Annotated in this window: 109 protein-coding genes, 12 tRNA genes and 1 other RNA gene (2 of these 122 only partly in view); 56 read left to right on the top strand and 66 right to left on the bottom strand. The window is 54.8% G+C overall.

Annotated features, from left to right (window positions below; translation table 11 throughout):
* Together mtnC and MXM41_RS10725 are read right to left on the bottom strand one after the other, a co-directional pair.
* A protein-coding gene (mtnC, locus tag MXM41_RS10730; protein WP_325931866.1) for an acireductone synthase crosses the window boundary here: on the bottom strand, window positions 1-448 show its 5' portion. 242 nt of this gene lie to the left of the window's left edge; 448 of the gene's 690 nt are visible here — the first part of the coding sequence; its start codon is at window positions 446-448; its stop codon lies beyond the left edge, outside the window.
* A complete protein-coding gene (locus MXM41_RS10725; protein WP_325931865.1) occupies window positions 445-1,059 on the bottom strand; it encodes a methylthioribulose 1-phosphate dehydratase in 615 nt (204 codons plus the stop codon). The genes mtnC and MXM41_RS10725 overlap by 4 nt, the downstream gene beginning before the upstream one ends.
* Window positions 1,060-1,183: 124 nt before the next feature.
* On the opposite strand from MXM41_RS10725, the gene MXM41_RS10720 reads away from it, so the two are divergent.
* Complete coding sequence (locus MXM41_RS10720) at window positions 1,184-2,344, top strand: pyridoxal phosphate-dependent aminotransferase (protein WP_325931864.1); 1,161 nt, start codon at window positions 1,184-1,186, stop codon at window positions 2,342-2,344.
* Between the two features lie 63 nt (window positions 2,345-2,407).
* On the opposite strand, the gene citR is transcribed toward MXM41_RS10720, so the two are convergent.
* The gene (gene citR / locus MXM41_RS10715; protein ID WP_325931863.1) at window positions 2,408-3,322 is read right to left on the bottom strand and encodes a DNA-binding transcriptional repressor CitR; all 915 of its coding nucleotides are present in this window, start codon (window positions 3,320-3,322) and stop codon (window positions 2,408-2,410) included.
* Window positions 3,323-3,547: 225 nt separating this feature from the next.
* Complete coding sequence (gene dsbG / locus MXM41_RS10710; protein ID WP_325931862.1) at window positions 3,548-4,294, bottom strand: thiol:disulfide interchange protein DsbG; 747 nt, start codon at window positions 4,292-4,294, stop codon at window positions 3,548-3,550.
* Window positions 4,295-4,661: 367 nt separating this feature from the next.
* On the opposite strand from dsbG, the gene ahpC reads away from it, so the two are divergent.
* Together ahpC and ahpF are read left to right on the top strand one after the other, a co-directional pair.
* A complete protein-coding gene (gene ahpC / locus MXM41_RS10705) occupies window positions 4,662-5,225 on the top strand; it encodes an alkyl hydroperoxide reductase subunit C (protein ID WP_032617008.1) in 564 nt (187 codons plus the stop codon).
* Window positions 5,226-5,385: 160 nt separating this feature from the next.
* Window positions 5,386-6,951 carry an alkyl hydroperoxide reductase subunit F gene (ahpF, locus tag MXM41_RS10700; protein WP_325931861.1) on the top strand — a complete coding sequence of 522 codons (1,566 nt, stop codon included), beginning with the start codon at window positions 5,386-5,388 and terminating at the stop codon, window positions 6,949-6,951.
* 55 nt (window positions 6,952-7,006) lie between these two features.
* Here the strand turns inward: ahpF and uspG are convergent, their stop codons facing one another.
* Entirely contained in the window at window positions 7,007-7,435 is a 429-nt protein-coding gene (gene uspG / locus MXM41_RS10695; protein WP_325931860.1) for a universal stress protein UspG, read from the bottom strand.
* A 225-nt stretch (window positions 7,436-7,660) separates the two neighbouring features.
* Here uspG and MXM41_RS10690 point away from each other — a divergent pair, with 225 nt between their 5' ends.
* Entirely contained in the window at window positions 7,661-8,902 is a 1,242-nt protein-coding gene (locus MXM41_RS10690; protein ID WP_325931859.1) for a zinc-dependent alcohol dehydrogenase, read from the top strand.
* 70 nt (window positions 8,903-8,972) lie between these two features.
* On the opposite strand, the gene rnk is transcribed toward MXM41_RS10690, so the two are convergent.
* The gene (gene rnk, locus MXM41_RS10685) at window positions 8,973-9,383 is read right to left on the bottom strand and encodes a nucleoside diphosphate kinase regulator (RefSeq protein WP_103178653.1); all 411 of its coding nucleotides are present in this window, start codon (window positions 9,381-9,383) and stop codon (window positions 8,973-8,975) included.
* Between the two features lie 396 nt (window positions 9,384-9,779).
* Here rnk and MXM41_RS10680 point away from each other — a divergent pair, with 396 nt between their 5' ends.
* The gene (locus MXM41_RS10680; RefSeq protein ID WP_325931858.1) at window positions 9,780-10,400 is read left to right on the top strand and encodes a flavin reductase family protein; all 621 of its coding nucleotides are present in this window, start codon (window positions 9,780-9,782) and stop codon (window positions 10,398-10,400) included.
* A gap of 4 nt (window positions 10,401-10,404) precedes the next feature.
* Here MXM41_RS10680 and rna read toward each other — a convergent pair whose 3' ends face one another.
* Complete coding sequence (gene rna, locus MXM41_RS10675) at window positions 10,405-11,214, bottom strand: ribonuclease I (protein WP_325931857.1); 810 nt, start codon at window positions 11,212-11,214, stop codon at window positions 10,405-10,407.
* 88 nt (window positions 11,215-11,302) lie between these two features.
* Window positions 11,303-12,676, bottom strand: coding sequence for an anaerobic C4-dicarboxylate transporter DcuC (gene dcuC, locus MXM41_RS10670; RefSeq protein WP_325931856.1), 1,374 nt, complete (start codon window positions 12,674-12,676; stop codon window positions 11,303-11,305).
* A gap of 65 nt (window positions 12,677-12,741) precedes the next feature.
* On the opposite strand from dcuC, the gene MXM41_RS10665 reads away from it, so the two are divergent.
* From MXM41_RS10665 to cspE, 3 genes are all read left to right on the top strand, one after another.
* Window positions 12,742-12,876, top strand: a complete 135-nt coding sequence (locus MXM41_RS10665; protein ID WP_325931855.1) for a hypothetical protein — start codon at window positions 12,742-12,744, stop codon at window positions 12,874-12,876.
* A gap of 603 nt (window positions 12,877-13,479) precedes the next feature.
* Window positions 13,480-14,055: a lipid IV(A) palmitoyltransferase PagP gene (gene pagP / locus MXM41_RS10660; protein ID WP_418936781.1), complete on the top strand. Its 576-nt coding sequence runs from the start codon at window positions 13,480-13,482 to the stop codon at window positions 14,053-14,055.
* Window positions 14,056-14,245: 190 nt separating this feature from the next.
* The gene (gene cspE, locus MXM41_RS10655; RefSeq protein ID WP_002439184.1) at window positions 14,246-14,455 is read left to right on the top strand and encodes a transcription antiterminator/RNA stability regulator CspE; all 210 of its coding nucleotides are present in this window, start codon (window positions 14,246-14,248) and stop codon (window positions 14,453-14,455) included.
* A 218-nt stretch (window positions 14,456-14,673) separates the two neighbouring features.
* Here the strand turns inward: cspE and crcB are convergent, their stop codons facing one another.
* Window positions 14,674-15,057 (bottom strand): fluoride efflux transporter CrcB, encoded by a 384-nt coding sequence (gene crcB, locus MXM41_RS10650; protein ID WP_325931854.1) that lies wholly within the window; start codon window positions 15,055-15,057, stop codon window positions 14,674-14,676.
* A 66-nt stretch (window positions 15,058-15,123) separates the two neighbouring features.
* Between crcB and MXM41_RS10645 the strand changes: the two genes are divergently transcribed.
* Window positions 15,124-15,912: a deaminated glutathione amidase gene (locus MXM41_RS10645; protein ID WP_325931853.1), complete on the top strand. Its 789-nt coding sequence runs from the start codon at window positions 15,124-15,126 to the stop codon at window positions 15,910-15,912.
* A gap of 125 nt (window positions 15,913-16,037) precedes the next feature.
* Complete coding sequence (tatE, locus tag MXM41_RS10640) at window positions 16,038-16,241, top strand: twin-arginine translocase subunit TatE (RefSeq protein WP_325931852.1); 204 nt, start codon at window positions 16,038-16,040, stop codon at window positions 16,239-16,241.
* An 85-nt stretch (window positions 16,242-16,326) separates the two neighbouring features.
* Here the strand turns inward: tatE and lipA are convergent, their stop codons facing one another.
* The 14 genes from lipA to leuS form a co-directional block, all read right to left on the bottom strand.
* Complete coding sequence (gene lipA, locus MXM41_RS10635; protein ID WP_103178660.1) at window positions 16,327-17,292, bottom strand: lipoyl synthase; 966 nt, start codon at window positions 17,290-17,292, stop codon at window positions 16,327-16,329.
* 207 nt (window positions 17,293-17,499) lie between these two features.
* Window positions 17,500-18,453, bottom strand: a complete 954-nt coding sequence (locus MXM41_RS10630; protein ID WP_325931851.1) for a YbeF family transcriptional regulator — start codon at window positions 18,451-18,453, stop codon at window positions 17,500-17,502.
* 303 nt (window positions 18,454-18,756) lie between these two features.
* Window positions 18,757-19,398 carry a lipoyl(octanoyl) transferase LipB gene (gene lipB, locus MXM41_RS10625; RefSeq protein ID WP_325931850.1) on the bottom strand — a complete coding sequence of 214 codons (642 nt, stop codon included), beginning with the start codon at window positions 19,396-19,398 and terminating at the stop codon, window positions 18,757-18,759.
* 92 nt (window positions 19,399-19,490) lie between these two features.
* Window positions 19,491-19,754, bottom strand: a complete 264-nt coding sequence (gene ybeD / locus MXM41_RS10620) for a DUF493 family protein YbeD (protein WP_003022706.1) — start codon at window positions 19,752-19,754, stop codon at window positions 19,491-19,493.
* Window positions 19,755-19,861: 107 nt separating this feature from the next.
* Window positions 19,862-21,073, bottom strand: coding sequence for a D-alanyl-D-alanine carboxypeptidase DacA (gene dacA, locus MXM41_RS10615; protein WP_325931849.1), 1,212 nt, complete (start codon window positions 21,071-21,073; stop codon window positions 19,862-19,864).
* A gap of 139 nt (window positions 21,074-21,212) precedes the next feature.
* On the bottom strand, window positions 21,213-22,337 hold the full coding sequence (gene rlpA, locus MXM41_RS10610) for an endolytic peptidoglycan transglycosylase RlpA (RefSeq protein WP_325931848.1): 1,125 nt from the start codon (window positions 22,335-22,337) through the stop codon (window positions 21,213-21,215).
* Window positions 22,338-22,347: 10 nt separating this feature from the next.
* On the bottom strand, window positions 22,348-23,460 hold the full coding sequence (mrdB, locus tag MXM41_RS10605; protein ID WP_039031364.1) for a peptidoglycan glycosyltransferase MrdB: 1,113 nt from the start codon (window positions 23,458-23,460) through the stop codon (window positions 22,348-22,350).
* Window positions 23,461-23,462: 2 nt separating this feature from the next.
* Window positions 23,463-25,364: a peptidoglycan DD-transpeptidase MrdA gene (gene mrdA, locus MXM41_RS10600; RefSeq protein ID WP_325931847.1), complete on the bottom strand. Its 1,902-nt coding sequence runs from the start codon at window positions 25,362-25,364 to the stop codon at window positions 23,463-23,465.
* Window positions 25,365-25,394: 30 nt separating this feature from the next.
* Window positions 25,395-25,862 (bottom strand): 23S rRNA (pseudouridine(1915)-N(3))-methyltransferase RlmH, encoded by a 468-nt coding sequence (gene rlmH, locus MXM41_RS10595; RefSeq protein ID WP_003858701.1) that lies wholly within the window; start codon window positions 25,860-25,862, stop codon window positions 25,395-25,397.
* Between the two features lie 3 nt (window positions 25,863-25,865).
* On the bottom strand, window positions 25,866-26,183 hold the full coding sequence (rsfS, locus tag MXM41_RS10590; RefSeq protein WP_103178668.1) for a ribosome silencing factor: 318 nt from the start codon (window positions 26,181-26,183) through the stop codon (window positions 25,866-25,868).
* Window positions 26,184-26,453: 270 nt separating this feature from the next.
* A complete protein-coding gene (nadD, locus tag MXM41_RS10585; protein WP_325931844.1) occupies window positions 26,454-27,107 on the bottom strand; it encodes a nicotinate-nucleotide adenylyltransferase in 654 nt (217 codons plus the stop codon).
* Window position 27,108: 1 nt separating this feature from the next.
* On the bottom strand, window positions 27,109-28,140 hold the full coding sequence (holA, locus tag MXM41_RS10580) for a DNA polymerase III subunit delta (RefSeq protein WP_325931842.1): 1,032 nt from the start codon (window positions 28,138-28,140) through the stop codon (window positions 27,109-27,111).
* Window positions 28,140-28,706, bottom strand: coding sequence for an LPS assembly lipoprotein LptE (gene lptE, locus MXM41_RS10575; protein WP_325931840.1), 567 nt, complete (start codon window positions 28,704-28,706; stop codon window positions 28,140-28,142). The genes holA and lptE overlap by 1 nt, the downstream gene beginning before the upstream one ends.
* A gap of 14 nt (window positions 28,707-28,720) precedes the next feature.
* On the bottom strand, window positions 28,721-31,303 hold the full coding sequence (leuS, locus tag MXM41_RS10570; protein WP_325931838.1) for a leucine--tRNA ligase: 2,583 nt from the start codon (window positions 31,301-31,303) through the stop codon (window positions 28,721-28,723).
* Window positions 31,304-31,517: 214 nt separating this feature from the next.
* On the opposite strand from leuS, the gene MXM41_RS10565 reads away from it, so the two are divergent.
* Window positions 31,518-32,000 (top strand): zinc ribbon-containing protein, encoded by a 483-nt coding sequence (locus MXM41_RS10565; protein ID WP_325931923.1) that lies wholly within the window; start codon window positions 31,518-31,520, stop codon window positions 31,998-32,000.
* Between the two features lie 50 nt (window positions 32,001-32,050).
* Here the strand turns inward: MXM41_RS10565 and MXM41_RS10560 are convergent, their stop codons facing one another.
* The 12 genes from MXM41_RS10560 to miaB form a co-directional block, all read right to left on the bottom strand.
* Window positions 32,051-33,853: a filamentous hemagglutinin N-terminal domain-containing protein gene (locus MXM41_RS10560; protein ID WP_325931836.1), complete on the bottom strand. Its 1,803-nt coding sequence runs from the start codon at window positions 33,851-33,853 to the stop codon at window positions 32,051-32,053.
* Between the two features lie 68 nt (window positions 33,854-33,921).
* Entirely contained in the window at window positions 33,922-35,598 is a 1,677-nt protein-coding gene (locus MXM41_RS10555; protein WP_325931834.1) for a ShlB/FhaC/HecB family hemolysin secretion/activation protein, read from the bottom strand.
* 326 nt (window positions 35,599-35,924) lie between these two features.
* Window positions 35,925-36,860: a pyrimidine-specific ribonucleoside hydrolase RihA gene (gene rihA, locus MXM41_RS10550; protein ID WP_325931832.1), complete on the bottom strand. Its 936-nt coding sequence runs from the start codon at window positions 36,858-36,860 to the stop codon at window positions 35,925-35,927.
* Window positions 36,861-36,981: 121 nt separating this feature from the next.
* Window positions 36,982-37,707: an amino acid ABC transporter ATP-binding protein gene (locus MXM41_RS10545; RefSeq protein WP_325931830.1), complete on the bottom strand. Its 726-nt coding sequence runs from the start codon at window positions 37,705-37,707 to the stop codon at window positions 36,982-36,984.
* Complete coding sequence (gene gltK, locus MXM41_RS10540; RefSeq protein WP_325931827.1) at window positions 37,707-38,381, bottom strand: glutamate/aspartate ABC transporter permease GltK; 675 nt, start codon at window positions 38,379-38,381, stop codon at window positions 37,707-37,709. The genes MXM41_RS10545 and gltK overlap by 1 nt, the downstream gene beginning before the upstream one ends.
* Complete coding sequence (gltJ, locus tag MXM41_RS10535; RefSeq protein WP_325931826.1) at window positions 38,381-39,121, bottom strand: glutamate/aspartate ABC transporter permease GltJ; 741 nt, start codon at window positions 39,119-39,121, stop codon at window positions 38,381-38,383. The genes gltK and gltJ overlap by 1 nt, the downstream gene beginning before the upstream one ends.
* 158 nt (window positions 39,122-39,279) lie before the next feature.
* Window positions 39,280-40,188, bottom strand: a complete 909-nt coding sequence (locus MXM41_RS10530; protein ID WP_325931824.1) for an amino acid ABC transporter substrate-binding protein — start codon at window positions 40,186-40,188, stop codon at window positions 39,280-39,282.
* A gap of 416 nt (window positions 40,189-40,604) precedes the next feature.
* Entirely contained in the window at window positions 40,605-42,143 is a 1,539-nt protein-coding gene (gene lnt / locus MXM41_RS10525; RefSeq protein ID WP_325931822.1) for an apolipoprotein N-acyltransferase, read from the bottom strand.
* Between the two features lie 5 nt (window positions 42,144-42,148).
* A complete protein-coding gene (gene corC / locus MXM41_RS10520) occupies window positions 42,149-43,027 on the bottom strand; it encodes a CNNM family magnesium/cobalt transport protein CorC (protein ID WP_325931820.1) in 879 nt (292 codons plus the stop codon).
* A 104-nt stretch (window positions 43,028-43,131) separates the two neighbouring features.
* On the bottom strand, window positions 43,132-43,599 hold the full coding sequence (gene ybeY / locus MXM41_RS10515; protein ID WP_325931818.1) for an rRNA maturation RNase YbeY: 468 nt from the start codon (window positions 43,597-43,599) through the stop codon (window positions 43,132-43,134).
* Entirely contained in the window at window positions 43,596-44,642 is a 1,047-nt protein-coding gene (locus MXM41_RS10510) for a PhoH family protein (RefSeq protein WP_325931816.1), read from the bottom strand. The genes ybeY and MXM41_RS10510 overlap by 4 nt, the downstream gene beginning before the upstream one ends.
* Window positions 44,643-44,792: 150 nt before the next feature.
* Window positions 44,793-46,223 (bottom strand): tRNA (N6-isopentenyl adenosine(37)-C2)-methylthiotransferase MiaB, encoded by a 1,431-nt coding sequence (gene miaB, locus MXM41_RS10505; RefSeq protein ID WP_325931814.1) that lies wholly within the window; start codon window positions 46,221-46,223, stop codon window positions 44,793-44,795.
* A gap of 136 nt (window positions 46,224-46,359) precedes the next feature.
* On the opposite strand from miaB, the gene ubiF reads away from it, so the two are divergent.
* Window positions 46,360-47,535: a 3-demethoxyubiquinol 3-hydroxylase gene (ubiF, locus tag MXM41_RS10500; RefSeq protein WP_325931812.1), complete on the top strand. Its 1,176-nt coding sequence runs from the start codon at window positions 46,360-46,362 to the stop codon at window positions 47,533-47,535.
* Window positions 47,536-47,631: 96 nt separating this feature from the next.
* Here the strand turns inward: ubiF and MXM41_RS10495 are convergent.
* The 12 genes from MXM41_RS10495 to nagB form a co-directional block, all read right to left on the bottom strand.
* A tRNA-Gln gene (locus MXM41_RS10495) sits at window positions 47,632-47,706 on the bottom strand.
* A 35-nt stretch (window positions 47,707-47,741) separates the two neighbouring features.
* A tRNA-Gln gene (locus tag MXM41_RS10490) sits at window positions 47,742-47,816 on the bottom strand.
* 39 nt (window positions 47,817-47,855) lie between these two features.
* Window positions 47,856-47,932: transfer RNA gene (locus tag MXM41_RS10485), tRNA-Met, on the bottom strand.
* A 16-nt stretch (window positions 47,933-47,948) separates the two neighbouring features.
* Window positions 47,949-48,023 (bottom strand) — tRNA-Gln (locus tag MXM41_RS10480).
* Window positions 48,024-48,056: 33 nt separating this feature from the next.
* Window positions 48,057-48,131: transfer RNA gene (locus MXM41_RS10475), tRNA-Gln, on the bottom strand.
* 23 nt (window positions 48,132-48,154) lie between these two features.
* Window positions 48,155-48,239 (bottom strand) — tRNA-Leu (locus MXM41_RS10470).
* 8 nt (window positions 48,240-48,247) lie between these two features.
* Window positions 48,248-48,324 (bottom strand) — tRNA-Met (locus tag MXM41_RS10465).
* Window positions 48,325-48,549: 225 nt separating this feature from the next.
* Window positions 48,550-50,214: an asparagine synthase B gene (gene asnB / locus MXM41_RS10460; RefSeq protein WP_325931810.1), complete on the bottom strand. Its 1,665-nt coding sequence runs from the start codon at window positions 50,212-50,214 to the stop codon at window positions 48,550-48,552.
* A gap of 250 nt (window positions 50,215-50,464) precedes the next feature.
* Window positions 50,465-51,217, bottom strand: a complete 753-nt coding sequence (gene nagD, locus MXM41_RS10455; RefSeq protein ID WP_325931808.1) for a ribonucleotide monophosphatase NagD — start codon at window positions 51,215-51,217, stop codon at window positions 50,465-50,467.
* A 45-nt stretch (window positions 51,218-51,262) separates the two neighbouring features.
* On the bottom strand, window positions 51,263-52,483 hold the full coding sequence (gene nagC, locus MXM41_RS10450) for a DNA-binding transcriptional regulator NagC (RefSeq protein WP_325931806.1): 1,221 nt from the start codon (window positions 52,481-52,483) through the stop codon (window positions 51,263-51,265).
* A gap of 8 nt (window positions 52,484-52,491) precedes the next feature.
* Window positions 52,492-53,640 carry an N-acetylglucosamine-6-phosphate deacetylase gene (nagA, locus tag MXM41_RS10445; RefSeq protein WP_325931804.1) on the bottom strand — a complete coding sequence of 383 codons (1,149 nt, stop codon included), beginning with the start codon at window positions 53,638-53,640 and terminating at the stop codon, window positions 52,492-52,494.
* A 56-nt stretch (window positions 53,641-53,696) separates the two neighbouring features.
* Window positions 53,697-54,497: a glucosamine-6-phosphate deaminase gene (nagB, locus tag MXM41_RS10440; protein WP_039031342.1), complete on the bottom strand. Its 801-nt coding sequence runs from the start codon at window positions 54,495-54,497 to the stop codon at window positions 53,697-53,699.
* A gap of 325 nt (window positions 54,498-54,822) precedes the next feature.
* Here nagB and nagE point away from each other — a divergent pair, with 325 nt between their 5' ends.
* The 4 genes from nagE to chiQ all read left to right on the top strand — a co-directional run bounded on the left by nagE (window position 54,823) and on the right by chiQ (window position 60,905).
* Complete coding sequence (gene nagE, locus MXM41_RS10435; RefSeq protein WP_325931798.1) at window positions 54,823-56,844, top strand: N-acetylglucosamine-specific PTS transporter subunit IIBC; 2,022 nt, start codon at window positions 54,823-54,825, stop codon at window positions 56,842-56,844.
* Between the two features lie 180 nt (window positions 56,845-57,024).
* Window positions 57,025-58,692 (top strand): glutamine--tRNA ligase, encoded by a 1,668-nt coding sequence (gene glnS / locus MXM41_RS10430; protein WP_325931796.1) that lies wholly within the window; start codon window positions 57,025-57,027, stop codon window positions 58,690-58,692.
* Window positions 58,693-59,128: 436 nt separating this feature from the next.
* On the top strand, window positions 59,129-60,529 hold the full coding sequence (chiP, locus tag MXM41_RS10425; RefSeq protein ID WP_325931794.1) for a chitoporin ChiP: 1,401 nt from the start codon (window positions 59,129-59,131) through the stop codon (window positions 60,527-60,529).
* Window positions 60,530-60,575: 46 nt separating this feature from the next.
* Complete coding sequence (gene chiQ, locus MXM41_RS10420; protein ID WP_418936780.1) at window positions 60,576-60,905, top strand: ChiQ/YbfN family lipoprotein; 330 nt, start codon at window positions 60,576-60,578, stop codon at window positions 60,903-60,905.
* Between the two features lie 149 nt (window positions 60,906-61,054).
* Here the strand turns inward: chiQ and fur are convergent, their stop codons facing one another.
* The 4 genes from fur to ybfF all read right to left on the bottom strand — a co-directional run bounded on the left by fur (window position 61,055) and on the right by ybfF (window position 63,668).
* The gene (gene fur / locus MXM41_RS10415) at window positions 61,055-61,501 is read right to left on the bottom strand and encodes a ferric iron uptake transcriptional regulator (RefSeq protein ID WP_165729719.1); all 447 of its coding nucleotides are present in this window, start codon (window positions 61,499-61,501) and stop codon (window positions 61,055-61,057) included.
* Between the two features lie 291 nt (window positions 61,502-61,792).
* Window positions 61,793-62,323: a flavodoxin FldA gene (gene fldA / locus MXM41_RS10410; protein WP_039029310.1), complete on the bottom strand. Its 531-nt coding sequence runs from the start codon at window positions 62,321-62,323 to the stop codon at window positions 61,793-61,795.
* Between the two features lie 155 nt (window positions 62,324-62,478).
* A complete protein-coding gene (gene ybfE, locus MXM41_RS10405) occupies window positions 62,479-62,766 on the bottom strand; it encodes a LexA regulated protein (RefSeq protein WP_325931783.1) in 288 nt (95 codons plus the stop codon).
* Between the two features lie 128 nt (window positions 62,767-62,894).
* Window positions 62,895-63,668 (bottom strand): esterase, encoded by a 774-nt coding sequence (ybfF, locus tag MXM41_RS10400; RefSeq protein WP_325931781.1) that lies wholly within the window; start codon window positions 63,666-63,668, stop codon window positions 62,895-62,897.
* Between the two features lie 183 nt (window positions 63,669-63,851).
* On the opposite strand from ybfF, the gene seqA reads away from it, so the two are divergent.
* On the top strand, window positions 63,852-64,394 hold the full coding sequence (gene seqA, locus MXM41_RS10395) for a replication initiation negative regulator SeqA (protein ID WP_325931779.1): 543 nt from the start codon (window positions 63,852-63,854) through the stop codon (window positions 64,392-64,394).
* Window positions 64,395-64,418: 24 nt separating this feature from the next.
* Window positions 64,419-66,059: a phosphoglucomutase (alpha-D-glucose-1,6-bisphosphate-dependent) gene (gene pgm / locus MXM41_RS10390; RefSeq protein WP_250588534.1), complete on the top strand. Its 1,641-nt coding sequence runs from the start codon at window positions 64,419-64,421 to the stop codon at window positions 66,057-66,059.
* 91 nt (window positions 66,060-66,150) lie between these two features.
* Here pgm and kdpE read toward each other — a convergent pair whose 3' ends face one another.
* The 6 genes from kdpE to kdpF are packed head-to-tail and all read right to left on the bottom strand — an operon-like array spanning window position 66,151 to window position 73,924.
* Window positions 66,151-66,828, bottom strand: coding sequence for a two-component system response regulator KdpE (gene kdpE / locus MXM41_RS10385; RefSeq protein WP_325931773.1), 678 nt, complete (start codon window positions 66,826-66,828; stop codon window positions 66,151-66,153).
* The gene (gene kdpD, locus MXM41_RS10380; RefSeq protein WP_325931771.1) at window positions 66,825-69,500 is read right to left on the bottom strand and encodes a two-component system sensor histidine kinase KdpD; all 2,676 of its coding nucleotides are present in this window, start codon (window positions 69,498-69,500) and stop codon (window positions 66,825-66,827) included. Before kdpD ends, kdpE begins: the two co-directional genes overlap by 4 nt.
* Complete coding sequence (gene kdpC / locus MXM41_RS10375; protein ID WP_325931769.1) at window positions 69,501-70,076, bottom strand: potassium-transporting ATPase subunit KdpC; 576 nt, start codon at window positions 70,074-70,076, stop codon at window positions 69,501-69,503.
* A 12-nt stretch (window positions 70,077-70,088) separates the two neighbouring features.
* Window positions 70,089-72,137 carry a potassium-transporting ATPase subunit KdpB gene (kdpB, locus tag MXM41_RS10370; protein ID WP_325931767.1) on the bottom strand — a complete coding sequence of 683 codons (2,049 nt, stop codon included), beginning with the start codon at window positions 72,135-72,137 and terminating at the stop codon, window positions 70,089-70,091.
* 18 nt (window positions 72,138-72,155) lie between these two features.
* The gene (gene kdpA, locus MXM41_RS10365; protein WP_325931764.1) at window positions 72,156-73,835 is read right to left on the bottom strand and encodes a potassium-transporting ATPase subunit KdpA; all 1,680 of its coding nucleotides are present in this window, start codon (window positions 73,833-73,835) and stop codon (window positions 72,156-72,158) included.
* Window positions 73,835-73,924 carry a K(+)-transporting ATPase subunit F gene (gene kdpF, locus MXM41_RS10360; RefSeq protein ID WP_325931762.1) on the bottom strand — a complete coding sequence of 30 codons (90 nt, stop codon included), beginning with the start codon at window positions 73,922-73,924 and terminating at the stop codon, window positions 73,835-73,837. Before kdpF ends, kdpA begins: the two co-directional genes overlap by 1 nt.
* Before the next feature lie 308 nt (window positions 73,925-74,232).
* Between kdpF and MXM41_RS10355 the strand changes: the two genes are divergently transcribed.
* From MXM41_RS10355 to nei, 10 genes are all read left to right on the top strand, one after another.
* Window positions 74,233-74,439: a YbfA family protein gene (locus MXM41_RS10355; RefSeq protein ID WP_325931922.1), complete on the top strand. Its 207-nt coding sequence runs from the start codon at window positions 74,233-74,235 to the stop codon at window positions 74,437-74,439.
* Between the two features lie 583 nt (window positions 74,440-75,022).
* A complete protein-coding gene (gene phrB, locus MXM41_RS10350; RefSeq protein ID WP_325931759.1) occupies window positions 75,023-76,435 on the top strand; it encodes a deoxyribodipyrimidine photo-lyase in 1,413 nt (470 codons plus the stop codon).
* A 10-nt stretch (window positions 76,436-76,445) separates the two neighbouring features.
* Window positions 76,446-77,189, top strand: coding sequence for a type 2 GTP cyclohydrolase I (locus MXM41_RS10345; RefSeq protein WP_325931757.1), 744 nt, complete (start codon window positions 76,446-76,448; stop codon window positions 77,187-77,189).
* Between the two features lie 14 nt (window positions 77,190-77,203).
* A complete protein-coding gene (pxpB, locus tag MXM41_RS10340; protein ID WP_325931755.1) occupies window positions 77,204-77,860 on the top strand; it encodes a 5-oxoprolinase subunit PxpB in 657 nt (218 codons plus the stop codon).
* Entirely contained in the window at window positions 77,854-78,786 is a 933-nt protein-coding gene (gene pxpC, locus MXM41_RS10335) for a 5-oxoprolinase subunit PxpC (protein ID WP_325931753.1), read from the top strand. The genes pxpB and pxpC overlap by 7 nt, the downstream gene beginning before the upstream one ends.
* Entirely contained in the window at window positions 78,776-79,510 is a 735-nt protein-coding gene (gene pxpA / locus MXM41_RS10330; protein WP_325931921.1) for a 5-oxoprolinase subunit PxpA, read from the top strand. The genes pxpC and pxpA overlap by 11 nt, the downstream gene beginning before the upstream one ends.
* A gap of 41 nt (window positions 79,511-79,551) precedes the next feature.
* Window positions 79,552-80,262, top strand: a complete 711-nt coding sequence (locus MXM41_RS10325) for a DUF969 domain-containing protein (protein WP_325931751.1) — start codon at window positions 79,552-79,554, stop codon at window positions 80,260-80,262.
* A complete protein-coding gene (locus MXM41_RS10320; protein ID WP_325931749.1) occupies window positions 80,259-81,254 on the top strand; it encodes a DUF979 domain-containing protein in 996 nt (331 codons plus the stop codon). The genes MXM41_RS10325 and MXM41_RS10320 overlap by 4 nt, the downstream gene beginning before the upstream one ends.
* Before the next feature lie 9 nt (window positions 81,255-81,263).
* Entirely contained in the window at window positions 81,264-81,908 is a 645-nt protein-coding gene (gene pcp, locus MXM41_RS10315; RefSeq protein WP_325931747.1) for a pyroglutamyl-peptidase I, read from the top strand.
* A gap of 12 nt (window positions 81,909-81,920) precedes the next feature.
* On the top strand, window positions 81,921-82,712 hold the full coding sequence (nei, locus tag MXM41_RS10310) for an endonuclease VIII (protein ID WP_325931745.1): 792 nt from the start codon (window positions 81,921-81,923) through the stop codon (window positions 82,710-82,712).
* Between the two features lie 116 nt (window positions 82,713-82,828).
* Here the strand turns inward: nei and MXM41_RS10305 are convergent, their stop codons facing one another.
* The gene (locus tag MXM41_RS10305; RefSeq protein ID WP_103178716.1) at window positions 82,829-84,115 is read right to left on the bottom strand and encodes a citrate synthase; all 1,287 of its coding nucleotides are present in this window, start codon (window positions 84,113-84,115) and stop codon (window positions 82,829-82,831) included.
* A 205-nt stretch (window positions 84,116-84,320) separates the two neighbouring features.
* A complete protein-coding gene (locus tag MXM41_RS22830) occupies window positions 84,321-84,428 on the bottom strand; it encodes a hypothetical protein (protein WP_418936630.1) in 108 nt (35 codons plus the stop codon).
* A 327-nt stretch (window positions 84,429-84,755) separates the two neighbouring features.
* Here MXM41_RS22830 and sdhC point away from each other — a divergent pair, with 327 nt between their 5' ends.
* The 27 genes from sdhC to pnuC all read left to right on the top strand — a co-directional run bounded on the left by sdhC (window position 84,756) and on the right by pnuC (window position 107,257).
* Window positions 84,756-85,160 carry a succinate dehydrogenase cytochrome b556 subunit gene (gene sdhC / locus MXM41_RS10300; protein WP_325931920.1) on the top strand — a complete coding sequence of 135 codons (405 nt, stop codon included), beginning with the start codon at window positions 84,756-84,758 and terminating at the stop codon, window positions 85,158-85,160.
* Window positions 85,154-85,501, top strand: a complete 348-nt coding sequence (sdhD, locus tag MXM41_RS10295; RefSeq protein WP_325931739.1) for a succinate dehydrogenase membrane anchor subunit — start codon at window positions 85,154-85,156, stop codon at window positions 85,499-85,501. Before sdhC ends, sdhD begins: the two co-directional genes overlap by 7 nt.
* Complete coding sequence (sdhA, locus tag MXM41_RS10290) at window positions 85,501-87,267, top strand: succinate dehydrogenase flavoprotein subunit (RefSeq protein WP_325931738.1); 1,767 nt, start codon at window positions 85,501-85,503, stop codon at window positions 87,265-87,267. The genes sdhD and sdhA overlap by 1 nt, the downstream gene beginning before the upstream one ends.
* Before the next feature lie 15 nt (window positions 87,268-87,282).
* Window positions 87,283-87,999 (top strand): succinate dehydrogenase iron-sulfur subunit SdhB, encoded by a 717-nt coding sequence (gene sdhB / locus MXM41_RS10285; RefSeq protein WP_039029333.1) that lies wholly within the window; start codon window positions 87,283-87,285, stop codon window positions 87,997-87,999.
* A 352-nt stretch (window positions 88,000-88,351) separates the two neighbouring features.
* Window positions 88,352-91,159, top strand: a complete 2,808-nt coding sequence (gene sucA / locus MXM41_RS10280) for a 2-oxoglutarate dehydrogenase E1 component (protein WP_325931735.1) — start codon at window positions 88,352-88,354, stop codon at window positions 91,157-91,159.
* Between the two features lie 14 nt (window positions 91,160-91,173).
* A complete protein-coding gene (gene odhB / locus MXM41_RS10275; RefSeq protein ID WP_325931733.1) occupies window positions 91,174-92,400 on the top strand; it encodes a 2-oxoglutarate dehydrogenase complex dihydrolipoyllysine-residue succinyltransferase in 1,227 nt (408 codons plus the stop codon).
* 87 nt (window positions 92,401-92,487) lie between these two features.
* The gene (gene sucC / locus MXM41_RS10270; protein ID WP_032617084.1) at window positions 92,488-93,654 is read left to right on the top strand and encodes an ADP-forming succinate--CoA ligase subunit beta; all 1,167 of its coding nucleotides are present in this window, start codon (window positions 92,488-92,490) and stop codon (window positions 93,652-93,654) included.
* Window positions 93,654-94,523, top strand: coding sequence for a succinate--CoA ligase subunit alpha (gene sucD / locus MXM41_RS10265; protein WP_032617085.1), 870 nt, complete (start codon window positions 93,654-93,656; stop codon window positions 94,521-94,523). The genes sucC and sucD overlap by 1 nt, the downstream gene beginning before the upstream one ends.
* Before the next feature lie 811 nt (window positions 94,524-95,334).
* The gene (gene cydA, locus MXM41_RS10260; RefSeq protein WP_325931731.1) at window positions 95,335-96,903 is read left to right on the top strand and encodes a cytochrome ubiquinol oxidase subunit I; all 1,569 of its coding nucleotides are present in this window, start codon (window positions 95,335-95,337) and stop codon (window positions 96,901-96,903) included.
* Window positions 96,904-96,918: 15 nt separating this feature from the next.
* Window positions 96,919-98,058: a cytochrome d ubiquinol oxidase subunit II gene (cydB, locus tag MXM41_RS10255; RefSeq protein ID WP_325931729.1), complete on the top strand. Its 1,140-nt coding sequence runs from the start codon at window positions 96,919-96,921 to the stop codon at window positions 98,056-98,058.
* Between the two features lie 14 nt (window positions 98,059-98,072).
* The gene (gene cydX / locus MXM41_RS10250) at window positions 98,073-98,186 is read left to right on the top strand and encodes a cytochrome bd-I oxidase subunit CydX (protein WP_003858598.1); all 114 of its coding nucleotides are present in this window, start codon (window positions 98,073-98,075) and stop codon (window positions 98,184-98,186) included.
* Entirely contained in the window at window positions 98,186-98,470 is a 285-nt protein-coding gene (gene ybgE / locus MXM41_RS10245) for a cyd operon protein YbgE (protein WP_325931726.1), read from the top strand. The genes cydX and ybgE overlap by 1 nt, the downstream gene beginning before the upstream one ends.
* Before the next feature lie 141 nt (window positions 98,471-98,611).
* Entirely contained in the window at window positions 98,612-99,016 is a 405-nt protein-coding gene (gene ybgC, locus MXM41_RS10240; protein ID WP_325931723.1) for a tol-pal system-associated acyl-CoA thioesterase, read from the top strand.
* Entirely contained in the window at window positions 99,013-99,705 is a 693-nt protein-coding gene (gene tolQ, locus MXM41_RS10235) for a Tol-Pal system protein TolQ (RefSeq protein WP_072036639.1), read from the top strand. The genes ybgC and tolQ overlap by 4 nt, the downstream gene beginning before the upstream one ends.
* 3 nt (window positions 99,706-99,708) lie before the next feature.
* Window positions 99,709-100,137: a colicin uptake protein TolR gene (gene tolR / locus MXM41_RS10230; RefSeq protein WP_032617094.1), complete on the top strand. Its 429-nt coding sequence runs from the start codon at window positions 99,709-99,711 to the stop codon at window positions 100,135-100,137.
* 37 nt (window positions 100,138-100,174) lie between these two features.
* On the top strand, window positions 100,175-101,503 hold the full coding sequence (tolA, locus tag MXM41_RS10225) for a cell envelope integrity protein TolA (RefSeq protein ID WP_325931719.1): 1,329 nt from the start codon (window positions 100,175-100,177) through the stop codon (window positions 101,501-101,503).
* Between the two features lie 127 nt (window positions 101,504-101,630).
* Entirely contained in the window at window positions 101,631-102,923 is a 1,293-nt protein-coding gene (gene tolB / locus MXM41_RS10220; RefSeq protein WP_325931919.1) for a Tol-Pal system beta propeller repeat protein TolB, read from the top strand.
* Between the two features lie 34 nt (window positions 102,924-102,957).
* Complete coding sequence (pal, locus tag MXM41_RS10215; RefSeq protein ID WP_032617096.1) at window positions 102,958-103,479, top strand: peptidoglycan-associated lipoprotein Pal; 522 nt, start codon at window positions 102,958-102,960, stop codon at window positions 103,477-103,479.
* 9 nt (window positions 103,480-103,488) lie between these two features.
* Entirely contained in the window at window positions 103,489-104,271 is a 783-nt protein-coding gene (gene cpoB / locus MXM41_RS10210) for a cell division protein CpoB (protein WP_325931715.1), read from the top strand.
* 162 nt (window positions 104,272-104,433) lie between these two features.
* Window positions 104,434-104,509 (top strand) — tRNA-Lys (locus MXM41_RS10205).
* Window positions 104,510-104,641: 132 nt separating this feature from the next.
* Window positions 104,642-104,717: transfer RNA gene (locus tag MXM41_RS10200), tRNA-Val, on the top strand.
* A 3-nt stretch (window positions 104,718-104,720) separates the two neighbouring features.
* Window positions 104,721-104,796 (top strand) — tRNA-Lys (locus tag MXM41_RS10195).
* Window positions 104,797-104,937: 141 nt separating this feature from the next.
* Window positions 104,938-105,013, top strand: a tRNA-Lys gene (locus tag MXM41_RS10190).
* A 28-nt stretch (window positions 105,014-105,041) separates the two neighbouring features.
* Window positions 105,042-105,117 (top strand) — tRNA-Lys (locus MXM41_RS10185).
* Window positions 105,118-105,149: 32 nt separating this feature from the next.
* Window positions 105,150-105,272, top strand: a non-coding RNA gene (locus MXM41_RS10180) — RtT sRNA.
* A gap of 191 nt (window positions 105,273-105,463) precedes the next feature.
* Window positions 105,464-106,507: a quinolinate synthase NadA gene (nadA, locus tag MXM41_RS10175; protein WP_325931712.1), complete on the top strand. Its 1,044-nt coding sequence runs from the start codon at window positions 105,464-105,466 to the stop codon at window positions 106,505-106,507.
* Between the two features lie 30 nt (window positions 106,508-106,537).
* On the top strand, window positions 106,538-107,257 hold the full coding sequence (pnuC, locus tag MXM41_RS10170; RefSeq protein ID WP_325931710.1) for a nicotinamide riboside transporter PnuC: 720 nt from the start codon (window positions 106,538-106,540) through the stop codon (window positions 107,255-107,257).
* Here pnuC and zitB read toward each other — a convergent pair.
* Both zitB and MXM41_RS10160 read right to left on the bottom strand, forming a co-directional pair.
* Window positions 107,254-108,192 (bottom strand): CDF family zinc transporter ZitB, encoded by a 939-nt coding sequence (zitB, locus tag MXM41_RS10165; protein WP_325931708.1) that lies wholly within the window; start codon window positions 108,190-108,192, stop codon window positions 107,254-107,256. The two genes, pnuC and zitB, sit on opposite strands and share 4 nt — an antisense overlap.
* 108 nt (window positions 108,193-108,300) lie before the next feature.
* Window positions 108,301-108,798: a protein YbgS gene (locus tag MXM41_RS10160; protein WP_325931918.1), complete on the bottom strand. Its 498-nt coding sequence runs from the start codon at window positions 108,796-108,798 to the stop codon at window positions 108,301-108,303.
* Window positions 108,799-109,119: 321 nt separating this feature from the next.
* Here MXM41_RS10160 and aroG point away from each other — a divergent pair, with 321 nt between their 5' ends.
* A complete protein-coding gene (gene aroG / locus MXM41_RS10155) occupies window positions 109,120-110,172 on the top strand; it encodes a 3-deoxy-7-phosphoheptulonate synthase AroG (RefSeq protein WP_325931706.1) in 1,053 nt (350 codons plus the stop codon).
* Window positions 110,173-110,238: 66 nt separating this feature from the next.
* On the opposite strand, the gene gpmA is transcribed toward aroG, so the two are convergent.
* The 5 genes from gpmA to galE all read right to left on the bottom strand — a co-directional run.
* Complete coding sequence (gene gpmA / locus MXM41_RS10150; protein ID WP_325931703.1) at window positions 110,239-110,991, bottom strand: 2,3-diphosphoglycerate-dependent phosphoglycerate mutase; 753 nt, start codon at window positions 110,989-110,991, stop codon at window positions 110,239-110,241.
* Between the two features lie 210 nt (window positions 110,992-111,201).
* The gene (gene galM / locus MXM41_RS10145; protein ID WP_325931701.1) at window positions 111,202-112,242 is read right to left on the bottom strand and encodes a galactose-1-epimerase; all 1,041 of its coding nucleotides are present in this window, start codon (window positions 112,240-112,242) and stop codon (window positions 111,202-111,204) included.
* Window positions 112,236-113,384, bottom strand: a complete 1,149-nt coding sequence (gene galK, locus MXM41_RS10140) for a galactokinase (RefSeq protein WP_325931699.1) — start codon at window positions 113,382-113,384, stop codon at window positions 112,236-112,238. Before galK ends, galM begins: the two co-directional genes overlap by 7 nt.
* Window positions 113,385-113,386: 2 nt before the next feature.
* Entirely contained in the window at window positions 113,387-114,433 is a 1,047-nt protein-coding gene (gene galT / locus MXM41_RS10135; protein WP_325931697.1) for a galactose-1-phosphate uridylyltransferase, read from the bottom strand.
* Window positions 114,434-114,442: 9 nt separating this feature from the next.
* Window positions 114,443-115,343 carry the 3' portion of a UDP-glucose 4-epimerase GalE gene (gene galE, locus MXM41_RS10130; protein ID WP_325931695.1) on the bottom strand. Its footprint extends 116 nt past the window's final position, so 901 of the gene's 1,017 nt are visible here — the last part of the coding sequence; its start codon lies beyond the right edge, outside the window; it ends in the stop codon at window positions 114,443-114,445.

Raw genomic sequence — 115,343 nt, 5'->3', positions numbered from 1 at the left:
CGCTGAACAGATGAGTAATATCACCTTCATCGCTGTAGCCAAATAACAGTTTCTGCGCGGCCACGGAGCCCGAGGAATAAACATAGAGATCAATGCCCTGCGCTTTCCATTTTTCGAGAGACGGCAGAACGTCCGGGTAGAGGTGACCTGTGAAGTCGCCGTTGACATAGCCCTCCTGCCAGATGATCCCCTGCAACGCCTTCAGTGCCGTTGATTTGCGATCTTCATCCATAAACGCAAACAGGGTGTCGATCAGATCGTGGGTGCTGGCCTGCGGCTGGGCAATCTCTTCGCGCAGATTGTCCAGAATGGTGTTGACCGGTTCCGCATACTGTTGCGCTTTGATAAACGCAGCCAGCCGCTCGCGCGCGTAGGGGAACAGGACATTATGGACAAAACGGATATCGCTGGTGGTACCTTCAATATCCGTCACAATCGCGCGAATCATACTCTCTCCAGTTGTCGTAAACGCATCTCGCACTCGAACAGGAATTCGAGGCCTTCAAGATGACGCCGGGCTTCGGCCACGTCGCGTCCCCAGCAGGTTAAGCCATGACCGCGCAGAAGAAAACCATAATCCAACGGGCGCTCCCGCGCGTAATGGGCGATACGTGACGCCAGCGCGTCAATATCCTGGTCGTTATCAAATACTGCCACCGGCACCGTATCCAGATGCGTGGTCTGCCCGCGGAGGGATTTTTGCATCTCAAAGCCGCTGATGTGCAGCTCAGGCGCTTTCACCAGCCGCGACAGCACCGTCGCGTTCACCGTATGGACGTGCAGCACCGCGTTCGCCTCAGGGAAGAGACGGTATACCAGGGTATGAAGACCGGTTTCTGCCGATGGTTTACGCCCGGAAGGGGCACGATTGGTGGCGATCTCAACCTGCAGGAAGTCAGCGGTGGTCAGGCTGCCTTTGTCTTTACCGGATTCACTGAGCCAGCACCAGGTGTCGTCCTGCCGAACGGACATGTTGCCGCCGGTGGCCGGGGCCCATCCTTTGGCGCCGATCCAGTGGCAGGCCTCGACGAGTTGTGTGAGTTGCAGGTTGTCTGTCATCTTCCTTTTTACCTCTTCGGCCAGGAATATCATTATGGTTTAGACGTCTAAGCGTCTTGATTGCCAAATACTAACATCGTGTTATAGTGGCGGCAACATATTGATGACATACAGGTCCGGCGAAATGAGTAATAACTCTTTGATTCCTGAAAGTAAACTTCCCAGTCTTGGCACCACCATCTTTACCCGGATGAGCGCCCTGGCGCAGCAGCATAATGCGATCAACCTGTCGCAAGGCTTCCCGGATTTTGATGGCCCGGAATACCTTCAGCAACGCCTGGCTTACCATGTTGCGAACGGCGCGAATCAGTATGCGCCGATGACCGGAGTGCAGCCGCTGCGTGAAGCGATTGCTGATAAAACCGCAGAGCTGTATGGCTATAAACCGGATGCCAACAGCGACATAACCGTGACCGCCGGGGCAACCGAAGCCCTGTACGCCGCCATCACGGCGCTGGTACGCACGGGCGATGAGGTTATCTGCTTCGATCCCAGTTACGACAGCTATGCCCCGGCGATTGAATTGTCGGGCGGCGTGATAAAGCGCGTGGCGCTACAGCCGCCGCACTTCCGCCCGGACCGGAAAACTTTTGCGCAGCTGCTGAGCGACAAAACCCGGCTGGTGATTTTGAATACGCCGCACAATCCGTCCGCCACGGTGTGGCAGCAGGCGGATTTTGCCGCGCTCTGGCAGGCTATTGCGGAACGCGAAATCTATGTGTTGAGCGATGAAGTGTACGAGCATATCTGCTTTACCGATGCGGGACATGTTAGCGTGCTGGCCCATCCGCAGCTGCGCGAACGGGCGATCGCCGTCTCATCCTTCGGTAAAACCTTCCATATGACCGGCTGGAAAGTGGGTTACTGCGTAGCGCCTGCGGCCATCAGCGCCGAGCTGCGCAAGGTGCATCAGTTCCTGACCTTTGCCGTCAACACCCCGGCACAGCTGGCGATTGCCGATATGCTGCGCCACCAGCCTGAACATTACCGTGAGCTGCCGGACTTTTATCGCGCCCGACGGGATCGCTTTATCGAGGCGCTTAGCGAAAGTCGGCTGGAGATTTTACCCTGCGAAGGCACCTACTTCCTGCTGGCAGACTACAGTGCTGTTTCCGATCTGGATGATGTCAGCTTCTGCGAGTGGCTAACCAAAGAGGTGGGGGTAGCAGCGATCCCGTTATCGGTATTTTGTGCCGATACATTCCCGCATAAGCTTATTCGACTCTGCTTTGCCAAACAGGAATCCACGCTGTTAGCTGCGGCGCAGCGGCTTAATACACTGTAATACTTATTCACTTAAGCTAAATTATCAATATACCGGAGTGATTAAATGACTCCGGTATATTATTCAGTCATATTGAAAGTCGGGCGCGCTGATCTGCTCGATAAAACTGGAAAAGACGGCGTTGTTTAACGCCACGCGGTTATACAACATATAGCTTTCGATTGTCGGCAAGGCAAAGGGGGCAACGACTTTTCTGAAATGAAGCACGTCGCGATATTGTTCGTAGACGGTCTCAGGAATAAATCCAAGAAGATTAGAGGAGGACACCATCGTCATCAGAGAAAAAAACGAATTACAGCGGAACGCAATTTTTCGTTCTGGCAGAAGATTTTCGGTTTGCGCCTGAAAGTTTTTCACACCAGGCTCTTCGCTCATGAAAAACGTGTATTTCTCATTGTTTAACTCTTCCAGCGTGGCGCTGTCGCCCAGGCGAGGGTGGCTCTTACGGCAAACCAGAACGAAAGGAAAAGTTTTGTGCGGCGAGCAGACAATGGAGCGGTTGTTTACCGGCGCAAAGGTGAAGACCAGATCAGCCCTGCGATAGGCAAGAAGATCCTCTGCCGAATCAGACGAGAGCAACATATCATGAAATTCAACTTCATAATTGTGCTCGCGCATCAGCAGCTTCAATGGTGCCAGGATGGCGGTTGGCGTCAGGAGCTGCGGGCTGTAAACGGTGAAATTTTTCCGCAGAGATGAGCCATGCATAATATTAATGGTCTGCTCAAGCTCGTTAAGGTTTTGTTCCAGGTGTTTATGTAGATTCATACCCACCGTGGTGGGCGTAATGCCTTTACCGGAGCGGATAAAAAGCGGATCGTTGAGCTGGTTACGCAGGCGTTGCAGCGACTGGCTTACCGCCGAAGGGGTAATGAACAGCGTTTCTGCCGCTTTGCTGATACTAAGATGTTGATAAATACACTCAAATATAACTAAAAGATTGAGGTCAAATTTTTTCAGATCATAAAGATTAGCCATAATTCATCCTGATTAGCTGTATTGATGCCGTTATCTTATACACGACAATTATAAAGTTAAGTTAGTCATTCGCCATCCATTTGATTGGCTAACTTAACTTAGTTTAAATTTCGGCTAAATATATCATGCCTGTAGATTAATGAAATAAAGGGTGGCGGCTTTATGTGATATTTTTATCCCAAATAGCGCTGGCAATATTATTGATTTTCAGCCGCCAGTCTTGTATTAACGCGCACCCATCATCATGTTTAACTGCTCTTTATCTGGCAGCCCGACCACCTGCTGTAATTCATTTTGATCGTTCATGTAATAAAGCGCCGGTGTGGCGCTGGCACCCAGCGCATCCATGATCGCCTGGTTCTCTTGCAGGGTTTTTTGTTGCGCAGGCGGGATTGATGACGGTACGGTCAGGGCTAATTTGCCGCCAGACTGTTCGTAATCATGCCAGCGCTTCGCCGGGTCGTCAGCGGTGAGGATCGCTGCCGCCGTGGCCGGGCTTTCAGGCTTAATGACCCCCACCAGCAGCGTGCGCAGTTGCACTTTTCCGGCATCGACCCACGGACGCGCCTGCTGCCAGAACTGCAGGCAGTAAGGGCAGAACGGATCGGCAAAGACATAGATCACCCGCGGGGCCTCTTTTTTGCCGTCCAGCAGCCATCCGGCTTTCTCCATCCGTTGCCAGAGTTTACGTCCGGCGGGGGCGTACAGCTCTTTCTGGATCACCTGCTCACTCAGGTTCTTGCCTTGCTCATCATACATATACCCTGAGATGGCATGTTTGCCATCTGGCGTCAGGTAGACGGTGACCCCCATATCCTGATATTTGCCCAACCACCCCTTCATCCCGCCGGGCGCATCAAACGATTTAATGATGGTAATACCCTGTTTTTCAATGGCTTTTACCGGGGCGGGAAGCTCTTCGGCATGAGCGATGAAAGGGAGCAACGCAAGGAGCAGGGCGGGTCTTAACATGATTAATCCTTAAAAATCAAAGAGAAATAGCGGGTTCGGTAAAACCTATCGCAGTCATAGATATTATTGCCGTTTCAGCCAATTGCCCTTTCTTTGAGTGGGTGTTGTAATCCACAGCGCTGTTACGACCTTGCTAAAGGTAATGTAGAGCGCAACGCATCGCCAGCTTCGGCTGGCACTGAGGTTACCTACGGGTAGCTCAGGTATCAGGGCCGCCGTCAAGGCGGCCTTTTTACTTTTTTAGTTCACGCAGTTTCTTGTGAAGGGTTGTTAGGTATCGCTGATTGATTTGATAATGCAAACGCATTAGCCCGGATCGGCAAAGTTGGTTACCTTACACCTCAACGAAAACACGGAGGAAGTACAGATGTCTTTAATTAACACCAAAATCAAACCTTTCAAAAACCAGGCGTTCAAAAACGGCGACTTCGTAGAGATCACCGAGAAAGATACCGAAGGCCGCTGGAGCGTGTTCTTCTTCTACCCGGCTGACTTCACTTTCGTTTGCCCGACCGAACTGGGCGATGTGGCTGACCACTACGAAGAACTGCAGAAGCTGGGCGTAGACGTTTATTCCGTCTCTACCGACACCCACTTCACCCATAAAGCATGGCACAGCAGCTCTGAAACCATCGCTAAAATCAAATACGCGATGATCGGTGACCCGACTGGCGCCCTGACCCGTAACTTTGAAAACATGCGTGAAGACGAAGGTCTGGCCGACCGTGGCACCTTTATCGTTGACCCGCAGGGCATCATCCAGGCCATCGAAGTTACCGCTGAAGGTATTGGCCGTGATGCATCCGACCTGCTGCGCAAAATCAAAGCTGCACAGTACGTTGCTTCTCACCCAGGCGAAGTATGCCCGGCGAAATGGAAAGAAGGCGACGCGACCCTGGCTCCATCCCTGGACCTGGTCGGTAAAATCTAAGTCTGAAAAGCCCGGTGGCGCTGCGCTTGCCCGGGCCTGAACAGACATTTTTAACGGGTGCATCGCACCCGTTATTCCCCAACACCATGATGCAAGTTGCATTCAGGCAGCCCGGATAAGGCCGCTTGCATGATGATGTTTTTTAAGCAGGAGATGAACAATGCTCGACACAAACATGAAAACCCAGCTCAAAGCCTATCTTGAGAAGCTGACCAAACCTGTTGAGCTGATTGCCACGCTGGACGACAGCGCTAAATCGGCAGAAATCAAGGAACTGCTGGCGGAAATCGCCGAACTGTCTGAGAAGGTCACTTTCAAAGAAGATAATGGGCTGGCAGTACGTAAGCCGTCCTTCCTCATCACGAACCCGGGCTCCAGCCAGGGTCCGCGCTTTGCCGGTTCCCCGCTGGGGCACGAATTTACCTCACTGGTGCTGGCGCTGCTGTGGACCGGTGGGCATCCGTCGAAAGAGGCGCAGGCGCTGCTGGAGCAGATCCGTGACCTGGACGGTGATTTTGAATTTGAAACCTATTACTCGCTCTCATGCCATAACTGCCCGGACGTGGTGCAGGCACTGAACCTGATGGCGGTGCTGAACCCACGCATCAAGCACACCGCGATTGACGGCGGCGTGTTCCAGAACGAAATCACCGATCGCAACGTGATGGGTGTGCCGGCGGTATTTGTGAACGGTAAAGAGTTTGGTCAGGGTCGAATGACGCTGGCTGAAATCGTGGCAAAAGTGGACACGGGTGCCGAAAAACGTGCGGCTGAAGAGCTGAACAAGCGCGATGCTTACGACGTGCTGATCGTGGGCTCCGGCCCGGCAGGCGCGGCAGCAGCGGTCTACTCCGCCCGTAAAGGTATTCGCACCGGTCTGATGGGCGAACGCTTCGGTGGGCAGGTACTGGATACGGTGGATATCGAAAACTATATCTCCGTGCCTAAGACCGAAGGCCAGAAACTGGCGGGTGCCCTGAAAGCGCACGTCAGCGACTATGAAGTGGATGTGATCGACAGCCAGAGCGCCAGCAAACTGGTACCTGCGGCGCAGGAAGGCGGCTTCCATCAGATTGAAACCGCGTCTGGGGCGGTGTTAAAAGCGCGCAGCGTGATCATTGCCACCGGCGCCAAATGGCGCAACATGAACGTGCCTGGCGAAGATCAGTACCGCACCAAAGGCGTCACCTACTGCCCGCACTGCGACGGCCCGCTGTTTAAAGGTAAGCGTGTAGCGGTAATTGGCGGCGGTAACTCGGGTGTGGAAGCGGCAATCGACCTGGCCGGTATCGTTGAGCATGTCACGCTGCTGGAATTCGCGCCGGAGATGAAGGCCGATCAGGTTCTGCAGAATAAAGTACGCAGCCTGAATAACGTCGATATTATTCTGAATGCCCAGACCACCGAAGTTAAAGGTGATGGCAGCAAAGTCACAGGCATTGAATACCGCGATCGCGTGACCGGCGACGTGCACAGCGTGGCACTGTCGGGGATCTTCGTGCAGATTGGTCTGCTGCCGAACACCACCTGGCTGGAAGGCGCGATTGAGCGCAACCGTATGGGCGAGATCATTATCGACGCGAAGTGCGAAACCAGCGTGAAGGGTGTCTTTGCGGCGGGCGACTGCACCACCGTGCCGTACAAACAGATCATCATCGCCACCGGCGAAGGGGCGAAAGCGTCACTGAGTGCTTTTGATCATCTGATTCGTACCAAAACAGCATAAGAACGTAAGACAACACCTGCAATGCAAAGAGGCTACCCTGGGGTAGCCTCTTTTTTTATCTCACGACCAGCACCGGAAGCCAGGCGTGGCGGATAACGCTGGAGGCGTTCGACCCTAGCAGATGGGTGGAAATGGACGGGTTACGCGACCCGATCACCACGATATCGGCTTTAAGCTCGCTGGCCATCTCATTGACCACGTCACGCACATTACCAAAACAGACATGGGTTCTGATCCGTGAAGGATCGATACTGAAGTGGCCGATCATGCTCTTCAGCCGGGCTTGCGCTTCCTGTTCGAGATGCTCTTCGAAGCGTCGCATATCAGCGGCGAAGCGATGCAAACCGAAGGTGGCCGAGCCCGGTAAAACATGCAGTAAATGAATGATGCCATCCTGCTGCGCCAGGAATTCAGCGTGGCGAATCGCCTTGTCGCTCAATTCCATCTCAAAAACATCCACCGGCATAATAATCGTCTGGTACATAACCGTTTCTCCCTGTTTATCTACGCTTAATCCATTCAAACACAAAATATAAATAAATTCTGATAGCTCACAAACACTTTTAAATATCGTCCCGTTTGTTTCCCTCTGGCCGTATCGCTTACCTGCCAGGATTATTCCCAAAGCCGCTCATTTCACCGGTATATCCCCGGCGATGGCTACCCTTTTAAGGTAAACCCGCATTTTTTCTTTTAAACCGGAGGTCCAATGAAAGCATTGACGTATCACGGCCCACACAGCGTTAAAGTTGAAACGGTACCCGATCCGGCCATTGAGCAGGCTGACGATATTATTCTGCGCATCACCGCCACCGCGATCTGCGGTTCGGATTTGCATCTCTACCGCGGGAAGATACCCAAAGTGAAGCATGGCGATATCTTTGGCCATGAGTTTATGGGCGAAGTGGTAGAGACCGGGCGCGAGGTAAAAAATCTGAGCAAGGGCGACCGGGTAGTGATCCCCTTTGTCATTGCCTGTGGCGACTGCTTCTTCTGCCGCATGCAGCAGTATGCCGCCTGCGAAAGCACCAATACCGGACAGGGCGCGGCCCTGAATAAAAAACAGATCCCGGCCCCGGCGGCGCTGTTTGGTTACAGCCATCTTTATGGCGGTGTGCCCGGCGGCCAGGCGGAGTATGTCCGTGTGCCTAAAGGCAATGTCGGTCCCTTTAAAGTGCCGCCAGTGCTGTCAGATGATAAGGCGCTGTTCCTCTCGGACATTCTGCCCACCGCCTGGCAGGCGGCCAAAAACGCGCAGATCACCCAGGGCAGCAGCGTCGCGGTGTTCGGCGCCGGGCCGGTGGGGCTTCTGACGCTTGCCTGCGCACGCTATCTGGGCGCTGAACAGCTTTTCATTGTCGATCACCACGACTACCGGCTGCGTTTCGCCGAGATGCGTTACGGTGCCATTCCCATCAACTTTGACCGTGACGAAGACCCTGCAGAGAAGATCATCGAACAGACCGCCGGCCATCGCGGCGTGGATGCGGTGATCGACGCGGTAGGGTTTGAGGCGAAAGGGAGCACGACGGAAACCGTACTGACCAACCTGAAACTCGAAGGCAGCAGCGGTAAAGCCCTGCGGCAGTGTATTGCGGCAGTGCGACGCGGCGGGATTGTCAGCGTGCCGGGCGTGTATGCCGGTTTTATTCACGGTTTTCTGTTTGGCGATGCCTTCGACAAAGGGCTTACCTTCAAAATGGGCCAGACCAACGTCCACGCCTGGCTTGGCGAGCTGTTGCCATTAATTGAGAAGGGATTGCTGAAACCCGAAGAGATTGTTACCCACTATATGCCCTTTGAAGAGGCGGCCCGCGGCTATGAGATCTTTGAGAAGCGTCAGGAGGATTGCCGGAAAATTATTCTGGTGCCCGGCGTGCAAAGTGCGGAAGCGGCAAAAGATCGGGTGACGGGGCTGGTTAATCCGGTGCCGGGCGGCACACTCTTATAACGACGGGGGACGGAAAGAGGATGCCCGGGCATCCTCTGGGTAAAGCGCCTTCACGCTTATTCAGATGGGATTAGCGCAGGTATTCGCCCGCCGCTTCAGGCTGCCAGAGCAGTTCCAGCACCTCCAGATGCGTGGCGGTACCGCCCGGCAGTTCCCAGTGGATGGTGTCGCCGGTACGCAGGCCAATCAACGCTGCCCCCACAGGCGCCAGCACCGACAGCTGCGTGCTGCTGTCGGTCATCTGCGCCGGATAGACCAGCGTGCGGGTGCGTACTTCACCGGTAGTCAGATCGCGAAACTTCACCTGGCTGTTCATGGTCACTACGTCAGAGGGCATGTCTTGCGGAGCACACATCTGGGCGCGATCCAGTTCAGCATTCAGGGCATCTGCGACGGGCAGCGATGCAAAGGCCGGTTGCTCCAGCAGGCGGTCGATACGTTCAGCATCGAGCTCGTTAATGATAATGGTAGGTCTGGACATTATTTACTCCATGTCGTTAATGCTGCGACAACCGCAGAAGATGCCAAAAGAAAACCCTCGCCATCCGGTAGCGAGGGTTGAACTATGACTGATAATACTGAGTCTGCGTCCGGGTTTGAAGTGATGGCTGTCACATTCATGGCGTGGATTGGTTTCTGCATGAACAACTGCTTCGATAGTATGAATTTTGGTCAAAAAAGAGGATCGTTCCCGGATTTGCATTATCCTTTTTATGCGCCCTCACAAAGTGAGTGCCGCTGATAAACATTGATAAACGACACATATTCATTCTTCATTTCATACGGATTGCGTTACGCTGATCCTCTTGGGGCAGGGGGATGAGCGAAGCGTAATCCGTGCCTGCCGGTATACATTCCGAACCTCTCAGAGAGCGCTATGTACTTTTATCAACCTTCCCAGGGGCACGGCCTGCCGCACGATCCGTTAAACGCTATTGTGGGGCCACGCCCGATTGGCTGGATTGCCTCAAACGATCCTGAAGGACGCCCCAATCTGGCGCCCTACAGCTTCTTCAACTGCTTTAATTACCATCCACCCATCATCGGTTTTGCCAGCACCGGCTGGAAAGACAGCGTGCGTAATATCGTTGAGACCGGGGAGTTTGTCTGGAATCTCACTACCCGTAAGCTGGCCAGCGCCATGAATGAGACTTCGGCCAGCCTGCCGCACGGAGAGGATGAATTTTTGCGTGCCGGGTTAACCAAAGCGGAGAGCCGGGTGGTGAAGGTGCCGCGCGTTGCTGAAAGTCCGGTTAATTTTGAATGCCGACTGTCGCAGTGCATCCAGCTGACTGCCGCCAGCGGCGCTCCGGTCGATACCTGGCTGGTGCTGGGAGAAGTGGTGGGGATCCACATTGATGAAAGCCTGCTGCATGACGGTATTTATCAGACGGCAAAGGCGCAGCCGGTGCTGCGTGCTGGTGGCCCGTCGGCGTACTTCGCCATTAGCGAAGAACACCGCTTCGACCTGGTCCGTCCGGACGCGCGGAAAGGGTAAGCTCTCAATAGCCGATTTTGTCGATCACAAACTGTTTGCCACAGTTGCCCGGATGCGGCTGCGGGACAAATGAGGCAGTGGTCAGCGGGGCGTTAATGCTGGCCGCGGTGAGCGAAAGCTGTACCTCTGTGAGATAAGCCGGGTTACCGCTGCAGCTGAGCTTGACGGCTTTTACCGTTGTGGGTCCCCAGCTTCTGGCAACCGCGGCATCAAAAGCGCTGCGGGTGACGGCTTTACCGTAGTTGGCCGCCAGGAACTGCCCCAGCGGGCTGGTTTTCACTTCCTGATTCATTCGTACCATGGTGCCGAAATAGGCGTCGGGATCAAAGCCGAAGCAGACGCCATGTTTGGCATACTCGTAACGCTCAAGACAGGAATTGCCGCCTGCGCCGGGCATCACCTCGTTCAGCTTTGCGGCACCGGTCAGCGATAAGCCGGTCTCTGCGGCGTCACATTTACGGCTGGCTTTTGCCTCCGGCATATTGGGGATGGGACGGGTGGCGCAGCCATAGCGCATCCAGCGGCGATCGTCGACGCCCCGGGCGGCGATGGATTTCGGTAAGCCCGGCCACAAACCATGCACGGTGAGGATAGTCGTTTTGTCGTCTCGCTCTTTTTGCAGGCGGCACTCATCCGGCGCCACGCGGTTGCGGTCATGCAGGCTCTGGCAAAAACCAGACTGCCATGAGAGCGCCAGTACGTAGCGATCAAAATCCGCATATTGCGTCGCCTGAAGCGGGGCTGCCAGCGACGGGAAAGCGCACAGCGCAACTGCGGTTAGGCTGACAGGCAAAACGAAATCCTTTCTGAACATGTCTGGTCCTGATGGTTGAAGGCAAAATATTGCTGGGAGTTATTAAAGCACAAAAAGCGCCCGCAGGCGCTTTATGCTGCGGGGTGGCTTAACCCGCGGCGGTGCCTGGCACCAGCACTTCTGTAGCAATAATCACGATAACCAGCCCAACCAGCACCGGAACCGAAGTGCGTTTTACCACTTCAAACGGCGAGATTTTTGCCATCCCGGCAACGGCTACCACCACACCGGAGACCGGGGAGATGGTCCGGCCCAGGTTAGACGCCTGGAGCATCGGGATAGTAAGGTAGGCCGGGTTAATACCGGACGAGTGCGCCAGTTTCGGGATCATCTCCACAAAGGCATAGAACGGCGCGTTACCCGAGCCGGTAGTCATGGCCGCCAGCATCGTCAGAACCACCAGCACCATCATCAGGATGATACTCGCCGAGCCGAACGAGGTGGCGATGGAGATCAGGCTCTGGATAAAGCCGATGGTGCTCAGCCCCTGGGCAAAGACACCGGCCGCCACCAGTAGCATCACCACGCCAGCGAAGGCATCCGCCATCCCGCGATAGGCCACTTCCAGACCGCTAAAGACCTTTTGGGTGTTGAAGCCGCGAACAAATTCCAGCACCGCGGCAATCAGCATGCAGAGCACCAGAATGGTAATGATGTGCAGCTCCGGACCCCATTTACCGTCGAAAATCAGCACGCCGATAATGGGCGTAAACGGCAGAATGGCATAGAAGGACGGGGCAGTGGTGGTGATTTCACTGACGTCGAGGCGTTCATGCGAAATGTTCTCTTTTTTATCGAGGTAGCGCTGCCAGAAGAAGTGCGCAACCGCCATACCGATAATGGCGGCGATTGAAATAGGCAAGGTCGTTTTAAAGGCGAAATCGATCAGCGGCATCTCTGCGGCTTTGGCTGCCAGCACCACGTCACCGGAAGTAGGAGAGAGAATAATCGCCGCCGGCGAGGCACAAATGGCCGCCGCCGCGCCGCGGCTAATTCCCACATTGACCATCACCGGGAACAGCGTGGCCATCAGCAGCACGCCGAGGCCCGTCGCCGACGATACGGCCAGCGACATCAGGCAGGCGACGAAATAGGCGGCAATCATCAGCAGGTATGGAGAGTTGATGTAGCTCAGCGGCGTCGAGGCCAGCTTAACGACCATATCGTTGGCGCCGATGTGGGTCATATAGGCAGCAAACCCGCAGAGCATCATGATCATCATCCCCAAATCGCCACCGCGGCTCATCAGCAGGATTTTGATGTATTCAATAATGTCGGTCGCCGTATAACCCGTGCTGGTCGCGCTGGAAGGCAGCACCTTATGGCCCATCAGGGCGCTGACGATCAGCAGAGTAAGACCACCGACAAACAGCACCCCGGTAGCGGAATAGCCTTTGATGATGTAGCGTGCGACGCCGACAATGACAATCACCCCTATCAGGAGTTCGATAAACGTTAGCATGGGTTCCTCTGTTTCCCGACGCCCCAGAGCGAAAGGATAAATAGCAATGAAAATAAGGTGACAAAATGTGCCGAAATAATGGACCGGGCTCGCTGACCAAAATCAATAAATCGCCTACTAAAGAGGCGTTCTTCCCGATTTTGCTGCTGCTGCGCTATTTATCTTCGCTGGTTGGTCCTGTTATGTGTGCAGGCGTATGACCGCTGTATCCGTCAAAATGGCCTCTGGCGCATTCGTCTGCCTCTGTGACAACACCGTAGAAAGGATGTTGTTGCCCGGAGGGGATCTCTACGGCAGAAATAAACCTGCACACAGGGTTAATCGTAAGCTAAATAATATTCAGCCGTCGCGTTAATCATAATGTATCTAACGCTATGGGCGATCTTACAATATATTTAAGATGTGCTTAAGATGATGGATATATTACCTTTTTCACAGTTTAAGCTGATACGAATTGAATAACCGGCGTGAGCGCGACCATAAGATGAACATCGTCACCCTCAGGGTTGAGCGGTTGACGGAGGAAGCCGTTCCGGGACGATACAGCGTAGTGCCGCTGCGATGCGCGGCGGCATGGGTAGCGGCTGCGATACGTGATATGAATTATTGTCGGGCTGTATAAGTTATTGCATCCACATTAAATTTTCTTAATCGTGTCTGAATTATTTTAGGGCGCTCGTTATTTTACCAGGAGTATTCTTATTCGTGAGCTGAAATAATTAAGATAAACGCCAATGCCGTCAGGTTCCTATTCAACTATTCTATGCGAGAACACGCGTAGAATATAAAGTGGTAATTTGAACGTGACATTTTTTTATAAGCCTTTACTTACTTTTTTGTTTATTCTTGCTCAGTTAACTTTTACAACTGCGGCAATGGCTAAAGACGTACCTCCTCTGAGAGCCTGGGTCAAAACCATCCACAACGATATGATTGAAACCTGGGAAGCACCCCAGCATGTCGATCTCTATGTTCCCACCATCACCTGGCACGCCCGCTTCGCGTACGACAAAGAGAAGACCGACCGCTACAACGAGCGTCCGTGGGGGGCGGGTTTTGGTCAGTCGCGCTGGGATGATAAAGGAAACTGGCATGGACTTTACGCAATGGCGTTTAAAGATTCGTACAATAAATGGGAGCCCATTGCGGGCTACGGTTGGGAAAAAACCTGGCGGCCCCTGGCTGATGACAGCTTCCATCTGGGACTCGGGTTTACTGCCGCCGTGACGGCGCGCGATAACTGGAACTATATTCCCGTTCCACTGGTTCTGCCGTTGGCGTCCATAGGGTATGGCCCGGCAACCTTTCAGATGACCTACATTCCCGGCACCTATAATAACGGCAACGTTTACTTCGCCTGGATGCGCTTTCAGTTTTGACTGAAAAAACTTTACGTAGTGGTGATTTAATAGCCAGCTGTTGAATAGTAAAGGATAAAAATTTGGGAGCAAAAATTAACGCGACTTTTGTCACTTTTCTTCAAAAAGGCGCTGGACAAAACCGCTCACAATTGTTGTACTGATACCCGACACAGCATTTGTGTCCAATTTTCATGTAAAGGTAATTTTGATGTCTAAGATTAAAGGTAACGTTAAGTGGTTTAATGAGTCCAAAGGATTCGGTTTCATTACTCCGGAAGATGGCAGCAAAGACGTGTTCGTACACTTCTCTGCAATCCAGAGCAATGGTTTCAAAACTCTGGCTGAAGGTCAGCGCGTTGAGTTTGAAATCACTAACGGTGCCAAAGGCCCTTCTGCTGCTAACGTAATCGCTCTGTAATTCAGACGAGACAGCAAGAGTTTCAAAACCCGCTCATTGAGCGGGTTTTTTTCGTTTCTGCTTAGCTGAACATGTACAGTTTCAGAAAGCTGGCGACAATCATTACGCTCAGTATCATCAATCCTGTGCTTGCCATTCTCTCTTTCATTTCCGCGCCCTCTCAGTCAACTGCTTCAAGGGTGCCAGACAAAAATTAAGCCAACATTAAGTTTGCTTTTTTAATGCGCATTCACCGCAGAAATTAACCAGAATGCGAGCGCGGTCATCATTAGCGAACCCAGCAGATTGACTGCAATATTCAGCAGCGCCCACGCCGCGCGACCATCCTGCAACAGAAACACCACTTCCGCCGAGAAGGTCGAGAATGTTGTCAGCCCGCCGCAGAACCCGGTCGTGATCAATACTTTCCAGACAGGGTCAATATGGGTCATTCTGTTGAACCATGCCAGCCCCAGGCCAATAATAAATGCGCCAGTAAGATTGGCTGCAAGGGTGCCGAACGGGATCTGCTGATGCAGGGGATTAAACCGCATGCTTAACAGCCAGCGCGCCACGCTTCCTGTGCCCCCACCGATAAAAACGGCTAAAAGTAGTTGAAACACGAACAATACCTGCTGTTTGATGTGTAAGGGCTATGAGTGTAACGCCGTTTGATGCAGGGGGAAAATATGTACGTTGCGGTTGGACAATTTGCAGTAACAGCGGACTGGCAAAAAAATGCCAGTACCTGCGTTTCACTGATGGCTCAGGCGGCAGAGCAGGGGGCATCGCTGCTGGTTCTGCCCGAGGCGTTGCTGGCACGTGACGACAACGATCCCGATCTCTCCGTGAAGTCGGCCCAACCGCTCGACGGGAGCTTTTTGACGATGCTGCTCCAGGAGAGCGCGCGTAACCGTCTGACCACGGTGCTCACGGTGCATGTTCCTTCAACCGTGGGCAGGGCAATTAACACCCTGGTTGCCCTGCGCGGAGGCAGGATCGTTGAGCAGTACGCTAAACTCCATCTTTACGATGCGTTCAATATTCAGGAATCCAGGCTGGTTGATCCGGGCTCGGTTGTGCCGCCGCTGATTGAGATCGACGGCATCCATCTGGGGCTGATGACCTGCTACGATTTACGCTTCCCTGAGATGGCCTTAAATCTGGCGCTTGCGGGGGCAGAGGTGCTGATCCTGCCTGCGGCATGGGTCAGAGGCCCGCTTAAGGAGCATCACTGGTCCACGCTGCTGGCGGCCCGGGCGCTGGACACCACCTGCTATGTAGTCGCGGCAGGGGAGTGCGGCAATAAGAACATCGGCCAGAGCCGCATTATCGATCCGCTGGGGGTGACAATTGCGGCTGCAGCCGAGGGGCAGGCACTGCTGCTGGCTGAGATCGTCCCGGAACGTATAGCCCAGGCGCGCCAGCAGTTGCCGGTCCTGCGTAACCGACGCTTCGCGCCGCCGCAATTATTGTGAGTTTTTTAAACAACGCTTGATTCACCTTGTTACAGATTGCTATTGTGTGCGGGCGTCAAATGACCGTTAATAAGGTCGGGTTTTTAGGGCGCGAAATGCAGCCTGTTTACGTCAAGAAGGTATCTATGGGTGAGATTAGTATTACCAAACTGCTGGTGGTAGCCGCACTGGTTGTCCTGCTGTTTGGTACCAAAAAATTACGTACGCTGGGCGGAGACCTGGGCGCTGCCATCAAAGGCTTTAAAAAGGCGATGAACGACGATGACGCAACGGCGAAAAACGGTGCCGACGCGGATATTGCTGCCGGGAAGCTCTCGCACAAAGAGTAACGTCAATGCCTTATGGCTTGCGATAAAAAAAACCGGCCTGTACGCCGGTTTTTTTATGGATGAACTGTAAGCTTTTGTGACGGGTTTACTTCACTTCTTCGCCTTTCGCCTGCATATCGGCGTGGTAAGACGAACGAACAAACGGACCGCAGGCAGCATGGGTAAAGCCCATCGCCATCGCTTCGGCTTTCATTTCGTCAAACTCTTCAGGGCTCACGTAGCGCTGCACCGGCAGGTGGTGACGGCTTGGCTGCAGATACTGGCCCAGCGTCAGCATGGTGACACCATGGCGACGCAAATCGCGCATCACTTCGACGATCTCTTCGTTGGTTTCACCCAGACCAACCATCAGACCCGATTTTGTCGGGATATCAGGATGGGCTTCTTTAAAGCGCTCCAGCAGCTTCAGTGACCAGTTATAATCCGCACCCGGACGAACCTGACGATAGAGGCGTGGTACGTTTTCCAGGTTGTGGTTAAACACATCTGGTGGGTTGGCGTTAAGAATTTCCAGCGCACGATCCATACGGCCACGGAAGTCCGGTACCAGCGTCTCAATCTTAATAGACGGGCTTTTTTCACGGATAGCAGTGATACAGTCAGCAAAGTGCTGAGCACCGCCGTCGCGCAGATCGTCGCGGTCAACGGAGGTGATAACCACATAGCGCAGTGCCATATCGGCAATGGTCTGTGCAAGTTTCTGCGGTTCATTGGCGTCCGGGGCGACAGGACGGCCATGAGCAACGTCACAGAACGGGCAACGGCGAGTACAGATTGCGCCGAGGATCATAAAGGTCGCGGTGCCGTGGTTGAAACATTCGGCCAGGTTCGGACAGGAGGCTTCTTCGCAAACGGAGTGCAGGCCATTTTTGCGCATCGCCGCTTTGATTCCCTGAATACGCGAAGAGTCCGCCGGAAGTTTGATTTTCATCCATGCCGGTTTTCTTAACAGCGCTTCGCGCTCCGTAGCCACGTTTTTAACCGGGATTAGGGCCATTTTATCGGCATCGCGGTATTTAACACCGCGTTCCATCACAATGGGTTTACTCATAGCGTGCGTCTTCCAGTTGCGAAAATCGAAGGAAAGCGTTTCAATTCAAGGGAATGTTGTATTTATCAACTATTTTTGAACGAACGACAGGCAGTATATCATTGATACGGACGATAAAGCAGCCTGCCCGGTCGCCAAATTGTAAAATAGTTGTTGTTTTGAGCCTTTTGTGCGGCTTAACCCAGTTGTGCGAAGGATGACCCTGGCTCAAAAGGTCTGGCGGATGACGTTAATCAGATTTTCCAGCACCGGATCGCGCAGGCTCAGCTTGTTGTAATACAGTGAGATTTCAACGGCCTCAGCGTTCAGAGGGGCGAAGGGGATCTGCTCCAGCGGCCAGCAGTCTCCTGCCAGGTTAAACAGGCGCTCCGGGATGATACCTATCAGATCGCTACTGCCGATCAGAGCTGCAATGGTAAAAATATTGTAACTGGTGAAATTCACCAGCCGTTCCGGAAAAATGTCGTTAATACGTTGTCTCAGCCCGTTCAGGTTTTGCCCTTCCATCAACAGCAGCGTTTGTTCATAGTGCTGCAGATTTTCAACCGTGGCGGCCTGCTGTAATGCTGGATGATTTTTACGGCAGACCAGTAAAAGCTTGTCCGTAAAGAGTAGATGGTGGCTTAAGGCGCGCGCGTTGAAGGCGTTGCTGTCAACGATAAGGTCGGTCTGAAACTGACTTAACTGGGTCTCGGCGTCATTAACCGGGATATTACGCAGCAGCAGTTGCGGTGCATGCATCTTCACGGCCTGGTAGATCGTCGGCATCACCAGCGCGCCTATGGAGGGCGTTGTACCGATGGTAATGGTTCGCTGCTTGTCGTAGCTGCCGGTCAAATCCAGCGCGCCGAGAATGGACTCCAGTCCCTGGCTGATGTATTCATGCAAATGTGTGGCATAGGCGGTTGGGGTTACCCCCTGGCCTTTACGAATAAAGAGCGGATCGGGAAAAATTGCCCGTAATTTTTGAATAGACTGGCTTATTGCAGAGGGTGTGAGATTCAGAATTTTCGCAGCATTAACGATACCCTTGTGAACATAAACTGCCTCAAAAATCGTCAGTAAATTGAGATCAATATTGCGTAAAGTCCGAAAAATTTGCGGTTTAGTATCACTGCCTGTTTCACTCAAGCGTTTTTCTAAAGGATTATTATTATTCACGCTGTCCCTCCGAAATCATTCATAATATAAATAATAGTTGAATTTGAATAATGTGCTTATTGTTGTGATTAAACAGTTTTAAATAGTCCGCATTAATTTTCCTAATTGCTTGATTTTGGTGGTTTTTGTTCAGGCGTGGGCGCACCAGTCGGTTGGCCTTGCTGGCGCGGAAAAACAGGTAAACGCTAATACGCGGACGTGATGCAGGCGTTTTGAAAATATAGAAATTATGGATTATTGTTAAGTCTGAAAGCTGTAAATAAGAGTGGCTCATTAAATAAATGAGCCAATCGGGAATACTAATTAAGCAGCAATATATTTGTGAGGTGGATTGTTAAGCAGCGCTAAAAAGGCATTAACTAAATGCGGTCGTGCAATTTCAGGCGTTATGCCCTCTACCCACTGGCGCATTTGCACCATTTCCATCCCGGCATAACCGCATGGATTGATACGCTGGAAAGGCGAAAGATCCATATTGATATTTAAGGCCAGGCCATGAAAAGAGCACCCTTTACGAATTCGCAGGCCAAGGGAGCAAATTTTCTTTTCGCCGACATAAACCCCGGGCGCGTCCGCACGCGGGTGCGCATCGATATCGAATTCTGCCAGGGTGTTGACCACCGTCTGTTCCAGCAGCGTCACCAGTTCGCGCACCCCGAGCTTCCTGCGCTTCAGGTTGAGCAGAACGTACATCACCTGTTGACCCGGTCCGTGATAGGTAATCTGCCCGCCACGATCGCTCTGGATAACCGGAATGTCGCCTGGCATCAACAGATGCTCAGCTTTGCCCGCCTGGCCCTGAGTGAATACGGGGGGATGCTCTACCAGCCAGATTTCATCGGGCGTGTTCTCGTCACGTGTGTCGGTGAAATCATGCATAGCCCGGGAGACCGGCTCATAGGGCTGCAACCCAAGCTGGCGAACGAGAAGGGTATCCTGATACAAAACGCTATCTCCGAACGATAGGACAAACGGTAGCGGGGAGTATATCACAGAGAGGAAGCAGGTTACCCGGCGATGCGGGTAACCGAAAGGCGTTACAGCACCATACGTACGATATCGATGTTGCCGAGCTCTTCATACAGGGTCTCGACTTGTTCAATATGCGTCGCAGTGATGGTAATAGATACGGAGTGGTAGTTACCTTTGCTGCTGGGTTTCACCGTCGGAGAGTAGTCACCTGGCGCATGGCGCTGTACCACCTCAACCACCTGATCAACCAGCTCAGGCAACGCCTGCCCCATTACTTTGTAAGTAAAAGGAGTAGGGAATTCAAGCAGTTCGTTAAGTTTGGTTTTCATGGGAGCTCCGGCAGTACGTCAAAAAAATAATAACTCCCACATCGGGTGGGAGTTATCAGGTTACATAGTATATGGGGACGGAAATCACACTTTCAAGTGTTCAATTCTTAACCAAACCAGTGATGGAACATCAATTTAATGTAATCAATGATTTTGCCGAAGAAATTACCTTCCGGGATTTCGTCCAGCACCACGAGTGGGCGCTGATCGATGGTTTTACCATCGAGCTGGAAGTTGATGGTGCCGACAACCTGGTTTTTCTGCAGCGGGGCGTGCAGCTCGCTGGAGTTCAGCACGTAGCTGGCCTTCAGGTCTTTCATGCGTCCACGCGGGATGGTCAGATAAAGATCTTTATCGACGCCCAGTGAGGCGCGATCGTTATCACCAAACCAGACCGGCTCAGAGGCGAACTCTTTACCTGCTTTCAGTGGATTCACGGTTTCGAAGAAGCGGAAGCCCCAGGTCAGCAGCTTCTTGCTCTCGGCCTCACGTCCTTTAAAGGTGCGGCCGCCCATAACGGCAGAGATAAGGCGCATCTGACCTTCCGTCGCCGAGGCAACCAGGTTGTAACCGGCTTTATCAGTGTGACCGGTTTTGATGCCGTCAACGTTCAGGCTGTTATCCCACAGCAGGCCGTTGCGGTTGGTCTGACGGATACCGTTAAAGGTAAATTCTTTTTCTTTATAGATAGTGTATTCGTTCGGTACGTCACGGATCAGCGCCTGGCCGATCAGCGCCATATCGCGCGCAGAGCTGTACTGACCTTCAGCATCCAGGCCGTGAACCGTCTGGAAGTGGCTGTTTTTCAGACCCAGCGCGCTAACGTAGCTGTTCATCAGGCCGACGAAGGCATCCTGGCTACCTGCCGCGAAGTCCGCCATTGCCACGCACGCATCGTTACCGGACTGCAGGTTGATGCCACGGATCAGCTGAGAGACAGGGACCTGCATGCCAGGCTTCAGGAACATCAGAGATGAGCCTTTGAATACCGGGTTGCCGGTTGCCCAGGCGTCGTTGCCGATGGTGACGAGGTCGGTCTCTTTGAATTTACCTGCTTTCATGGCCTGACCGATGACATAGCTGGTCATCATTTTGGTCAGACTGGCCGGATCGCGTCGTGCATCCGCGTTCTGTTCTGCCAATACCTTGCCGGAGTTGTAGTCGATCAGGATGTAGGATTCCGCGTCGATCTGCGGAACGCCCGGGATCATGGTCTTGATATTCAGGTCATCGGCGTGAGCAACAGAGAGCGAGGCTGCGCAAAGCGCCGTAGTGAGCGCCATGCGCTGCATAAAACGAGCGGAGAAAGTGGTCTTCATGGTCAGAACAACGACATCCGTGATGGAATTAAAAAAAGTGCCTTACTATAGCAAATGCTATACAGGCAGGCATCCGACTTTCAGCATGAGAATGTGAATCAGCATGACAAATACTGACAATTCGGATACCGCCGATTAATCATTTTGAAACAGCAATAAAGGACTGTAACTGCGCTTCATTCTGCAGGCGTTGCTGCAAGGCAGCGGCCTCAGATTTGCTGGCAAACGGGCCTAGCTGAATACGCCATACCGCGCCATTTTGCTCAACGCGACCCGGCACGCCAAACTGCTGGCCGAGACGCTGTTGGTACTGTTGAGCACGGGCCTGATCGCTGACCGCGCCAACCTGAACCACGTAACCACCGGCCTGCGTGGGTGCAGAAACGGGGGCCGATACCGGAGCCTGGGTCGGGGCGGAGACAGGTGACGTGACCGGCGTCGTCTGGTTCACCGGCGCGGTGACCACCGGCTGTGGCGCTGGCGGCTCGCTACCTTCAAGTACGCCCGCGGCAAGAGTGGTGGGTGCACCAAGGAAGCCACTGCTGCTCACCGGTGCGCCCATACTGTCTTCGGTTTTCAGCGTGTCATTGCTGATGGCGCGCACGTCACCCTGCACAGGCATCGGCTCGGAAGGAGACGAGGCGCTACCCATTCCGCCGCTCAGATCCGGGCGGGCGGGTAGGGCATAGGTCTGTTTTGCCACGGTAGTACAGGCCATACCCGGGCCGGACAGGGATCCGTCCTGAGCGACAATAATCGGGTCGATCCGCACTTTGGTGTTATTTGAGGTGTTCAGGCGGTCGGCCGCAGCGCGCGAAAGCGAGATTGCGCGGTCGTTGCCGTAAGGGCCACGGTCGTTAATACGCACCACGATCATTCGGCCATTCGCCAGGTTAGTGATACGCGCATAGCTCGGGATCGGCAGGGTCGGGTGCGCAGCCGTAAGCTGCATCGGATCGAAGGGTTCACCGGATGCGGTCAGGTTACTTCCCGGCTCGGCGTCATAAATGGCCGCCAGGCCTGCCTGACTGAATCGGGAAGGATCCTGAACGATTTTGTAGCTTTTACCGTCACGTTCGTAATCCTGATTCGCGGTGGCGCTCAGCGGTTCAAAACGTGGATCGGCTCCGCTGATCTCAACCACCGGACCATTACATACTGCTGGCTGCGGCGGCGCGACGGTCGCTTGTTGCTGACCATCGTCGCTTGTACAGGCTGCCAGTAAACTCACTGCGATGCAGATCCCAGACCACTGCTTACGCATTGCGTGCCCCTTATACGCTTTTTGACAACATTTTTCTGTGTGTGTGGATCGACATGACGATCCCGAACCCGGCCATCAGTACAATCAGGGCCGAGCCTCCGTAGCTCACCAGTGGAAGCGGTACGCCTACGACCGGCAGAATACCGCTCACCATACCAATATTTACGAAAACATAAACGAATAAAATCAACATCAAGCCACCGGCCATAACACGGCCAAAGGTGGTTTGCGCGCGGGCGGCTATCCACAACCCGCGCATGATCAACAGCAGGTACAGCGCCAGCAGAATCAAAATGCCGACCAGGCCTAACTCTTCGGCCAGTACCGCGAAGATAAAGTCGGTGTGACGCTCCGGCAGGAACTCAAGCTGCGACTGCGTACCGTGCAGCCAGCCTTTACCGCGCAGGCCGCCAGAGCCGATCGCAATCTTCGACTGTATAATATGATAGCCTGCTCCGAGCGGGTCGCTCTCCGGATCGAGCAGCATCATGACGCGCTGACGCTGGTAATCATGCATCAGGAAGAACCATAAAATCGGGATAAAGGCGGCGACCAGCACCACGGCAATGCCGATAAGCCGCCAGCTCAGCCCGGAGAGGAACAGCACGAACAGGCCTGAGAGGGCAATCAGAATCGATGTGCCGAGGTCTGGCTGAGCCGCAACCAGCAGCGTGGGCAGGAAAATCAGCACCAGCGCGATAGCGGTGTTTTTCAGCGATGGCGGACAAACATCACGGTTGATGAAGCGTGCCACCATGAGCGGGACGGCAATTTTCGCAATCTCTGAGGGCTGAAAACGTACGATACCCAGATCGAGCCAGCGCTGCGCGCCTTTGGATATTGCCCCAAAGGCATCTACCGCCACCAGCAGAATAATACAGAAGATGTAGAGATAGGGTGCCCAGCCTTCGTAGACGCGCGGCGGGATCTGCGCCATCACCACCATGATCACCAGACCCATAGTGATCTGGCCGATCTTACGTTCAGTCATCCCGAGATCCTGGCCACTGGCGCTCCAGATAACCAGGGCACTATAAACCAGCAGCGCCAGCAGGATCAGCAGCATGGCCGGGTCGATGTGGATCTTGTCCCACAGCGATTTTTTATTCGGATTATCCGTCACGATTATTGGTCCTCCGCGCCAGCGGCAGCCGGGCTCTCGCTCGGCAGATCAGTGTTGTTGTCACCCAGCATAATGTGGTCAAGGATCTGGCGCATAATGGTGCCGACCGCGGGGCCGGCACCGCCGTTTTCCAGAATAATCGACACCGCAACCTGCGGGTTTTCATAAGGGGCAAATGCAATCATCAGCTTATGGTCACGCAGACGTTCAGCAATTTTGTGTGCGTTATAGGTTTCGTTCGCCTTCAGGCCGAAGACCTGCGCGGTACCGGATTTTGCCGCAATTTTATAGGGTGCACCGGCAAAGTACTTATGCGCCGTACCGTTCGCGCGGTTGGCTACCCCGTACATGCCATCTTTGGCAATTTCCCAGTAGCCGGAGTGGATATCGCCCACCGGCGGTTCATGCGGCTGCGCCCACGGCACTTTTTTGCCATCTTCAACGGTGCTCATCAGCAGGTGGGGTACTTTCACCACCCCATCGTTGATGAGGATCATCAGCGCTTTGTTCATCTGAATCGGCGTTGCGGTCCAGTAACCCTGGCCGATACCGACGGGAATGGTATCCCCCTGGTACCAGGGTTTTTTGAAGCGTTTTTGCTTCCACTCGCGGGTTGGCATGTTACCGGAACGCTCTTCGGACAGATCTATACCGGTGTAATGGCCATAGCCAAACTTGCCCATCCATTCGGACAGACGATCGATGCCCATATCATAGGCGACCTGGTAGAAGAAGGTGTCCGCCGACTCTTCCAGCGATTTGGTAACGTTCAGATGACCGTGCCCCCACTTTTTCCAGTCACGGTAGCGTTTCTCTGAGCCCGGCAGCTGCCACCAGCCGGGGTCGAACAGGCCGGTATTGCGGGTAATCACCCCGGTGCTAAGCGCAGACACCGCCACGTAGGGTTTAACCGTGGAGGCTGGCGGGTAGACACCCTGGGTGGCACGGTTAATCAGCGGCGTGTTGGGATCGTTAAGCAGGCCCGAATAATCTTTGCTGGAGATGCCATCCACGAACAGGTTCGGATCGTAGCTCGGCGTGGAGACCAGCGACAAAATGCTGCCGGTACGCGGGTCGGTAACAATGATCGCCGCACGGCTGCCTGCCAGCAGGGTTTCGATATACTGCTGGAGCTTGAGATCCAGCGTCAGATAGATGTCATGCCCGGCCTGTGGCGGCACCTCTTTCAGCTGGCGTATCACCCGCCCCCGGTTGTTAACCTCAACTTCTTCATAGCCGGTCTGACCGTGAAGAACGTCTTCGTAATAGCGTTCAATACCCAGCTTGCCGATATCGTGCGTCGCCGCGTAGTTGGCGAGCTTGCCGTCTTTATCCAGCCTGTCGACGTCTTTATCGTTAATTTTCGAGACATAGCCGATGACGTGTGTGAGCGCAGAGCCGTACGGATAAAAGCGACGCTTATAGCCTTTCACTTCCACACCGGGAAAACGGTACTGATTGACGGCGAAACGAGCGACCTGCACTTCGGTGAGGTTGGTTTTCACCGGGATCGAGGTAAAGCGATGCGAGCGTGAACGCTCTTTTTTGAAAGTAGCGATATCCTCATCATTCAGATCGACCACGCTGCGCAGCGCCTCGAGGGTCTGCTGCACGTTATCGACCTTCTCCGGCATCATTTCAATCTGGTAGATGGTGCGGTTCAGCGCCAGCGGCGTACCGTTGCGGTCATAGATAATGCCGCGACTGGGTGCGATAGGGACGAGTTTGATACGGTTTTCGTTAGAGCGGGTCTGGTAATCGGTAAAACGGACAATCTGCAGATTATAGAGGTTGGCGATCAGCACGCCGGTCAGCAGCAAAATCCCCAAAAAGGCGACCAGCGCCCGGCGCACAAACAGCGCGGACTCAGCCGTATAGTCGCGAAAAGAATTCTGTAGTTTCATCCGCTGCTTAATCTACCCAGGACTTAATCATTACTCACGGTGATAGGGATGGTTGGTCGTGATGCTCCACGCGCGATAGAGGCTTTCAGCAACCAGGACCCGGACCAGCGGGTGGGGGAGCGTCAGCGCGGAGAGAGACCAACTTTGTTCTGCTGCCGCTTTGCAGGCGGGGGATAACCCCTCCGGACCGCCAATGAGCAGGCTGACGTCGCGACCGTCCTGCTTCCAGCGCTCCAGCTCGTGCGCCAGCTGCGGCGTATCCCAGGGTTTACCCGGAATATCGAGAGTGACGATGCGGTTTTTGCCTGCGGCAGCCAGCATCAGTTCACCCTCTTTATCGAGAATACGCTTGATATCCGCGTTCTTACCGCGTTTGCCAGCGGGGATCTCCACCAGCTCAAACGGCATGTCTTTTGGAAAACGACGCAGATATTCAGTAAACCCCGTTTGTACCCAGTCGGGCATTTTTGTACCGACGGCTACCAGTTGCAGCTTCACGCATTAACCCCAGAGTTTTTCCAGCTCATACAGGCGACGGCTCTCTTCCTGCATGACGTGGACAATTACATCGCCAAGGTCAACGACGACCCAGTCAGCGGTGGCTTCGCCTTCGACACCGAGCGGCATCATGCCGGCAGCACGAGACTCCTGAACCACATGATCGGCGATGGAAGCAACATGGCGAGTAGAAGTGCCGGTGCAGATAATCATGCAATCGGTGATGCTTGATTTGCCCTGAACGTCGATGGCGATGATGTCCTGACCTTTCAGGTCATCAATTTTGTCGATAACAAAATCCTGGAGTGCTTTACCCTGCAAGTTTTCCCCCTGGGAGAGTGAGATTGAACAACTATAAATTCGTAGCCAGACAGTATACCTGAACTGACAGCAGTGTCGGGACAAATGTCACCGGACGGGCATGCGAAGGCGGGTATCATCCCACCCTCTGCCGGAGATTGCATCGCCATTTTTGTAAAACAGTTTTTGTAAAACAATGCTGGCGGGAAGTCTGGCAGCGGAGGATATCAGCCTGGATGGGGGTGTCAATGGCGGGAGCGCGAATGGCACGCTTTTTCTTAAGGGGGCCGGTCAGTTGCCGCTTTTCTGATACAAACCCTGCTGGTAAATGTATTCCAGCACCGCCGCCGGCAACATTTCATCACAGGGGAGCCCCTGCTGCAGACGCTGGCGGATAAGCGTCGCTGAAATATCAAACCACGGCGTCTCTGCGAGATAAATTTTGCCGGCTGGCAAGCTGTGCAGATCTTCTGGCTGATACGTAAGATGCCGCTCAAGCCATAGCTGGTGCTGCTCCTCTTTCATCGTCAGGGGATAACCCGGCCGACGGCAAACAATCAAATGGCTGTTATCAAGGATCGTCTGATATTGATACCAGCTGGGGAAAGTGAGTAGCGAGTCCTGACCGATAATAAAGGCCAGGGGTTTCTCCGGCCCCTGTTCGCTACGCCACGCCTGTAGCGTCTGCGCTGTGTATGAAGGGCTGTCCCGGCGCAGTTCACGCTCGTCAAGCATAAACAGAGGCTTATCGGCAATCGCCAGCTCCAGCATCTTTTTGCGCTGGGCGGCGGTGGCCTCTGGCTGCGGGCGATGGGGGGGCACGTTGTTCGGCATAATCGTGACCCGCTGCAGGCCTGTCTGGTTGGCCAGGATTTCCACCGGTTTCAGATGCCCGTAATGTACCGGGTCAAAGGTGCCGCCATAGAGTGCCTGTAAAGAATGCATCTCACCCTTCTATAAAGATGTCGGCCAGCGCCTTGTGGCACAGCAGCAGCGAAAGACTTTCCAGCTCAGACCAGATCGACTGACCGTAATCCTGTTTCAGAGTCAGTTCGGTGCGCGTCAGAAGCTGAACGGCCTGACGCAGCTGTTCCGGGCTGAGCCGGTTCAGGGCTTCGGTGGTCATGCCGCGGCGGTTCTGCCAGACCCGGTGTTTATCAAACAGCGCGCGCAGCGGCGTATGCACTGACTGACGTTTCAGGGTCACCAGCAGCAGCAGCTCACGCTGCAGGGTGCGCAGCAGAATGACCGGCTCGCTGCCTTCGAGTCGCAACTGCTGCAGGATATGCAGGGCGCGCTTGCTCTTCGCGGACAGCAGGGCATCGACCCAGTGGAAAGGGGTAAAATGTGCCGCGTCGTTAACCGCCTGTTCAACGCGCGGTAAGGTCAGCTTGCCATCTGGCCAGAGCAGCGACAGGCGCTCCAGGGCCTGGGCAAGGGCCAGCAGGTTACCCTCGTAACAGTAACAGAGCAGCTGGTTAGCGGCGTCATCCAGCTGTAAATTGCGCTGTTTCGCCCGGGCGGCCACCCATTTGGGCAGGTGGGCTTGCTCCGGGGTCTGGCAGGTTACCAGCACCGAATGGTTAGCCAGCGCCGTAAACCAGGCGGCATTCTCCTGTGCTTTAGTCAGTTTGTTGCCGCGCACAATCAGCAGCAGATCGTTGTGCAGCAGGCTAACCAGCGTGGCGAGCTGTTCGTTAATCGCCGCGTTGGGACCATTTTCAGGGAGCTGAATAAGCAGAGTTTGCCGGGCGGCAAACAGGCTCATGGCCTGGCAAAGCGAGAAAATTTCCTGCCAGTCAGTACTGTTATCCAGGGTATAACTGTGATGCTCCTCAAAGCCCTGAGTGGCCGCAAACTGACGTACGGCGTCCTGGCTTTCCTGGAGCAGCAGCGGATCGTTACCGAGAAGCAGATACGCCGCGCGCAGCCCTTCATTGAGCTGCGCGCGGAGTTGTTCAGGGTACAGCCTGAGCATTACTGACCCAGCGTCGTGGAGACGCGAGGCGAGGATGCCGCAGGCGTCGCCTTGCGGTCATTCTCTTTTTCTGCGGTATAGACGCTCGGCAGCTTACGGATCAGTTGCTCCGCTGCCTTGTCATACATTTCGTTAACGATAATGGTCTGCTCAGCGTCTTTCGCCAGCGCAGTCTGCGGGTTATCAAAGAACGAACGGTAGACCTTGGTGCTGATAGGGTAAATATCGCTACCCGGGATCAGAACCGCTGCGTGCACTTCCATCACCATCTGGTATTCCGCTGTGCGACCATCCTGGAAGATGGAGGCAGTATCCTGGCTCAGGGTAGAAGTCAGAACACGGAATGACGGAATGTCCTGGCGCAGCGTCCCTTTTTCGATCAGTTCAACGCCGTTAAGACGCAGCTGGTTACGAATGGCACGGCTAAGCGGACCATTGGGATCTCCCGAATCGAAAATCATCGTTTTCATCTGTTCCGGCACCTGTGTAGTGTTGCGCAGGTGCCAGCCACAGCCGGCGGTGACCAGCACCGCCAGCGATAACAGTAATGTTGCCAGTTGTCGCACGCTTCCTCCCGCGCTTAGCCAACGACCAGGTTCAGCAGTTTACCGGGCACGTAGATCACTTTACGTACGGTAACGCCATCGAGATACTTCGCCACCAGATGCTCCTGGCCGGCACGTTCGCGGACCTGCTCTTCGGTTGCGTCAACCGGAACAGTAATTTTACCGCGGACTTTACCGTTTACCTGCACGACGACCAGCGTGGTGTTTTCAACCATTGCGGATTCATCAGCCACCGGCCACGGCGCATTGTCGATATCGCCTTCGCCGTTCAGTTCCTGCCACAGGGTGAAGCTGGCGTGTGGAGTGAACGGGTTCAGCATACGGACGACCGCCAGCAGCGCTTCACGCATAATGGCGCGATCCTGCTCGCCTTCCTGCGGGGCTTTCGCCAGCTTGTTCATCAACTCCATAATAGCCGCAATTGCGGTATTGAAGGTCTGACGGCGACCAATATCATCGGTCACTTTGGCAATAGTTTTATGAACATCACGACGCAGCGCCTGCTGATCTTCAGTCAGAGCCGCAATATCAAGCGCCGGTGCGTCACCCTGGGAAGTGTGCTCGTAAACCAGTTTCCAGACGCGTTTCAGGAAGCGGTTAGCCCCTTCCACGCCGGACTCCTGCCACTCGAGGGTCATGTCTGCCGGAGAGGCAAACATCATAAACAGACGCACGGTATCGGCACCGTAGCGCTCAACCATGACCTGCGGGTCAATGCCGTTGTTTTTGGACTTCGACATTTTGCTCATGCCGGTGTACACCAGCTCGTGACCCGCGGCATCTTTCGCTTTGACGATACGACCTTTTTCGTCGCGCTCAACGATGGCATCCACCGGAGAGACCCAGTTGCGCTCGCCGTTTTCGCCCACGTAGTAGAACGCATCCGCCAGCACCATGCCCTGACACAGCAGCTGTTTCGCTGGCTCATCAGAGTTCACCAGGCCCGCGTCGCGCATCAGCTTGTGGAAGAAGCGGAAGTAGAGCAGGTGCATGATGGCGTGTTCGATACCGCCAATGTAGATGTCCACCGGCAGCCAGTAGTTGGCAGCTTTGGAATCCAGCATGCCTTCCTGATACTGCGGGCAGGTATAGCGCGCATAGTACCAGGAAGACTCCATAAAGGTGTCAAAGGTGTCGGTTTCACGCAGCGCAGGCTGGCCGTTAACGGTGGTCTTCGCCCATTCTGGATCGGCTTTGATCGGGCTAGTGATGCCGTCCATGACCACGTCTTCAGGCAGGATCACCGGCAGCTGATCTTCTGGGGTTGGCATAACAGTACCGTCTTCCAGCGTCACCATCGGGATTGGCGCACCCCAGTAACGCTGACGGGAAACGCCCCAGTCGCGCAGTCGGTAGTTGACTTTACGTTCACCAACGCCCAGCGCGGCCAGTTTGTCAGCGATGGCGTTAAAGCCCTCTTTGAAGCTCAGGCCGCTAAATTCGCCGGAGTTAAACAGCGTGCCTTTTTCGGTCAGCGCCTGTTCGGAGAGATCCGGCTCAGAGCCATCTGCTGCGAGGATAACCGGTTTGATCGCCAGGTTGTATTTGGTGGCAAATTCGTAGTCGCGCTGATCGTGACCCGGAACGGCCATTACCGCGCCCGTACCGTATTCCATCAGGACGAAGTTGGCGACCCAGACTGGGATCGCTTCGCCGGTCAGCGGGTGGGTGGCATAGAAACCGGTCGCAACGCCTTTTTTCTCCATCGTTGCCATGTCGGCTTCGGCCACTTTGGTGTTGCGGCATTCGTCGATGAAGGTCGCCAGTGCCGGATTGTTCTCTGCCGCTTTCTGCGCCAGCGGGTGACCTGCGGCAACGGCCAGGTAGGTGGCACCCATGAAGGTGTCCGGACGGGTGGTGTAGACGGTCAGCGTCTGATCGTAGTTTTCAACGTTGAAAGTGATCTCTACGCCTTCAGAGCGGCCGATCCAGTTACGCTGCATGGTCTTAACGGTATCAGGCCAGTGATCCAGATTATCAAGATCGTTCAGCAGTTCGTCGGCGTAAGCGGTGATTTTGATAAACCACTGTGGAATCTCTTTGCGCTCAACTTTGGTGTCGCAGCGCCAGCAGCAACCGTCGATAACCTGTTCGTTCGCCAGAACGGTCTGATCGTTCGGGCACCAGTTAACGGCGGAGGTTTTCTTGTAGACAAGCCCTTTTTTGTAGAGCTCGGCGAAGAACTTCTGCTCCCAGCGGTAGTATTCCGGGGTACAGGTTGCCAGCTCACGGCTCCAGTCATAGCCAAAGCCCAGCATTTTGAGCTGGTTTTTCATGTAGGCGATGTTGTCGTAAGTCCACGGCGCGGGTGCGGTGTTGTTTTTTACCGCCGCACCTTCTGCCGGCAGACCAAACGCATCCCAGCCGATTGGCTGCAGGACGTTTTTGCCCAGCATACGCTGATAACGCGCGATCACGTCACCGATGGTGTAGTTACGCACGTGGCCCATGTGTAGTCGGCCAGAAGGATAGGGAAGCATCGACAGGCAGTAATACTTCTCTTTGCTCTCGTCTTCGGTGACTTCAAAAGTGCGCTTCTCGTCCCAGTGTTGCTGGACTTTCGATTCTATCTCTTCCGGGCGGTATTGCTCTTGCATGGCAGCCAGTGGTCCTGTGTTCATTACAGCTACAAACGTAGCCAATGGATGTGGTATTTCAGATCCGCATAGCATAGCCCAAACGCCCGCGTCAAAACAGCCTTTAGCATAAAAGCGATTGCCATGAATTTACGCTAACTGTGGATGAACTGACAAAGCGGAAGAGAAATAAGGTCTATCATTAGAGAGAGTTACTTACCCGGGAGGCAAAATGATGAACAAGGTTGCTCAATTTTACCGTGAACTGGTCGCCACACTGACTGAACGCTTGCGTAATGGTGAACGTGATATCGACGCGCTCGTCGAGCAGGCACGCATCAGGGTGATGCAAACGGGTGAGTTAACACGTACCGAAGTGGAAGAGGTGACTCGCGCGGTTCGCCGCGATCTGGAAGAGTTCGCCCGCAGTTATGAAGAGAGCCAGAACGAGGTCGCCGACAGCGTGTTTATGCGGGTGATTAAAGAAAGCCTGTGGCAGGAGTTGGCTGATATTACCGATAAAACCCAACTTGAGTGGCGCGAGGTGTTCCAGGATCTTAACCACCATGGAGTTTATCACAGCGGAGAAGTGGTGGGACTGGGGAATCTGGTATGTGAAAACTGTCACTATCATCTGGCTGTTTACACGCCGGATATGCTGCCGGTTTGTCCCAAGTGCGGCCACGATCAGTTCCAGCGTCGCCCGTTTGAACCCTGATGGCTTGCGGGATTAACGATGCGCTGGTTAGCGCATCGTTTTTACTGCCTTTACTTCACGGTGTTAACTTCAAATGATTTGATTCTCTGGACGCCCCCCATTTCACTGGCATAGTTATGTCGTGCATTCAGTACCAGCTTGTTCGCGTCAAGCGTACCGACGCCGCAGAGTTTTAAAAACATAATGCCGCAGCGATAGCCGCCGTTGTTTACTTTATCAGCAGAAATAGTGAGCTTATCGGTATAGATACGGCCGCGGTTGATCAAATCACCATTGAAATGGGTATTAATGTCCACATCATTGAAACCCTGGATCAAACCGTAATTGTACATATCGTTCCAGGTGTCGAACGTGACTGACTTGCCGTAGATCCCTGCGGTCAGGCTGTTTTCGCTGGTCGAATTATCGAAGAATAAATCGCCATATTGCCCGTTTATCCCGGTGATATAGCCTGCGTTATACAGTGAAGAGCTTTTGGCATTAAGGGAGTTGCTGACCTTCAGGTTACTGGTATCCGCCAAATTAATCGCACCTTTGGTGACAAGCTCTACGTCACGACCTGACATCGTACCTGAGCTGGAGATGTTGCCTGAAGTCGAGGCATTATTTTTTGTCGCCAGGATCGATAGCTTATCTGATCCTGAAATATTGCCGCTCACATTGAACGCGCTACCGCCAAAATTGACGGTGGTTTGTTTGCCCTGCATGCCGCCGCCGTTATCGATGTTGCCCAGCGTAGTAATATTCAACAGGTTTTCCGACCGAATAACGGAGCCGTATTTCGTTGTAAGATTGCCATTTGTGGCCACGTTTAGCGTCTGTTCTGATGTGATATAACCACTATTGTCAATGTTTCCAGCCGCAACGATACCCATCTGCATACCATTCTTAATGGTACCGCTGTTAGTGACTGCCCCATAGCTGGTGATCGTCGATACATATTTTGTCGCAAGCGTACCGCTGTTAGTAAAATTCCCAGCGGAAGCTAAATTAGAGATGAGGCCATTCCCGGTAATGCTACCTTCGTTAATCAGCGTCCCGTTACTGGTCATGGCAAGACCCGTGCTGGCAACGATAGCCCCTTTATTGCGTACGCCGAAACCAAGGTTATTACCCACAATGGTAATAGAGTTCGCTTTAATTCCTCCCAGACTACTAACATCAATGCTATAAGTAGGGGATAATTTGTTAAAGAAAGTTGTTTCTTTACTTCCGGGGGTGATCTTTCCAGTAATGTTATCCGCAGTGAAATTTCCTGCACTAAGTTGAGCATTTTGCGCATTCAGCATGCCGTTAAGGTTAATCACATCAGCCAGCAGAATGGCATATGAAGAGGAAGCATCCATACCCTCTTTACCCACATTAAGAATACCGGTGGTAACGGTATAGCTACCGATAGAACCAGTCTCAGTCAGGTTTACTTTGCCAGTGGTTAACAGTGCCTTATTGGTATTGATAAAGCTGCAACCAGAGCAGGTAATACCGTTGGGGTTAGCGATAACCACGTCGGCTTTCTGACCGCCGACTTCAATAAACCCCTTAAGCGTACTTGGTGTTTTAGAGATCACTTCATTTAAGATTACCGATGCGCTACCGCCGCTAAGATTGTTATTTTTTGCAATCCCCCCGAATTTGTCGTGGTTATAGTCGACGCTACTGTTGTTAAGGATGAGACCTTTGTCATCAACGCTAAAATCACGATAAAGGTTATGCGAGACCCCTGCACCATTAGGGGTTTCGATATCAATAATTTTTGTTTCTGACTGATGAGTATAAGTTGTTGGATCGGCATGCACGTAAGTTGCAGATAACGCTGCTGCGAGCGCAACATAAGAAACTTTAAATTTAAACATTTCATTTATTCCTTTAAATAATAAAATTCGAAACAGAAGCTGTGGGTGGCATTGTTAAATCGGGATGACTAATACCTCCATTGTAATGAGAACCCCATATTCAGAGGTTGTGAATGAAAGCCAGCAGGTTTATATAATGGCGTGCCAATAAATAAATCGTATTGTGTTGCGTACAACTCGCCTCGCAAGCCTGCCACCGTCCCAGCCAGCACTTTCCCTTGCTTGTATTTTTCGCTTCCGGTCAGCCTGCCGATATCCGCGCCGGTATAAAATTGGTGGCCCGAGGGGTGAATATCCCAAATCAAATCATTGCGCCAGTACCAACCCTGGTTCGCGGACAATGACTGCTCGCCGTCAAAGCCTCTTACCGTCCAGCGGTTACCAATATTAAATTGATTATCACTCGATAATTCATCTGGACTGAATTGCGCGCTTAATTTCGGTGCCCATGTGAATTTATCGCCGGTTACGGCGAATTTCATATAAGCTTCAATATCCGCATGCACAACCCGGGATTCGTTATCAAACAGTCCCGCTTTTTCTTCTGGTGTGGCTGTTGAACTGAGCCAGGGAAGCCGATTTTGTATGCCTACAGAGACGTCGACAATTTTGCTGGCGAAATAATGCTGGTGGCGGAGGGTCAGATCCCAGCCCGGGTTTTGCTTACGCATCACCCCTAGCTCACTGCCGCCAAAATAATAGCGGGAGGTGCTTTTAAAGATTTTCGCATCCAGCGACGTCTTATGGGTTCTCGTTTGAGCTAACAGACGCGACAGGGTCGCACTGTAGTACCGGTTTTTACTTTCATAATCGGTTGATGACCAACGGCCACGAAACTGCTGAAGGTATTGGCTACGGGTGGCATACAGGCTGATGTTCCAGTATCCAAAGGGGACGGAATAATAAAGGCTACTGTTTTCATTGCCTTTCTCGTGTCTGTTAAATTCAACATCGCCACCTGCCGCTACGTAAAAAATATCGTTAAGCGATGCCATATCATAAAGATAGAGCGCGCCGCCGCCCTGGTAGCGGCCGGACGTCCGGCTGCCGGCATCATCAAGCCATGCGCCGAGCTGCCAGGGTTTACCCAGTTTGCGGGTCAGGCGTACATCGGTTTCAGCATAATATTGTCCCGGAAGCAAACGCATATGGGCAGATGAACCGGGTAGTCGCTGCAGGTTTGCCATCCCTTGTTCGAGATCCGGCAGGCGCAGTATGTCGCCCCTGGCAAATGGCAAGTTGTTCCAGAGGCTGGTTTTGTTTACCGGTTCATCCTTTGCAAATGCAATCTCGCCAATTTTGCCATAGGTTAGTGTCAGGTATAAGACTCCCTTTTCCAGAGATTGCGATGGAATGTCAATCAATGAAGTAATATAACCTCTTACAATAAGCTCATTTTGTAAGGCGCGGCTGAATAAACGAATGCCCTCAATGCCAAGACACTGGAATTTCGCCTGCCGCGTTAATTTACCTAATAGTTTTTGAGTTAGCCTGTTATCCTCGGAAGAAATATGGACTTCTTCGATTATTTTGCAGTTTTTTTCTTTAGGAAAAACTATTTTCTCTGCGTCAGAATCGACTTGCGAAGAGATATATTTTTGCTGTTGAGGCGTAAGTGCGGCTTCACGCGCCCGATCTTGTTCTGTTTGATGAGAGGCCGGGCTTGAAGGGCTGGCGCTGGTGTGATGACAGAATACAGTAAAAAGAATAATTCCGGCAGTTACACGGTATTTATTATTTAGCATGAAACAATATCCATTTTGATTCATTAAACAGGGCGGCAAAGTTGCATTATTTACATTGAGAGTCCTTCTCAAACAAACAACAAATGCAGTACGTTACATTAACGTAAACATCATGCGCTGAATATTGAATAATTCTTTAAGCGCAGATAAATAATAATGCCCTGACCTGTGCCATTGAGAAAACGTTAAAGAGTACTTAAAAAGGGGGGTATGCTAGCTAAAAAAACTGGAAACGGCTAGGCAGCCATCCTGAATTATATGTGAACCGTTATATCATTTAATGAATTCAGGCCCCTGGAGGGAAAACAGGAGCCTTAGTGCAGCGACTACCCGTAGAAATGTAAACGCTGTGCCAGTAAGTCAACAAAGGCCTGGCGATTTATGTCGGTTATAACCGTAGTGTTTGGTGTATTACCTGTCAGAAAATAGTAATCAACCACCGTCATACCTTGTGTATATTTCCCCTGTGTTTCTACCCCTACCCAACGTTCCAGGGTAGTGAAGATTTCAGGCTTTAACAGCCAGGCGATGGTACAGGGATCGTGAAGAGGAGCACCCTGGAATCCCCATTTCTCTGTTTTATGATACTCCATGAAGAAATCGAGCAGCTCTGCCACTGTCGTCGCCACTGGATTGTTGATCGTGCGGAAACGCTCGATATCCTCCTTCATGATTTGCGCTTTGTGCGTCACATCCAGCCCGGCCATGACGACCGGAATACCGGACTGAAAAACAATTTCCGCCGCTTCAGGATCGACATAAATATTGAATTCAGCTGCGGGTGTCCAGTTTCCCAGCCCCATCGCGCCGCCCATAATGACAATTCTGGCGATGTTTGCGTGCAGTTCAGGGTGTGCATTTAGCAACAGAGCGACATTGGTCTGCGGGCCGGTTGCCACCAGCGTCACGGGTTCAGGGCTTTTACGCAAAACGCTGGCCATCAGTTCCACGGCGGTGCAGGCCTGCGGAGCGAAAATCGGCTCAGGAAGGGCGGGGCCATCAAGACCACTTTCCCCGTGCACGTTATCGGCAATGATCAGGTCGCGCATAAGAGGTTTAACCGCCCCACCGGCAACCGGAATATCCGTGCGCTTTAATAACGTCAGCATCCGCAGCACGTTGCGCAGGGTTTTGTCCGGCGTCTGATTACCAGCAGATGAGGTAACGGCTTTGACGTCCAGTTCGGGTGAGGCGAGGGCAAGCACGAGTGCTATCGCGTCATCATGACCCGGATCGCAATCAAGGATAATGGGCAGTGCCATAGAAATCTCCATTTCTCTGTGTTGTCAGGCGACAAGGCTAACCGCGTAGAAGCAGGCAGACGAGATAAACAGATGAAAAGCGTGAAGCGGTGCGCAATCTGGCGATTACGCACCGGAGGGATTAATGCAGAATTTTGGCGAGGAAATCTTTGGCCCGGTCAGACTGCGGGTTGGCAAAGAACTCCTCTTTAGCAGAATCCTCTACGATTTTTCCTTCATCCATGAAGATCACGCGGTTTGCCACTTTACGGGCAAAGCCCATTTCGTGGGTCACCACCATCATGGTCATCCCTTCGTTAGCCAGCTCGACCATCACGTCCAGCACCTCGTTGATCATCTCGGGATCGAGGGCGGAAGTCGGTTCATCAAACAGCATGGCGACCGGATCCATACACAACGCACGGGCAATGGCCACACGCTGCTGCTGACCGCCGGATAGCTGCGCCGGGAATTTATCGGCATGGGCAGAAAGACCCACGCGCTCAAGCAGTTTCAGCCCTTTCTCTCGTGCTGCCGTCTTGTCGCGTTTGAGCACTTTTACCTGGGCCAGAGTCAGGTTCTCAATGATCGACAGATGCGGGAACAGTTCAAAGTGCTGGAACACCATCCCGACGTTAGAACGCAGCTTCGCAAGATTGGTTTTCTTATCATTGACTTTAGTGCCATTGACGATGATCTCGCCTTGCTGCACCGGCTCAAGGCCGTTGACGGTTTTGATAAGCGTGGATTTACCCGAGCCGGACGGCCCGCAAACCACTACCACTTCGCCCTTTTTTACTTCTGTTGAGCAGTCGGTCAGCACCTGAAAGTGCCCATACCATTTAGAAACATTTTTCAGGGAAATCATTACACTGTCCTTTTCTTCAGCCAGCTGACCAACAGCGACGCGCTTAAACTAATTGCAAAATAGACTGCACCTGCGAACAGGATCATCTCAACCTGGGTACCATCGCGCTCGCCGATGGTAGAGGCAGTACGGAAGAAGTCTGCCAGGCTTAATACATACACCAGCGAGGTATCCTGGAACAACACGATGCCCTGCGTTAGCAGCAGCGGTACCATGGCACGGAACGCCTGCGGCAGAATGATGAGCTTCATTGACTGCCAGTGGGTCATCCCAAGCGCCAGCGCGGCGCTGGACTGCCCGCGGGAGATACTCTGGATCCCGGCACGAATAATTTCTGAATAGTAGGCCGCCTCAAACATGGAGAAGGCCACCATCGCTGAAATCAGGCGGATGTCGGATTTAGGCGACAGTCCGAGAACATTCTGCAGAAAACCTGGTACGATCAGATAGAACCACAGCAGCACCATCACCAGCGGGATGGAGCGGAATACGTTCACGTAGGCAGTAGCAAACCAGGCGACAGGTTTAAAACTCGACAGGCGCATCACCGCCAGCAGGGTGCCCCAGACAATCCCGACAATCACCGCCGTCAGGGTGATCTTCAGGGTAATGATCAGGCCATCTACCAGATAGGGCAGAGAAGGGACAATCGAACTCCAGTCAAACTCGTACATTATTTGCCCCCCAGGTTGCCCGGCAGGCGAACTTTGCGTTCGACCAGGTTCATCACCAGCATAATTAAGGCGTTAATCAGCACATACGCGAGCGTAATGGCGGTAAAGGATTCCCACGCGTGGGCGGAATAATCCAGCAGTTTACCCGCCTGTGCGGCCATATCGACCAGACCAATGGTGGACGCGATGGCCGAGTTTTTCACCAGGTTCATCATCTCCGAGGTCATCGGCGGCACAATCACGCGATAGGCATTTGGCAGCAGCACATAGCGGTAAGCCTGCGGCAGGGTCAGACCCATCGCCAGCGCGGCATTTTTTTGTCCGCGCGGCAGAGACTGAATGGCCGCACGCACCTGTTCGCACACACGGGCAGCGGTAAACAGGCCCAGACAGAGCATCGAGGAGACAAAGAACTGAACGTTCGGATCCAGTTCAGCTTTGAACCACATGCCGATATCTTCCGGCAACAGTTCAGGGATAACCAGATACCAGGTAAAGAACTGCACGATTAACGGCACGTTACGGAACAGCTCGACGTAGCAGGTACCCAGTGAAGAGAGAAAACGGTTAGGTACGGTACGTAAAATACCGAACAACGAGCCGACGAGAAACGCAATAATCCAGGCCGTGATCGACAGCGCGACCGTGACCTGAAAACCGCTCCACAGCCAGCCAAGATAGGTGGTGTTGCCGAACGGGGCTTGCTGCAGAAAAATGCCCCAGTTCCAGTCAATTGACATAGTAAACTCCGGAAAAAAAAGGGTAGCAGCGCTACCCTCGAAGATTGGTGAGAAGCTTTAATGTTCGCGCTGAGTGGGGAACGACCACTCAACGTTTAGTCTGTCCGCGCTTCCCGACAATCGAGAGGGCAGGAGGTCCCGCCCCTTAGTGGTTCTAATTAGTTAAGTGCCTTGTCATTCGGTTCTTTAAACAGTGCTTTCATGTCGTCCGACAGTTCAAAGTTCATGTTGAGATTTTTTGGTGGAATTGGGTTTTTAAACCACTTATCGAACCATTTCTCTGCTTCACCGGACGTTTGAACCTGGGCGATGGTCTCATCGACGAGTTTCTTAAATTCCGCATCGTCTTTACGCATCATGCAGCCGTAGGCCTCTTTCGATTGTGCCGTACCCACGATTTCCCAGTTGTCCGGTTTCTTCGCTTTAGCACGTTCACCGGCCAGCAGAGCGTCATCCATCATAAACGCGACAGCACGGCCGCTTTCCAGTGTACGGAAAGAGTCACCGTGGTCTTTCGCGCTGATGATGCGCATGTCCATTTTCTTCTCTTCATTCAGCTTGTGCAGCAGAACTTCGGAAGTTGTACCAGAGGTTACTACCACCGCTTTGCCTTTCAGGTCGGCAAAGTCTTTAATCTCGCCGCCTTTTTTGGTCAGCAGACGCGTACCGACTACGAAAATGGTGTCGGAGAAGGCAGCCTGTTTCTGACGCTCAAGGTTGTTGGTGGTGGAACCACACTCAAAATCAAAGGTACCGTTTTGCAGCAGCGGGATACGGTTTTGTGAAGTGATGGGAATCAGCTTCACTTCCAGATTCGGTTTGTTCAGCTTTTTCTTCACCGCTTCGACGATCGCGTTGGAGTAAGCCTGTGAATAACCCACGACTTTTTGCGTGTTGTCGTAGTATGAGAATGGAACAGAGGATTCACGGTGGCCGACCACAATCACGCCGTTTTTAGCGATTTTCTCCAGGGTGCTACCTGCTGCCGGAGCAGCATCTTCGGCGTGAACGACGCCTGCCGACAATCCCATCACCAGCATTGCTGTGGCCAGTTTACGTAATTGCATATCCAACTCCTTTTTTATCAGCGCCAGAGACGCATTGATATTCGGTGTGATGTTGTTATAGCTCGCGCGATACGAGTGCAGTGTTATACATGTTTGTTAACATTTAGTTTGGCTTAATGTAAAGATTTTGCTGCGTTATTGTTTATTTTTGCGAAGCGCGCCGCACCATTCAGAGGCATAAATCTTCCATTGCACCGTTTCGGTGCTGCCGGTGTACTACGCTGGTGCGACCAGGTTGCACATTAAGCCAAATCGCGTTTACGTGAATAAACAAAGCAACAGGCGTGCCAGAATTGATCCTCTGCCCTGAGAGGCCAAGGAAGAAAGGCAAAGTAGGATGCGGCAAATGTGCGAGGACTATTCCCTCTCCCCTATGGGGAGAGGGTTAGGGAGAGGGTTAGGGAGAGGGGTGGGAATTACTTACGACGCTGACGAAGACTCATCAGTACGGCGCCAAAACCGAACAGCACGGTCAGGATCCACAGCGGCCAGTTGCCGGTGCGTGCATAAGGCGTCATTCCGGTGGTCGGCGTAACTTTTGCCGTCAGCACGTCACGGGTGAACTGTGGGAGCATGGCCTGAACTTCACCCTGCGGACCAATCACGGCGGTAATGCCATTGTTAGTGCTACGCAGCAGAGGGCGCGCGAGTTCCAGGGAGCGCATCCGCGCCATCTGGAAGTGCTGCCACGGACCAATCGACTTACCAAACCAGGCATCGTTAGAGATGGTCAGCAGGTAGTCGGTATTCGGACGGAAATTATCCCGTACCTGCTCACCGAGGATGATTTCGTAACAGATAGCGGCAGTCAGTAAAAAACCGTGCGCGCTCAGCTGAGGCTGAACGTACGAGCCCCGGCTAAACGAGGACATCGGCAGATCGAAAAACGGCGCCAGCGGACGCAGAATCGACTCCAGCGGCACAAACTCACCAAACGGCACCAGGTGATTCTTGTTGTAGCGATTCGCCGAGCCGTAGCTGTACGGGTTATCTTTCCCGAGGGTAATGATAGTGTTGTAGGTGTCGTAACGGTTTTGCTTGTTCAGCCGCGCATCAACGATACCGGTAATCAGCGTTGAGTTTCGGGCACGCAGCAGATTGTCCATCATGGTAAGAAAACGCTGCTGGTTGATCTCCAGATCCGGGATAGCCGACTCCGGCCAGATAATCAGCTGGGATTTGCCCATCTCTTTCTGGGTGGCATCCAGATAAATTTTCAGGGTATTGATAAGTTGGCCTTCATCCCATTTCAGCGACTGGGGAATATCACCCTGAACCATCGACACCTGAGTGGCGCGCTCTGGTTCAAGGGTGTACCACTGGATATAACGCAGCGGGAAAGGCAGGGCAAAGAGCACCAGCGCTATCACCAGCGGTCGCCAGTTGCGTTGCACCAGCGCCAGCACCAGCAGGCCGCTCACCACCATCAGCAGGAAGTTGATCGCCTCGACGCCCATTACCGGTGCCAGTCCTTTCAGCGGGCCATCAATCTGACTGTAGCCAAACTGCAGCCACGGAAAGCCGGTCAGCACCCAGCCGCGCAGGAATTCTGTAATCTGCCAGACCACCGGGGCGGCAATAGCCACCCGCAGCCAGCTGGTTTTCGGCCACAGACGGGACAAAATACCGGCGAACAGGCCGGTGTAGAGCGAGAGGTATGCCGCCAGCAGCACCACGAGGAAGACATTCACCGGGCCAGGCATGCCGCCAAACTGGGCAATACTGACGTAAACCCAGTTAATACCGGAGCCAAACAGGCCCAGCCCCCAGAAATAGCCAATCGCCGCCGCCTGAACAGGACGTCGGTTAAGCGTCAGTCCCTGAAGACCCATCAGGGAGAGAAGGGCCGCGGGCCAGAAGTCGTAAGGGGAAAAAGCCAGCGTACCGCTGGCTCCGAGGATTAGCGCCAGCAGCAGACGTGTGCGCTGGCGTTCAAGCAAGGGGGCAAATGCCATTTAAATCAATCATCCAGTGTGGGTTGCGGAGCGTCTTCCGGCATTCTGACATGAACCTGAATAATACGTCGACTGTCGGCCATCGCTACCTTGAACTGATAGCCGTCAATTTCCACGGTTTCGCCACGCGCCGGCAGATGACCAAACGCCTGCATCACCAGCCCGCCGATGGTATCCACCTCTTCATCGCTGAAATGCGTCCCGAAGGTGTCGTTGAAATCTTCGATAGGGGCGAGCGCACGCACGGTCCAGGTGTGGCGACTCAGCTGACGGAAGTCGATATCCTCTTCCTCGTCATATTCGTCTTCAATTTCGCCGACAATCAGTTCCAGAATATCTTCAATGGTGACCAGGCCCGAAACGCCGCCAAATTCATCGATAACAATCGCCATGTGGTAGCGCTGAGAGCGGAACTCTTTCAGCATGCGATCGACCCGCTTACTTTCCGGGACCACCACCGCCTGGCGTAACACTTTTTCCATGCTGAAGGCTTCGGCATCGCTGCGCATAAACGGCAGCAGATCCTTGGCCATCAAAATCCCTTCAATGTGATCTTTATCTTCGCTGATAACCGGGAAACGCGAGTGTGCCGATTCGATGATCACATCGAGGCACTCGTCCAGCGTCTGGTTGCGTTTCAGGGTAATCATCTGCGAACGAGGGATCATGATATCGCGTACGCGCTGGTCAGCGATGTCCATTACCCCTTCGAGCATTTCGCGCGTATCTTCATCGATAAGCTCGTTCTGCCCGGAGTCGCGGATGAGCTCCAGAAGGTCGTCACGGTTTTTAGGTTCACCGTGGAACAGCTGGCTCAGAAGGAGGGAGAAAAATCCTTTTTTGCTGTTTGGTGTGTCGCTACTGTGTGAATTGTCGTCGCTCATGGCGTTTGTTAAGGGTTCTCATGTTGGTCTGTTGACTACCGTCGCGGACTTTTGTCATACGCAACGGCACATTATGCCAGTAAGGCGCAAACGCGCCCTACAGACTACTCTTTCTCGGCAATGTACGGATCCTCATAGCCCAGAGCAAGCATTATCTCTGTCTCAAGGGATTCCATCTCTTCCGCTTCGTCATCTTCTATATGGTCGTAGCCCAGCAGATGCAGGCTGCCGTGCACTACCATATGCGCCCAGTGTGCCTCGAGCGGCTTTTGCTGCTCCTGTGCTTCCTGCTCCACCACCTGCCGACAAATGATTAAATCACCCAGCAGCGGCAGCTCAATGCCCGGCGGCGCTTCAAACGGGAAAGAGAGGACGTTAGTCGGTTTATCTTTCCCGCGATAGGTCAGGTTCAGCTCGTGGCTCTCCGCTTCATCCACCAGGCGAATCGTGACTTCTGACTCCTCCTGAAACTGGGGGATGACGGCATTCAGCCACGCCTGAAACTGGCTCTCTTCCGGCAGGCCGGAAGCGTCTTCACATGCCAGTTGTAAATCAAGGATCACCTGACTCATTTATGCTCTTGCTCCTGGGCTTCGCGTTTACGTTCCGCGGCCTGTTCTGCTTTACGTTTTTGATCTGCTGCTTCCCATGCTTCATAGGCCGTGACGATGCGGGCAACCACCGGGTGGCGCACCACGTCTTCACTGTGGAAGAAGTTAAAGCTGATTTCGTCCACTTCGGACAGGACTTCAATAGCGTGACGCAGACCCGACTTGGTGCTGCGTGGCAGGTCGACCTGAGTGATGTCACCGGTGATCACCGCCTTGGAGTTGAAGCCGATACGGGTCAGGAACATTTTCATCTGTTCGATGGTGGTGTTCTGGCTCTCATCCAGAATGATGAACGCATCGTTCAACGTGCGACCACGCATATAGGCCAGCGGAGCCACTTCAATGACGTTACGTTCAATCAGTTTTTCGACCTTCTCAAAGCCGAGCATCTCAAACAGCGCATCGTACAGCGGGCGCAGATAAGGATCGACCTTCTGGCTCAGATCGCCAGGCAGGAAGCCCAGCTTCTCGCCCGCTTCAACGGCAGGACGGGTGAGCAGAATGCGGCGGATCTCCTGGCGCTCAAGAGCATCTACGGCAGCAGCCACCGCAAGGTAGGTTTTACCGGTACCTGCCGGGCCGACGCCGAAGGTGATGTCATGATCAAGGATATTGGCGATGTACTGCGCCTGGTTGGGCGTGCGCGGCTTAATGACGCCACGCTTGGTCTGGATATGGATAGCTTTGCCGAATTCCGGCACGCTCTCCGCGCTCTGCTCCAGCACGCGCGATTCTTTGATCGCCAGATGGATCTGCTCCGGCTCAATATCCTGAATTTCACCACGCATCGGCGCGGTATCAACGTACAAACTACGGAGGATATCCGCAGCAGCATTGACGCAAATTGCGCGTCCGGTGAGTTTGAACTGGTTATCGCGACGATTAATCTCGATACCCAGACGTCGCTCCAGATGTTTGATGTTGTCATCAAACGGCCCGCACAGGCTCAGCAGGCGAGCGTTGTCTGCTGGCTCAAGGGTAATTTCACGCGTATCTATATTCAAACCGTTCCTCTTACTGTCTCGGGTGTCATAGGGCAGGGGTCTGTCTTATGAAATTATTCACGCCATAGTTTAAAGGCGCAAGCATTGCGAAGGATATGGGGGAGAGCGGGGGGAAATACAAGGCCTGCCAGAAACGGCAGGCCCGAAGGATCACGGCTGATAAACGTTAACGCCGAGTTCGTTCTCTTTACGGGTACGGGCAATCACCGATTCTGGTGATTCGGCGACGCGAAGGCCCATTTCATCTTCGGTGCGCACCAGTTTTCCACGCAGGGAGTTGGTCAGCACTTCGAGGATCTCAATATCGACGAACTTGCCTACCAGGTCAGGCGTACCTTCAAAGTTCACCACGCGGTTGTTCTCTGTGCGGCCAGAGAGCTGCATGATGCTCTTACGTGAAGTGCCTTCTACCAGCACACGCTGTACGGTACCGAGCATACGGCGGCTCCAGGCGTTAGCCTGCTGGTTGATGCGGTCCTGCAGAATATACAGACGCTGCTTTTTCACCTCTTCCGGTACATCGTCGACCATATCGGCGGCAGGCGTCCCAGGACGCGCCGAGAAGATGAAGCTGTAACTCACGTCGAAGTTCACATCACCAATAACCTTCATGGTGCGTTCAAAATCATCGTCCGTTTCACCCGGGAAGCCAACGATAAAATCAGAGCTGATCTGAATATCCGGGCGCGCTTCACGCAGCTTGCGGATGATCGCTTTATATTCCAGCGCGGTATGGGTACGGCCCATCAGGTTCAGTACGCGGTCAGAACCGCACTGGATCGGCAGATGCAGGAAACTCACCAGCTCTGGCGTATCGCGGTAAACATCAATAATGTCGTCGGTGAACTCTATCGGGTGGCTGGTGGTGAAGCGAATGCGGTCGATACCGTCAATCGCCGCGACCAGACGCAGCAGTTCAGCAAAAGAGCCGGTACTACCGTCATAGTTCTCACCGCGCCAGGCGTTAACGTTCTGCCCGAGCAGGTTAACTTCACGCACGCCCTGAGCCGCCAGTTGGGCGATCTCAAACAGGATGTCGTCGCAAGGACGGCTCACTTCCTCACCGCGGGTGTAAGGCACCACGCAGTAAGTACAATATTTATTGCAGCCTTCCATGATAGAGACGAAAGCGGTCGGGCCATCTGCGCGCGGTTCCGGCAGACGGTCAAATTTTTCGATCTCCGGGAAGCTGACGTCGATAATCGCTTTGCGGTTTCCGCTTCCGCGTACGGCGTTGATCATTTCCGGCAGACGATGCAGGGTCTGCGGGCCAAAAATAATATCGACGTAGCGGGCGCGCTGACGAATCAGCTTGCCTTCTTGCGAGGCAACACAGCCGCCGACGCCGATGATGATATCCGGGTTTTTCTGCTTGAGGAGCTTCCAGCGACCTAACTGGTGAAACACTTTTTCCTGCGCCTTCTCACGGATTGAGCAGGTATTCAGCAGCAGCACATCTGCCTCTTCCGCCACGTCGGTGAGTTGATACCCATGGGTGGCATCCAGCAGATCGGCCATCTTGGATGAATCGTATTCATTCATCTGACAGCCCCAGGTTTTAATATGGAGTTTTTTTGTCATCGACTTGCTCATGCTCAGGATTGCAGGGCGCGTATTGTAATGCTTTGGTGCGGTTGTGACCAGTATGAAGGTTGTCAGCCTCAAGGCCAAAAAAATCCGGTAAACTTAGAAAATTATCAAATAAGGACAAATGACCATGACTATCCAACAAGCCGGGATCGCCGTAGTCGGCGGCGGTATGGTCGGCGGGGCGCTGGCGCTGGGGCTGGCGCAACACGGATTCGACGTAACGGTTATCGAACAGGCGGAGCCGGTGGCTTTTGACGCGTCACAGCAGCCGGACGTGCGCATCTCTGCGATCAGCGCCGCGTCGGTTGATTTACTCCGCGGGCTGGGCGTATGGGACGCGGTGCTGGCGATGCGCGCCCACCCGTATCGCCGCCTGGAGACCTGGGAGTGGGAGAATGCTCATGTGGTGTTTGACGCCACGGAGCTGAAGCTCCCGCTGCTGGGCTACATGGTTGAAAATACGGTTCTGCAACAGGCGCTCTGGCAGGCGCTTGAGGCGCATCCGCAGGTCACACTGCGCGTCCCCGCGTCGGTGAAGGCGCTGCACCGCCACAATGACCAGCATCTGATCGAGCTGGATAACGGTGAGCAACTGGCGGTGAAGCTGCTGATTGGCGCCGACGGCGCGAACTCCCGGGTGCGTGAGCTGGCCGGGATCGGTATTCACGCCTGGCAGTATCAACAATCCTGCATGCTCATCACCGTTGCCTGCGAGAACGATCCGGGTGACAGCACCTGGCAGCACTTTACCCCGAACGGTCCGCACGCCTTTTTACCGCTGTTCGATCGCTGGGCATCCCTGGTGTGGTATGACACTCCGGCGAGGATCCGTCAGCTGCAGGGGCTTTCAATGGAACAGCTGCAGCGCGAAATTGCTCACCATTTCCCGGCCCGCCTGGGTAAGGTCACGCCGGTTGCCGCAGGGGCGTTCCCGCTGACGCGCCGTCATGCGCTGAAGTATGCCCGTGAAGGGCTGGCGCTGGTCGGGGATGCGGCGCATACCATCCATCCGCTGGCGGGGCAGGGGGTCAACCTCGGCTATCGCGACGTAGAGGCGCTGCTGGACGTATTAAGCAACGCCCGCAGTCAGGGCGAAGCCTGGGCCAGTCATCAGGTGTTAAAGCGTTATCAGACGCGGCGGATGGCCGATAACTTTGTTATGCAGTCAGGTATGGATCTGTTTTATGCCGGATTCAGCAACGATCTCGGACCGGTGCGTATATTGCGTAATATCGGGCTGATGGCGGCACAGCGCGCGGGCGGGCTGAAGCGTCAGGCGCTAAAGTACGCTTTAGGGCTCTGAAGGATCTTCATGCCGGGTAAGGCAAAGTCGCCACCCGGCATCTACTGGCAGGAATGCAGAAAAGCAAAAAGCTCGCCGAAGCGAGCTTTTTTAATGTGGCTGGGGTGCAGGGATTCGAACCCCGGAATGCTGGTATCAGAAACCAGAGCCTTACCGCTTGGCGACACCCCAATTGCGTTAAACGCAGTGTTTAACGACTTTTAAAGTGGCTGGGGTACGAGGATTCGAACCTCGGAATGCCGGAATCAGAATCCGGTGCCTTACCGCTTGGCGATACCCCAACAATTTTTTGCTTACCGACAATGTCGATAATCTTAATATGGTGGCTACGACGGGATTCGAACCTGTGACCCCATCATTATGAGTGATGTGCTCTAACCAACTGAGCTACGTAGCCAGACTGCTTTCTTCGATGGCTGGGGTACCTGGATTCGAACCAGGGAATGCCGGTATCAAAAACCGGTGCCTTACCGCTTGGCGATACCCCAATAACCGCGGAGAACCGCAAAATCGAAGAAATATGGCTGGGGTACCTGGATTCGAACCAGGGAATGCCGGTATCAAAAACCGGTGCCTTACCGCTTGGCGATACCCCATCCGTGCAACGCTTACCTGGGAATGGTGCGGGAGGCGAGACTTGAACTCGCACACCTTGCGGCGCCAGAACCTAAATCTGGTGCGTCTACCAATTTCGCCACTCCCGCAAAAAAGATGGTGGCTACGACGGGATTCGAACCTGTGACCCCATCATTATGAGTGATGTGCTCTAACCAACTGAGCTACGTAGCCATCTTTTTTTCGCGTTACCTTATCGGCGTTGCGGGGCGCATTATGCGTATAGACCCTTGCAGCGTCAACACCTTTTTCATCGAAAATGTCGGGAATGTGACTGTTTGGTTAGGTTGCGAACAGCATGGCCGATTATTCGGCAATTATTGGTTATTAATCGTTTTTGTCCAGCGAAACACGGGGCAAAAAAAGAGGCCCCGAGGGGCCTCATGGCGATCTGCCGGATTACTTATAGGCGGACTGATGCACGCCCACGGCACGACCTGACGGATCGTTCATGGTTTTGAAAGCTTCATCCCACTCAATGGCTTTTGCAGAGGAGCAGGCGACGGAAGGACCGCCAGGCACACACTCTGCTGCGCTTGGCAGCGGGAACAGCTCTTCGAAGATCTCACGGTACAGATAGGCTTCTTTCGAACCCGGCGTATTGTACGGGAAGCGGAAGCTGGCTGTTTCCAGTTGCTGATCGGAAATCTGCTTAGCGGCCACCTCTTTCAGGGTGTCGATCCAGCTATAACCTACGCCATCAGAGAACTGCTCTTTCTGCCGCCATGCCACGCTTGCCGGCAAATAAGATTCGAAACATTCGCGCAGAACGTGTTTTTCCATCTTGCCGTTGCCGCACATTTTGTCCTGCGGATTGATACGCATTGCCACATCGAGGAATTTTTTATCCAGGAAAGGTACACGCGCTTCCACACCCCAGGCAGACATCGCTTTGTTGGCACGGGCGCAGTCAAACATGTGCAACGCCTGCAGCTTACGGACGGTCTCTTCGTGCAGCTCTTTGGCATCCGGCGCTTTGTGAAAGTACAGATAACCGCCAAAGACTTCATCAGAACCTTCGCCCGAGAGCACCATTTTGATGCCCATCGCTTTGATTTTACGCGACATCAGATACATCGGCGTGGAGGCGCGAATGGTGGTCACGTCATAGGTTTCAATGTGGTAGATAACGTCGCGGATCGCATCCAGCCCTTCCTGCACGGTAAAGTGAATTTCATGGTGCACCGTGCCGAGGTGGTTTGCCACTTCCTGCGCGGCTTTCAGGTCCGGTGAACCTTCCAGGCCGACGGCGAAGGAGTGCAGCTGCGGCCACCAGGCTTCGGAACGCTCCTGATCTTCCACGCGCCGTGCAGCGTATTTTTTGGTGATCGCCGAGATAACGGACGAGTCCAGACCGCCTGAAAGCAGCACGCCATACGGCACGTCAGACATGAGGTGGCTTTTTACTGACTCTTCCAGCGCCTGGCGCAGTTCGTTTTTATCGGTGACGTTGTCTTTTACGGCATCGTACTCGAACCAGTCGCGCTGATAGTACTGGCGAATTTCGCCATCCTGGCTCCACAGATAGCTGCCTGCCGGGAACTCTTTAATGGTGCGGCAAACTGGCACCAGGGCTTTCATTTCAGAGGCAACATAGAAGTTGCCGTGCTCATCATGACCCATATACAGGGGGATAATCCCGATGTGGTCGCGGCCAATCAGATATGCATCTTTTTCGCTATCATAGAGGGCGAAGGCGAACATTCCCTGCAGATCGTCGAGGAATTCGGGGCCTTTCTCCTGGTACAGGGCCAGGATCACTTCGCAGTCAGAACCGGTCTGGAAGGCATAACGATCGCCGTACTCCGCGCGCAGCGCCTGGTGGTTGTAGATTTCACCGTTGACCGCCAGAGCATGGGTTTTTTTCTCGTTATACAACGGCTGGGCACCGGCATTGACATCCACAATCGACAGACGCTCATGCGCCAGAATGGCTTTATCGCTGGCGTAAACACCGGACCAGTCCGGGCCGCGATGGCGCATCAGACGGGACAGTTCCAGTGCCTTTTTGCGCAGTTCGCCTGCGTCAGTTTTGATATCCAGTACGCCGAAAATTGAACACATAACCTTCTCCATTAACCCTGTTGCAGTGTGATGTTGCTTGCTTATGAAAATGCCGCAAAAGGGGAAAGGCGGCAAGCGTTTTGCCGGGTAAAAAGAAAAAAGTGCAATGCCTGTTGATGAATGTTGAAAAAAGCGCACGCATTGAACTTATCTTTTGATGATTATTCAGTAACTGGCGCTTTTTGTTAGATGAAGCTTTGTTTTTGCAGTAATGAAATGAAACAACCACGTCCGGGGACGTGGTTTCGGGTTAGATAACATCGATTTCCGCGACCGAGGGGTAAATCCAGCTCGGCCGGAACGGCATCGAATCGATATCATCCAGCGTGGACACCCCCGACAGCACAAGGATGGTTTCCAGTCCGGCCTGGAAGCCCGCCAGAATATCGGTGCGCAGGTTGTCACCCACAATCACCGTATCTTCCGAGTGGGCCTGCATTGTGTTCAGCGCCGCGCGAATGATCCACGGGCTGGGCTTACCGACGTAAAACGGCTGGCGGCCGGTCATCTTCTCGATACCGGCGCAGAGCGCGCCGCATGCCGGGTAAAAGCCGCGGCCATGGGTATCCGGGTTGGTGGCGATAAAGCGCGCGCCGTTAGCCACAAAGAAGGCTGCCTTGTGCATCATCTCCCAGTTATAGGAGCGCGTTTCGCCCACGATAACGAAGTCGGGATTCACGTCGGTGATGGTAAAGCCTGCTTTGTATAGCTCATGAATCAGCGCGCCTTCACCTACCACATAGGCTTTTTTGCCTTCCTGACGCTTCAGAAAATCTGCGGTGGCCATTGCCGAGGTGTAGAACACGCTCTCCGGCACGTCCACACCCGCGGTGGCAAAGCGGTTCGCCAGATCCTGTCCGGTCTGGGACGGGAAGTTGGTGAGCAGAACCAGCGGCATACCTTTTTCCATGATGCCGTTAAGAAACTCCGCTGCGCCCGGCACGGCAACGTTGTCGTGCATCAGCACGCCGTCGATATCACAAATAACATTCTTAATAGTCATGGACTTCCCGACATCAAAAAAAGAAGGCGCCACTATAAAACGCTGTCAGCTTTCCAGCAAACGCTGCAACAGGATACCGTTAAGCATGGCGCGTTTTACCAGCGCAAAGGCACCGATTGCGGAACGGTCGTTCAGCGCGGAGCGAACGACAGGCAGATTCTGGCGAAACGCCTTCAGCGCCTGCGTATTGATGCACCCTTCGATGGCGGGCAGTAGCACCTTTTCGGCCTCGGTAATTTCACCGGCGATCACCACTTTTTGTGGGTTAAACAGGTTGATGGCGATGGCGATGGTTTTGCCAAGATGACGGCCAACCTGTTCAATCACTTCGCTGGCTAACGCGTCGCCCTTATTGGCGGCCCGGCAGATGGCACTGATTTTACAGTCATCGAGCGTGACGCGACTCTGATAACCCTGTTCCAGCAGATGGCGGACGCGCTGCTCAATAGCGGCGTTGGCGGCAACGGTTTCCAGACAGCCAAAGTTGCCGCAGTGGCAGCGCTCACCCAGCGGGTCAACCTGAATGTGACCAATCTCGCCCACGTTACCGTTACGGCCGATAAAAATGCGGCCGTTGGAAATAATCCCGGCGCCCGTACCCCGGTGGACGCGCACCAGAATTGAGTCTTCGCAATCCTGGCTTGCACCAAAGTAGTGCTCAGCCAGCGCCAGGCTGCGAATATCGTGACCGACAAAGCAGGTGACGGCGAAGCGCTTTTCCAGCGCGTCGATCAGCGCCCAGTTCTCGACCTGAATATGTGGCATATAGCGGATCACACCGCTTTCGGGATCAACAAGCCCTGGCAGGATCACCGAGATGGCGATCAGTTCGCGGATTTTGCGCTGGCAGGATTCGATAAACAGCGCGATGGCGTTGAGCAACGCATGCTCGAGGGTCTCTTGCGTGCGTTCCGGCAGCGCATAGTGCTCTTCAGCAATGGTTTTGCTGCTCAGGTCGTACAGCGTCAGGGTGGCGTCATGGCGTCCAAGGCGCACGCCAATCGCGTGGAAATTGCGAGTTTCGGTAACAATAGAGATAGCGCGACGGCCCCCGGTGGAGGCCTGCTGATCCACTTCTTTAATCAGCCCGCGCTCAATAAGCTGACGGGTAATTTTCGTTACGCTGGCGGGGGCAAGCTGGCTCTGTTCTGCAATCTGAATCCGTGAGATGGGTCCGTGCTGGTCGATCAGTCGATATACCGCCGCACTGTTTAGCTGCTTTACCAGATCAACGTTGCCAATTTGAGCTTGTCCGCCAGGTGTCATACTTTTGCTTACTCTGTGACGACCTCGTTACCATTAACGATGGTCTTGATGATTTTATAATCGTGTGTGAATGCGGTGAGATTAGCGACCATTCCCGGGGCAATACTGCCCAGCTGTTTGTCTACCCCAATCGCGCGTGCCGGATAGAGGGTTGCCATACGCAGCGCTTCATCGAGAGCAATGCTGCAATGTTCAACCAGGTTGCGCACGCCTTCAATCATGGTCAGCGCCGAACCGCTTAACGTTCCGTTCTCATCCACACACAGTCCATTCCGGTAGTATATTGTTTTACCAGCAAAAATGAACTGTTCAATATTTGCCCCCGCGGGCGCCGTTGCGTCGGTGACCAGGCACAGCTTGTCGCCTTTCAGACGTTTGGCGTTACGCACGTTGGCATAATCGACGTGTAAACCGTCGACAATAATGCCGCAGTAAACGTCCGGCTCGTCGAAGATCGCCCCGGCCAGACCCGGCTCACGGCCAGTAATATAAGGCATGGCGTTATAAAGATGCGTCGCGAAAGTGATACCTGCGCGAAAGCCCACTTTAGCCTCTTTTAGCGTGGCGTTAGAGTGCCCGGCAGAGACCACAATGCCCGCAGCTGCCAGCTTGCGGATCACCTCCGGATCGACCATCTCAGGCGCCAGGGTCACTTTGGCGATCACATCCGCATTGGCACACAGGAAATCAACCAGTTCGTTATCCGGTTTACGAACGTAACCCGGGTTATGCGTGCCTTTCTTAACGATATTCAGCCACGGACCTTCCAGATGCAGGCCCAGGGCCTGATGCGGGTATTGCGCCAGGTATTCACGCATCACGCGAACGCCTTGCTTCATCAGATCGTCGCTGGTGGTGATAAGCGTCGGCAGATAGCTGGTGCAGCCCGATTTTTCGTTGGCGCGCTGCATAATTTCCAGCGTCTCAACCGTGACGGCTTCTGCGGTATCGTTGAACTGTACACCGCCACAGCCGTTAAGCTGCACGTCGATAAAACCGGGGGAGAGGGTTGCGCCATTGAGCGAGCGCTGTTCTATTTCCGCTGGTAGTTCGGCCAGTGGGCAGACACGTTCAATCAGGCCATTTGCGATAACAATCGCATGGTCATCCAGAATTTCATGGCCGGTATAAATCCGACCCTGGGTTAAAGCGTACATAACGACCCCCGGTTTAAAAATAGCATCCCGTCTCTGCAGGCAGAGACGGCGTCACATTACAGACCTTTAATGTTTTCTGCTTCTAATTCGTTGAAATATTTCAACGTCTTCACTTTAAGTTCCATCGTAGATGGTTCATCGCACACGACAACCGCTTTCGGATGCAGCTGCAGGCAGCTGATGGTCCACATATGGTTGACGTTGCCTTCGACTGCTGCCTGAAGCGCCTGCGCTTTCACGCTGCCCAGTACCAGAATCATCACCTCTTCCGCGTCCAGCAGGGTACCCACGCCAACGGTGAGGGCGTATTTTGGCACCTGATTAACATCGCCATCAAAGAAACGGGAGTTTGCCACACGAGTGTCATGGGTCAGTGTTTTGATGCGGGTACGCGAAGCCAGAGAAGAGGCGGGCTCGTTAAACGCGATATGACCGTCGTTGCCCACGCCACCCATGAACAGGTGGATTTTACCGTAAGCGCGAATTTTTTCTTCATAATGGCGGCACTCTGCGTCAATATCCGGCGCGTTGCCATCCAGCAGGTTAATATTTCCTGGTTTAATATCAATGTGATCAAAGAAATTGCGGTGCATGAAGCTATGGTAGCTTTCCGGGTGATCTTTCGGCAGGCCAACATATTCATCCATGTTAAAGGTGACAACATGTTCGAAGCTAACCTGGCCCGCTTTATGCATCTCAACCAGAGCTTTATAGGCGGTAAGAGGTGTACCGCCGGTTGGCAGGCCGAGTACAAAAGGACGATCGGCTGTCGGTTTGAACGCGTTAATACGGTTTACGATATGGCGAGCAGCCCATTTGCCGACTTGTTCTGCAGTTGCCAGGGGGATCAGTCTCATTATTCACCTCTGAAGTTTTAGTAAAAGTTGGCGGATAGCGGGTCGGGGTATGATGTAAGACTAACCTGGTTCACACCGAGAGGGGGCAATCCGTCTTGATTTTTCGTATCATAAAATAAGTTTTCACTGTTTGCCAGTACAGGGGAGGAGGATAAACAATATTTGGTGACAAAAATCACAAAAAGTACGCGTTTAATTTGCGATACGAATTAATTTTCCACACACTCAGAAAGCCAGTGAATCATCAACCGTATTTATAAGTTAGTGACACAATAAAAACATAGCTGAGAACACACCGTTAAAGGGGTCTCATAGGGGGAATAAATTGAGCATTTTAGGCTACTTACAAAAGGTTGGCCGCGCCTTAATGGTGCCGGTCGCCACGCTGCCAGCGGCAGCAATTCTGATGGGGGTCGGTTACTGGATTGACCCGGTGGGCTGGGGCGGAGACAACGCATTAGCGGCGTTCTTCATAAAATCCGGCTCTGCCATCATCGACAACATGTCCGTACTGTTTGCCATTGGTGTGGCTTATGGTATGTCCAAAGATAAAGACGGCGCTGCGGCGCTGACCGGTTTCGTGGGCTTCCTTGTACTCACCACGCTCTGCTCCCCGGCTGCGGTTTCTATGATCCAGAAGATCCCCGCGGACCAGGTGCCGGCAGCGTTCGGCAAAATCAGCAACCAGTTCGTGGGTATCCTGGTGGGGATTATCTCCGCTGAACTGTACAACCGCTTCAGTAGCGTTGAGCTGCCTAAAGCGCTCTCCTTCTTCAGCGGCCGTCGTCTGGTGCCGATTCTGACCTCTTTCGTGATGATCGTTGTGGCGTTCATCCTGATGTACATCTGGCCGGTAATTTTCGACGGTCTGGTGAACTTTGGTGAACATATTCAGAAACTGGGTTCTGTCGGCGCGGGCGTATACGCCTTCTTCAACCGTCTGCTGATCCCGGTCGGTCTGCACCATGCGCTGAACTCCGTATTCTGGTTTGACGTTGCGGGTATTAACGATATTCCTAACTTCCTCGGCGGCGCACAGTCCATCGAAGCAGGTAAAGCGGTTATCGGTATCACCGGTCGTTACCAGGCGGGCTTCTTCCCGATTATGATGTTTGGTCTGCCGGGTGCTGCGCTGGCTATCTACCACTGCGCGCGTCCTGAGAACAAAGCGAAGGTGCTGGGTATCATGATGGCGGGCGCATTCGCGGCCTTCTTCACCGGTATCACCGAGCCGCTGGAATTCTCGTTCATGTTCGTGGCGCCCGTACTGTATGTGATCCACGCCGTACTGACCGGCATCTCCGTGTTCATCGCAGCAAGCATGCAGTGGATTGCTGGCTTCGGCTTCAGTGCAGGTCTGGTGGATATGGTGCTCTCTTCCCGTAACCCGCTGGCGGTTCACTGGTACATGCTGCCGCTGCAGGGCCTGGTGTTCTTCGCTATCTACTACGTGGTGTTCCGCTTCACCATCACCAAATTCAACCTGATGACTCCGGGTCGTGAGCTGGCGGTTGCCGGTAGCGAAGCGGATGGTCAGGACGTAAACGTGAGCGGCACCGCGACGGAAGACGTTTCCGGTCTGGCACGCCAGTACATCGCGGCAGTGGGCGGTTCCGACAACCTGACCGGGATTGATGCCTGCATTACCCGTCTGCGTCTGAACGTAAAAGACTCTTCTCTGGTTAACGAAGCGATGGCGAAACGTCTGGGTGCGTCTGGCGTTATCCGCCTGAACAAAACCAGCGTGCAGATCATCGTCGGTTTCGTGGCTGAGAAAATCGCGAATGCAATGAAAACCACCGGTCCTGTTGCCGCCGCCGAAGCAGCGCCAGCGCCAGCCGCCGCACCTGCAGCAGTGAAGCCGCAGGCCGTAGCCAACGCGACTACCATCGCAGCACTGGTTTCGCCAGTCACCGGTGAAGTGGTTGCTCTTGAGCAGGTGCCTGATGAAGCCTTCGCCAGCAAAGCCGTAGGTGATGGCGTCGCGGTGAAACCAACGGATAAAATCGTGGTTTCTCCGGCAGCCGGAACTATCGTCAAGATCTTTAACACCAACCATGCGTTCTGCCTGGAAACAGACAAAGGCGCAGAGATCGTTGTCCACATGGGTATCGATACCGTTGCGCTGGGTGGCCAGGGCTTCACGCGCCTGGTGGAAGAGGGGGCCGAAGTTGTTGCTGGTCAGCCGGTTCTGGAGATGGATCTCGACTTCCTGAACGCCAATGCGCGCTCTATGGTAAGCCCGGTGGTCTGCAGCAATATCGATGACTTCAGCGGCCTGGTGATTAAGGCGCAGGGTCAGGTTGTTGCCGGTCAGACACCGCTGTATGAAATTAAAGGCAAATAAGTGCTCCTGAGTCAGCGTTAATGCCTGAGCGGCGGGGAATATCCCCGCCGCTTTTTTTTGCAGCAATCACCCTCATAATTCTCTTCTGAGACCTTTTTTTGCGTAACTAAAGGTTGTCACTACGCCCGGCTTATAAGATCATATGCCGTTATACGTCGTTTACGCTTTGAGGAATCCACGATGAGTGAGGCTGAAGCCCGCCCAAGCAACTTTATTCGTCAGATCATTGATGAAGATCTGGCCACTGGTAAGCACACCACAGTTCATACCCGTTTTCCGCCGGAGCCGAACGGCTACCTGCATATTGGTCACGCGAAATCGATCTGCCTGAACTTCGGCATCGCGCAGGACTACCAGGGGCAATGTAACCTGCGTTTTGATGACACCAACCCGGTGAAAGAAGATATCGAATACGTAGAGTCCATCAAGAACGACGTGCAATGGTTGGGCTTCAACTGGTCTGGCGACATCTGCTACTCCTCTGACTATTTTGACCAGCTGTATGCTTACGCCGTGGAGCTGATCAACAAGGGGCTGGCCTACGTTGACGAGCTTTCCGCCGACGAAATCCGCGAATACCGCGGCACCCTGACCGCGCCGGGCAAAAACAGCCCGTACCGCGATCGCAGCGTGGACGAGAACCTGGCGCTGTTTGAAAAAATGCGTGCCGGCGGCTTCGAAGAGGGTAAAGCCTGCCTGCGTGCCAAAATCGATATGGCGTCGCCGTTTATCGTTATGCGTGACCCGGTGCTGTACCGCATTAAGTTCGCCGATCACCATCAGACCGGCAGCAAGTGGTGCATCTACCCGATGTACGACTTCACCCACTGCATCAGCGATGCGCTGGAAGGTATTACGCACTCCTTATGTACGCTGGAGTTCCAGGACAACCGTCGTCTGTACGACTGGGTGCTGGATAACATCTCTATTCCGGTGCATCCGCGTCAGTACGAGTTCTCTCGTCTGAATCTGGAATACACCGTCATGTCCAAGCGTAAGCTGAACCTGCTGGTTACCGATAAGCACGTTGAAGGCTGGGATGACCCGCGTATGCCGACCATCTCCGGTCTGCGTCGCCGTGGCTATACCGCCGCGTCTATCCGTGAATTCTGCAAACGCATCGGCGTAACCAAGCAGGACAACACCATTGAGATGGCGTCCCTGGAATCCTGTATTCGCGAAGATCTGAACGACAATGCGCCGCGCGCGATGGCCGTTATCGATCCGGTGAAGCTGGTTATCGAAAACTACCCGCAGGGCGAAAGCGAGCTGGTGACCATGCCTAACCATCCGAGCAAACCGGAGATGGGCAGCCGTGACGTGCCGTTCAGCGCCGAAATCTGGATCGATCGTGCCGACTTCCGCGAAGAAGCTAACAAGCAGTACAAACGTCTGGTGCTGGGTAAAGAAGTGCGTCTGCGTAATGCCTACGTGATCAAAGCTGAGCGCGTCGAAAAAGACGCTGAAGGCACCATCACCACTATCTTCTGCAGCTACGATGCCGAAACCCTGAGCAAAGATCCTGCCGATGGTCGCAAGGTGAAGGGCGTGATCCACTGGGTAAGCGCGGCACATGCGCTGCCGGTTGAAATCCGCCTCTACGATCGTCTGTTCAGCGTGCCAAACCCGGGCGCGGCGGAGGACTTCCTTGAGGTCATCAACCCGGAGTCGCTGGTCGTCAAGCAGGGCTTTGCTGAACCATCTCTGAAAGCGGCCGTTGCCGGTAACGCTTATCAGTTTGAGCGCGAAGGCTACTTCTGCCTCGACAGCCGCTATGCCACTGCGGATAAGCTGGTCTTTAACCGTACCGTCGGTCTGCGTGATACCTGGGCGAAAGTCGGTGAATAACTGATATTTACGTCTGATAAACGCCGCGTATCGCGGCGTTTTTTTTGCATAGCAATCAAGCTATTAAGTATTTTGCGTTCGCGATGCGAATTAATTCCATTTCTTAAAACTATTCGCTTTCTCTTTCCTTACGCAAATTCACATGAATAGCGTCCGCATTCACGCTTTAAAGCGTGGCTATTAAAAATAACCAACTAATTCCGCACATTATTTTAATTAAATATTCTCCTCTCTTTACTTTGTTACAAATAGCAATCAAATATGTGCGCTTTGTCATAATCTTGACGTTTGATCGCTGAAAAGCATTGATAATTCGCGTCGCGAAAAATAGTCTACAGACAGGAGATGTAAGCGGGTATTTCCGGTTACCTCCATTTTTTACTTTTTTGTTTTTCGCCGTTTAAGGCGCTTTTAAATACGTCAAAGAGGATTAATTATGCGTGCGTTTAGTGGCAAACGTAGTGCGCTGGCTATTGCCGGTGTCACAGCAATGTCAGGCTGGATGGTTTCTCCGAAAGCCCAGGCCGAAGGTTTCATTGACGATTCAACGCTCACGGGTGGTATCTATTACTGGCAACGTGAGCGTGACCGCAAAGATGTCGAGGCAGACAAATACAAAACGAATCTGGCTCATTCCACCTGGAATGCCAACCTTGATTTCCAGTCAGGCTATGCAGCCGACATGTTTGGCCTTGATTTGGCTGCGTTTACTGCCATCGAAATGGCGGAAAACGGCGACAGCGGCCACCCGAACGAAATTGCATTCTCCTCCAGCAATAAAGCCTATAAAGAGGACTGGTCCGGCGATAAGAGCGGGATCAGCCTGTATAAAGCCGCGGCAAAATTCAAATACGGTCCGGTCTGGGCGCGTGGAGGCTGGCTGCAGCCAACCGGCCAAACGCTGTTAGCGCCGCACTGGAGCTTTATGCCGGGTACCTATCAGGGCGCGGAAGCCGGAGCGAACTTTGACTACGGCGATAGCGGGGCGTTGAGCTTCTCCTATATGTGGACCAACGAGTACAAAGCGCCGTGGCACCTTGAGATGGACAAGTTCTATCAGAATGACAGAAAGACCCGGGTCGATTATCTCCACTCCTTTGGCGCGAAATACGATTTTAAAAATAACCTGATTCTGGAAGCGGCTTTTGGTCAGGCTGAAGGTTTCATCGATCAATACTTTGCCAAAGCCAGCTACAAGTTCGATATCGTGGGCGGTCCCCTCTCCACTACCTACCAGTTCTATGGCACGCGTGATAAAGCCGAAAGCGGCACCGTAAACGATATCTACGACGGCACTGCATGGCTGCAGGCGCTGACGCTGGGCTATAAAGTCGGCCAGGTCGATTTACGCCTGGAAGGTACGTATGTAAAAGCGGAAGGCCAGCAGGGATACTTCCTGCAGCGTATGACCCCAACCTACGCCTCCTCCAACGGTCGTCTCGACGTGTGGTGGGATAACCGCTCCGACTTCAACGCCAACGGCGAAAAAGCGGTCTTCTTCGGTGCGATGTACGACCTCAGCAACTGGAACCTGGCGGGCTGGAGCGTAGGGGCTTCTTATGTTTACGCATGGGATGCAAAACCTGCAGACTGGCTGATCAACGGCGCAGGCCAGCGTGAAGATATCGCGTCTAACAAGATTAAAGAGTCGGCCTACAGCCTGGATGCGAGCTACACCCTGCAGGATGGTCGCGCGAAGGGCACGATGTTCAAACTGCACTTCACGCAGTATGACAACCACTCCGACATTCCAAGTTACGGCGGGGGTTACGGCAACATCTTCCAGGATGAGCGTGACGTGAAGTTTATGGTTATCGCACCGTTCACCATCTTCTGATGACTAACCCGGCGGGGGAGAGCCCCGCCGACCGGAGACCGCTATGCTGAAAAAAATCGTACTGGTCACGCTGCTGGCATCAGGGCTGACCGCCTGCGCACAACCCCAGACGCAGAAAGAAGACACCCGTCTTAAAGAGGCCTACAGCGCATGCATCAACACCGCTGAAGGTTCGCCCGAGAAAATCGAAGCTTGCCAGAGCGTACTGGACGTGCTGCGTCAGGAGAAGGCACATGAACAGTTTGCGACCCAGGAGACCGTCCGGGTGGCGGATTACCAGGCCTGTATCCTGGCGCGTAAAACGGGTAACAATCAGGACGTAACCAAAAACTGCGACAAAATCTGGCAGGAAATCCGTAGCAATAACGGAAAATAATCAGCTGTTTGCCACGCCCGGTGGCGCCGCGCTTACACGAGCCTACAAATGCGCAGGCTTATGCAGGTGAGGCGCCTCCGGGCTTTTTTTGTCTTATTACAGGCAAAAAAAAAGCCAACCGTCAGGTTGGCTCAGAGTAGGCGGATAAATTATTTTGCGTCGTGCGCGTGGTCATCTTCGCGACAGTCGCCCTCGGCACAGTGGCCATACAGGTACAGACTGTGGTTAGTCAGACGAATACCGTGACGCGCGGCAATTTCGCGCTGACGGGATTCGATTGAGTCGTCGCTGAATTCGATCACTTTGCCGCAGTCCAGGCAAATCAGGTGATCGTGGTGATGCTGCTGTGTCAGTTCAAATACGGATTTACCGCCTTCGAAGTTGTGACGCGTAACGATGCCTGCATCGTCGAACTGGTTCAGTACACGGTAAACGGTAGCCAGACCAATCTCTTCGCCCATGTCGATCAGACGCTTGTATAAGTCTTCCGCACTGACATGATGGTTATCCGGCTCCTGAAGCACTTCCAGGATTTTTAACCGAGGAAGCGTGACTTTCAGTCCGGCCTTCTTTAATGCGGTGTTGTTGTCAGTCATGCGGAATCTGTCCTGTTGCTAAACGATTCACTTCTAAAGAAGAAGTGACAGAAAATGCACCTGGGATAATGCGTCTCATTATAGAACTGCCATGACCTAATGAAAACTGCAAGTCTCAAGTAAAGTATGCTTATAAAAACGTGGTACCGCCAACAAACTTGTTACAGGGTGACCCGTTTAATCCTGGATCATTGTACAGGTATGGCAGGAAAAGTTAAAAATTTGTAGCAATTATTTTGATTGATAATACCTATCAATGCGGCGCAACTTAAACGTTGCGCCGCGACATCATCAGGCGTTGAGGATGTCGTCGAGATGCAGCTCTTCGCGAACCTGCTTAACCCATTTATCTACGCGCTCAGCGGTCAGTTCCGGCTGGCGATCCTCATCAATGGCGAGACCCACAAAGTTGTTATCATCGGCCAGGCCTTTAGAGGCTTCGAAATGATAACCGGCGGTTGGCCAGTGACCAACGATGACGGCGCCGCGCGGCTCAATGATGTCGCGAATGGTGCCAAGCGCATCGCAGAAGTACTCTGCGTAGTCTTCCTGATCGCCGCAGCCGAACAGAGCAACCAGCTTGCCATTAAAATCGATCTCTTCCAGCGACGGGAAGAAGTCGTCCCAGTCGCACTGCGCTTCACCGTAGTACCAGGTAGGGATGCCCAGCAGCAGAATATCGTAACCTTCGATATCTTCTTTGCTGCTTTTCGCAATGTCATGCACATCGGCAACGTCTTTACCTAGCTGTTTTTGAATGTTTTTTGCGATATTTTCGGTATTACCCGTGTCGCTGCCGAAAAAAATGCCGATGATTGCCATGAGTAAAATAACCTCTTGAAACTTAATGGTATGGTGGCGCAATTTAGCCACGGATAAGGGCAATCATAGCAGAACAGAGAAGCCTGCGGAAACTGCTATCACCCAGGACTGCACTCTGTGCTACATGAAAGCAACAAGAAGGGGAGTTTTCTGAACTACGGTTTGCCGTGCCATTTTTCGAGCTGCGCAATCAGCATCTCTTCAATAAGCTCACTGCGGCTGATATCACGGGCGTTCGCCAGCGCATTCAGCGCATCGACGGCTTCAGCATTCAGTTTCAGCTCGACGCGTTTAAGCCCGCGGCTTTTATCGCGTTTAAGCTGATTGCGCTTATTAATGCGCAGCTGTTCATCACGCGAGAGCGGATTGGTTTTGGGTCGTCCCGGGCGACGCTCATTCGCGAACAGATCTAATGTCGTGCGGTCCGTGTGTTCTTTGGCCATGATTTTGAGACTTCGGGGGAAACAAGACACCCTGCTAATGCCCGGGCGATAAGCGCGCCATCATACATCACCGAAAACGGCACGCCAACGACTGGAGGCCTGCCAGCGACCAGTCGCTCTCTTTTTAATCAATTTTCAGTGTCAGCAAGGTAACGACGGATAGCGCGCAGCACCGCGTCCGGCTTTTCTGCATGAACCCAGTGTCCGGCACCGGCAATCACATGTGCACGCGCCTCTGGAAATTGCGCCAGCAGCGCATCACGATACGCTTCGGTCACATACGGCGAGTTGCCGCCGGTAATAAACAGCGTCGGATGCGCCCACGGCGGCACCGGCTGCCAGCCGACGATCTGGTCATACTCATCCCACAGCACCGGCACGTTAAAGCGCCACTCGCCGTCGACGAAAGATTTCAGCAGAAACTGCACCACGCCTTCTTCGTCCAGATGTTCACGCATCAGCGCTGCGGCCTGCTGACGGGTGCTGACCCCTGCATCCGTTACGGCGTTGATTGCAGCGAAGATCTCATCATGGCGACGCACGTCGTAATCCACTGGGGCCACGTCAATAACGACGAGACCCGCAATACGCTCCGGCGCAAGCGCCGTCAGCGCCATCACCGCTTTGCCGCCCATGGAGTGGCCAATCAGGATCGCCTTTTCAATATTATGCGCATTCAGCGTATCCAGCAGATCCTGCGCCATATCGGCGTAGGTCATCTGCGGCGAGCGCGGCGACAGGCCGTGGTTGCGCATATCCACCTGCAGCAGCGCGTGGTCGGTTACCAGATCCCGTGCCAGTACGCCAAGGTTATCCAGACTACCAAACAGGCCATGCACCAGGACAATGGGAGAATTATTGTGCGGCGATTGTGCAGATTGCGCTCGGGTATTCAATTTCATGGCAAAGTTCTTTTTTTACGTATGTCAGGTTAGGGTATTATGTTGACCATTCTGCCGTCCGGCTGCAAGGAAACAGTTAATTCTGACTTTTGCCGCCATCCTGGCTTGACGCTATCCGCTGTTGGGTTTTGACCTTATACTCCCAACGACTTGTATTCAGATAAGATATCGCACTGGATTAAGATGAAAACAATCGAAGTTGATGACGAGCTCTATCAGTATATCGCCAGCCAGACGCGGCATATCGGTGAGAGCGCGTCCGACATTTTACGGCGCATGCTCAAAATTGCCGCCGCCTCGCAGTCTGCCGCTCCGGCCCTGAAAGAGACGCGTCAGCCCGTTGCCGTCGCGCAGGAAAAGCCGCTGTCGCCTGTAAAAGATAAAGTGCGTGCGATGCGCGAATTGCTGCTTTCTGACGAATACGCTGAGCAGAAGAAAGCAGTTAACCGCTTTATGCTGGTGCTGACTACACTCTATTCACTGGATAACAACGCGTTTGCCGATGCGACGGAGTCACTGCATGGTCGCACGCGTGTTTACTTCGCGGGTGACGAGCAAACGCTGTTACAGAATGGCAATCAAACTAAGCCCAAGCACCTGCCTGGTACGCCGTACTGGGTGATCACCAATACCAATACCGGACGCAAGCGCAGCATGATCGAACATATCATGCAGTCGATGCAGTTCCCGGCGGAATTGACTGATAAGGTTTGCGGCACTATTTAACCCTTGCATCAGAAGGACCAGGCAATGGCAAATCACAATCGTGCGGGTCAACCTGCACAACAGAGCGATTTGATTAACGTCGCCCAGCTTACCGCGCAGTACTACGTGCTGAAGCCGGAAGTGGGTAACGCAGAACACGCAGTTAAGTTTGGTACATCCGGGCACCGCGGTAGTGCGGTACGGCATAGCTTTAACGAGCCGCATATTCTGGCCATTGCACAGGCCATCGCGGAAGAGCGTGCCAAAAATGGCGTTACCGGTCCATGCTATGTCGGTAAAGATACTCACGCCCTGTCAGAACCCGCTTTTATTTCCGTACTGGAAGTGCTGGCGGCCAACGGTGTGGACGTCGTGATTCAGGAAAATAACGGCTATACGCCGACTCCTGCCGTCTCTAATGCGATTCTGGTGCATAACCAGAAGGGCGGAGCACAGGCTGACGGCATTGTGATCACGCCATCCCACAATCCGCCGGAAGATGGCGGCATCAAATACAACCCACCAAATGGCGGCCCGGCTGACACCAACGTCACCAAAGTGGTGGAAGATCGTGCCAATGCCCTGCTGGCCGACGGCCTGAAAGGCGTGAAGCGTATCTCCCTGGATGAGGCGATGGCCTCCGGCCACGTCAAAGAGCAGGATCTGGTGCAGCCGTTCGTTGAAGGGCTGGCGGACATCGTTGACATGGCGGCGATCCAGAAAGCCGGCCTCAAGCTTGGCGTCGACCCGCTCGGCGGCTCCGGAATTGAATACTGGAAACGCATCGCGGAGCACTACAAGCTTGATCTGACCATCGTTAACGATCACGTCGACCAGACCTTCCGCTTTATGCACCTGGATAAAGACGGCGCGATCCGTATGGACTGCTCCTCCGAGTGCGCGATGGCCGGTCTGCTGGCGCTGCGCGACAAGTTCGATCTCGCCTTTGCCAACGACCCGGATTACGACCGTCACGGTATCGTCACCCCTGCGGGCCTGATGAATCCAAACCATTACCTGGCCGTGGCGATCAACTATCTGTTCCAGCATCGTCCGCAGTGGGGCGCAGAGGTTGCCGTCGGTAAAACCCTGGTCTCCTCCGCGATGATCGACCGGGTGGTTAACGATCTGGGCCGCAAGCTGGTGGAAGTGCCGGTTGGCTTTAAGTGGTTTGTTGACGGTCTCTTTGACGGCAGTTTCGGCTTTGGCGGCGAAGAGAGCGCCGGGGCCTCTTTCCTGCGCTTCAACGGCACGCCGTGGTCCACCGATAAAGACGGCATCATCATGTGCCTGCTGGCGGCGGAGATCACAGCCGTCACCGGTAAGAACCCGCAGGAGCACTACGACGATCTGGCAGCCCGTTTCGGTGCCCCGAGCTACAACCGTCTGCAGGCATCTGCGACCTCCGCACAGAAAGCGGCGCTATCTAAGCTGTCACCAGAAATGGTCAGTGCCAGCACCCTGGCGGGTGATCCAATCACCGCGCGTCTGACGGCGGCACCGGGCAATGGTGCGTCGATTGGCGGTCTGAAGGTGATGACCGAGAACGGCTGGTTCGCGGCGCGTCCATCCGGTACGGAAGATGCGTACAAGATCTACTGTGAAAGCTTCCTCGGCGCGGAACATCGCCAGCAGATTGAAAAAGAAGCGGTAGAGATTGTGAGTGAAGTGCTGAAAAACGCATAAGTGTTTTTCTGGTGCGGGTGTGGCCCTCACTAAAAACGGCAACCTTCGGGTTGCCGTTTTGCTTTTACCTCGCCACCGGGCTTTTTTATGCTCAAAGCATAAACCGATAGCCAATACCGGTTTCGGTTAACAGGTGCTGTGGGCGGGCGGGGTCGGCCTCCAGCTTCTGGCGCAGATGGCCCATATAAATGCGCAGGTAGTGGCTATGCTCCACCGCATTAGGTCCCCATACCTGGCTTAACAGCTGACGCTGGGTGAGTACTTTGCCGTGATTGTTGAGCAGCACCGCCAGCAGGCGAAATTCTATAGGGGTGAGGTGAATTTCTGCCTCTCCCCGTTGAATACGCCGCGCCGCCAGGTCGACGCGAATATCCCCAAAGGTATACACCGGATCGACGGGAGCAATGGTTCCGTGGCGGCGCAGGGCCACGCGCAGACGCGCCTGCAGTTCGCCAATACCAAACGGCTTGCTGAGATAGTCGTCGGCACCCGCGTCGAGCGCAGCAATTTTGTCGGTCTCTTCCAGACGCGCGGAGAGCACAACGATCGGCATCTGGCTCCACTGGCGCACTTCCCGGATAAAGTCGAGGCCATCGCCATCCGGCAAACCTAAATCCAGGATTACCAGATCCGGCTTGCGGGTGGCGGCTTCAATCAGCCCCCGCTGTAGCGTCCCGGCATCGTGTACGCGCAACCCTTCGCCTTCCAGCGCGGCGCGCAGAAAACGGCTGATGGCGAGTTCATCTTCAACAATCAGGACGTTAATCACAAATCCTCTGGAAATTCATTCAGTTCGGGTGGCGTATCGAGCGGCAGTGTAACACAAAAAACGGCTCCTCCTTCGGCGCGATTATGGGCCGTGATGGTGCCGCCGTGTACCCCGACAATCGCCTGGCAGATAGCCAGCCCGAGCCCAACGCCGGGGATCGCGGACTCCTTATTACCGCGGGCGAACTTATCAAAGATAGCCTGTTCCTGCCCGGCCGGAATGCCCGGTCCGCTATCCCAGACTTCCAGCTGCAGCCTGTCGGGAGCGACGCTGGCCCGAATGCCGATTTGCGCTTTGCTGCCCGCGTATTTCCCGGCGTTTTCCAGCAGGTTAATCAGTACCCGCTCAAACAGCGGGCCATCAACGTGGATCAGCGCCAGCGGCGCCGACATCTCCAGCGCGATATGCCGCCCCCCAAGGCCCGGCTCGAGGTTTTTTAACGCGCTGCCAATCACCTCTTCCAGGGTCAGCCACTCTTTTTTCAGATTAAAGCCGCCGGACTGGATCCGCGCCATATCCAGCAGGTTGTTCACCAGTCGGGTGGTATTGAGCACGTGCTGGCGGATCTCGCTGGCCTGGATTGCGTGGCGGGACCCTTCAGCCGCCAGGTCGAGGGTCAGGATCTCCGACTGGCCAAACAGTACCGTCAGCGGCGTGCGCAGGTCATGGGAGAGGGCCGCCAGCAGCGAGTTGCGGATGCTCTCCCGCTCGCTGGCTAAGCGCGCCTGCTCTTCACTGGCAGTCAGTGCCAGCCGCTCCAGAGCGCTTGCCACCAGCAGGGTAAAGGTTTCCAGCAGGCGTTGCTGCTCGGGGATCATCAGTTGGCGGAGGTTGGAGGGTTCCACAATCACTAATCCCTGATTTTTCAACGGCAGGATCTGATAAGGCACACCCGGCAGCGTGTCAGTCCCCGCGCCTGCGGGCTGACCTTTATCAAAACTCCAGCGGGCAATGGCGTCATCCCATGGCGTTATCCCCGAGGCCGGGGTGAGCGGACACAGTTTGCCCTCATGGTCCGGGAGCAGGATCAGGCTGCGGGCGGTAAAGGTGGAGTGAATAAACTGCTGGCTGGTCTGGACGATATCCAGCGGCGTGCGCCCCACCGCCAGCGCCTTTGACATCTCGTACAGATGGCGGGTGCGCTGCTCGCGATAGCGGGCGATCCGCGCCTGGTAGCGCACCCCCGCCGTCAGGTTGCCGATGAGCAGCCCCACCGCAAGCATCACGACGAAGGTGAGGACGTACTGGACATCCGACACCGCCAGGGTGCCGCGCGGGGCGATAAAAAAGAGATCGAAGCTGATGACGTTGATCACCGTCGCCAGCACCGAGGGCCAGCGGCCGTAGAACAGCGCCACGATCACCACTCCCAGCAGGTAGATCATGACCAGGTTGGCGGTATCGAAGTCGGGTAACCACTGTCTGGCAACAAAGGTGATCAGCGCGCAGAGCAGCACAGCCACCAGACAGCCGCGCAGCTGGATCCGCCATTTGTCGCTGAAGGTCCGGTTATCCGGCGTTCTGGCGGGCAGGCCGGCAGGCTTGTCGTCCAGCGCGACGATCAGCAGATCTAGATCGGGCGCGTGCTGCGCCAGCTTGTCGGCAAAGCTCTCCCGGCTGAACCCGCGGCGACGGGCGCGCCTGCCGATAACAATTTTGCCGAGATTATGCTCCCGGGCGTAGCGCAGGATGGCTTTCACTTCCGCCTGTTCGGCCAGGGTGGCGGTTTCGGCACCCAGCTCCTGGGCCAGACGCAGGGCGCCAAGAATAGCGCGGCGCTGGTTCTCCGGCAGACGGTGCAGCTGCGGCGTCTCCACATAGACCGCATGCCAGACGCTGCCAAACCTGGCCGCCAGTCGCGCGGCGGTCCGCACCAGCTTTTCATTACCGCTGCCATGACCGATGCAGAGCAATATCGCATCGCGGGTATGCCACACCTTCTCCTGGCCCTGACGATCGCGCCAGGCCCGCATCTGATCGTCCACCCGGTCGGCAGTGCGGCGCAGAGCCAGCTCGCGCAGGGCGATCAAATTGCCTTTACGGAAAAAGTGCTCGATTGCCCGCTCCGCCTGCCCGGCGATGTAAACTTTGCCTTCGTGCAGGCGCTGACGCAGATCGTCCGGGGGCAGATCCACCAGCACCACGTCGTCCGCCGCATCGAAGAACGGATCCGGAACGGTCTCCCGCACCTGGATGCCGGTGACGCCGCTGACCACATCGTTAAGGCTTTCCAGATGCTGAACGTTAACGGTGGTGAAAACATCAATGCCGGCGTCCAGCAGCTCCTCGACATCCTGCCAGCGTTTAGGGTGACGCGAGCCGGGGGCGTTGCTGTGCGCCAGTTCGTCCATCAGGATCAGCGCCGGGCGGCGGGCGAGGGCGGCGTCAAGATCGAATTCCGTCACCAGCCTTCCACGATGATGGATGCGCCGGGGCAGTTGTGTTGCCAGCCCGGCAAGCAGCGCGGCGGTCTCCTCCCGGCCGTGGGTTTCCACCACGCCGATCAGAATATCGAGCCCCTGGGCGCGCAGACGCTGGGCTTCGCTCAGCATGGCGAAGGTCTTACCGACGCCCGCGCAGGCGCCGAAGAAAATTTTCAGCTTGCCGCGGTGGGGCATGGCGGCCTGCTCCAGCAATTTGTCCGGATCCGGGCGCTGAGGCTCGTCAATCATTTACTCTTTCCTTAGCGCATCCAGCGCCAGATTTAATTCAACAATATTGACTACCGATCCGCCCATCGCGCTGAACAGCGGCTTTTGCGTATGCACGGCCACAAGTTCGCTGAGTTGGGCGGGGGTGAGCTGACGCGCCTGTGCCACCCGCGGGATCTGCCACACGACGGCCTGTGGCGACAGGCTGTAGTCCAGCCCGCTCCCCGAGGTGGTGACCAGTTCAACCGGTACCGCCGGGCTGGCCTGCGGGTTCGCAGCGCGCAGGGCCGCCACGCGTGCGCGAACGGTATTATCCAGCTCAGGATTGCTGCCCGCCAGGTTGCTGCCGCCCGAGGCCATGGGATTATACGGACTCCCGGCCGTCGCGGAAGGACGCCCGTGAAAGTAACCCGCCGCGGTAAAGTTCTGTCCAGTCAGTCGTGAGCCGCGGATCTCCCCCTGCTGGCGGATAAGCGAACCGTTGACCTGGTCGTTAAACCACCACTGACCCAGCGCGGTAGTGAGCAGCGGGTAGAACCCACCGGTTATCAGGGCCAGCAGAATAAACATCAGTATAGCGGGACGTAATATAGCCATTTGATTTTCCTCTTAAACCAGCCCGCACAGGGTGAGCACGACATCGATGGATTTAATACCGATAAAGGGCACCACCAGCCCGCCCAGACCATAAATCCACAGGTTGCGACGCAGCATGGCGGCGGCGGTGAGCGGCTTGTAGCTCACGCCTTTCAGCGTCAGCGGGATCAGGAAGATAATGATCAGCGCGTTGAAGATCACCGCGCTCAGGATTGCCGAGGCGGGGGAGTGCAGCTGCATCACGTTCAGGGCATTCAGCTGCGGATAGGTCGCCGCGAACGCTGCCGGGATAATGGCGAAGTATTTCGCCACGTCGTTGGCGATGCTGAAGGTAGTGAGCGAGCCCCGGGTCATTAACATCTGTTTGCCGATATGCACCACTTCAATCAGCTTGGTCGGGTTGGAGTCGAGGTCGACCATATTTCCCGCCTCTTTTGCCGCCTGGGTGCCGGAGTTCATTGCTACCGCCACGTCCGCCTGGGCGAGGGCCGGGGCGTCGTTGGTCCCGTCGCCGGTCATTGCCACCAGCCGTCCTTCGCCCTGGTACTGGCGGATCAGTGCAAGTTTGGCTTCCGGTGTCGCTTCCGAGAGAAAGTCATCCACCCCGGCCTCGGCAGCAATGGCGGCGGCCGTCAGGCGGTTATCCCCGGTGATCATCACCGTTTTGATGCCCATTTTGCGCAGCTGGGCAAAGCGCTCCTTGATCCCGCCTTTAACAATGTCCTTCAGGGCGATGACCCCCAGCACGTTTGCACCTTCCGCCACTACCAGCGGCGTGGCGCCCTGGCGCGCAACGTTTTCCACCAGCGTATCGACCTGCCGCGGGAAGTGGCCGTGGTTGGCCGCAATATGGCGGCGAATGGCGTCCACCGAGCCTTTACGGATCAGACGATCCTGTAGGTTAATACCGCTCATCCTGGTTTGCGCCGTGAAGGGAACAAAGGTGGCATGCAGGCTCTGTCCGTCACGCTGGCGCAGGTTAAAGCGCTGCCTCGCGAGAATGACGATGCTGCGGCCCTCCGGGGTTTCATCCGCCAGCGAGGCCAGCTGTGCGGCGTCGGCCAGCGTTATTTCGTCCACGCCGGGGGCGGGAAGAAACTCAGAGGCCTGGCGGTTGCCCAGAGTGATGGTGCCGGTTTTATCCAGCAGCAGCACGTCGACGTCGCCCGCTGCCTCAACGGCCCGGCCGCTGGTGGCGATGACGTTGGCCGCCAGCATCCGGCTCATGCCCGCCACCCCGATGGCTGACAACAGCCCGCCGATGGTGGTGGGGATCAGACAGACCAGCAGGGCAACCAGCACCGTGACGCTTACTGCCGTACCGCCATATGCTGAGAAGGGCCACAGGGTCGCCGTTGCCAGCAGGAAAACGATAGTCAGCGCGACCAGTAGAATGGTCAGGGCAATCTCGTTAGGGGTTTTGCGGCGTCGGGCGCCTTCCACCATGGCGATCATCCGATCGAGGAAGGTTTCACCCGGGTTGACGCTACACTGGATCACCAGCCAGTCCGAAAGAATACGGGTCCCGCCGGTGACGGAGGCAAAATCACCGCCGGACTCACGGATAACCGGCGCGGATTCCCCGGTGATGGCGCTCTCATCCACCGAGGCACCGCCTTCGATGACCTCCCCGTCGCAGGGGATAATATCCCCGGCCTCAACCAGCACAATGTCGCCTTTGCGCAGCGCATCCGCCGGAACGGTATCCGTAGCGGCACCGTATTTTGCTTCGCGCAACTTACGGGCAAACGCCGTTTTCTGGACCCCTTTCAGGCTGTTGGCCTGCGCTTTGCTGCGCCCTTCCGCCAGCGCTTCAGCGACGTTGGCAAACAGCACGGTGAACCACAGCCACAGGCTGATTGCTGCGGTAAAGGTAGCGCTCCCGGCCAGTAATCCGCCCGCCATGGCAAGGGCGAGCAGGGTGGTCAGCAGGCTTCCCAGCCAGACGATAAACATCACCGGGTTACGCCACTGCACGCGCGGATCCACTTTTTTTATCGCATCCATCAGCGCCTGGCGAACCAGTGAGGGTTCAAGCAGGGACAGTTGCTTACGACTCATGACGACTACTCCGTAAAATCAGCGTAAAGAGAGATGTTCCGCAACCGGGCCTAATGCGAGGGCGGGAATAAAGGTGAGGGCACCCACCAGCAGGACGGTGCCGATCAGCAGACCTACAAACAGCGCGCCGTGGCTGGGCAGCGTGCCGCCAGAAGCAGGCTGGCGGGTCTTGTTCACCAGCGATCCGGCGATCGCCATCACCGGTACAATCACCCCAAAACGGCCGATTAACATGCAGAACGCCAGCAGGCAGTTCCAGAAAGGCGAGTTGGCGCTCAGGCCCGCAAAGGCGCTCCCGTTGTTGTTAGCCGCCGACGAAACCGCGTACAGCACCTCGCTGAAGCCGTGAATGCCGGGGTTGAAGATGCCGCTGCGTCCGGCGTCGGTTATTAATGCCAGCGCGGTACCGGACAGCACCAGCGACGGGGTAACGAGAATTGCCAGCGCGGTCAGCTTCATTTCCCGCACGTCGATTTTTTTACCCAGATATTCCGGGGTACGTCCAATCATCAGCCCGGCGATAAATACCGCCAGCAGCACAAACAGCAGCATGCCGTAGAGGCCCGATCCGACGCCGCCAAACACCACTTCACCAATCTGCATCAGCCACAGTGGGATCATCCCGCCCAGCGCGGTGAAGGAATCGTGCATGGCGTTGACCGCCCCGCAGGAGGCGGCGGTGGTGACGACCGCGTACAGGCTGCTGGCGAGAATGCCAAAGCGGCTCTCTTTGCCTTCCATGTTGCTGTTGCTGTCCGCGCCGAGCAGCATAAAGTGGCTGTTACCCTGCCATTCGGCCCACATCACCAGCGCCGCGCAGACCACAAAGATGGCGGACATGGCCCAGAGGATCGCATGCCCCTGGCGGCGATCGCTTACCGCCTCGCCAAAGGCAAAGCAGAGTGCGGCGGGGATCAAAAAGATCGCCAGCATCTGCACGGCGTTCGTCAACGCGGTCGGGTTTTCAAAGGGGTGCGCGGAGTTGGCATTAAAGAAGCCGCCGCCATTAGTACCCAGCATTTTGATCGCTTCCTGGGAGGCTACCGGCCCCATTGGCAGCAGCTGGCTGGCTCCTTCCAGCGAGGTAAACGGCTGATAAGGCAACAGGTTCTGCAACACACCCTGCTGCATTAACAGCAGCGCGATGACCAGCGACAGCGGGAGTAGCACCCACAGGGTGATGCGGGTCAGATCAACCCAGGCATTACCCAGCGTGGTGATACTCTGGCGGGCAAAAGCGCGGGTCAGGGCGAAGATCACCGCGATGCCGCTTGCCGCAGAGAGGAAGTTTTGTACCGTCAGGCCCGCCATCTGGCTGAAATAGCTCAGGGTGGTTTCACCGGCATAGGACTGCCAGTTGGTATTACTGACAAAACTGACGGCGGTATTGAGCGCCAGATGCCAGGAGAGGCCCGGGAGCTGCTGCGGATTAAGTGGCAGCGCCCCCTGGAGCATCAGCATGACGAAAAGTACGACCAGGCCCACCCCATTTAATAGCAGGATAGCGAGCAGGTAGTATCGCCAGCCCATTTCATCCGTGCGGATCCCGAGCAGGCGCAGTAAGCCTGCGTCAACGGCCTGTAACCCGGGCAGCGGCAGGCCGTTAATCATGCGGGCCAGCCACATCCCCAGCGGGCGGGCCAGAATAAAAAGCACCAGCAGGAAGCTGGCAATAAGCAGAAATCCCTGGGCAGCCATCAGAACGCCTCCGCGTTTAGCAGGGCATAAATCAGATACCCCAGTAACAGCAACACCAGCGCGATGCCCGCAAACATACCTGCACTCACAATTCACCTCCGGGTGAAATTAGTCATGGTGCAAACGGTAAATTTTCTGGCGCAAAGATTTCGCAAAAATCAGACGGGGAGATGTAAAAAAAGTATAAAAATGGCTAAGACCATAATTTAACTAATGGTTAGTATTAATTTAACTTTTATGTAACTAAATTACAGCGTGAAGTGTAAAGATCCGTTTTTCCGATCAAAATAGTGGTCGGATGAGTAGTAAAATTACAGCCAAAGCGTTACTATTTTCATCAGTTAATCAGTTTTACTTTTCCGGAGAAGGTTTCCGGCCAGAGAAAGGGGAGAAAATGATGGAACTTTACAAAGCGTATCCGGCACATATCGTTTTTATTCGCCGCACTCTTGCTGTGTTAGCGGGTGTTCTGGCGTTACCAGTGATGCTTTTCTGGAAAGACCGTGCCCGTTTCTACAGCTATCTGCATCGCGTATGGGCTAAAACCAGTGATAAACCGGTGTGGATGGATCAGGCTGAAAAAGCCGTTTGTGATTTTTATTAAGAAAGACTACACACAGCAATTGCAGTAATAAAAAACCGCCACAGCAATGTGGCGGTTTTTTTATCCCCCGGGATTCGCGGTCCGTAGGGTGGTGTTAAACAAGCTCTACCAGAGAAGGCTATCATAGCCGGTACCGACCCCGGGTAAAATGTGGAAAATCTAAATGAATTCTGAAAGGCCTGTGTCGGTCTGCCGAGGAAAAGGATGTTGATTATGATGTATCGTCCCTTTCCGCCATCTCGCAAATGGGCACCGGTCCCGGGAAAGGTGTATCCACAACCGTAAAATAAGCTCTACCAGAGCTTGTTTCTGCCGGATTATCACCGGTGGTGAACGGTGGAGCGGTTAGTTTGCAGGGACCGCATATGAAACGCTATCTGTGTATCGCGTTCATTGTCGCCAGCGTTTTTGTGGTAAGAAGTGACGACCCAGCCGGGTTCGTTGCCCTTGCTGCATTTACGCAGGACAAGTAGCGTTAAGGCCGCCATCAGGGCGGCCTTTTTTATTCCAGTATGGCTACACTTGTTAAAGCGAAGTATCCTCGGTGACTTGTAGATGTTACAGACGATAATACTGGAGTGTTATGGCCACCCATCTGGTCTGGTTTCGCGCCGATCTGCGCATCCACGATAACCTTGCGCTTGCCGCCGCCTGTCGCGACAAAAATGCCCGCGTGCTGGCGCTTTTCATCGCCACGCCTGAGCAGTGGCAGCAACACGCCATGGCGCCGCGCCAGGCCGCGTTTCTTCACGCCCATCTCAAGAGTCTGCAGCAGCAGCTGGCCGACAAAGGCATCCCGCTATTGTATGAGCAGGTGGCTGATTTTGCCGCCCAGAGTGAAAAAGTGGTGCAGCTCTGTGCTGAGCAGGGCGTGACTCATCTTTTCTATAACTACCAGTACGAACTGAACGAGCAGCAGCGCGATCGCCAGCTGGAGCACGTGTTGCAGGACGTCACCTGTCAGGGGTTTGATGACAGCGTGATCCTGCCTCCCGGCAGCGTCATGACCGGCAATCACGAAATGTATAAGGTCTTTACGCCGTTTAAAAATGCCTGGCTGCGGCGGCTGAAAGAGGGGCTGCCCGAATGTGTGGCGGCGCCTGCCGTTCGCGAGGGGGAAAACGTCTCCCCGTCGGCGCTGGAGTTCGATTATCCACAACAGGCATTCGATACCGACCTCTTTCCGGCGAGCGAGAAAGCGGCGATTGCCCGCCTGCGCCAGTTCTGCCAGCAGGGTGCAGGGGAGTATGAGGCGCAGCGGGATTTCCCGGCAGTGGACGGTACCAGCCGCCTCTCCGCCTGTCTGGCGCTGGGCGTGCTCTCGCCCCGCCAGTGCCTGCACCGGTTGCTGGCAGAACAGCCGCAGGCGCTGGAGGGTGGGCCGGGTGCGGTATGGCTTAACGAGCTTATCTGGCGAGAGTTTTATCGTCATCTGATGACGTATCATCCTGATTTATGTAAATATCGACCATTCATTCGCTGGACTGATAACGTCCAGTGGCAGTCTGACGATGCGCAGCTGAAAGCCTGGCAGGAAGGGCAGACCGGCTATCCCATCGTCGATGCAGCCATGCGCCAGATGAATGAAACTGGCTGGATGCACAACCGCCTGCGTATGATCACCGCCAGTTTTCTGGTCAAAGATCTGCTTATCGACTGGCGTGCCGGGGAACGTTACTTTATTTCGCAGCTGATCGATGGCGACCTCGCCGCAAACAACGGTGGCTGGCAGTGGGCGGCGTCGACCGGAACCGATGCAGCTCCCTATTTTCGTATTTTTAACCCGACAACTCAGGGACAGAAGTTTGATGCCGACGGCGTGTTTATCCGCCGCTGGCTGCCGGAACTGGCCGCCGTGCCGGACAAGGCGATCCATGATCCCTGGACATGGGCGGACAAGCAGGGCGTTACCCTCGACTATCCACGTCCGGTTGTCGACCATAAACAGGCGCGCGTTGCCACGCTGGCTGCGTATGAAGCCGCCCGTAAAGCATAAGGGAGTAATAATGAAAAACAGTGAACTGGAACGACTGATTAACGACAAACTGAACAGCACCAGCTTCAGTGACTACGCACCGAATGGCCTGCAGGTGGAGGGGCGCGAGAAGGTGCAAAAGATTATTACCGGCGTGACCGCAAGTCAGGCGCTGCTGGATGAAGCGGTGCGCCAGAATGCCGATGCGGTCATCGTTCACCACGGCTATTTCTGGAAGGGGGAATCCCCGGTTATCCGCGGCATGAAGCGCAACCGTCTGAAAACCCTGCTGGAAAACGACATCAACCTTTATGGCTGGCATCTGCCGCTGGATGCGCACCCGGAACTGGGCAACAACGCCCAGCTGGCGGCGCTGCTGGGGATTACCATCATGGGGGAAATCGAGCCGCTGGTGCCGTGGGGCGAACTCTCCATGCCGGTACCGGGTCTGGAGCTGGCGTCGTGGATCGAAGCGCGGCTGGGGCGTCGTCCACTGTGGAGCGGCGATACCGGGCCGGACACGGTAAAACGTGTCGCCTGGTGTACCGGCGGCGGGCAGAGCTTTATTGACAGCGCGGCGCGTTTTGGCGTCGATGCGTTTATCACCGGCGAAGTCTCTGAGCAAACCATTCACTCCGCCCGTGAACAGGGGCTCCATTTTTATGCCGCAGGTCACCATGCCACTGAACGCGGCGGCATTCGCGCCCTCAGCGAATGGCTGACTGAAAACACCGACCTGGATGTCACCTTTGTGGATATCCCTAATCCAGCCTGATGAGAGGTATATAAGTGCAGCGAGCACGTTGTTATCTGCTAGGCGAAACCGCCGTTGTGCTGGAACTGGAGCCGCCGGTGACCCTGGCGACGCAAAAACGGATCTGGCGATTAACTCAGCGACTGGGTGACGTTCCTGAAGTGGTGGAGGCCATTCCCGGGATGAATAACATCACCGTGGTGCTGCGCGATCCCCATTCGTTGGCGCTGGATGCCATTGAGCGTCTGCAGCGCTGGTGGGAAGAGAGCGAGGCGCTGGAGCCTGACTCCCGCGCTATCGACATTCCTGTCGTCTACGGCACCGCTGCGGGCCCCGACCTTGGCGAAGTGGCGCGGCACGCCGGGCTGACCGAGAAACAGGTCGTGGAGCTTCATTCATCCATTGATTATGTGGTCTGGTTTTTAGGCTTTCAGCCGGGCTTTCCGTATCTCGGCGGCCTGCCTGAGCAGCTGGCGACGCCACGTCGCGCCGAACCCCGTCTGCAGGTTCCTGCGGGGTCGGTGGGAATTGGCGGGTCGCAGACCGGCATTTATCCCCTGGCCACACCCGGCGGATGGCAGCTGATTGGGCACACCTCTCTGCCGTTGTTCGACCCCGGTCGCGGCGAACCGGTGCTGTTGCGTCCGGGCGATACCGTGCGGTTTATCCCGCAGAAGGAGGGGGTATGTTAAAAATTATTCGCGCAGGGCTCTATACCTCGGTCCAGGACGGCGGACGGATCGGTTTTCGCCAGTCGGGGATCAGCTACTGTGGCGCGCTGGATAAACCGGCATTGCAGATTGGCAACCTGCTGGTGGGCAATGATCCGGACGACGCCGCGCTGGAGATCACCCTTGGGCAATGCACCTTCGAATTTGAGCGGGACGGCTGGTTTGCCCTGACCGGAGCGGGCTGCGACGCCCGGCTTGACGGCGCTGCAGTCTGGACCGGCTGGCGTCTGCCGGTGAAAGCCGGACAGCAGCTCACCCTTAATCGCCCCCGTCGCGGCATGCGCAGCTATCTGGCGATTGCGGGCGGGATTGATGTGCCGTTGGTCATGAATTCCCTGAGCACCGACCTGAAGGTGGGCCTGGGCGGGCATGAAGGGCGTCTGCTGAAAGATGGCGATCGCCTGCAGGTTCGGGCCGGCGGGCGCGAATTTCGTGAAGCCCAGGGCGTGAAGCAGCTGCTGTGGGATAACCGTGTGCGCGCCTTGCCGGGACCGGAATATCACGAGTTCGATCAGGCCTCGCAGGATGCGCTCTGGCGTCTGCCCTGGCAGCTCAGCCCGCAAAGTAACCGTATGGGCTATCGTCTGCAGGGACAAAAACTGGCGCGCACCACCGAGCGTGAAATGCTCTCGCACGGACTACTGCCAGGCGTCATTCAGGTGCCGCACAACGGACAGCCTATCATTCTGATGAACGATGCCCAGACCACCGGCGGCTATCCGCGGATCGCCTGCATCATTGAAGCCGATATGTACCATCTGGCGCAGGCTCCGCTCGGACAACCGATCCACTTTGTCCCCTGTACTCTCGAAGAAGCCCTGGAGGCGCGACGCATTCAGAAGCAATACATTGAACAGCTGGCGTGGAGGTTGCATGATCGCGGTTGATTTAAATGCGGATTTAGGTGAAGGGTGCGGCAGCGATGCCGCGCTGTTACAGCTGGTGTCGTCAGCCAATATCGCCTGCGGATTTCATGCCGGTGATGCCGAAACGATGCTGGCCTGCGTGCGCGAAGCGCTGAAAAACGGGGTGGCCATCGGGGCACATCCCAGCTTCCCTGACCGGGAAAATTTTGGCCGCACGGCCATGATCCTGCCCCCGGAGACGGTGTTCGCACAAATGTTGTACCAGATTGGCGCCCTGGCGGCGATCGTTCGCGCCGAAGGGGGACAACTGCGACACGTTAAGCCCCACGGTATGCTCTATAACCAGGCGGCGAAGGATCGCGAGCTGGCCGATGCGATTGCCCGTTCTGTCGCTACCGTTGATCCGGATCTGATTCTGGTCGGCCTGGCGGGGAGCGAGTTGATACGCGCGGGAACGCGCTACGGCCTGATTACGCGGGAAGAGGTGTTTGCCGATCGCGGTTATCAGGCCGATGGCAGTCTGGTGCCACGTACCCAGGCCGGGGCGCTGATCGCCGATGAAGAGCAGTCGCTGGCGCAAACCCTGGAGATGATCCAGCGCGGGCGGGTGAAAAGTATTACCGGTGAATGGGCCACCGTGCACGCACAGACGGTCTGCATCCACGGCGACGGTGAACATGCGCTGGACTTTGCCCGACGCCTGCGTCAGGAATTTGAAGCAAACAATATAAAAATCAGTGCGTAACGCACGGCGGAAAACACAACACAAACAACAGGAACATTATCATGGCAGAGACGCTGTCCCTCTGGCCACTCATCGGTATCGCGGTGATTGTGGTCGGGTTTCTTTTACGCTTTAACCCGGTGCTGGTGGTTATTGTCGCCGGGATCGTCACCGGCCTGGCGGCGCATATGCCGGTCGCCACTATTCTGGAAAAGCTGGGCGAAGGCTTCCTGAACACCCGCAACCTGCCCTATATCCTGCTGATCCCGCTGGCGGTGATTGGTCTGCTGGAGCGCCACGGTCTGAAAGAGCGTGCTCAGGCGTGGATCGCGAAGATCCATAGCGCTACTGCCGGGCGTCTGCTGATCGTCTATCTGTTTGTTCGCGAAGCGTCAGCGGCGATGGGGCTGACCAGCCTGGGCGGGCATCCGCAGATGGTGCGCCCGCTGCTGGCGCCGATGGCGGAAGGGGCCGCAGAGAAGAAATATGGCGAGCTGCCGGGTGCGGTGCGCTATCGCCTGCGCGCCATGTCGGCGGCCACCGACAATGTCGGGCTGTTCTTTGGCGAAGATATCTTTGTGGCCTTTGGCGCCATCATCTTTATGCATAACTTCATGCTGGAATCCGGCGGCATTCAGACCGAACCGCTGCATATTGCCCTGTGGGGGATCCCGACCGCGCTCTGCGCCTTTGCGATCCACGCCACCCGCCTGTACCGCCTGGATAAGCATCTGGAGCGCGAGCTGGCCAAAGTACAGGGAGATGTGAAATGAATTTTCAGCAAAGTTATCTCTACTGGCTGGCAGGCCTGATCCTGCTGATTGTGGCGCTGATGTCGTTTCGTGATAAAGCCAACCCCAGGCGCATCACTACCGGTTTGTTCTGGGGCATTTACGGCCTGCTGTTCCTGCTGGGCAACTGGACCTACGATCTGGTGGGCGATAAGCGCACCGTGCATATCGCGGTGGGTGTGGCGGTGGTGCTGCTGGCGCTGATCGCCGGTTTCGGCGGCGTGCGGCTCGGCAGCTATCACCAGCGCACGCCAGAAGAGCGCGAGAGTAGCGCGAAGCGTCTGGGCAATCGCCTCTTTTTACCGGCGCTGGCCATCCCGGTGGTGACGGTGGTGGGCGTGCTGATGTTTAATCACATTCCGGGCCTGCAGGAGACGCTGTTCGGGCCGGGCAATCACTCGACGCTGGTGACGCTCTTCTCCATGACCGTCGGCTCGCTAATTGGCCTGGCGATGGCGGTCAAAATGACCCATGAAAAGGTGCATCAGCCCCTGCAGGAGGCGCGCCGTCTGCTCGACTCCATTGGCTGGGCCTTTATTCTGCCGCAGATCCTCGCCACCCTTGGCCTGCTGTTTACTGCCGCCGGCGTCGGGGAAGGGATCTCTTACCTCACCCAGACGTACCTGGCAGTGGACAGCCGGTTTATCGCGGTGGCGGTCTATGCCGTGGGCATGGCGCTGCTGACCATGGTGATGGGCAACGCCTTCGCCGCGTTCCCGATTGTTACCGCCGGGATCGGTATTCCCATCCTGGTACTGCAACACGGCGGTAACCCGGCAGTGATGGCGGCGATTGGCATGTTCTCCGGCTACTGCGGCACGCTGATGACGCCGATGGCGGCCAACTTTAACATCGTGCCCGCCGCGCTGCTGGAGTTGCCCGATAAAAATGCGGTCATCAAAGCGCAGGTCCCTACCGGGGTGCTGCTGCTGGTAGCCAACGTATTCCTGCTCTACTTCCTGATGTTCCTGTAAGGAGAAATGATGCGAACCGTATTAATCACCGGCTTTGAGCCCTTTGGTGGCGAAACCCTCAATCCGTCATGGGAGGTGGTAAAGCAGCTAGATGGCGCGATTATTGATGACTGTCGCGTGGTGGCGCGGCAGTTACCCTGCGTGTTTGGCGAGTCGTTAGCGGTGCTGAACGCCGCCATCGACGCGCTGCAGCCCTCCGTCGTGCTGGCGGTAGGGCAGGCCGGGGGGCGGGTGGATGTGACCGTTGAGCGGGTGGCAATCAACGTTGATGATGCCCGGATCCCGGATAACCAGGGGCAGCAGCCGGTGGACGTCGCTATTGTCGATGGCGGCCCGGCGGCCTGGTTCAGCACCCTGCCGATTAAAGCGATGGTAGCGGCGCTGCGTGAATCAGGTATTCCTGCTTCTGTTTCGCAGACGGCTGGCACATTCGTCTGCAACCATGTGATGTATGGCGTGCTGCACAAACTGGCCGACAGCCCCGAGGTTAAAGGCGGCTTTATCCATATCCCTTATCTGCCCGAGCAGGCGGCCGCGCACCCTGGCGCTCCGAGCATGGCGACGCATACCGTGAAGCAGGCCCTGGAGATTGCTATCAGGGTAGCGCTGCATCAGGAGGCGGATATCAAAGTGGTGGGCGGCGCGACACATTAACAAGGAGCGACTATGCCAGAAGGACCGGAGATCCGCCGCGCGGCGGATAGCCTGGAGGCGGCGATAAAAGGCAAACCACTTACCGATGTGTGGTTTGCTTTTCCGCAGTTAAAACCCTTTGAATCCCGGCTTATCGGCGAAAGGGTCACGCATCTGGAGACACGCGGCAAAGCGCTGCTCACCCACTTTTCTAACCAGCTGACGCTCTACAGCCATAACCAGCTGTATGGCGTCTGGCGGGTGGTAGATACCGGCACAGCGCCCCAGACCACCCGGGTGCTGCGCGTCAAACTCGAGACGGCGGAGAAAACCATTCTGCTCTACAGCGCCTCGGATATTGAGATGCTGATGCCGGAGCAACTCACTACCCATCCTTTCCTGCAGCGGGTGGGGCCGGATGTGCTGGATTTACGCCTGACGGCAGAAGATGTAAAAGCGCGGCTGTTGTCGGCGAAATTTCGCAACCGGCAGTTCTCAGGTTTGCTGCTGGATCAGTCGTTTCTTGCCGGCCTGGGCAACTATCTGCGGGTCGAAATTCTCTGGGAGGTGGGGCTGGCGCCGCAACGCAAGGCGTCACAGCTGACTGACGCGCAGCTTGATGCCCTCGCCGGAGCCCTGCTGGCGATCCCGCGCCTGTCATACAACACGCGTGGCGTGGTGGATGATAAAAAGCATCACGGGGCGCTGTTTCGCTTTAAGGTGTTTCATCGGGCAGGGAAAAAGTGTGAGCGGTGCGGCGGGGTGATTGAGAAAACGACGCTTTCTTCACGACCATTCTATTGGTGTCCTGGATGCCAGATATAAAAAAGCCGGGTGGCGGACGTAAAAGCAAAACGGTAACCCAAGGGTTACCGTTTTTTATGTTTGCACCCTCTCTTTGTGGGACAGGGGCGGGGTGAGGGCATCAGGCGGCCCTGCTGTTAGCGTTTGGTAACGTCAGACTCGAAGTTACGCTGCTCGTAGCCGGTGTACAGCTGGCGAGGACGCGCAATTTTCATCCCTTCGGTGTGCATTTCGTTCCAGTGTGCGATCCAGCCCACGGTACGCGCCATCGCGAAGATAACGGTAAACATGGAAGACGGAATGCCCATCGCTTTCAGGATGATACCGGAGTAGAAATCGACGTTCGGGTAGAGTTTCTTCTCGATGAAGTACGGGTCGTTCAGCGCGATGTGTTCCAGCTCCATCGCCACCTGCAGCAGGTCATCTTTAGTGCCCAGCTCTTTCAGTACTTCGTGGCAGGTTTCACGCATCACGGTTGCGCGCGGATCGTAGTTTTTGTAAACACGGTGACCGAAGCCCATCAGACGGAAGGAGTCATTCTTGTCTTTCGCACGGCGTACGAACTCAGGAATGTGCTCAACGGAGCTGATCTCTTCCAGCATCTTCAGTGCCGCTTCGTTCGCGCCGCCGTGTGCCGGTCCCCACAGGGAGGCAATACCTGCTGCGATACAGGCGAACGGGTTAGCGCCGGAGGAGCCTGCGGTGCGCACGGTAGAGGTGGAGGCGTTCTGCTCATGGTCAGCATGCAGGATCAGAATACGATCCATTGCGCGTTCCAGAACCGGGTTCACTTCGTACTCTTCGCACGGCGTAGCAAACATCATGCGCAGGAAGTTACCGGCGTAAGAGAGGTCGTTACGTGGATAAACAAACGGCTGTCCGATGGAGTATTTGTAACACATCGCTGCCATGGTTGGCATTTTGGACAGCAGACGGAAGGCGGCGATATCGCGATGACGCTGGTTATTGACGTCCAGGGAGTCATGGTAGAACGCGGCCAGCGCGCCGGTGATCCCGCACATGACCGCCATTGGATGTGAATCGCGGCGGAATGCATGGAACAGACGGGTAATCTGCTCGTGGATCATGGTATGACGGGTAACGGTGGTTTTGAACTCATCGTACTGTTCCTGCGTCGGCTTTTCGCCATTCAGCAGGATATAGCACACTTCCAGGTAGTTGGAATCGGTAGCTAGCTGGTCGATGGGGAAACCGCGGTGCAGCAGGATACCTTCGTCACCGTCGATATAGGTGATTTTGGACTCGCAAGATGCGGTGGAGGTAAAACCAGGGTCAAAGGTAAACATACCTTTAGAACCAAGACTACGGATATCAATAACATCCTGACCGAGCGTGCCTTTTAGCACATCCAGTTCGATAGCAGCGTCACCATTTAGGGTGATTTTTGCCTTAGTATCAGCCATTTACGGTCTCCTTAGCGCCTTATTGCTTAAGACTGCCCATAACCGGATTTGCATTCAGCTAATTTATCATTGTTACCAGTTTGTTATTTGGCTCGCCGCTCAGCTCACGAGGAGAAACCAGGGTACAGAGCAATGGCGCTAGCAGGTAAACAAATGAGAAATCAGAGAAATAACAGCAAATCAGTGTTTGTGCAGTCCGAATTATTCAAACCTGTATATCACTAATAACTGTCCTGATAACTTCGGTCAATACCATCACACTGTTACATAACTTATTCTCAGGTGAAAGAGAGACCTCATAACTTTTGCGCATTATATGCCTTTTCTGGTGATGTTTGTAACAATAATGTTTAACATTTGTCAAATCAGATGATTAAAAATTAAAAAGATGTTGTTATCGTGACCCTGATCACTGTTCCGTATAAAACCCGACAAACTGTATGTAGGTTAATTGTAATGATTTTGTGAACGGCCTATACTGCGGCCAGGTCTCCGGAAAACCCTGCAATCCCGAGCCAACCAGCGTTGTAACGTGTCATTTGAGCATCTGGAAGCAATGTTTTGCATGACGCACAGTTATATAAAAGGCACGCTGTCTGACCCGCATCGCAGTCCGGAGGAAGGAAACAATAAGAACAGCATGTGGGCGTTATTCATGATAAGAAATGTGAAAAAACAAAGACCTGTCAATCTGGATCTGAAAACGATCCGATTCCCTGTAACGGCAATAGCGTCCATCCTTCATCGTGTATCCGGTGTGATCACGTTTGTCGCGGTGGGTATCCTGTTATGGTTGCTGGGTACCAGTCTCTCGTCTCCGGAAGGATTTCAGCAGGCCTCCGACATCATGAACGGTTTCTTCGTGAAATTTATCATGTGGGGCATTCTGACCGCGCTGGCTTATCACGTCGTTGGTGGTATTCGTCATATGCTGATGGACGTCGGCTATCTGGAAGAGACCTTCGAAACCGGTAAACGCACCGCTAACATCTCCTTTGTTATCACTGTCGTGCTTTCACTTCTCGCAGGAGTTCTCGTATGGTAAGCAACGCCTCAGCATTGGGACGCAACGGCGTACATGACTTCATTCTGGTCCGTGCTACCGCTATCGTTCTCACCCTCTACATCATCTACATGATCGGTTTCTTTGCCACCAGCGGCGATCTGACCTGGGAAATCTGGACCGGTTTCTTCGGTTCTGCTTTCACCAAAGTGTTTACCCTGCTGGCGCTGTTCTCCATCCTGATCCACGCGTGGATTGGCATGTGGCAGGTACTGACCGACTACGTTAAACACATGGCGATTCGTCTCACGTTGCAGCTGGCTATCGTCGTTGCACTGGTGGTTTACGTTATTTATGGATTTGTTGTGGTGTGGGGTGTGTGATGAAACTTCCAGTCAGAGAATTTGATGCTGTAGTGATTGGAGCCGGCGGCGCAGGTATGCGCGCGGCGCTGCAAATTTCCCAGAGCGGCCAGACCTGTGCGCTGCTCTCTAAAGTGTTCCCGACCCGTTCCCATACCGTATCTGCGCAGGGTGGCATCACCGTTGCGCTCGGTAATACCCATGATGATAACTGGGAATGGCATATGTACGACACGGTGAAAGGCTCCGACTATATCGGTGACCAGGACGCCATTGAATATATGTGTAAAACCGGCCCGGAAGCGATTCTGGAGCTGGATCATATGGGTCTGCCATTCTCCCGCCTGGAGAACGGCACCATCTATCAACGTCCGTTTGGCGGCCAGTCGAAAGATTTCGGCGGCGAGCAGGCGGCACGTACAGCGGCGGCAGCTGACCGTACTGGTCACGCCCTGCTGCACACGCTGTATCAGCAGAACCTGAAGAACAAAACCACTATCTTCTCCGAGTGGTATGCGCTGGATCTGGTGAAAAACGAAGACGGCGCAATTGTCGGTTGTACCGCTCTTTGTATCGAAACCGGTGAAGTGGTCTACTTCAAAGCGCGTGCAACCGTGCTGGCGACCGGCGGCGCAGGCCGTATTTATCAGTCCACCACTAACGCCCATATCAACACCGGTGACGGCGTGGGGATGGCTATCCGCGCGGGCGTGCCGGTACAGGATATGGAGATGTGGCAGTTCCACCCAACCGGTATTGCCGGTGCGGGCGTACTGGTAACAGAAGGCTGCCGCGGTGAAGGTGGCTACCTGCTGAACAAACACGGCGAGCGCTTCATGGAGCGTTATGCGCCGAACGCAAAAGACCTGGCGGGTCGTGACGTGGTGGCGCGTTCCATCATGATCGAAATCCGTGAAGGTCGCGGCTGTGACGGTCCGTGGGGCCCGCACGCCAAACTGAAACTTGATCATCTGGGTAAAGAAGTTCTGGAATCCCGTCTGCCGGGTATCCTGGAGCTCTCCCGCACCTTCGCCCACGTCGACCCGGTTAAAGAGCCGATTCCGGTTATCCCAACCTGTCACTACATGATGGGCGGTATTCCGACCAAAGTGACCGGTCAGGCGCTGACCGTGAACGAGCAGGGCGAAGACGTGGTGATCCCGGGGCTGTTCGCGGTAGGCGAAATCGCCTGCGTATCCGTACACGGCGCCAACCGTCTGGGCGGCAACTCACTGCTCGACCTGGTGGTGTTTGGTCGTGCGGTCGGTCTGCATCTGCAGGAGTCCATTGCCGAGCAGGGGCCACTGCGTGACGCTACCGAAGCGAACATTGACGCCTCTCTGGAACGTCTCAACCGCTGGAACGGTAACCGTAACGGCGAAGATCCGGTGGAAATCCGTAAAGCGCTGCAGGAGTGCATGCAGCACAACTTCTCGGTATTCCGCGAAGGCGATGCGATGGCGAAAGGGCTTGAGCAGCTGAAAGCGATCCGCGAGCGTCTGAAAAATGCCCGTCTGGACGATACCTCCAGCGAGTTCAACACCCAGCGTGTCGAGTGTCTGGAGCTGGATAACCTGATGGAAACCGCTTACGCAACGGCGGTCTCTGCAAACTTCCGTACCGAAAGCCGTGGCGCCCATAGCCGCTTCGACTTCCCGGATCGTGACGACGAAAACTGGCTGTGTCACTCCCTGTATCTGCCAGAGTCGGAATCCATGACACGTCGTAGCGTCAATATGGAACCGAAACTGCGTCCGGCGTTCCCGCCGAAGATTCGTACTTACTAATGCGGAGACAGGACAATGAAACTCGAATTCTCAGTTTATCGTTATAACCCGGATGTAGATGATGCTCCGCATATGCAGGATTACACCCTGGAAGCGGAAGAAGGCCGTGACATGATGCTGCTGGACGCCTTAATGCAGCTGAAAGAAAAGGATCCGACACTGTCATTCCGTCGTTCCTGCCGTGAAGGGGTGTGTGGCTCCGACGGTCTGAATATGAATGGCAAAAACGGTCTGGCCTGTATCACGCCAATCTCTGCGCTTAACCGTCCGGGACAGAAAATTGTCATCCGCCCTCTGCCAGGTCTGCCGGTTGTGCGTGATTTGGTGGTGGACATGGGGCAATTCTATGCACAATATGAGAAGATTAAGCCTTACTTGTTGAATAATGGGCAAAATCCACCCGCTCGCGAGCATTTACAGTCGCCAGAGCAGCGTGAAAAACTCGATGGCCTGTATGAGTGTATCCTCTGTGCATGTTGTTCGACCTCTTGCCCGTCGTTCTGGTGGAACCCGGACAAGTTTATCGGCCCGGCTGGCCTGCTGGCAGCGTACCGCTTCCTGATTGACAGCCGTGATACCGAAACCGACAACCGCCTGGAAGGGTTGAGTGATGCTTTCAGCGTATTCCGCTGCCACAGCATCATGAACTGCGTCAGTGTATGTCCGAAGGGGCTGAACCCGACGCGCGCTATCGGCCACATTAAGTCGATGTTGTTGCAGCGCAGTGCGTAAGTAACACGAGGGGAACGCTGTTCCCCTCACCCTGACCCTCTCCCCATAGGGGAGAGGGGACAGATTGCAGAAACCTTTAAAAACTGCCAGTTAAGTAAATAATCGAGACGTTCAGCGCGAGACAAGGCGCGGTTGAACGAATCCCTGGAGCATAGTGAACTATGTGACTGGGATGAGTGAAAGCCGCAACGCAGTCGCAGCCGGAACGACGAAGATTATTTAGACAGTTTCTAAAGGTTCCTTCGCGAGCCGCTATACAGAGAAGAGCTCGCAGGTGAACCCCGGCACGTACACGTGGTGTGCGTGGTAGTTTCTACGGCGAAATAAGCATAAAAATGCTTAAGGGATCACGATGCAGAACGGCGCAATGAAAGCCTGGCTGGACTCTTCATTCCTCTCTGGTGCAAACCAAAGCTGGATTGAACAGCTCTATGAAGACTTCTTAACCGACCCTGACTCAGTGGACGCGAACTGGCGTTCCATGTTCCAGGAGTTACCTGGAACGGGTGTCAAACCGGATCAATTTCATTCCAAAACACGTGATTATTTCCGTCGTCTGGCGAAGGATGCCTCACGTTACTCTTCCGCTATCTCCGACCCTGACACCAATGCGAAGCAGGTTAAAGTCCTGCAGCTGATTAACGCCTACCGCTTCCGCGGTCACCAGCACGCAAATCTGGATCCGCTGGGACTGTGGCAGCAGGAGCGCGTGGCTGATTTAGATCCGGCCTATCACGACCTGACCGACGCGGATTTCCAGGAAACGTTTAACGTTGGCTCTTTCGCTATCGGCAAAGACACGATGAAGCTGGGCGATCTGCTGGAAGCGCTGAAGCAGACCTATTGCGGCTCCATCGGTGCAGAGTACATGCACATCACCTCCACCGAAGAGAAACGCTGGATCCAGCAGCGTATCGAATCCGTTGCAGGTAAATCCACCTTTAATGCCGACGAGAAAAAGCGTTTCCTGAACGAACTTACTGCGGCAGAAGGGCTGGAACGTTATCTCGGCGCTAAATTCCCGGGCGCAAAACGCTTCTCGCTGGAAGGCGGCGATGCGCTGGTGCCAATGCTGAAAGAGCTGATCCGCCACGCGGGTAACAGCGGTACCCGTGAAGTGGTACTGGGCATGGCGCACCGTGGTCGTCTGAACGTGCTGATCAACGTGCTGGGCAAAAAGCCGCAGGATCTGTTCGACGAATTCGCGGGCAAACATAAAGAACATCTTGGTACCGGTGACGTGAAGTACCACATGGGCTTCTCATCGGATATCGAAACCCAGGGTGGCCTGGTTCACATGGCGCTGGCGTTTAACCCGTCACACCTTGAGATCGTAAGTCCGGTCGTTATCGGTTCCGTGCGTGCGCGTCTGGATCGTCTGGATGAGCCGAGCAGCAACAAAGTGCTGCCAATCACCATCCATGGCGATGCGGCAGTGACCGGCCAGGGCGTGGTTCAGGAGACCCTGAACATGTCTAAAGCGCGGGGTTACGAAGTGGGCGGTACCGTTCGCATCGTGATCAACAACCAGGTGGGCTTCACCACCTCTAACCCGCTGGACGCGCGTTCCACTCCATACTGCACCGACATTGGTAAGATGGTTCAGGCGCCAATTTTCCACGTTAACGCCGACGATCCGGAAGCGGTCGCGTTCGTTACCCGCCTGGCGCTGGATTTCCGTAACACCTTTAAGCGTGATGTGTTCATCGACCTGTTCTGCTATCGCCGTCATGGCCATAACGAAGCGGACGAGCCGAGTGCAACCCAGCCGCTGATGTACCAGAAAATTAAAAAGCATCCGACCCCGCGCAAAATCTATGCTGACAAGCTGGAAGCGGAGAAGGTTGTCACCCTGGAAGATGCCACCGAGATGGTTAACCTGTACCGCGACGCGCTGGATGCCGGCGAATGTGTGGTGAAAGAGTTACGTCCGATGAACATGCACTCCTTTACCTGGTCGCCGTACCTCAACCACGAGTGGGATGAGAGCTACCCGAACAAGGTCGAGATGAAGCGTCTGCAGGAGCTGGCAAAACGTATCAGCACCGTACCAGAAGCGATCGAGATGCAGTCGCGCGTGCAGAAGATCTACGCTGACCGTCAGGCGATGGCGGCAGGCGATAAGCTGTTCGACTGGGGCGGCGCAGAGAACCTGGCGTACGCAACGCTGGTGGATGAAGGCATTCCGGTACGTCTGTCCGGTGAAGATGCGGGCCGCGGCACCTTCTTCCACCGTCATGCGGTTGTCCATAATCAGACCAACGGTTCAACCTATACCCCGCTGCAGCACGTGCATAACGGCCAGGGCCAGTTCAAGGTCTGGGACTCCGTGCTGTCTGAAGAAGCAGTGCTTGCGTTTGAATACGGTTATGCCACTGCAGAACCACGTACCCTGACCATCTGGGAAGCGCAGTTCGGCGACTTCGCCAACGGCGCTCAGGTCGTTATCGACCAGTTCATCTCCTCAGGTGAGCAGAAATGGGGCCGTATGTGTGGCCTGGCGATGCTGCTGCCACACGGCTATGAAGGTCAGGGCCCGGAGCACTCCTCAGCACGTCTGGAGCGTTATCTGCAGCTCTGCGCTGAGCAGAACATGCAGGTCTGCGTACCGTCTACCCCGGCTCAGGTTTATCACATGCTGCGTCGTCAGGCGCTGCGCGGGATGCGCCGTCCGCTGGTGGTGATGTCACCGAAATCGCTGCTGCGTCATCCTCTGGCGGTGTCCACGCTGGATGAGCTGGCGAACGGCACCTTCCTGCCGGCAATTGGCGAGATCGACGATCTGGATCCGCAGGCGGTGAAACGCGTAGTGATGTGTTCTGGTAAAGTTTATTACGACCTGCTGGAGCAGCGCCGTAAGAACGATCAGAAAGATGTCGCCATCGTGCGTATCGAGCAGCTTTATCCGTTCCCGCATCAGGCGATGCAGGAAGTACTAAAACAATATGCTCACGTACATGATTTTGTCTGGTGCCAGGAAGAGCCGCTCAACCAGGGCGCATGGTACTGCAGCCAGCATCATTTCCGTGAAGTGATTCCATTTGGGTCTGCCCTGCGTTACGCAGGTCGCCCGGCCTCCGCCTCTCCGGCGGTAGGGTATATGTCCGTTCACCAGAAGCAGCAACAAGATCTGGTCAATGACGCGCTGAACGTCGATTAATTAAAGGATACATAATGAGTAGCGTAGATATTCTTGTTCCCGACCTGCCTGAGTCTGTAGCAGATGCGACCGTCGCCACCTGGCACAAAAAACCGGGCGATAGCGTTAAGCGCGACGAAGTGCTGGTAGAAATCGAAACTGACAAAGTGGTACTGGAAGTACCGGCTTCGGCGGATGGTGTTCTTGATGCCGTACTGGAAGATGAAGGGACAACCGTAACGTCTCGCCAGATCCTGGGTCGCCTGCGTGAAGGCAACAGCGCGGGCAAAGAGTCCAGCGCGAAATCTGAAGAGAAAGCCTCTACGCCGGCCCAGCGCCAGCAGGCTTCTCTGGAAGAGCAGTCTAATGATGCGCTCAGCCCGGCGATCCGTCGCCTGCTGGCTGAACACAGCCTCGATCCGGCGGCCATTAAAGGCACCGGCGTCGGCGGCCGCCTGACTCGCGAAGATATCGACAAACATCTGGCAAAAGCGCCGTCTGAAGCGAAAGCAGAAGCAAAAGCGCCTGAAGCCGCGCCAGCAGCACAGCCTGCTCTGGGCGCGCGCAGCGAAAAACGCGTGCCGATGACCCGCCTGCGCAAGCGTGTGGCCGAGCGTCTGCTGGATGCGAAAAACTCCACCGCGATGCTGACCACCTTCAACGAAGTGAACATGAAGCCAATCATGGACCTGCGTAAGCAGTACGGTGACGCGTTTGAAAAACGTCACGGTATCCGTCTGGGCTTTATGTCCTTCTATGTGAAAGCGGTTGTTGAAGCCCTGAAACGCTACCCGGAAGTGAACGCCTCAATCGATGGCGATGATGTCGTGTATCACAACTACTTCGACGTAAGCATGGCCGTTTCTACGCCGCGCGGCCTGGTAACCCCGGTTCTGCGTGATGTGGACACCCTGGGCATGGCTGACATCGAGAAGAAGATCAAAGAGCTGGCAGTGAAAGGCCGTGACGGCAAGCTGACCGTGGACGACCTGACCGGCGGTAACTTCACCATTACCAACGGCGGCGTATTCGGTTCGCTGATGTCTACTCCGATCATCAACCCACCGCAGAGCGCGATCCTTGGCATGCACGCTATCAAAGATCGTCCTATGGCGGTTGACGGTAAAGTCGAGATCCTGCCGATGATGTATCTGGCGCTCTCCTACGACCACCGTCTGATTGATGGCCGCGAGTCTGTGGGCTTCCTGGTCGCGATTAAAGAGCTGCTGGAAGATCCAACGCGTCTGCTGCTGGACGTCTAGTTTTTCGCGGTACTGCCCGGCGGCGCTATGCCTGCCGGGCCTACAAAAGCATGACCTAACGATTACCCTGAAGGATGGATAGAACACATGAACTTACATGAATATCAGGCAAAACAGCTGTTTGCCCGGTATGGCTTACCGGCTCCGGTGGGTTATGCCTGCAATACCCCTCGTGAAGCAGAAGAAGCCGCCTCTAAAATCGGTGCGGGTCCATGGGTAGTGAAATGTCAGGTTCACGCTGGCGGCCGCGGTAAAGCGGGCGGCGTGAAGGTCGTTAACAGTAAAGAAGAGATCCGCGCCTTTGCTGAACACTGGCTCGGCAAACGTCTGGTGACCTACCAGACAGACGCAGGCGGCCAGCCGGTTAACCAGATCCTGGTTGAAGCGGCAACCGATATTGCCAAAGAACTGTATCTCGGCGCAGTCGTAGACCGTAGCTCCCGTCGCGTGGTGTTCATGGCCTCTACCGAAGGCGGCGTGGAAATCGAAAAAGTGGCGGAAGAGACCCCGCACCTGATCCACAAAGTGGCAATCGATCCGCTGGCGGGCCCAATGCCTTACCAGGGTCGTGAGCTGGCATTCAAACTGGGTCTGGAAGGTAAACTGGTGCAGCAATTCACCAAGATCTTCATGGGCCTGGCGACCATCTTCCTGGAACGTGACCTGGCGCTGATCGAAATCAACCCGCTGGTCATCACCAAACAGGGCGATCTGATCTGCCTCGACGGTAAACTGGGCGCTGACGGCAACGCACTGTTCCGCCAGGCTGACCTGCGTGAAATGCGCGACCAGTCTCAGGAAGATCCACGTGAAGCTCAGGCAGCACAGTGGGAACTGAACTACGTTGCACTCGATGGCAACATCGGCTGCATGGTTAACGGTGCGGGCCTGGCAATGGGCACCATGGACATCGTTAAGCTGCACGGCGGCGAGCCGGCTAACTTCCTTGATGTGGGCGGCGGCGCAACCAAAGAGCGCGTGACCGAAGCCTTCAAAATCATCCTCTCCGATGACAATGTGAAAGCCGTTCTGGTTAACATCTTCGGCGGTATCGTACGTTGCGACCTGATCGCTGACGGTATCATTGGCGCGGTAGAAGAAGTGGGCGTGAACGTCCCGGTTGTTGTCCGTCTGGAAGGCAACAACGCTGAACTCGGCGCGAAAAAACTGGCTGACAGCGGCCTGAATATTATTGCAGCGAAAAGTCTGACGGATGCAGCTCAGCAGGTTGTTGCCGCAGTGGAGGGGAAATAATGTCCGTTTTAATTAATAAAGATACCAAGGTTATCTGCCAGGGCTTTACCGGTAGCCAGGGTTCATTCCACTCTGAGCAGGCGATTGCTTACGGTACGCAGATGGTTGGCGGCGTAACGCCAGGCAAAGGCGGCACCACCCACCTGGGTCTGCCGGTGTTCAACACCGTGCGTGAAGCAGTAGAAGCGACTGGCGCAACTGCCACCGTGATCTACGTTCCTGCGCCGTTCTGCAAAGACTCCATTCTGGAGGCCATCGATGCAGGCATCAAACTGATCATCACCATCACCGAAGGTATCCCGACTCTGGATATGCTGACCGTGAAAGTGAAGCTGGACGAAGCGGGCGTGCGCATGATCGGGCCAAACTGCCCGGGCGTGATCACCCCAGGCGAATGCAAAATCGGCATCATGCCGGGTCACATTCACAAGCCGGGTAAAGTGGGTATCGTCTCCCGTTCCGGTACCCTGACCTATGAAGCGGTTAAGCAGACTACCGACTACGGTTTCGGCCAGTCCACCTGTGTGGGCATCGGCGGCGACCCAATTCCGGGCTCTAACTTCATCGACATCCTGAAGCTGTTCCAGGAAGACCCGCAGACTGAAGCGATCGTCATGATCGGTGAAATCGGCGGTAGCGCGGAAGAAGAAGCGGCTGCTTACATTAAAGATCACGTGACCAAGCCTGTTGTTGGTTACATCGCGGGTGTAACCGCGCCGAAAGGCAAGCGTATGGGCCACGCGGGCGCCATCATCGCTGGCGGTAAAGGCACTGCGGATGAGAAATTCGCTGCGCTGGAAGCGGCAGGGGTGAAAACCGTTCGCAGCCTGGCTGACATCGGTGAAGCACTGAAGTCAATCATTAAGTAAATCCTCTCTGCTCCCCGTGCGGGGAGCCTTAGCATAATAAATGTCCGTTTCGACATGGTTGGCCATCGTAAGATGGCCTTTTTTTTGGCTGAGCGTTGCCTGAGGCGATACAAAAGCGGGCAGGGCGGATGAAATATAATCGAACGCGCGGGGAAACGTCTTTGGATCGCCTGTCTGAAACAAACTGGTAACAAGGTGGTGTTAATTTATAGCTTATTAAAAGTAAAATATTTGTAATAATAATTCCTGATAAAAACAATATGGAAAATTACTGTGAAGCATCTAACATTAACTCTTCAGGATTATTAAAAAAGGATGCCACTTTCTGCGTTAATTTAAATCACCTTTATTTATATTTCCCCCTTTATTTGATAACTATCAATTGAAGCTTCAAACAAATTGTTAACATTATTTTCACTGCGTTTACCATGCGGAAACACGCTTAACAAGCCTGCGTAATATTGATTTATATCAATATTTAATACCTGGAAAAAGACGTCAAAAGGCGTTAAATTGTTTCCGATCAAACTGGTCGAAAAGTGGTAAATTCACTATATATTGATCGCTGTCGTAAATCGTAAAGCGCTTTCAATAAAAACCTGTTTATTGTAAGGGTTTTGCAGCGTAATATATTTGCGGGATCAATTTCAGTTTTTATTAACGCATCTGTAACCTTTCATCATGGCTTTTTCCTCCTGCGAAGATTAAGTAACGAAGAAAGGATGCTGATAACTTTTTTGGGGCATGTGTGTGGATCCTCATCTGACGGGGTTCACTCTCGGAGTCTTCATGCGATGAGCAAGGAGTCATAATGTTAGACGTAGTCGAACTGTCGCGCTTACAGTTTGCCTTAACCGCGATGTACCACTTCCTTTTTGTGCCACTGACGCTCGGTATGGCGTTCCTGCTGGCCATTATGGAAACGGTTTACGTCCTCTCCGGCAAACAGATTTATAAAGATATGACCAAGTTCTGGGGCAAGTTGTTTGGTATCAACTTTGCGCTGGGCGTGGCTACCGGTCTGACCATGGAGTTCCAGTTCGGGACTAACTGGTCTTACTATTCCCACTATGTAGGGGATATCTTCGGTGCGCCGCTGGCCATTGAAGGTCTGATGGCCTTCTTCCTCGAATCCACCTTTGTAGGTCTGTTCTTCTTTGGCTGGGATCGCCTGGGCAAGGTGCAGCACATGTGCGTGACCTGGCTGGTCGCACTGGGCTCCAACCTGTCCGCGCTGTGGATCCTGGTAGCCAATGGCTGGATGCAGAACCCGATCGCGTCTGATTTCAACTTCGAAACCATGCGTATGGAGATGGTCAGCTTCTCCGAGCTGGTGCTGAACCCGGTTGCGCAGGTGAAATTTGTTCACACTGTAGCGTCCGGCTATGTCTGCGGCGCGATGTTCGTGCTGGGCATCAGCGCCTACTACATGCTGCGTGGCCGTGACTTCGCCTTTGCTAAGCGCTCTTTCGCCATCGCGGCGAGCTTCGGTATGGCGGCTATTCTCTCCGTTATCGTGCTGGGTGATGAATCTGGTTACGAGATGGGCGACGTGCAGAAAACCAAACTGGCAGCAATTGAAGCAGAGTGGGAAACCCAGCCTGCACCGGCAGCCTTCACCCTGTTTGGTATTCCCGATCAGGATGCGCAGGAAAACCACTTTGCTATTCAGATCCCTTATGCGCTGGGCATCATTGCCACCCGCTCTGTGGATACGCCGGTTATCGGCCTGAAAGATCTGATGGTGCAGCATGAAGAGCGTATCCGTAACGGGATGAAAGCCTATTCCCTGCTGGAGCAGCTGCGTTCCGGTACCGGCGACCAGTCTGTTCGCGATCAATTCAATGACGTGAAAAAAGACCTCGGCTATGGCCTGCTGCTGAAGCGCTATACCCCGAACGTCTCTGACGCGACCGAAGAACAGATCCAGATGGCGACCAAAGACTCGATTCCGCGCGTGGCGCCGCTCTACTTCGCCTTCCGTATCATGGTGGGTTGTGGCGTGCTGATGCTGCTGATTATCGCTGCCTCCTTCTGGTCGGTTATTCGTAACCGTATCGGTGAGAAGAAATGGCTGCTGCGTACCGCGCTGTATGCTATCCCACTGCCGTGGATTGCTATCGAATCCGGCTGGTTTGTTGCCGAGTATGGCCGTCAGCCGTGGGCTATCGGTGAGGTGCTGCCAACCGCTGTGGCGAACTCCTCCCTGACCGCCGGGGATCTGATTTTCTCCATGCTGCTGATTTGTGGCCTGTATACCCTCTTCCTGGTGGCTGAACTGTTCCTGATGTTCAAGTTTGCGCGCCTTGGCCCAAGCAGCCTGAAGACCGGTCGTTACCACTACGAGCAGTCCACCGTGGCTTCTCAGCCGGCACGCTAAGACAGGAGTCGTCAAATGATCGATTATGAAGTATTGCGTTTTATCTGGTGGCTGCTGGTCGGGATCTTACTGATTGGTTTTGCGGTTACCGACGGTTTCGACATGGGGGTGGGCATGCTCACCCGCTTCCTCGGTCGTAATGATACCGAGCGTCGAATTATGATTAACTCTATCGCCCCACACTGGGACGGTAACCAGGTGTGGCTCATCACCGCAGGCGGCGCGCTTTTTGCCGCCTGGCCGATGGTTTACGCGGCTGCGTTCTCCGGTTTTTATGTGGCGATGATTCTGGTGCTGGCGTCCTTGTTCTTCCGTCCGGTCGGTTTTGATTATCGTTCCAAAATCGAAGATACCCGCTGGCGCAACCTGTGGGACTGGGGCATCTTCATCGGTAGCTTTGTGCCGCCGCTGGTGATCGGCGTGGCGTTCGGCAACCTGTTGCAGGGCGTGCCGTTCCATCTCGATGAATACATGCGCCTGTATTACACCGGCAACTTCTTCCAGCTTCTGAACCCGTTCGGTCTGCTGGCGGGCGTGGTCAGCGTGGCGATGATCATCACCCAGGGGGCAACCTATCTGCAGATGCGTACCGTGGGTGAACTGCACCTGCGCTCCCGTGCGGTCTCGCAGATTGCGGCCCTGGTGACGCTGGTCGGCTTTGCGCTGGCCGGTGTGTGGGTAATGTTTGGTATTGATGGCTACGTGGTGACCACGGCGATTGACCATAGCGCGCCGTCGAACCCGCTGACTAAAGAAGTGGCCCGTCAGGCCGGAGCCTGGCTGGTGAACTTCAATAACACACCGATTCTGTGGGCCATTCCGGCACTGGGTGTCGCGCTGCCGCTGCTGACCATGTTGACCTCCCGCATGGAAAAAGGGGCATGGGCGTTCGTCTTCTCATCGCTGACGCTGGCGTGCATCATCCTGACGGCCGGTATCGCGATGTTCCCGTTCGTGATGCCATCCAGCACGATGATGAATGCAAGTCTGACGATGTGGGATGCCACCTCCAGCCAGATGACGCTGAATCTGATGACGTTTGTGGCTGCCGTGTTCGTACCGATTATTCTGGCCTACACCTCCTGGTGTTACTGGAAAATGTTCGGTCGCATCACGAAAGAACATATCGAAAGCAATACCCACTCTATGTATTAAGGAAGGAGCTGAATATGTGGTATTTCGCATGGATTTTAGGAACGCTTCTTGCCTGTGCTTTTGGTGTGATTACCGCACTGGCGCTTGAGCATGTCGAAGCGACCAAAGCCGGTGAAGAAAAACACTGATGATCGCATATCTCTATGAGATCATGGACAAGCGCCCGTTAAGGGCGCTTTCCTTAGTGATGGCCTTACTGCTGGCGGGCTGCATCTTCTGGGACCCGTCTCGCTTTGCGGCGAAGACCAGCGAACTCGAAATCTGGCACGGTTTTCTTATCATGTGGGCAGTGTGCGCGGGGGTGATCCACGGCGTTGGTTTTCGGCTCCAGGCCGTACACTGGAAGGGCATTTTTTGCCCGTTGATTGCTGATGTAATCCTGCTGGTCGGCCTGATTTTCTTTTTCAGCTGAATAAGAACTATCCGTTAATATTATGGGCTTACCTGGGCCCATAAATATTTACTCTCCGTTTACTTTCTCCCATTCCAAACCACCTTTCCCGCGCGTATAGTAGCGAAGTTTAAAAGCTCTATTGCACTACCGGGATGTAAAGTGAATACAACGCTATTTCGATGGCCGGTGCGTGTCTACTACGAAGACACGGATGCCGGTGGTGTGGTTTACCACGCCAGCTACGTTGCCTTTTATGAACGAGCACGCACTGAAATGCTACGTCATCACCACTTTAGCCAGCAGGTTCTGTTGGCGGAGCGAGTTGCCTTCGTGGTACGCAAGATGACGCTGGAGTATTTTGCGCCTGCCAGACTCGACGATATGCTCGAAGTCCAGACAGAAATAACATCAATGCGCGGAACCTCACTGGTTTTCACGCAGCGGATCGTCAACGCAGAGAACAGCGTACTGAACGAAGCTGAAGTCCTGATTGTCTGTGTTGATCCACTCATCATGAAGCCTCGTGCGCTTCCTAAGTCTATTGTCGCGGAGTTTAAGCAGTGACTGACATGAATATCCTTGATTTGTTCCTGAAGGCAAGCCTTCTGGTTAAACTTATCATGCTGATTTTGATTGGTTTTTCAATCGCATCCTGGGCCATCATTATTCAGAGAACCCGAATCCTCAATGCAGCAGGCCGCGAAGCGGAAGCCTTTGAAGACAAATTCTGGTCAGGGATCGAACTGTCCCGTTTGTATCAGGAAAGCCAGGGGCGTCGTGAAAACCTCTCCGGCTCAGAGCAAATTTTCTACAGCGGTTTCAAGGAGTTCGCTCGCCTGCACCGCGCTAACAACCACGCGCCGGAAGCGGTCGTTGAGGGGGCATCGCGCGCGATGCGTATTTCAATGAACCGTGAGCTGGAAACGCTGGAAACGCATATTCCGTTCCTCGGTACCGTCGGTTCCATCAGCCCGTATATCGGCCTGTTTGGTACGGTCTGGGGGATCATGCACGCCTTTATTGCGCTGGGCGCGGTCAAACAGGCGACGCTGCAAATGGTTGCACCGGGTATCGCAGAAGCGCTGATCGCGACCGCTATCGGTCTGTTCGCGGCGATTCCAGCGGTTATGGCCTATAACCGTCTGAACCAGCGTGTGAACAAACTGGAACTGAACTACGACAACTTCATGGAAGAGTTCACTGCGATTCTGCACCGCCAGGCGTTTACCAGCACCGAGAGCAACAAGGGGTAAACCATGGCCAGACAGCGTGGACGGGGTCGTCGCGAACTGAAGTCCGAAATCAACATTGTACCGCTGCTGGACGTGCTGCTGGTGCTGCTGCTGATCTTTATGGCCACAGCCCCCATCATTACCCAGAGCGTTGAGGTTGATCTGCCGGATGCGACAGAATCTCAGGCTGTAAGCACCAATGACGATCCACCGGTCATCATTGAGGTATCCGGAGTGGGGCAGTACAGCGTGGTGGTGGAAAAAGATCGTCTCGATCAGCTGCCGCCGGAGCAGGTCATTGCTGAAGCGCAACGACGTCTGCAGTCCAATCCGAAAACAGTCTTCTTAATCGGTGGTGCGAAAGACGTGCCTTACGATGAAATTATTAAAGCGCTGAACCTGTTGCATAGCGCGGGCGTTAAGTCAGTCGGCTTGATGACGCAGCCTATTTGATTATCTGCGTAAACAACAGAGTTTTTGGGAACCCATAGTGTCAAAGGCAACCGAACAAAACGATAAGCTTAAACGGGCGATAATTATCTCGGCGGTGCTGCATGTCATTCTTTTTGCAGGACTGATCTGGAGTTCGTTCGATGAGCATCTGGATACTGCTGCCGGCGGCGGTGGCGGTTCATCCATCGATGCTGTGATGGTCGATCCCGGCGCGGTGGTGCAGAACTATAACCGTCAGCAGCAGCAGCAGGCGAGTGCGAAACGTGCTGAAGAGCAGCGCGAAAAACAGGCGCAACAGCAGGCGGAGGAGCTGCGTGAAAAGCAGGCCGCCGAGCAGGAACGTCTGAAGCAGCTTGAGAAAGAACGCTTGCAGGCGCAGGAAGCGGCGAAAGAGCAGGCGGAGCAGCAGAAACAGGCTGAAGCCGCTGCGAAGAAAGCGCAGGAGCAGCAGAAGCAGGCGGAAGAGGCCGCAGCCAAAGCCGCAGCGGATGCTAAAGCGAAGGCGGATGCTCAGGCCAAACAAGCGGCTGAGGCGGCAAAACAGGCCGCGGACGCCGCTGCTTTAGCCGCGAAAAAAGCCGCTGCCGATGCGCAGAAACAGGCTGAAGCCGAAGCAGCGAAAGCGGCTGCCGATGCGAAGAAAAAGGCCGAAGCGGAAGCCGCTAAGAAAGCCGCCGCTGATGCCCAGAAAAAAGCCGAAGCAGAAGCCGCTAAACAAGCCGCTCAGGAAGCCGAGAAAAAAGCGGCGGCCGAAGCGGCTAAAAAAGCGGCTGCAGCAGAAAAAGCGGCAGCGGCTGAAAAGGCTGCTGCAGAAAAAGCCGCAGCTGAGAAGAAAGCCGCAGCAGAAAAAGCTGCAGCGGATAAAAAAGCCGCTGCAGAGAAGAAAGCCGCAGCCGATAAAGCTGCTGCTGACAAAGCGGCCGCCGCTAAAGCCGCAGCCGCTAAGAAAGCCGCTGCAGAAAAAGCCGCCGCATCGGACGTTGACAACCTGTTTGGTGATTTGAGCTCAGGTAAGAATGCGCCGAAATCGGGTGGTGCAAAAGGTAACGGCCAGCCAGCAAAAGATAGCGGCACCAGCGGTGCGAATGGCGGCGCGTCAGGCGCTGATATTAGTGCGTATGCAACGCAGATTCGTAATGCAATTCAGAGCCGTCTATATGGCGCCGATCTGTATGCCGGTAAATCCTGTGTGCTGCATATCAAGCTGGCACCCGATGGGCTGCTGCTGGATGTCAGCGAGGAAGGCGGCGATCCTGCTCTATGTCAGGCTGCTCTGACGGCGGCAAAAACTGCCAGGATTCCTAAACCGCCTAGCCAGGCTGTTTATGAAAAAGTAAAAGATGCCAAACTTGATTTCAAACTGTAGCGTTTTTCCCGCTAAAGTTGGCAAAACAGTCTAAGTTTGAGGCTGTGGATTGGTAGTTTTGTTTATTTGGGTTTGTTAACATTCTGCTAAATTATGCGGGTAAGGTTACCCGGATATGGGAGATATGATGAAGCAGGCATTACGTGTTGCAATGAGTTTCTTAATGCTGTGGGCAGCGGTGCTGCACGCAGAGGTGCGTATCGAGATTACCCAGGGGGTGGACTCGGCACGTCCGATTGGTGTGGTTCCGTTCCAGTGGAAAGGGCCAGGCGCTGCGCCGGAAGATGTGGGTGGCATTGTTGCTGCTGACCTGCGCAACAGCGGTAAATTCAACCCGTTAGACCGTTCTCGTCTGCCACAGCAGCCGGGTACTGCTGCAGAGCTGCAGCCGGCGGCATGGTCTGCGCTGGGTATCGATGCGGTGGTTGTGGGTCAGGTTACGCCTAACCCGGACGGCGGTTACACCGTCGCTTATCAGCTGGTGGATACCGGTGGCGCACCGGGTACCGTGCTGGCGCAGAACAGCTACAAAGTGAACAAGCAGTGGCTGCGTTATGCGGGCCATACGGCCAGCGATGAAGTGTTTGAGAAGCTGACCGGCATCAAAGGCGCCTTCCGCACCCGTATCGCTTACGTTGTTCAGACTAACGGCGGCCAGTTCCCGTATGAGCTGCGCGTGTCTGACTACGATGGTTACAACCAGTTCACCGTGCACCGTTCACCGCAGCCGCTGATGTCTCCGGCCTGGTCGCCGGACGGCTCTAAGCTGGCCTACGTGACCTTCGAAAGCGGTCGTTCGGCGCTGGTTATCCAGACGCTGTCCAACGGCGCGGTACGTCAGGTGGCCTCTTTCCCACGTCACAACGGGGCTCCGGCGTTCTCGCCGGACGGCTCTAAGCTGGCGTTTGCCCTGTCGAAAACCGGTAGCCTGAATCTGTACGTGATGGACATTGGCTCCGGCCAGATCCGCCAGGTGACTGACGGTCGCAGTAACAACACCGAACCAACCTGGTTCCCGGACAGCCAGAACCTGGCCTTTACCTCTGACCAGGCGGGGCGTCCACAGGTCTATAAAGTTAATGTTAACGGCGGTGCACCGCAGCGTATCACCTGGGAAGGTTCTCAGAACCAGGACGCAGACGTGAGCGCTGATGGTAAGTTCATGGTAATGGTTAGCTCGGCCGGTGGTCAGCAACACATTGCTAAACAAGATCTGGGCGGGGGCGGCGTACAAGTTCTGTCGTCGACTTTCCTGGATGAAACGCCAAGTCTGGCACCTAACGGCACTATGGTTATCTACAGCTCTTCTCAGGGGATGGGATCCGTGCTGAATCTGGTTTCTACCGATGGGCGTTTCAAAGCGCGTATTCCGGCAACTGATGGACAGGTAAAATCACCTGCCTGGTCGCCGTACCTGTAATAATAATTAATTGAATAATATAGGAATCATAGAAATGCAACTGAACAAAGTGCTGAAAGGGCTGATGATCGCTCTGCCTGTTATGGCAATCGCAGCGTGTTCTTCTAACAAGAACGCCAGCAACGACCAGAGCGGCGAAGGCATGATGGGTGCCGGCACCGGTATGGACGCAAACGGCAACGGCAATATGTCTTCTGAAGAGCAGGCGCGTCTTCAGATGCAACAGCTGCAGCAGAACAACATTGTTTACTTCGATCTGGACAAGTTTGACATCCGTTCTGACTTCGCTGCGATGCTGGATGCGCACGCAAACTTCCTGCGTAGCAACCCGTCTTACAAAGTCACCGTAGAAGGTCACGCGGACGAACGTGGTACGCCTGAGTACAACATCTCCCTGGGTGAGCGTCGTGCTAACGCCGTTAAAATGTACCTGCAGGGTAAAGGCGTTTCTGCTGACCAGATTTCCATCGTTTCTTACGGTAAAGAAAAACCTGCAGTACTGGGCCACGACGAAGCGGCTTACTCCAAAAACCGTCGTGCCGTACTGGTTTACTAAGAGAATTGCATGAGCAGTAACTTCAGACATCATCTGTTGAGTCTGTCGTTACTGGTTGGTATAGCGGCCCCCTGGGCCGCTTTTGCTCAGGCACCAATCAGTAGTGTCGGCTCAGGCTCGGTAGAAGACCGGGTCACCCAACTCGAGCGTATTTCTAATGCTCACAGCCAGCTTTTAACCCAACTACAGCAGCAGCTTTCAGACAACCAGAGCGATATTGACTCACTGCGCGGACAGATCCAGGAGAGCCAGTACCAGCTCAATCAGGTTGTGGAGCGTCAGAAGCAGATCCTGCTGCAGATGGAAAGCCTGAACAGTGGCGGCGCAGCAGCGCAACCGGCGACAGGGGATCAGGGGGCGGCTACAACGCCTCAGGCTGACGCACCGGCCTCGACGGGCACGCCTGTGCAGAGCGGTGATGCGAATACTGACTACAATGCGGCCATCGCCCTGGTGCAGGATAATTCGCGTCAGGACGAGGCTATCGTAGCGTTCCAGAACTTCGTCAAAAAATACCCGGATTCAACCTATCAGCCTAACGCGAACTACTGGCTGGGACAGTTGAATTACAACAAGGGTAAAAAAGACGATGCGGCATTCTACTTTGCCTCTGTCGTTAAAAATTACCCGAAATCGCCGAAAGCCCCTGACGCGATGTATAAGGTCGGCGTAATCATGCAGGACAAAGGTGACACCGCGAAAGCGAAAGCCGTGTTCCAGCAGGTGGTCGCTAAGTTCCCGGGTACCGAAGGTGCAAAACAAGCGCAAAAACGTCTTTCTGCGATGGGTTGATTGCCGTATGACCAGAAATCGCGTTTTTTCTGGTCTTGCCGCATAATTCGTAAGCAGTTAAGTGATATTCATCAAAATTTTAGTTGCGCAGAATTCTGAAATCAGTAATATATGCCGCCGTTGCCAAGGGATATCAAACAGCCCGAAAGCAGCCGAAATAGTGGGTCGTTAGCTCAGTTGGTAGAGCAGTTGACTTTTAATCAATTGGTCGCAGGTTCGAATCCTGCACGACCCACCACTAATTAAGTGGAAAGCAGTAGGTTAGTGTGAAGGATAACGTTGCTTTAGCAACGGCCCGTAGGGCGAGGCGAAGCCGAGTCATCCTGCACGACCCACCACTAAGTAGTAAAGCAGTATCCAGCGCAGTATCGGGTGATTAGCTCAGCTGGGAGAGCACCTCCCTTACAAGGAGGGGGTCGGCGGTTCGATCCCGTCATCACCCACCACTCGGGTCGTTAGCTCAGTTGGTAGAGCAGTTGACTTTTAATCAATTGGTCGCAGGTTCGAATCCTGCACGACCCACCAATTTAATATCGGACTCAGATATTAAACGTGAAGGATAACGTTGCTCTGGCAACGGCCCGTAGGGCAAGGCGAAGCCGAGTCATCCTGCACGACCCACCAATTTTTATTGGTTCCGAGTAAAAATTTCAGGCGTACCCAAGCGGGTCGTTAGCTCAGTTGGTAGAGCAGTTGACTTTTAATCAATTGGTCGCAGGTTCGAATCCTGCACGACCCACCAGCCTGAAAAAAGTAGTACATCCCGAAAGGGGTCGTTAGCTCAGTTGGTAGAGCAGTTGACTTTTAATCAATTGGTCGCAGGTTCGAATCCTGCACGACCCACCAATGTAAAAAGGCGCCCTAAAGGCGCCTTTTTGCTATCTGCAATTCCGACGATTCGAACCTGCCGCAGGTTCGGGCCGAACGAAGTGAGTCAACGGAGCCGCCCGCGGCGACGGCCCGAAGGGCGAGCGCAGCGAGTCATCCTGCACGACCCACCAGTGTAAAAAGGCGCCCTAAAGGCGCCTTTTTGCTGTCTGCTATTCCTGCGCCAGCAACATCTGTGCTTTTGATGTGACTTTTATCTTCAGATTCGCTATCTTGTTTAGTATATAAAACACAATTGCCGCCACTTTGGTTTTCAACGCTAAAGCAGGGCAAATTTGTTAAGCCAGTAAAACGAGAAGCCAAAATGAGTGTGATGTTTGAACCTGAAGCCGCTATCTATCCCTTCCCGCCAAAGCCTGCTCCGCTGAGCCGGGACGAAAAGCAGTTTTACCGTGAGAAAATCAAGCGCCTGCTGAAAGAGCGCGATGCGGTCATGGTGGCGCACTACTACACCGATCCTGAAATCCAGCAGCTGGCGGAAGAGACCGGCGGCTGTATCTCAGACTCGCTGGAAATGGCACGCTTCGGTGCAAAACATCCCGCTTCGACGCTGCTGGTCGCCGGGGTACGTTTTATGGGTGAGACGGCAAAAATCCTCAGCCCGGAAAAAACCATCCTGATGCCAACCCTGAACGCAGAGTGCTCGCTCGATCTGGGCTGTCCTATCGACGAGTTTAGCGCCTTCTGTGATGCCCATCCTGACAGAACGGTGGTAGTGTACGCCAATACTTCTGCGGCAGTGAAAGCGCGCGCCGACTGGGTTGTCACCTCCAGCATTGCCGTCGAATTGATTGAACATCTCGATAGCCTGGGCGAGAAAATCATCTGGGCGCCGGACAAACATCTGGGCAACTACGTCCAGAAGCAGACCGGGGCGGATATCCTGTGCTGGCAGGGCGCCTGTATCGTGCATGACGAATTCAAAACCCAGGCGCTGGCGCGCATGAAAGGCCTGTATCCGGATGCGGCCATTCTGGTTCATCCTGAGTCCCCACAGGCGATCGTCGACATGGCCGATGCCGTCGGCTCAACCAGCCAGCTGATCGCTGCTGCGAAGACGCTGCCGCATCGCCAGCTGATCGTGGCGACCGATCGCGGTATCTTCTACAAAATGCAGCAGGCGGTGCCTGGCAAAGAGCTGCTGGAAGCGCCAACCGCAGGCGAGGGGGCAACCTGCCGCAGTTGCGCGCACTGTCCGTGGATGGCCATGAACGGGCTTAAAGCGATTGCGGAAGGGCTGGAGACGGGCGGAGCCGCTCATGAGATCCACGTTGATGCCGCGTTGCGGGAAGGGGCGTTAATTCCGCTCAACCGGATGCTGGATTTTGCGGCTACACTACGTCCTTAAATAATGTAAACGTAACGCTCAGGGGAAAAGATGGATTTTTTTAGCACGCAAAACATTCTGGTACATATACCGATTGGCGCTGGCGGCTATGACTTGTCATGGATTGAAGCTGTCGGAACGATTGCCGGCCTGCTCTGTATCTGGCTCGCCAGCCTGGAGAAGATCGTTAACTACGCGTTTGGTCTGGTGAACGTGACCCTGTTCGCCATTATCTTCTTCCAGATCCAGCTGTATGCCAGCCTGCTGCTGCAGCTGTTCTTCTTTGCCGCCAATATTTACGGCTGGTACGCGTGGTCGCGTCAGAACAGCCAGCAAGAGGCAGAGCTGCAGATTCGCTGGCTACCGTTGCCGAAGGCTATCGGCTGGCTGACCGCCTGTGTGGTAGCCATTGGCCTGATGACTTATTATATCGACCCGGTATTCGCCTTCCTGACCCGGGTGGCGGTCTCGGTGATGAATGCCCTGGGGCTGAACGTTACCATGCCGGAATTGCAGCCTGACGCCTTCCCGTTCTGGGATTCGTGCATGATGGTTCTGTCTATTGCCGCCATGATCCTGATGACTCGTAAATATGTCGAAAACTGGCTGCTGTGGGTGATTATTAATATTATCAGCGTGGCGATATTCGCCCTGCAGGGCGTCTATGCCATGTCGCTGGAGTATCTGATCCTTACCTTTATCGCCCTGAACGGCAGCAGGATGTGGATAAACAGCGCGCGTGAACGGGGTTCTCACGCGCTGTCGCGTTAATGGTGATGATGATGTGCGTGGCCGGGCTGTATCTCGTTGAGGTGGCAGTCCGGTCCGTTGCAGGGGGTGTATTCCATCTGGATGGTGCTATGCGCAATGGCATAATGGTGCTCCAGGAAGTGCTGGATACGACCCAGTAACGCGTCATGATCGTGAGGCGGAATGACCTGAACATGCAGCGTCATCAGCGGTTTTTCTCCCACCATCCAGACATGAATATGATGAACATCGCGCACTTCCGGGATAGAACGGGTTAAATTGCGCTTCAGTGCCGGAATATCCAGCGCCGCCGGTGCCCCTTCCAGCAGCTCATTGACGCTCTCCTGCAACAGACGCCATGCGCTGCGCAGCACCAGACAAGAGACTAAAATTGAGAGTATCGGGTCGATGGGCGTCCAGCCCGTCCAGAGGATCACCAGCGCCGCGAGGATGGCTCCCACCGAGCCCAGCAAATCTCCCAGAACGTGCAGCGCTGCGGCGCGTACGTTGATATTTTTCTCGCCGCTGCCGCGATGCAAAATCCAGAATGCCAGAATATTGGCTACCAGCCCGGCGACGGCAACTACCATCATGGTTACACCAGCGACAGGCTGAGGATAACGGAAGCGCTGAATGGCTTCCCAGACAATCAGGATAGTGATCAGCACCAGCGCAAGGGCATTGACGAAGGCGGCCAGCGTAGTAAGGCGCAGCCAGCCAAAGGTACGCCCGCTGCTGGGAGGACGACGGGCGAAGATCACCGCCAGCAGGGCAAACAGCAAGGCTGCCGCATCCGTCAGCATATGCCCCGCATCGGCCAGCAACGCCAGCGAGCCTGAAACCAGCCCGCCGATCACCTCAATGATCATAAAGGTGGCGGTTACGCCAAACGCCAGGGTCAGGCGTTTAGCATTATCATCCTGTGAAGAAGGGGCGTGCGAGTGGTTGTGCGCCATGAATAATTTCCCGATTCATTATTATTGTAAGTGTAGAGTTTTTAACATTTTGCACAAAAAATAAAGGAGAGCCGTAGCTCTCCTTCATTATCACCGCATTACCGTTAATTACTGGGTAGTGCCGTCAGTTTTTTGTTCCTGCGGGGTTCTTTCGCTATCCACTTTGCCGGACTGATCCGGGCATTTACCGTCTTTACACATTGAGTTCTTGTGCTGATCGTCCTTGGACATGCCGTCATTACCCATTTTGCTTGGGTCGTCATTACCCATGATGGAATTAGAGCCGCCGGTGGTAGAGCTGTTACCGCTACCGGTTGTCGTACCATTCGTGGTGGCGTTCGTTCCGTCAGGGTTCAGCATGGTGCCGCTGCCGCCACTACTTGTTGTGCCGGTGGTGCCTGAACCGGTATTAATCTGGCTGTTGCCGGTGTTGTTTGGAGCAATATTCTGGCGCGCATCAGGCGCAACAGCCCCTGCATCAGCTGCGGCATTCGCCTGGCCGTTATTGCTGGCAGAGCCGGAGGCAGTATCAGCGGCCAGCGCAGCACCGCTTGCCATAGTCAGCGAGGCGGTCAGGAAAAGGGTTGCGAGTTTAGTCATTTTCATCATGCTGCTCCTGTTCTGGTCGTTATGTTCTGGATAACTTCTTTCCACAGTGCATATGCGAAATCGATATTCAGCTCAGTGGTTAAAGATGCCATAATCCAAACTTAGGTCAGTATGGAATCGCGATAAAATTTATAAATACAGTGCATACAGTTAAAAAGTTTAGGGTGGATCTCGTTTTTCGCTACTTTGTTGCGTTTTTTAAGCGAATTCCAGGATTTATCTGTGCGTAGTGTAAAAGCGAGTTTACACTTCCTGACTGACAAGATAGATTGGAGGGATTGCATTCATTTATAAAAGTATGGCAACGCTGGAAAGAACATGAATTATCAGAATGACGATTTACGTATTAAAGAGATCAACGAGTTACTGCCTCCTGTAGCGCTCCTTGAGAAGTTTCCTGCCACCGAAAACGCCGCCAATACCGTTTCTCATGCCCGTAAGGCGATCCACAAGATCCTGAAAGGTAATGACGATCGTCTGCTGGTGGTGATTGGTCCCTGTTCCATTCACGATCCTGCGGCGGCAAAAGAGTACGCGGCGCGTCTGCTGACCCTGCGTGAAGCGCTGAAGGATGAGCTGGAAATCGTCATGCGCGTCTATTTTGAGAAGCCGCGTACCACCGTGGGCTGGAAAGGGCTGATCAACGATCCGCATATGGACGGCAGCTTCCAGATCAACGACGGCCTGCGCATCGCCCGCAAGCTGCTGCTTGACATTAACGACAGCGGCCTGCCTGCAGCGGGTGAGTTCCTCGATATGATCACTCCGCAATATCTCGCCGACCTGATGAGCTGGGGTGCTATTGGCGCGCGTACAACCGAGTCTCAGGTACACCGCGAACTGGCGTCAGGGCTCTCCTGCCCGGTGGGCTTTAAAAACGGTACCGATGGCACCATCAAAGTGGCGATCGACGCCATTAACGCTGCCGGTGCGCCGCACTGCTTCCTCTCTGTCACCAAGTGGGGCCATTCCGCAATTGTGAATACCAGCGGGAACGGCGACTGCCACATTATTCTGCGTGGCGGTAAAGAACCTAACTACAGTGCGGCACACGTCGCCGAGGTGAAAGCCGGTCTGGATAAAGCGGGTCTGGCGGCACAGGTGATGATCGACTTCAGCCATGCCAACTCCAGCAAGCAGTTCAAAAAGCAGATGGACGTGGGCACCGATGTCTGCCAGCAGATTGCAGGCGGTGAGAAGGCGATTATCGGGGTGATGATTGAAAGCCACCTGGTAGAAGGCAATCAGAATCTGGAAGGCAGCGAGCCGCTGGTTTACGGTAAGAGCGTTACCGATGCCTGCATCGGCTGGGACGATACTGAAACGGTGCTGCGCCAGCTGGCGCACGCGGTGAAAGCCCGTCGCGGATAAAAAAATGCCGGATAACTATCCGGCATTCAGTCAGTCAGGCCCGATCGAAGCGATCGGGCTTTTTTATTACTTCGCTTTACCCTGGTTCGCTACCGCAGCTGCTTTAGCCGCGATCTCGTCAGCGTTGCCCAGATAGTAGTGCTTAACAGGTTTGAAGTTTTCGTCGAACTCATAAACCAGCGGAACGCCAGTTGGGATGTTCAGCTCGAGGATCTCGTCTTCGCCCATGTTGTCCAGGTATTTCACCAGCGCACGCAGGGAGTTACCGTGAGCGGCAATGATCACGCGCTCGCCGCTTTTCAGGCGTGGCAGAATGGTTTCGTTCCAGTAAGGAACAACGCGATCGATGGTCAGCGCCAGGCTTTCGGTAGTTGGCAGCTCAGCGTCCGTCAGGGATGCATAACGCGGATCGTGGCCCGGGAAACGCTCATCATCTTTGGTCAGCTCTGGTGGAGTTACAGCAAATCCACGACGCCACTGTTTAACCTGCTCGTCACCGTATTTTTCTGCGGTTTCTGCTTTGTTCAGACCCTGCAGCGCACCGTAGTGACGCTCGTTCAGTTTCCAGGATTTCTCAACCGGCAGCCAGGCCTGATCCAGTTCGTCCAGCACGTTCCACAGAGTGTGGATGGCACGTTTCAGCACGGAGGTATAAGCAAAATCGAAGCTGAAGCCTTCTTCTTTCAGCAGTTTGCCCGCCGCTTTCGCTTCGCCAACGCCTTTCTCGGACAGATCAACATCGTACCAACCGGTAAAACGGTTTTCGTTGTTCCACTGGCTTTCGCCATGACGTACCAGAACCAGCTTAGTTACAGCCATATCATACTCCTCCAGAACAAGCATTATTTGAATGATAACAATTCTCATTATATTGCCGCAGTTGTCCTGCGGGCAACGCTTAACCCTAACCATAGCGAAAATAGCGTCGCAGTGTAAGATGCATGTGAATGAGGGGTTGTGATTTTGTCTGTGACTGGCGCTATTTTCAGCAAGATGGATAAAAAAAGCCCTCCAGCAGGAGGGCCCTTTTTATTGCGCGATAAAATGATATTCCGTCACGCTGACATAGACTTCGCCCGGCATTAAGGTGCAGTCGGGCTGCGGCCATTCCGTATGGTTCGGACTGTCGGGTAAGAACTCGCTCTCCAGCGCCAGACCTTGCCAGGCGCGGTATTCCCCGTCTTCGCGCGCCGGGGTGCCCTCAAGGAAGTTGCCGGAATAGAATTGCAGGGCAGGGGCGGTGGTATAGACCGTCATCTGCAGCTTTTCATCAGCGGACCACAGATGCGCGGCAGGCTTGCTCAGATCGCCCTGGGCATCGAGCAGGAAAGCATGATCGTAACCCTTCACTTTGCGCTGATCGTCATCGGTCAGGAAATCCTGGGCGATGGCCTTGGTGGTACGGAAATCAAAGCTGGTGCCGGCAACCGCTTTTAAACCTTCGTGTGGGGTGCCCATCTCATCAACAGGCAGATAGCGTTGCGCCAGCAGCTGTAGGCGGTGCTGGCGCACGTCGCTGCAGCTCCCGTCGAGGTTGAAGTAAGCGTGGTTGGTCAGGTTGACCGGGCAGGGCTTATCCACCGTGGCGCGGTATTCGATGGCGATACGGTTATCATCCGTTAAGCGGTAATGTACGCTCGCTGCACAGTTACCGGGAAAACCCTGATCGCCATCAGGCGAGTCGAGGACCAGCAGTGCTTCGGCGTCGTTCTGCTGCATGATGCGCCAGCGACGCTTATCGAATCCGTCCGGACCGCCGTGCAGCTGGTTTTCGCCCTGGCTTGGCAGCAGGTTATAGCGCACGCCCTCCAGTTCGAAGCTGCTTCTGGCGATACGGTTGGCATAACGGCCTACCGACGCGCCCAGGAAAGCGGTTTGCTCAACGTACTGTTCCGGGGACGCACAGCCGAGCAGGGTTTCGCGCACGCTGCCGTCGTTCATTGGTACGCGGGCGGACAGCAGCGTCGCGCCCCAGTCCATCAGCGTGACGACCATTCCTGCCTCGTTGCGCAGGGTGATCAGGCGATACGGCAGGCCGTCAGGGGCAAGAACAGGTGTTTCGTTTAGCACTGGCCAGCTCCTTGTGATGCATTGCAAACATAAAAAGTCTCTTTGATGCCGGTTTTGGCCTCATACTGCTGTTCCACGGCTTGCTGAACAACCGGCACCAGTTCCTCTGGCACCAGCGCTACTACGCAGCCGCCGAAACCGCCGCCGGTCATACGCACGCCACCCTGCTCGCCAATGGCCGCTTTCACAATCTCAACCAGGGTGTCGATCTGCGGCACGGTGATTTCGAAGTCATCACGCATGGAGGCATGGGACTGGGCCATCAGTTCACCCATTCGCAGCAGGTCGCCTTTCTCCAGCGCTGCCGCCGCTTCCACGGTACGGGCGTTTTCGGTCAGCACATGGCGAACGCGTTTTGCCACCACCGGATCCAGCTCGTGCGCCACTTTATTGAACTCAGTGAGCGAGACATCACGCAGCGCAGACTGCTGGAAGAAGCGTGCCCCTGTTTCGCACTGCTCGCGGCGGGTGTTGTACTCGCTGCCCACCAGGGTGCGTTTGAAATTACTGTTGATGATGATCACCGCCACGCCTTTCGGCAGAGTGACCGCTTTGGTGCCCAGCGAGCGGCAGTCGATCAATAACGCGTGGCCTTTTTTCCCCAGCGCCGAGATCAGCTGATCCATGATGCCGCAGTTGCAGCCGACGAACTGGTTTTCCGCTTCCTGGCCGTTGAGGGCAATCTGCGCCCCGTCCAGCGGCAGGTGATACAGCTGCTGGAAGACGGTACCAACCGCCACTTCCAGCGAGGCGGACGAACTCAGGCCCGCGCCCTGCGGTACGTTACCGCTGATCACCAGATCCGCGCCGCCAAAGTTCTTGTTACGTTTCTGCAGATGCTTCACCACGCCGCGGACGTAGTTGGACCACTGCTGGCTGTCATGTGTAACAATGGGCGCATCGAGCGAGAATTCGTCGATCTGGTTATCGTAATCGGCGGCCATCACGCGCACCTTGCGGTCGTCACGTTTGGCGCAGCTAATCACCGTCTGGTAATCAATGGCGCAGGGAAGGACAAAACCGTCATTGTAGTCGGTGTGTTCGCCGATCAGGTTAACGCGGCCTGGCGCCTGGATAGCGTGCGAGGCGGGGTAGCCAAATTTTTCAGCAAACAGGGCGTGGGTTTTATCTTTCAGACTCATTGTTATTCTCCGGATTCGCGAAAATGGACATCACTCACTGCGCGCAGACGCTCTGCGGCCTGCTCTGCCGTCAGGTCACGCTGGGTTTCTGCCAGCATCTCGTAGCCAACCATAAACTTACGCACGGTGGCGGAGCGCAGCAGAGGCGGATAGAAGTGGGCGTGCAGCTGCCAGTGCTGATTCTCTTCGCCGTTAAAGGGCGCGCCGTGCCAGCCCATAGAGTAGGGGAAGGAACACTGGAACAGGTTGTCATAACGGCTGGTCAGTTTTTTCAGCGCCAGCGCCAGATCGCTGCGCTGGGCGTCGCTCAGCTCGGTTAAGCGCAGGACGTGCGCTTTCGGCAGCAGCAGGGTTTCGAACGGCCAGGCCGCCCAGTAGGGCACCACTGCGAGCCAGTGCTCGGTTTCCACGACGGTGCGGCTGCCGTCAGCCAGCTCGCGCTGGACATAGTCCAGCAGCATCGGCGACTGCTGCTCAGCGAAATAGGCATGTTGCAGGCGATCTTCCCGCTCCACTTCGTTAGGCATGAAGCTGTTGGCCCATACTTGGCCGTGCGGATGCGGGTTGGAGCAGCCCATCGCCGCGCCTTTGTTCTCAAACACCTGCACCCAGGGATAGCTCTGCCCCAGCTCGGCGGTCTGTTCCTGCCAGGTTTTTACCACCTCGGTCAGGGCTTCAACGCTCAGCTCCGGCAGGGTTTTGCTGTGATCCGGCGAGAAGCAGATCACGCGGCTGGTGCCGCGCGCGCTTTCGCAGCGCAGGAGCGGATCGTCACTCTGCGGGGCTTCCGGCGTGTCGGTCATCAGGGCGGCAAAGTCGTTGGTAAAGACGAAGGTGCCTTTATAGTCCGGATTGACATCGCCGGTAACGCGGGTGTTTCCCGGACAAAGGAAACAGTCCGGATCGTGCTGAGGCAGCGTCTCACTGGACGGTGTCTCCTGCGCCCCCTGCCAGGGACGCTTAGCGCGGTGCGGGGAGACCAGGATCCACTGCCCGGTTAACGGATTGAAACGACGATGCGGGTGATCGACGGGGTTAAATTGGGTCATGACAGGTCCTTAGTCTGGATAACCCTGCGGGTGGCGAGACTGCCAGCGCCAGGTATCCTGTGCCATTTCATCAAGCGTGCGTGAGACACGCCAGTTAAGCTCTTTATCAGCCTTCGATGCGTCTGCCCAGTAGGCAGGTAAATCGCCGTCGCGACGTGGGGCAAAGTGATAACTCACGGGTTTGCCGCAGGCCGCGCTGAACGCGTTCACCACATCCAGCACGCTATTGCCGACGCCTGCGCCGAGGTTGTAAATGTGGACGCCAGGTTTACCGGCCAGCTGCTGCATGGCGGCGACGTGCCCGTCGGCGAGATCCATCACGTGAATGTAGTCGCGAACGCCGGTGCCGTCCGGGGTAGGGTAGTCGTTACCGAACACCGCCAGCGAGTCGCGGCGCCCCACCGCAACCTGCGCAATATAAGGCATCAGATTGTTGGGAATGCCCTGCGGATCTTCACCCATATCGCCGGATGGATGGGCGCCAACCGGGTTGAAATAACGCAGCAGGGCAATGCTCCACTCCGGCTGTGCTTTTTGCAGGTCGGTCAGGATCTGTTCCACCATCAGCTTGCTCTTGCCGTAAGGGCTTTGCGGCGTACCGGTCGGGAAACTTTCGGCATAGGGGATTTGCGGCTGGTCGCCGTAGACGGTGGCCGAAGAGCTGAAGATCAGGTTTTTGACGCCCGCCGCGCGCATGGCAGAGACCAGACGCAGCGTACCGTTAACGTTGTTATCGTAATATTCCAGCGGCTTTGCCACGGATTCGCCCACGGCTTTCAGCCCGGCAAAGTGGATCACCGTATCAATGGCGTGATCGTGGAGGATCTCAGTCATCAGCGCTTCGTTACGAATATCGCCTTCGACAAAGGCAGGCTGTTTACCGGCCAGGCGTTCCATGACCGGCAGCACG

Origin of the sequence: Leclercia adecarboxylata (assembly GCF_035787115.1) — a bacterium.
Classification (GTDB): Bacteria; Pseudomonadota; Gammaproteobacteria; order Enterobacterales; family Enterobacteriaceae; genus Enterobacter; species Enterobacter adecarboxylatus_E.
Note: the sequence above shows the minus strand (reverse complement) of the source record. Positions and strands in the feature narration are given on the sequence as shown.

Excerpts from the sequence above, each read along its gene's own strand:
- MXM41_RS10725 (WP_325931865.1), bottom strand. The coding sequence starts at position 1,059 with ATGACAGACAACCTGCAACTCACACAACTCGTCGAGGCCTGCCACTGG.
- MXM41_RS10720 (WP_325931864.1), top strand. The coding sequence starts at position 1,184 with ATGAGTAATAACTCTTTGATTCCTGAAAGTAAACTTCCCAGTCTTGGC.
- citR (WP_325931863.1), bottom strand. The coding sequence starts at position 3,322 with ATGGCTAATCTTTATGATCTGAAAAAATTTGACCTCAATCTTTTAGTT.
- dsbG (WP_325931862.1), bottom strand. The coding sequence starts at position 4,294 with ATGTTAAGACCCGCCCTGCTCCTTGCGTTGCTCCCTTTCATCGCTCAT.
- ahpC (WP_032617008.1), top strand. The coding sequence starts at position 4,662 with ATGTCTTTAATTAACACCAAAATCAAACCTTTCAAAAACCAGGCGTTC.
- ahpF (WP_325931861.1), top strand. The coding sequence starts at position 5,386 with ATGCTCGACACAAACATGAAAACCCAGCTCAAAGCCTATCTTGAGAAG.
- uspG (WP_325931860.1), bottom strand. The coding sequence starts at position 7,435 with ATGTACCAGACGATTATTATGCCGGTGGATGTTTTTGAGATGGAATTG.
- MXM41_RS10690 (WP_325931859.1), top strand. The coding sequence starts at position 7,661 with ATGAAAGCATTGACGTATCACGGCCCACACAGCGTTAAAGTTGAAACG.
- rnk (WP_103178653.1), bottom strand. The coding sequence starts at position 9,383 with ATGTCCAGACCTACCATTATCATTAACGAGCTCGATGCTGAACGTATC.
- MXM41_RS10680 (WP_325931858.1), top strand. The coding sequence starts at position 9,780 with ATGTACTTTTATCAACCTTCCCAGGGGCACGGCCTGCCGCACGATCCG.
- rna (WP_325931857.1), bottom strand. The coding sequence starts at position 11,214 with ATGTTCAGAAAGGATTTCGTTTTGCCTGTCAGCCTAACCGCAGTTGCG.
- dcuC (WP_325931856.1), bottom strand. The coding sequence starts at position 12,676 with ATGCTAACGTTTATCGAACTCCTGATAGGGGTGATTGTCATTGTCGGC.
- MXM41_RS10665 (WP_325931855.1), top strand. The coding sequence starts at position 12,742 with ATGTGCCGAAATAATGGACCGGGCTCGCTGACCAAAATCAATAAATCG.
- cspE (WP_002439184.1), top strand. The coding sequence starts at position 14,246 with ATGTCTAAGATTAAAGGTAACGTTAAGTGGTTTAATGAGTCCAAAGGA.
- MXM41_RS10645 (WP_325931853.1), top strand. The coding sequence starts at position 15,124 with ATGTACGTTGCGGTTGGACAATTTGCAGTAACAGCGGACTGGCAAAAA.
- tatE (WP_325931852.1), top strand. The coding sequence starts at position 16,038 with ATGGGTGAGATTAGTATTACCAAACTGCTGGTGGTAGCCGCACTGGTT.
- lipA (WP_103178660.1), bottom strand. The coding sequence starts at position 17,292 with ATGAGTAAACCCATTGTGATGGAACGCGGTGTTAAATACCGCGATGCC.
- ybeD (WP_003022706.1), bottom strand. The coding sequence starts at position 19,754 with ATGAAAACCAAACTTAACGAACTGCTTGAATTCCCTACTCCTTTTACT.
- dacA (WP_325931849.1), bottom strand. The coding sequence starts at position 21,073 with ATGAAGACCACTTTCTCCGCTCGTTTTATGCAGCGCATGGCGCTCACT.
- rlpA (WP_325931848.1), bottom strand. The coding sequence starts at position 22,337 with ATGCGTAAGCAGTGGTCTGGGATCTGCATCGCAGTGAGTTTACTGGCA.
- mrdA (WP_325931847.1), bottom strand. The coding sequence starts at position 25,364 with ATGAAACTACAGAATTCTTTTCGCGACTATACGGCTGAGTCCGCGCTG.
- nadD (WP_325931844.1), bottom strand. The coding sequence starts at position 27,107 with ATGCATTCTTTACAGGCACTCTATGGCGGCACCTTTGACCCGGTACAT.
- holA (WP_325931842.1), bottom strand. The coding sequence starts at position 28,140 with ATGCTCAGGCTGTACCCTGAACAACTCCGCGCGCAGCTCAATGAAGGG.
- leuS (WP_325931838.1), bottom strand. The coding sequence starts at position 31,303 with ATGCAAGAGCAATACCGCCCGGAAGAGATAGAATCGAAAGTCCAGCAA.
- MXM41_RS10565 (WP_325931923.1), top strand. The coding sequence starts at position 31,518 with ATGAACAAGGTTGCTCAATTTTACCGTGAACTGGTCGCCACACTGACT.
- MXM41_RS10560 (WP_325931836.1), bottom strand. The coding sequence starts at position 33,853 with ATGTTTAAATTTAAAGTTTCTTATGTTGCGCTCGCAGCAGCGTTATCT.
- MXM41_RS10555 (WP_325931834.1), bottom strand. The coding sequence starts at position 35,598 with ATGCTAAATAATAAATACCGTGTAACTGCCGGAATTATTCTTTTTACT.
- rihA (WP_325931832.1), bottom strand. The coding sequence starts at position 36,860 with ATGGCACTGCCCATTATCCTTGATTGCGATCCGGGTCATGATGACGCG.
- MXM41_RS10545 (WP_325931830.1), bottom strand. The coding sequence starts at position 37,707 with ATGATTTCCCTGAAAAATGTTTCTAAATGGTATGGGCACTTTCAGGTG.
- gltK (WP_325931827.1), bottom strand. The coding sequence starts at position 38,381 with ATGTACGAGTTTGACTGGAGTTCGATTGTCCCTTCTCTGCCCTATCTG.
- gltJ (WP_325931826.1), bottom strand. The coding sequence starts at position 39,121 with ATGTCAATTGACTGGAACTGGGGCATTTTTCTGCAGCAAGCCCCGTTC.
- MXM41_RS10530 (WP_325931824.1), bottom strand. The coding sequence starts at position 40,188 with ATGCAATTACGTAAACTGGCCACAGCAATGCTGGTGATGGGATTGTCG.
- lnt (WP_325931822.1), bottom strand. The coding sequence starts at position 42,143 with ATGGCATTTGCCCCCTTGCTTGAACGCCAGCGCACACGTCTGCTGCTG.
- corC (WP_325931820.1), bottom strand. The coding sequence starts at position 43,027 with ATGAGCGACGACAATTCACACAGTAGCGACACACCAAACAGCAAAAAA.
- ybeY (WP_325931818.1), bottom strand. The coding sequence starts at position 43,599 with ATGAGTCAGGTGATCCTTGATTTACAACTGGCATGTGAAGACGCTTCC.
- miaB (WP_325931814.1), bottom strand. The coding sequence starts at position 46,223 with ATGACAAAAAAACTCCATATTAAAACCTGGGGCTGTCAGATGAATGAA.
- ubiF (WP_325931812.1), top strand. The coding sequence starts at position 46,360 with ATGACTATCCAACAAGCCGGGATCGCCGTAGTCGGCGGCGGTATGGTC.
- asnB (WP_325931810.1), bottom strand. The coding sequence starts at position 50,214 with ATGTGTTCAATTTTCGGCGTACTGGATATCAAAACTGACGCAGGCGAA.
- nagD (WP_325931808.1), bottom strand. The coding sequence starts at position 51,217 with ATGACTATTAAGAATGTTATTTGTGATATCGACGGCGTGCTGATGCAC.
- nagC (WP_325931806.1), bottom strand. The coding sequence starts at position 52,483 with ATGACACCTGGCGGACAAGCTCAAATTGGCAACGTTGATCTGGTAAAG.
- nagA (WP_325931804.1), bottom strand. The coding sequence starts at position 53,640 with ATGTACGCTTTAACCCAGGGTCGGATTTATACCGGCCATGAAATTCTG.
- nagB (WP_039031342.1), bottom strand. The coding sequence starts at position 54,497 with ATGAGACTGATCCCCCTGGCAACTGCAGAACAAGTCGGCAAATGGGCT.
- glnS (WP_325931796.1), top strand. The coding sequence starts at position 57,025 with ATGAGTGAGGCTGAAGCCCGCCCAAGCAACTTTATTCGTCAGATCATT.
- chiP (WP_325931794.1), top strand. The coding sequence starts at position 59,129 with ATGCGTGCGTTTAGTGGCAAACGTAGTGCGCTGGCTATTGCCGGTGTC.
- fur (WP_165729719.1), bottom strand. The coding sequence starts at position 61,501 with ATGACTGACAACAACACCGCATTAAAGAAGGCCGGACTGAAAGTCACG.
- fldA (WP_039029310.1), bottom strand. The coding sequence starts at position 62,323 with ATGGCAATCATCGGCATTTTTTTCGGCAGCGACACGGGTAATACCGAA.
- ybfE (WP_325931783.1), bottom strand. The coding sequence starts at position 62,766 with ATGGCCAAAGAACACACGGACCGCACGACATTAGATCTGTTCGCGAAT.
- ybfF (WP_325931781.1), bottom strand. The coding sequence starts at position 63,668 with ATGAAATTGAATACCCGAGCGCAATCTGCACAATCGCCGCACAATAAT.
- seqA (WP_325931779.1), top strand. The coding sequence starts at position 63,852 with ATGAAAACAATCGAAGTTGATGACGAGCTCTATCAGTATATCGCCAGC.
- pgm (WP_250588534.1), top strand. The coding sequence starts at position 64,419 with ATGGCAAATCACAATCGTGCGGGTCAACCTGCACAACAGAGCGATTTG.
- kdpD (WP_325931771.1), bottom strand. The coding sequence starts at position 69,500 with ATGATTGACGAGCCTCAGCGCCCGGATCCGGACAAATTGCTGGAGCAG.
- kdpC (WP_325931769.1), bottom strand. The coding sequence starts at position 70,076 with ATGGCTATATTACGTCCCGCTATACTGATGTTTATTCTGCTGGCCCTG.
- kdpB (WP_325931767.1), bottom strand. The coding sequence starts at position 72,137 with ATGAGTCGTAAGCAACTGTCCCTGCTTGAACCCTCACTGGTTCGCCAG.
- kdpA (WP_325931764.1), bottom strand. The coding sequence starts at position 73,835 with ATGGCTGCCCAGGGATTTCTGCTTATTGCCAGCTTCCTGCTGGTGCTT.
- MXM41_RS10355 (WP_325931922.1), top strand. The coding sequence starts at position 74,233 with ATGGAACTTTACAAAGCGTATCCGGCACATATCGTTTTTATTCGCCGC.
- phrB (WP_325931759.1), top strand. The coding sequence starts at position 75,023 with ATGGCCACCCATCTGGTCTGGTTTCGCGCCGATCTGCGCATCCACGAT.
- MXM41_RS10345 (WP_325931757.1), top strand. The coding sequence starts at position 76,446 with ATGAAAAACAGTGAACTGGAACGACTGATTAACGACAAACTGAACAGC.
- pxpC (WP_325931753.1), top strand. The coding sequence starts at position 77,854 with ATGTTAAAAATTATTCGCGCAGGGCTCTATACCTCGGTCCAGGACGGC.
- MXM41_RS10325 (WP_325931751.1), top strand. The coding sequence starts at position 79,552 with ATGGCAGAGACGCTGTCCCTCTGGCCACTCATCGGTATCGCGGTGATT.
- MXM41_RS10320 (WP_325931749.1), top strand. The coding sequence starts at position 80,259 with ATGAATTTTCAGCAAAGTTATCTCTACTGGCTGGCAGGCCTGATCCTG.
- pcp (WP_325931747.1), top strand. The coding sequence starts at position 81,264 with ATGCGAACCGTATTAATCACCGGCTTTGAGCCCTTTGGTGGCGAAACC.
- nei (WP_325931745.1), top strand. The coding sequence starts at position 81,921 with ATGCCAGAAGGACCGGAGATCCGCCGCGCGGCGGATAGCCTGGAGGCG.
- MXM41_RS10305 (WP_103178716.1), bottom strand. The coding sequence starts at position 84,115 with ATGGCTGATACTAAGGCAAAAATCACCCTAAATGGTGACGCTGCTATC.
- MXM41_RS22830 (WP_418936630.1), bottom strand. The coding sequence starts at position 84,428 with ATGCGCAAAAGTTATGAGGTCTCTCTTTCACCTGAGAATAAGTTATGT.
- sdhC (WP_325931920.1), top strand. The coding sequence starts at position 84,756 with ATGTGGGCGTTATTCATGATAAGAAATGTGAAAAAACAAAGACCTGTC.
- sdhD (WP_325931739.1), top strand. The coding sequence starts at position 85,154 with ATGGTAAGCAACGCCTCAGCATTGGGACGCAACGGCGTACATGACTTC.
- sdhA (WP_325931738.1), top strand. The coding sequence starts at position 85,501 with ATGAAACTTCCAGTCAGAGAATTTGATGCTGTAGTGATTGGAGCCGGC.
- sdhB (WP_039029333.1), top strand. The coding sequence starts at position 87,283 with ATGAAACTCGAATTCTCAGTTTATCGTTATAACCCGGATGTAGATGAT.
- sucA (WP_325931735.1), top strand. The coding sequence starts at position 88,352 with ATGCAGAACGGCGCAATGAAAGCCTGGCTGGACTCTTCATTCCTCTCT.
- odhB (WP_325931733.1), top strand. The coding sequence starts at position 91,174 with ATGAGTAGCGTAGATATTCTTGTTCCCGACCTGCCTGAGTCTGTAGCA.
- sucC (WP_032617084.1), top strand. The coding sequence starts at position 92,488 with ATGAACTTACATGAATATCAGGCAAAACAGCTGTTTGCCCGGTATGGC.
- sucD (WP_032617085.1), top strand. The coding sequence starts at position 93,654 with ATGTCCGTTTTAATTAATAAAGATACCAAGGTTATCTGCCAGGGCTTT.
- cydA (WP_325931731.1), top strand. The coding sequence starts at position 95,335 with ATGTTAGACGTAGTCGAACTGTCGCGCTTACAGTTTGCCTTAACCGCG.
- cydB (WP_325931729.1), top strand. The coding sequence starts at position 96,919 with ATGATCGATTATGAAGTATTGCGTTTTATCTGGTGGCTGCTGGTCGGG.
- cydX (WP_003858598.1), top strand. The coding sequence starts at position 98,073 with ATGTGGTATTTCGCATGGATTTTAGGAACGCTTCTTGCCTGTGCTTTT.
- ybgE (WP_325931726.1), top strand. The coding sequence starts at position 98,186 with ATGATCGCATATCTCTATGAGATCATGGACAAGCGCCCGTTAAGGGCG.
- tolR (WP_032617094.1), top strand. The coding sequence starts at position 99,709 with ATGGCCAGACAGCGTGGACGGGGTCGTCGCGAACTGAAGTCCGAAATC.
- tolB (WP_325931919.1), top strand. The coding sequence starts at position 101,631 with ATGAAGCAGGCATTACGTGTTGCAATGAGTTTCTTAATGCTGTGGGCA.
- pal (WP_032617096.1), top strand. The coding sequence starts at position 102,958 with ATGCAACTGAACAAAGTGCTGAAAGGGCTGATGATCGCTCTGCCTGTT.
- cpoB (WP_325931715.1), top strand. The coding sequence starts at position 103,489 with ATGAGCAGTAACTTCAGACATCATCTGTTGAGTCTGTCGTTACTGGTT.
- nadA (WP_325931712.1), top strand. The coding sequence starts at position 105,464 with ATGAGTGTGATGTTTGAACCTGAAGCCGCTATCTATCCCTTCCCGCCA.
- pnuC (WP_325931710.1), top strand. The coding sequence starts at position 106,538 with ATGGATTTTTTTAGCACGCAAAACATTCTGGTACATATACCGATTGGC.
- zitB (WP_325931708.1), bottom strand. The coding sequence starts at position 108,192 with ATGGCGCACAACCACTCGCACGCCCCTTCTTCACAGGATGATAATGCT.
- MXM41_RS10160 (WP_325931918.1), bottom strand. The coding sequence starts at position 108,798 with ATGAAAATGACTAAACTCGCAACCCTTTTCCTGACCGCCTCGCTGACT.
- aroG (WP_325931706.1), top strand. The coding sequence starts at position 109,120 with ATGAATTATCAGAATGACGATTTACGTATTAAAGAGATCAACGAGTTA.
- gpmA (WP_325931703.1), bottom strand. The coding sequence starts at position 110,991 with ATGGCTGTAACTAAGCTGGTTCTGGTACGTCATGGCGAAAGCCAGTGG.
- galK (WP_325931699.1), bottom strand. The coding sequence starts at position 113,384 with ATGAGTCTGAAAGATAAAACCCACGCCCTGTTTGCTGAAAAATTTGGC.
- galT (WP_325931697.1), bottom strand. The coding sequence starts at position 114,433 with ATGACCCAATTTAACCCCGTCGATCACCCGCATCGTCGTTTCAATCCG.